Origin of the sequence: Silicimonas algicola, assembly GCF_003148765.1 — a bacterium.
Classification (GTDB): domain Bacteria; phylum Pseudomonadota; class Alphaproteobacteria; order Rhodobacterales; family Rhodobacteraceae; genus Silicimonas; species Silicimonas algicola.
Map to the genome: position 1 here is coordinate 111,516 of NZ_QGGV01000007.1, position 93,724 is coordinate 205,239.

Annotated in this window: 90 protein-coding genes and 1 pseudogene (1 of these 91 running past the window's edge); 46 read left to right on the forward strand and 45 right to left on the reverse strand. The window is 65.6% G+C overall.

What is annotated here, in order from left to right; genetic code table 11:
* A protein-coding gene (gene denD / locus C8D95_RS15175; RefSeq protein ID WP_109760044.1) for a D-erythronate dehydrogenase crosses the window boundary here: on the forward strand, positions 1-168 show its final stretch. It extends 804 nt beyond the left edge of the window; the window shows 168 of its 972 coding nt (coding positions 805-972); the start codon falls outside the window, past its left edge; it ends in the stop codon at positions 166-168.
* Between the two features lie 3 nt (positions 169-171).
* Here denD and C8D95_RS15180 read toward each other — a convergent pair whose 3' ends face one another.
* Positions 172-822 carry a GntR family transcriptional regulator gene (locus C8D95_RS15180; RefSeq protein WP_109760045.1) on the reverse strand — a complete coding sequence of 217 codons (651 nt, stop codon included), beginning with the start codon at positions 820-822 and terminating at the stop codon, positions 172-174.
* Between the two features lie 162 nt (positions 823-984).
* Between C8D95_RS15180 and C8D95_RS15185 the strand changes: the two genes are divergently transcribed.
* The 14 genes from C8D95_RS15185 to C8D95_RS15250 all read left to right on the forward strand — a co-directional run bounded on the left by C8D95_RS15185 (position 985) and on the right by C8D95_RS15250 (position 15,666).
* Positions 985-2,004: a TRAP transporter substrate-binding protein gene (locus tag C8D95_RS15185; RefSeq protein ID WP_109760129.1), complete on the forward strand. Its 1,020-nt coding sequence runs from the start codon at positions 985-987 to the stop codon at positions 2,002-2,004.
* A 92-nt stretch (positions 2,005-2,096) separates the two neighbouring features.
* Complete coding sequence (locus tag C8D95_RS15190) at positions 2,097-2,978, forward strand: TRAP transporter small permease subunit (protein WP_109760130.1); 882 nt, start codon at positions 2,097-2,099, stop codon at positions 2,976-2,978.
* A complete protein-coding gene (locus C8D95_RS15195) occupies positions 2,978-4,867 on the forward strand; it encodes a TRAP transporter large permease (RefSeq protein ID WP_109760046.1) in 1,890 nt (629 codons plus the stop codon). The genes C8D95_RS15190 and C8D95_RS15195 overlap by 1 nt, the downstream gene beginning before the upstream one ends.
* Positions 4,864-5,790 (forward strand): phytanoyl-CoA dioxygenase family protein, encoded by a 927-nt coding sequence (locus C8D95_RS15200; protein ID WP_109760047.1) that lies wholly within the window; start codon positions 4,864-4,866, stop codon positions 5,788-5,790. Before C8D95_RS15195 ends, C8D95_RS15200 begins: the two co-directional genes overlap by 4 nt.
* A gap of 231 nt (positions 5,791-6,021) precedes the next feature.
* Positions 6,022-7,533 (forward strand): UxaA family hydrolase, encoded by a 1,512-nt coding sequence (locus C8D95_RS15205; protein ID WP_109760048.1) that lies wholly within the window; start codon positions 6,022-6,024, stop codon positions 7,531-7,533.
* A 37-nt stretch (positions 7,534-7,570) separates the two neighbouring features.
* The gene (locus C8D95_RS15210) at positions 7,571-8,596 is read left to right on the forward strand and encodes a Gfo/Idh/MocA family protein (protein WP_241239839.1); all 1,026 of its coding nucleotides are present in this window, start codon (positions 7,571-7,573) and stop codon (positions 8,594-8,596) included.
* The gene (locus C8D95_RS15215) at positions 8,593-9,690 is read left to right on the forward strand and encodes an NAD(P)/FAD-dependent oxidoreductase (protein WP_109760049.1); all 1,098 of its coding nucleotides are present in this window, start codon (positions 8,593-8,595) and stop codon (positions 9,688-9,690) included. Before C8D95_RS15210 ends, C8D95_RS15215 begins: the two co-directional genes overlap by 4 nt.
* Positions 9,687-10,565, forward strand: a complete 879-nt coding sequence (locus C8D95_RS15220; RefSeq protein WP_109760050.1) for an NAD(P)-dependent oxidoreductase — start codon at positions 9,687-9,689, stop codon at positions 10,563-10,565. The genes C8D95_RS15215 and C8D95_RS15220 overlap by 4 nt, the downstream gene beginning before the upstream one ends.
* Positions 10,566-10,567: 2 nt before the next feature.
* Complete coding sequence (locus C8D95_RS15225; protein WP_109760051.1) at positions 10,568-11,455, forward strand: DMT family transporter; 888 nt, start codon at positions 10,568-10,570, stop codon at positions 11,453-11,455.
* Positions 11,452-12,357: a sugar kinase gene (locus C8D95_RS15230; RefSeq protein WP_109760052.1), complete on the forward strand. Its 906-nt coding sequence runs from the start codon at positions 11,452-11,454 to the stop codon at positions 12,355-12,357. The genes C8D95_RS15225 and C8D95_RS15230 overlap by 4 nt, the downstream gene beginning before the upstream one ends.
* A complete protein-coding gene (locus C8D95_RS15235) occupies positions 12,354-13,100 on the forward strand; it encodes an SDR family NAD(P)-dependent oxidoreductase (protein WP_109760053.1) in 747 nt (248 codons plus the stop codon). The genes C8D95_RS15230 and C8D95_RS15235 overlap by 4 nt, the downstream gene beginning before the upstream one ends.
* Before the next feature lie 90 nt (positions 13,101-13,190).
* Positions 13,191-14,363 carry a pyridoxal phosphate-dependent aminotransferase gene (locus tag C8D95_RS15240; RefSeq protein WP_109760054.1) on the forward strand — a complete coding sequence of 391 codons (1,173 nt, stop codon included), beginning with the start codon at positions 13,191-13,193 and terminating at the stop codon, positions 14,361-14,363.
* A 106-nt stretch (positions 14,364-14,469) separates the two neighbouring features.
* Positions 14,470-14,703, forward strand: a complete 234-nt coding sequence (locus C8D95_RS15245; protein ID WP_109760055.1) for a hypothetical protein — start codon at positions 14,470-14,472, stop codon at positions 14,701-14,703.
* A 63-nt stretch (positions 14,704-14,766) separates the two neighbouring features.
* The gene (locus C8D95_RS15250; protein ID WP_109760056.1) at positions 14,767-15,666 is read left to right on the forward strand and encodes an NAD(P)-dependent oxidoreductase; all 900 of its coding nucleotides are present in this window, start codon (positions 14,767-14,769) and stop codon (positions 15,664-15,666) included.
* 58 nt (positions 15,667-15,724) lie between these two features.
* On the opposite strand, the gene neuC is transcribed toward C8D95_RS15250, so the two are convergent.
* The 5 genes from neuC to C8D95_RS15275 are packed head-to-tail and all read right to left on the reverse strand — an operon-like array spanning position 15,725 to position 22,120.
* A complete protein-coding gene (neuC, locus tag C8D95_RS15255; RefSeq protein WP_109760057.1) occupies positions 15,725-16,891 on the reverse strand; it encodes a UDP-N-acetylglucosamine 2-epimerase in 1,167 nt (388 codons plus the stop codon).
* Complete coding sequence (locus C8D95_RS15260) at positions 16,891-18,087, reverse strand: acetyl-CoA C-acyltransferase (RefSeq protein WP_109760058.1); 1,197 nt, start codon at positions 18,085-18,087, stop codon at positions 16,891-16,893. Before C8D95_RS15260 ends, neuC begins: the two co-directional genes overlap by 1 nt.
* A 48-nt stretch (positions 18,088-18,135) precedes the next feature.
* The gene (locus C8D95_RS15265) at positions 18,136-20,076 is read right to left on the reverse strand and encodes an acetyl-CoA carboxylase biotin carboxylase subunit (protein WP_109760059.1); all 1,941 of its coding nucleotides are present in this window, start codon (positions 20,074-20,076) and stop codon (positions 18,136-18,138) included.
* Positions 20,066-20,569 carry an O-acetyl-ADP-ribose deacetylase gene (locus C8D95_RS15270; protein WP_109760060.1) on the reverse strand — a complete coding sequence of 168 codons (504 nt, stop codon included), beginning with the start codon at positions 20,567-20,569 and terminating at the stop codon, positions 20,066-20,068. Before C8D95_RS15270 ends, C8D95_RS15265 begins: the two co-directional genes overlap by 11 nt.
* Positions 20,570-20,575: 6 nt before the next feature.
* Positions 20,576-22,120 (reverse strand): carboxyl transferase domain-containing protein, encoded by a 1,545-nt coding sequence (locus C8D95_RS15275; protein WP_109760132.1) that lies wholly within the window; start codon positions 22,118-22,120, stop codon positions 20,576-20,578.
* 210 nt (positions 22,121-22,330) lie between these two features.
* On the opposite strand from C8D95_RS15275, the gene C8D95_RS15280 reads away from it, so the two are divergent.
* The 5 genes from C8D95_RS15280 to mmsB all read left to right on the forward strand — a co-directional run bounded on the left by C8D95_RS15280 (position 22,331) and on the right by mmsB (position 27,313).
* Positions 22,331-23,215, forward strand: a complete 885-nt coding sequence (locus tag C8D95_RS15280; protein ID WP_109760061.1) for an HpcH/HpaI aldolase/citrate lyase family protein — start codon at positions 22,331-22,333, stop codon at positions 23,213-23,215.
* Between the two features lie 70 nt (positions 23,216-23,285).
* On the forward strand, positions 23,286-24,185 hold the full coding sequence (locus tag C8D95_RS15285; RefSeq protein WP_346243139.1) for an SDR family NAD(P)-dependent oxidoreductase: 900 nt from the start codon (positions 23,286-23,288) through the stop codon (positions 24,183-24,185).
* Positions 24,186-24,249: 64 nt separating this feature from the next.
* The gene (locus C8D95_RS15290; RefSeq protein WP_109760063.1) at positions 24,250-25,395 is read left to right on the forward strand and encodes an acyl-CoA dehydrogenase family protein; all 1,146 of its coding nucleotides are present in this window, start codon (positions 24,250-24,252) and stop codon (positions 25,393-25,395) included.
* A complete protein-coding gene (locus C8D95_RS15295) occupies positions 25,392-26,438 on the forward strand; it encodes an enoyl-CoA hydratase/isomerase family protein (protein ID WP_109760064.1) in 1,047 nt (348 codons plus the stop codon). Before C8D95_RS15290 ends, C8D95_RS15295 begins: the two co-directional genes overlap by 4 nt.
* The gene (mmsB, locus tag C8D95_RS15300) at positions 26,435-27,313 is read left to right on the forward strand and encodes a 3-hydroxyisobutyrate dehydrogenase (protein ID WP_109760065.1); all 879 of its coding nucleotides are present in this window, start codon (positions 26,435-26,437) and stop codon (positions 27,311-27,313) included. The genes C8D95_RS15295 and mmsB overlap by 4 nt, the downstream gene beginning before the upstream one ends.
* 94 nt (positions 27,314-27,407) lie before the next feature.
* On the opposite strand, the gene C8D95_RS15305 is transcribed toward mmsB, so the two are convergent.
* Positions 27,408-29,630: an NADP-dependent isocitrate dehydrogenase gene (locus C8D95_RS15305; RefSeq protein ID WP_109760066.1), complete on the reverse strand. Its 2,223-nt coding sequence runs from the start codon at positions 29,628-29,630 to the stop codon at positions 27,408-27,410.
* 159 nt (positions 29,631-29,789) lie between these two features.
* Positions 29,790-30,476 carry a fumarylacetoacetate hydrolase family protein gene (locus tag C8D95_RS15310; RefSeq protein WP_109760067.1) on the reverse strand — a complete coding sequence of 229 codons (687 nt, stop codon included), beginning with the start codon at positions 30,474-30,476 and terminating at the stop codon, positions 29,790-29,792.
* A 172-nt stretch (positions 30,477-30,648) separates the two neighbouring features.
* Between C8D95_RS15310 and C8D95_RS15315 the strand changes: the two genes are divergently transcribed.
* From C8D95_RS15315 to C8D95_RS15335, 5 genes are read left to right on the forward strand one after another with little or no spacing between them, the layout of a single operon-like run.
* Positions 30,649-31,332 (forward strand): FadR/GntR family transcriptional regulator, encoded by a 684-nt coding sequence (locus C8D95_RS15315; protein ID WP_109760133.1) that lies wholly within the window; start codon positions 30,649-30,651, stop codon positions 31,330-31,332.
* 52 nt (positions 31,333-31,384) lie between these two features.
* Entirely contained in the window at positions 31,385-32,356 is a 972-nt protein-coding gene (locus tag C8D95_RS15320; protein WP_206508457.1) for an ABC transporter substrate-binding protein, read from the forward strand.
* Positions 32,357-32,414: 58 nt separating this feature from the next.
* On the forward strand, positions 32,415-33,284 hold the full coding sequence (locus C8D95_RS15325) for an ABC transporter permease (protein ID WP_206508455.1): 870 nt from the start codon (positions 32,415-32,417) through the stop codon (positions 33,282-33,284).
* Complete coding sequence (locus C8D95_RS15330; protein ID WP_109760068.1) at positions 33,271-34,059, forward strand: ABC transporter ATP-binding protein; 789 nt, start codon at positions 33,271-33,273, stop codon at positions 34,057-34,059. Before C8D95_RS15325 ends, C8D95_RS15330 begins: the two co-directional genes overlap by 14 nt.
* A gap of 4 nt (positions 34,060-34,063) precedes the next feature.
* Entirely contained in the window at positions 34,064-34,816 is a 753-nt protein-coding gene (locus C8D95_RS15335) for an ABC transporter permease (protein WP_109760069.1), read from the forward strand.
* 49 nt (positions 34,817-34,865) lie between these two features.
* Here C8D95_RS15335 and C8D95_RS15340 read toward each other — a convergent pair whose 3' ends face one another.
* The 20 genes from C8D95_RS15340 to C8D95_RS15435 form a co-directional block, all read right to left on the reverse strand.
* Positions 34,866-36,275: a type IV pili methyl-accepting chemotaxis transducer N-terminal domain-containing protein gene (locus tag C8D95_RS15340; protein ID WP_109760070.1), complete on the reverse strand. Its 1,410-nt coding sequence runs from the start codon at positions 36,273-36,275 to the stop codon at positions 34,866-34,868.
* A 79-nt stretch (positions 36,276-36,354) separates the two neighbouring features.
* Positions 36,355-37,950, reverse strand: a complete 1,596-nt coding sequence (locus C8D95_RS15345; protein ID WP_109760071.1) for a phosphate ABC transporter substrate-binding/OmpA family protein — start codon at positions 37,948-37,950, stop codon at positions 36,355-36,357.
* A gap of 294 nt (positions 37,951-38,244) precedes the next feature.
* On the reverse strand, positions 38,245-39,135 hold the full coding sequence (locus C8D95_RS15350; RefSeq protein WP_109760072.1) for a PP2C family protein-serine/threonine phosphatase: 891 nt from the start codon (positions 39,133-39,135) through the stop codon (positions 38,245-38,247).
* Between the two features lie 17 nt (positions 39,136-39,152).
* The gene (locus tag C8D95_RS22780) at positions 39,153-41,651 is read right to left on the reverse strand and encodes a serine/threonine-protein kinase (protein WP_109760073.1); all 2,499 of its coding nucleotides are present in this window, start codon (positions 41,649-41,651) and stop codon (positions 39,153-39,155) included.
* A gap of 293 nt (positions 41,652-41,944) precedes the next feature.
* Entirely contained in the window at positions 41,945-45,529 is a 3,585-nt protein-coding gene (gene putA / locus C8D95_RS15360) for a bifunctional proline dehydrogenase/L-glutamate gamma-semialdehyde dehydrogenase PutA (protein ID WP_109760074.1), read from the reverse strand.
* A 70-nt stretch (positions 45,530-45,599) separates the two neighbouring features.
* Positions 45,600-47,570: a TRAP transporter permease gene (locus C8D95_RS15365; protein WP_109760075.1), complete on the reverse strand. Its 1,971-nt coding sequence runs from the start codon at positions 47,568-47,570 to the stop codon at positions 45,600-45,602.
* Positions 47,570-48,046: a DUF1850 domain-containing protein gene (locus C8D95_RS15370; RefSeq protein WP_241239837.1), complete on the reverse strand. Its 477-nt coding sequence runs from the start codon at positions 48,044-48,046 to the stop codon at positions 47,570-47,572. The genes C8D95_RS15365 and C8D95_RS15370 overlap by 1 nt, the downstream gene beginning before the upstream one ends.
* A complete protein-coding gene (locus C8D95_RS15375) occupies positions 48,043-49,005 on the reverse strand; it encodes a TAXI family TRAP transporter solute-binding subunit (RefSeq protein WP_109760076.1) in 963 nt (320 codons plus the stop codon). Before C8D95_RS15375 ends, C8D95_RS15370 begins: the two co-directional genes overlap by 4 nt.
* A gap of 96 nt (positions 49,006-49,101) precedes the next feature.
* Positions 49,102-49,788, reverse strand: a complete 687-nt coding sequence (locus C8D95_RS15380; protein WP_109760077.1) for an ABC transporter ATP-binding protein — start codon at positions 49,786-49,788, stop codon at positions 49,102-49,104.
* Positions 49,785-50,534 (reverse strand): ABC transporter ATP-binding protein, encoded by a 750-nt coding sequence (locus tag C8D95_RS15385; RefSeq protein ID WP_109760078.1) that lies wholly within the window; start codon positions 50,532-50,534, stop codon positions 49,785-49,787. The genes C8D95_RS15380 and C8D95_RS15385 overlap by 4 nt, the downstream gene beginning before the upstream one ends.
* A complete protein-coding gene (locus C8D95_RS15390; protein ID WP_109760079.1) occupies positions 50,527-51,510 on the reverse strand; it encodes a branched-chain amino acid ABC transporter permease in 984 nt (327 codons plus the stop codon). The genes C8D95_RS15385 and C8D95_RS15390 overlap by 8 nt, the downstream gene beginning before the upstream one ends.
* Positions 51,507-52,427 carry a branched-chain amino acid ABC transporter permease gene (locus tag C8D95_RS15395; protein ID WP_109760080.1) on the reverse strand — a complete coding sequence of 307 codons (921 nt, stop codon included), beginning with the start codon at positions 52,425-52,427 and terminating at the stop codon, positions 51,507-51,509. Before C8D95_RS15395 ends, C8D95_RS15390 begins: the two co-directional genes overlap by 4 nt.
* Before the next feature lie 46 nt (positions 52,428-52,473).
* Positions 52,474-53,604 (reverse strand): ABC transporter substrate-binding protein, encoded by a 1,131-nt coding sequence (locus C8D95_RS15400; RefSeq protein WP_109760081.1) that lies wholly within the window; start codon positions 53,602-53,604, stop codon positions 52,474-52,476.
* A gap of 130 nt (positions 53,605-53,734) precedes the next feature.
* Positions 53,735-55,243: a tripartite tricarboxylate transporter permease gene (locus C8D95_RS15405; protein ID WP_109760082.1), complete on the reverse strand. Its 1,509-nt coding sequence runs from the start codon at positions 55,241-55,243 to the stop codon at positions 53,735-53,737.
* Complete coding sequence (locus C8D95_RS15410) at positions 55,234-55,746, reverse strand: tripartite tricarboxylate transporter TctB family protein (RefSeq protein ID WP_109760083.1); 513 nt, start codon at positions 55,744-55,746, stop codon at positions 55,234-55,236. The genes C8D95_RS15405 and C8D95_RS15410 overlap by 10 nt, the downstream gene beginning before the upstream one ends.
* A gap of 67 nt (positions 55,747-55,813) precedes the next feature.
* Positions 55,814-56,833: a tripartite tricarboxylate transporter substrate-binding protein gene (locus C8D95_RS15415; protein WP_109760084.1), complete on the reverse strand. Its 1,020-nt coding sequence runs from the start codon at positions 56,831-56,833 to the stop codon at positions 55,814-55,816.
* Positions 56,834-56,914: 81 nt separating this feature from the next.
* Positions 56,915-57,829 carry an alpha/beta hydrolase gene (locus C8D95_RS15420; protein ID WP_109760085.1) on the reverse strand — a complete coding sequence of 305 codons (915 nt, stop codon included), beginning with the start codon at positions 57,827-57,829 and terminating at the stop codon, positions 56,915-56,917.
* A gap of 28 nt (positions 57,830-57,857) precedes the next feature.
* On the reverse strand, positions 57,858-58,835 hold the full coding sequence (locus tag C8D95_RS15425; protein ID WP_109760086.1) for an aldo/keto reductase: 978 nt from the start codon (positions 58,833-58,835) through the stop codon (positions 57,858-57,860).
* 22 nt (positions 58,836-58,857) lie between these two features.
* A complete protein-coding gene (locus C8D95_RS15430; protein ID WP_109760087.1) occupies positions 58,858-60,153 on the reverse strand; it encodes a sigma-70 domain-containing protein in 1,296 nt (431 codons plus the stop codon).
* Complete coding sequence (locus C8D95_RS15435) at positions 60,153-61,028, reverse strand: fumarylacetoacetate hydrolase family protein (protein WP_109760088.1); 876 nt, start codon at positions 61,026-61,028, stop codon at positions 60,153-60,155. Before C8D95_RS15435 ends, C8D95_RS15430 begins: the two co-directional genes overlap by 1 nt.
* Before the next feature lie 90 nt (positions 61,029-61,118).
* Between C8D95_RS15435 and C8D95_RS15440 the strand changes: the two genes are divergently transcribed.
* Entirely contained in the window at positions 61,119-61,826 is a 708-nt protein-coding gene (locus C8D95_RS15440; RefSeq protein WP_109760089.1) for a GntR family transcriptional regulator, read from the forward strand.
* Between the two features lie 10 nt (positions 61,827-61,836).
* On the opposite strand, the gene C8D95_RS15445 is transcribed toward C8D95_RS15440, so the two are convergent.
* From C8D95_RS15445 to C8D95_RS15470, 6 genes are all read right to left on the reverse strand, one after another.
* Positions 61,837-63,102, reverse strand: coding sequence for a cation:proton antiporter (locus C8D95_RS15445; protein WP_109760090.1), 1,266 nt, complete (start codon positions 63,100-63,102; stop codon positions 61,837-61,839).
* Between the two features lie 119 nt (positions 63,103-63,221).
* Positions 63,222-63,575 carry a response regulator gene (locus C8D95_RS15450; protein WP_109760091.1) on the reverse strand — a complete coding sequence of 118 codons (354 nt, stop codon included), beginning with the start codon at positions 63,573-63,575 and terminating at the stop codon, positions 63,222-63,224.
* On the reverse strand, positions 63,572-64,585 hold the full coding sequence (locus C8D95_RS15455; protein WP_109760092.1) for a sensor histidine kinase: 1,014 nt from the start codon (positions 64,583-64,585) through the stop codon (positions 63,572-63,574). The genes C8D95_RS15450 and C8D95_RS15455 overlap by 4 nt, the downstream gene beginning before the upstream one ends.
* 137 nt (positions 64,586-64,722) lie before the next feature.
* Positions 64,723-65,820: an MFS transporter gene (locus C8D95_RS15460; RefSeq protein WP_164721608.1), complete on the reverse strand. Its 1,098-nt coding sequence runs from the start codon at positions 65,818-65,820 to the stop codon at positions 64,723-64,725.
* Positions 65,821-65,940: 120 nt separating this feature from the next.
* Entirely contained in the window at positions 65,941-66,699 is a 759-nt protein-coding gene (locus C8D95_RS15465) for a hypothetical protein (protein ID WP_241239836.1), read from the reverse strand.
* Between the two features lie 135 nt (positions 66,700-66,834).
* Positions 66,835-67,677 carry a helix-turn-helix domain-containing protein gene (locus tag C8D95_RS15470; RefSeq protein ID WP_282957639.1) on the reverse strand — a complete coding sequence of 281 codons (843 nt, stop codon included), beginning with the start codon at positions 67,675-67,677 and terminating at the stop codon, positions 66,835-66,837.
* A 291-nt stretch (positions 67,678-67,968) separates the two neighbouring features.
* On the opposite strand from C8D95_RS15470, the gene C8D95_RS15475 reads away from it, so the two are divergent.
* The 7 genes from C8D95_RS15475 to C8D95_RS15505 all read left to right on the forward strand — a co-directional run bounded on the left by C8D95_RS15475 (position 67,969) and on the right by C8D95_RS15505 (position 76,904).
* Positions 67,969-68,304, forward strand: a complete 336-nt coding sequence (locus tag C8D95_RS15475; RefSeq protein WP_249033327.1) for a hypothetical protein — start codon at positions 67,969-67,971, stop codon at positions 68,302-68,304.
* 669 nt (positions 68,305-68,973) lie between these two features.
* A complete protein-coding gene (gene ugpB / locus C8D95_RS15480) occupies positions 68,974-70,284 on the forward strand; it encodes a sn-glycerol-3-phosphate ABC transporter substrate-binding protein UgpB (protein ID WP_109760095.1) in 1,311 nt (436 codons plus the stop codon).
* A gap of 42 nt (positions 70,285-70,326) precedes the next feature.
* Complete coding sequence (gene ugpA, locus C8D95_RS15485; protein ID WP_109760096.1) at positions 70,327-71,208, forward strand: sn-glycerol-3-phosphate ABC transporter permease UgpA; 882 nt, start codon at positions 70,327-70,329, stop codon at positions 71,206-71,208.
* The gene (gene ugpE / locus C8D95_RS15490; RefSeq protein ID WP_109760097.1) at positions 71,201-72,061 is read left to right on the forward strand and encodes a sn-glycerol-3-phosphate ABC transporter permease UgpE; all 861 of its coding nucleotides are present in this window, start codon (positions 71,201-71,203) and stop codon (positions 72,059-72,061) included. The genes ugpA and ugpE overlap by 8 nt, the downstream gene beginning before the upstream one ends.
* Entirely contained in the window at positions 72,061-73,134 is a 1,074-nt protein-coding gene (locus C8D95_RS15495) for a sn-glycerol-3-phosphate import ATP-binding protein UgpC (protein WP_109760098.1), read from the forward strand. Before ugpE ends, C8D95_RS15495 begins: the two co-directional genes overlap by 1 nt.
* 264 nt (positions 73,135-73,398) lie before the next feature.
* Positions 73,399-75,873, forward strand: a complete 2,475-nt coding sequence (locus tag C8D95_RS15500) for a vitamin K epoxide reductase family protein (protein WP_109760099.1) — start codon at positions 73,399-73,401, stop codon at positions 75,871-75,873.
* The gene (locus C8D95_RS15505) at positions 75,870-76,904 is read left to right on the forward strand and encodes a sodium:calcium antiporter (RefSeq protein WP_109760100.1); all 1,035 of its coding nucleotides are present in this window, start codon (positions 75,870-75,872) and stop codon (positions 76,902-76,904) included. Before C8D95_RS15500 ends, C8D95_RS15505 begins: the two co-directional genes overlap by 4 nt.
* A gap of 258 nt (positions 76,905-77,162) precedes the next feature.
* Here the strand turns inward: C8D95_RS15505 and C8D95_RS15510 are convergent, their stop codons facing one another.
* The 5 genes from C8D95_RS15510 to C8D95_RS15530 all read right to left on the reverse strand — a co-directional run bounded on the left by C8D95_RS15510 (position 77,163) and on the right by C8D95_RS15530 (position 80,434).
* Positions 77,163-77,696, reverse strand: a complete 534-nt coding sequence (locus C8D95_RS15510) for a hypothetical protein (protein WP_109760101.1) — start codon at positions 77,694-77,696, stop codon at positions 77,163-77,165.
* 342 nt (positions 77,697-78,038) lie between these two features.
* Positions 78,039-78,791, reverse strand: a complete 753-nt coding sequence (locus C8D95_RS15515) for a transglutaminase-like domain-containing protein (protein WP_206508501.1) — start codon at positions 78,789-78,791, stop codon at positions 78,039-78,041.
* 88 nt (positions 78,792-78,879) lie between these two features.
* A complete protein-coding gene (locus C8D95_RS15520; RefSeq protein ID WP_126918534.1) occupies positions 78,880-79,650 on the reverse strand; it encodes a hypothetical protein in 771 nt (256 codons plus the stop codon).
* 134 nt (positions 79,651-79,784) lie between these two features.
* Positions 79,785-80,129 carry a hypothetical protein gene (locus C8D95_RS15525; protein WP_109760104.1) on the reverse strand — a complete coding sequence of 115 codons (345 nt, stop codon included), beginning with the start codon at positions 80,127-80,129 and terminating at the stop codon, positions 79,785-79,787.
* On the reverse strand, positions 80,126-80,434 hold the full coding sequence (locus tag C8D95_RS15530) for a hypothetical protein (protein ID WP_109760105.1): 309 nt from the start codon (positions 80,432-80,434) through the stop codon (positions 80,126-80,128). The genes C8D95_RS15525 and C8D95_RS15530 overlap by 4 nt, the downstream gene beginning before the upstream one ends.
* Positions 80,435-80,772: 338 nt before the next feature.
* Here C8D95_RS15530 and C8D95_RS15535 point away from each other — a divergent pair, with 338 nt between their 5' ends.
* Together C8D95_RS15535 and C8D95_RS15540 are read left to right on the forward strand one after the other, a co-directional pair.
* Complete coding sequence (locus C8D95_RS15535) at positions 80,773-81,198, forward strand: hypothetical protein (RefSeq protein ID WP_109760106.1); 426 nt, start codon at positions 80,773-80,775, stop codon at positions 81,196-81,198.
* 196 nt (positions 81,199-81,394) lie between these two features.
* The gene (locus tag C8D95_RS15540) at positions 81,395-81,583 is read left to right on the forward strand and encodes a hypothetical protein (RefSeq protein ID WP_109760107.1); all 189 of its coding nucleotides are present in this window, start codon (positions 81,395-81,397) and stop codon (positions 81,581-81,583) included.
* A gap of 58 nt (positions 81,584-81,641) precedes the next feature.
* Here the strand turns inward: C8D95_RS15540 and C8D95_RS15545 are convergent, their stop codons facing one another.
* On the reverse strand, positions 81,642-82,376 hold the full coding sequence (locus C8D95_RS15545; protein ID WP_109760108.1) for a Crp/Fnr family transcriptional regulator: 735 nt from the start codon (positions 82,374-82,376) through the stop codon (positions 81,642-81,644).
* Positions 82,377-82,524: 148 nt separating this feature from the next.
* Here C8D95_RS15545 and C8D95_RS15550 point away from each other — a divergent pair, with 148 nt between their 5' ends.
* Positions 82,525-82,761, forward strand: a complete 237-nt coding sequence (locus tag C8D95_RS15550) for a hypothetical protein (RefSeq protein ID WP_109760109.1) — start codon at positions 82,525-82,527, stop codon at positions 82,759-82,761.
* A gap of 65 nt (positions 82,762-82,826) precedes the next feature.
* Here the strand turns inward: C8D95_RS15550 and C8D95_RS15555 are convergent, their stop codons facing one another.
* Both C8D95_RS15555 and C8D95_RS22980 read right to left on the reverse strand, forming a co-directional pair.
* Positions 82,827-83,312 (reverse strand): MgtC/SapB family protein, encoded by a 486-nt coding sequence (locus C8D95_RS15555; protein WP_206508453.1) that lies wholly within the window; start codon positions 83,310-83,312, stop codon positions 82,827-82,829.
* 210 nt (positions 83,313-83,522) lie between these two features.
* Entirely contained in the window at positions 83,523-84,065 is a 543-nt protein-coding gene (locus C8D95_RS22980) for a thermonuclease family protein (RefSeq protein ID WP_109760110.1), read from the reverse strand.
* Between the two features lie 62 nt (positions 84,066-84,127).
* Here C8D95_RS22980 and C8D95_RS15565 point away from each other — a divergent pair, with 62 nt between their 5' ends.
* Positions 84,128-85,642, forward strand: coding sequence for a TrkH family potassium uptake protein (locus C8D95_RS15565; protein WP_241239833.1), 1,515 nt, complete (start codon positions 84,128-84,130; stop codon positions 85,640-85,642).
* Positions 85,643-85,756: 114 nt separating this feature from the next.
* On the opposite strand, the gene C8D95_RS15570 is transcribed toward C8D95_RS15565, so the two are convergent.
* Both C8D95_RS15570 and C8D95_RS15575 read right to left on the reverse strand, forming a co-directional pair.
* Positions 85,757-86,824 (reverse strand): DUF475 domain-containing protein, encoded by a 1,068-nt coding sequence (locus C8D95_RS15570; protein ID WP_109760141.1) that lies wholly within the window; start codon positions 86,822-86,824, stop codon positions 85,757-85,759.
* Between the two features lie 293 nt (positions 86,825-87,117).
* Positions 87,118-87,741, reverse strand: a complete 624-nt coding sequence (locus C8D95_RS15575; protein WP_109760111.1) for an exopolysaccharide biosynthesis protein — start codon at positions 87,739-87,741, stop codon at positions 87,118-87,120.
* Positions 87,742-88,066: 325 nt separating this feature from the next.
* On the opposite strand from C8D95_RS15575, the gene C8D95_RS22850 reads away from it, so the two are divergent.
* The 9 genes from C8D95_RS22850 (at position 88,067) to C8D95_RS15615 (ending at position 92,592) form a co-directional block, all read left to right on the forward strand.
* Positions 88,067-88,813, forward strand: a complete 747-nt coding sequence (locus C8D95_RS22850) for a tyrosine-type recombinase/integrase (protein WP_338143054.1) — start codon at positions 88,067-88,069, stop codon at positions 88,811-88,813.
* A gap of 43 nt (positions 88,814-88,856) precedes the next feature.
* Entirely contained in the window at positions 88,857-89,339 is a 483-nt protein-coding gene (locus tag C8D95_RS22855; RefSeq protein ID WP_338143053.1) for a tyrosine-type recombinase/integrase, read from the forward strand.
* Entirely contained in the window at positions 89,336-89,914 is a 579-nt protein-coding gene (locus C8D95_RS15585; protein WP_109760112.1) for a hypothetical protein, read from the forward strand. The genes C8D95_RS22855 and C8D95_RS15585 overlap by 4 nt, the downstream gene beginning before the upstream one ends.
* 131 nt (positions 89,915-90,045) lie before the next feature.
* Positions 90,046-90,222 carry a helix-turn-helix transcriptional regulator gene (locus C8D95_RS15590; RefSeq protein ID WP_109760113.1) on the forward strand — a complete coding sequence of 59 codons (177 nt, stop codon included), beginning with the start codon at positions 90,046-90,048 and terminating at the stop codon, positions 90,220-90,222.
* Positions 90,223-90,330: 108 nt separating this feature from the next.
* Positions 90,331-90,522: a hypothetical protein gene (locus C8D95_RS15595; protein ID WP_109760114.1), complete on the forward strand. Its 192-nt coding sequence runs from the start codon at positions 90,331-90,333 to the stop codon at positions 90,520-90,522.
* Positions 90,523-90,855, forward strand: a complete 333-nt coding sequence (locus C8D95_RS15600) for a hypothetical protein (protein WP_109760115.1) — start codon at positions 90,523-90,525, stop codon at positions 90,853-90,855.
* Positions 90,852-91,031, forward strand: a complete 180-nt coding sequence (locus tag C8D95_RS15605) for a hypothetical protein (protein ID WP_109760116.1) — start codon at positions 90,852-90,854, stop codon at positions 91,029-91,031. Before C8D95_RS15600 ends, C8D95_RS15605 begins: the two co-directional genes overlap by 4 nt.
* Entirely contained in the window at positions 91,028-91,237 is a 210-nt protein-coding gene (locus tag C8D95_RS22320; RefSeq protein ID WP_109760117.1) for a hypothetical protein, read from the forward strand. Before C8D95_RS15605 ends, C8D95_RS22320 begins: the two co-directional genes overlap by 4 nt.
* On the forward strand, positions 91,234-92,592 hold the full coding sequence (locus C8D95_RS15615) for a phage/plasmid primase, P4 family (RefSeq protein WP_109760118.1): 1,359 nt from the start codon (positions 91,234-91,236) through the stop codon (positions 92,590-92,592). The genes C8D95_RS22320 and C8D95_RS15615 overlap by 4 nt, the downstream gene beginning before the upstream one ends.
* Positions 92,593-93,508: 916 nt before the next feature.
* Here C8D95_RS15615 and C8D95_RS22325 read toward each other — a convergent pair.
* A pseudogene (locus tag C8D95_RS22325) lies at positions 93,509-93,724 on the reverse strand (hypothetical protein); the annotation flags it as partial.

Below are 93,724 nucleotides of genomic sequence, written 5' to 3' on the forward strand. Positions count from 1 at the left end.
GTCGTGGCCCGCATCAAGCCCCGGCCCGACGAGACGATCATGCGCATCGTCTCGGGCTGGCCGCGCGACTTCGACCCGCAGCGGGCGCGCGACTTCGGGTTCACCGCTGAGTCGAACTTCCACGAGATCATCCGCACCTACATGGACGAGGACATGCCGAAGGCCTGAGCCTCAGGCGGCCTCGCGGATGTTCCGCCGCAGGTGCTGCTCGATGGCCCGCGCGCAGCCCGCCGCGTCGCGGGCAAGTGCTGCGTCGAGGATCTGCTGGTGCTCGGCGGCGATCATGCCGAAGTAGGCCCCGCCGAATTCCTCGGTCAGGGTCATCATCTGCTGCCGGAACTGGAGGTAGATGTTGGCATGCGTGCGCCGGATCAGCGCCGAGCCGCAGGCCGAGATCAGCGTCTCGTGGAAATGCCGCTCGGCCTCGGACCACAAGGCGCGGAAGGGTTCCATGTCGCCCGCCTTCAGGATCCGCGTCTGGATATGGACCAGCGCGTGATGCGCGGCGTTGAGGTGCATCTCCCAGGCGACGCCGCCCTTCTCCATCGACCGCTCCGCTCCCTCCTGCTCCAGAAGGATGCGGAACCGCGTCACGTCGTTGAAGATCGACTGGTCCACGGCCCGGACGCGAAAGCCGCGCTGCGCCTCGAACTCGACCAGCCCGATCGTCACCAGCCGATGCAGCACCTCGCGGACGGTGTTGGCCGAACAGCCATAGTCGCCCTGAAGATCGGACGGCTTCAGCTTGTGTCCCGGCCGCAGCGTGGCGTTCATCAGCCGCCGCTTGAGGTCCTCGTAGATGTCGGGCGTGTCGACGCGCATGACGGCCTCCTCCGCGCAGGTTTACCGAAATCCCGCATCCTGTCAAAAATTTCGAAATTCCGCGCTTTTTCAATTTCGCGTTGGCAGCGGGGGGTCGAATTGCTACCGTGACGCTGCGATGACGACGTCCGAAAGGGCGCAAAAATGAAACGGGAGGAATTCATGAAGTTCGTGAAGTATGCGGCATTCGCCGCAGGCACCGTCGCCATGCTTGCCGGAACCTCGGCACTGGCGCAGACCACGCTCCGCATCCAGACGCACTACGCGCCCGAATCGCTTTCGGGGAAGAATGCGGCGATGTTCATCGACGACATCCAGACGATGTCGAACGGCGAGATCCAGGTCGAGATGTTCTATTCGTCCGCCGTCGTGAAGTCGGTCGAGACCTTCGACGCGGCCGCCACCGGCATCCTCGACTGCGACATGACGGGCGGCGCCTACCAGACCGGCAAGAACCCCGCGTTCCAGTTCGTGGGCGACATCATGGGCGGCTACGACACGCCCTATCAGCAGCTCTCGTGGCTCCTGATCGGCGGCGGCAAGGAAGACGCCCAGGCTCTCTACAACCAGTACGGCATGCAGCTCGTCGGCTGGTGGGTCGTCGGCCAGGAGGCGCTCGCCTCCACCAAGCCGGTCCAGACCGCCGCGGACTTCAAGGACTGGAAGTTCCGCTCGCCTCCGGGCATGGAAACCAAGATCTTCGAAAAGCTCGGCGCATCGCCGATCGTGATGGACTTCACCGAGGTCTTTACCGCGCTGGAAACCGGCATCATCGAAGGCGCCGACGCCTCGATCCTCGCCAACAACCAGTCGATGGGTCTCTACGACATCGCCAAGCACGCGACCTACCCCGGCTTCCACTCGATGCCGTCGGACCACCTCGCCTGCAACAAGTCCGTCTGGGACGCCATGCCCGAGCACCACAAGCGGATCATGGAAGTCGCGATGGAGAAGCTGGGACTTCGCCAGGCTCTCGAAGGTGACAAGGCCAACGCCGAGGCCGCCGTGGCCCTCGCCGAAGGCGGCGTGACCATCCACAACTGGGCCGAAGAAGACCGTGCCGCCTTCCGCAAGGCCGCGCAGGACACATGGCCCGAGTTCGCGACCACGCCGGAAGCCAAGGCTCTGGTCGACAGCCACCTCGCCTACCTGAAAGTCCTGGGACTCGTCTCGGACCAGTAAGCCGACCCCGCCGGCGGAGCCGCCTCGTGCGCTCCGCCGGCAGACCGCTTCTGAAGACGGCCCGGAACGGGTCGGGGGAACCGAGGGGCGACATGCACGAAAAACAGGGAACCTTGGTCGAGTGGCTTGCGCCGCTGGCCTTCTGCATCGTCTCGGGCTGGCTCGTCTGGCACGCGCCTGCCTACATCCTCGATTTCGGGCCCGAGAACGGCCAACTCGCTGCGCAGCTTGCCCGGACCGATGTTACCCCGAACCTTTCGCCGATCTTCGCCTTCGCCGACATCGTCGACTATGCCGCGCTGATCCTCTGCCCTCTCCTGTTCATCCTCGGCGTGATGACCGTCCGCCGGGCGTCGATGGAATACGAGCACTGGAACGGCTTCGACCGGATCTCGGTCTTTCTCGGCCGCATCACGATGATCCTCATCCTGATCCTCACCTCGGTGATGATCTTCGAGGTCATGATGCGCTATGTCTTCGAGCGCCCGACGCTCTGGGCCAATGAGCTGTCGCTCTGGCTCGCCGGATTCGTCTTCCTGCTCGCCGGCCTCTACTCGATGCAGCAGCGCGGCCACATCCGCATCTTCCTGCTCTACGACATCTGCCCGCGCTGGCTGCAACGCCTCTTCGACGTCATCTCGACCGGTTTGATCGTGCTCTTCGCCTTCTTCCTGATCTACGGAGCCTACGGCGAGGCCTTCCAGAAATTCATGAGGTGGGAGACCTTCGGCACCGCCTTCGACCCGCCGATTCCCGCCACGCTCAAGATCATGGTCCTTCTCGTCGTGACGCTGGTGGCGCTTCAGGCCGTGGTGAACCTCTTCGCCGACTGGAACGAGGAACCCGTGATCCACACCGCCGCCGACGACATCGACGAGGGCGAACTCGAGCGTCTGCGCGCCGCCGTCGGCGACGACGGCACCGCCGATCTGGACGTCACGCGCAGCGCCGCGCAGGAGAGGGACACCCGCTGATGGACGTCGGAACGATCTCTCTGGTGCTCATGCTGGGCCTCGTGGCGCTCCTCGCCATCGGGATGCCGCTCGGCCTCGCCTCGGCGATCCTCGCCGTCCTCGTCCTCGTGATGAAGTTCGAGCCGGCCCTTCTTCTCCAACCATGGACCTTCGGCGACGGCCTCCTGACGGCGAAACCCGGCACCGGACCGCTCAACATCCTCGCGCAGAAGATCTACGGCCTTCTGACCGATTACGTGCTGATCTCGATACCGCTCTTCATCTTCATGGCCGCCCTCCTCGAAAGGTCGGGCATCGCCAAGGACATGTACAACTCGCTGAACGTCTGGCTGAACCGGACGCGCGGCGGCATCGCCATCGTCACCTCGCTCATGGCGGTCATCATGGCGGCCATGTCCGGCATCATCGGCGGCGAGGTCGTGCTTCTCGGCCTGATCGCGCTGCCGCAAATGCTGCGCCTCGGCTACAACCAGAACCTCGCCATCGGCACGATCTGCGCGAGCGGGTCGCTCGGCACGATGATCCCGCCGTCCATCGTCCTCATCATCTACGGCCTCATCACCGAAACCTCGATCAAGGCGCTCTTCACGGCGGCCTTCCTGCCCGGCTTCATGCTGGCCTCGATGATCATCATCTACATCATCGTCCGCACCCAGCTTAACCCCTCCCTTGCCCCGCTGCCGATCGAGAAGCTGACCTCGGATCTCTCGACGCCGAATCTCTCGGCCTCGAAGCGCGCCAGGCTCGAAGCCGACCTCGCCGCCCTGAACGCCCAGCCCGCGGGGACCGAGAAGCTGGCGCTCTTCGCCGCCTTCCTGTCGATCCTGACCGCAGGCTTCACGCTGATGATGTTCCTGCGTGCCGCCTTCTTCACGCTCGCGGGCCAGAACGTGTCGCGCGAAGGCGTCGACGACATCGCCCTCGGCACGGCCGCCCACCTGCCCTGGCTCGGCGGCATCTTCCTCGTGGCCATGGCGCTGATCCTCTTCGTCTTCGGGCGCGAGAAGACGGCGCGCGGCTGGCTCATGGGCAAGGGCCTCGTGCCGCCGATCGTGGTCATCGGCGTCGTCCTCGGCTCGATTTACGGCGGCATCACCGGCATCACCGAGGCGGCAGGCATGGGCGCTCTGGCGGTCTTCATCCTGATGACGCTCTACCAGAAGACCTTCTCCGGCTGGGTCGGCACCGTCCAGGGCGCGCTGATCCCGATCATCGCCTTCGTGGCGCTTCTCATCGTCCTGCCGCATTTCGTGGTCGCCGGCGACCGAGAGTGGCTGGTCAAGCTTCAGGTCGCAGGCACCTTCTTCCTTGTCATCCTCCTGACCCTGCGCATCCCCGCCGTACGCGACGGCCTCTGGGACAGCCTCCTCAGAACGCTCCGCTCCACCGGCACGATCATCTGGGTGACCATCGGCGCCGCCGCTCTCGCCGGCGCCTATACCATCGCGGGCGGTCCGCAGTTCGTGGCGGACCTGATCGTCGGCTCCGACATGCCGACCATGCTGATCCTCCTGACCATGATGGTCATCCTCCTCTTTATGGGCGCCTTCATGGACTGGGTCGGCATCGTGCTCCTCATCATCCCGGTGTTCCTGCCGATCGTGCAGCGCCTGCCCATCGAGGAGATCGGCTACTTCGGAGAGCTCCAGCCCAAGTATCTCTCGGTCTGGTTCGGGGTCCTGTTCTGCATGAACATGCAGGTCAGCTTCCTGTCGCCGCCCTTCGGCCCCGCCGCCTTCTATCTGAAGTCGGTGGCGCCGCCGCACATCTCGCTCACCGACATCTTCAAGGGCTTCCTGCCCTTCATCTGCATCCAGCTTCTCGCCCTGACGGTCCTTCTCCTCTGGCCGCCGATTGTCGAGATCCTGCTCGATTGGGGACAACCATGAGACTGACCGACGACCAGCTCCGCTTCTTCGAAACCCAGGGCTACCTCGTGGTCGAGAACGTCCTCGGAGACGACGTCCTCGCCCCCGTCCGCGCCGAATACGACGCCCTCCTCGACCGCATGATGGACGGCTGGGGCATGGCGCGCGAGGGCGACTTCGCCGAGAAGGTCGTCAGCGCCTACGAGGCCGGACACGACTGGTTCCAGCCGATGGACATCTCGCTGCCTGGCGACCGCATCGAGGCCGACACGCCAATGCACATCGGACCGGCGGTCTTCGACATGATCACCGCGCCCGCCCTTCTCGACATGGTCGAGGATCTTATCGGGCCCGAGCTCACCTCGAACCCGATCCAGCACGTTCGCATCAAGCCGCCGGAGCGCAAGCTGCTGACCGGCGAGATCCGCGCCCACGTCGGCGGCACCGACTGGCATCAGGACCGTGCCGTGGCGCTGGAAGAGGCCGACCAGACCCGCATGGTGACCGTCTGGCTCGCCGTCACCGACGCCACGGTCGAGAATGGCTGCCTCCAGGTCGTCCCCGGACGCGCCGACCTCCTCCCGCACTGCCCGCAGCGCCAGACCTCCATCGCCAAGGGCTTCGTCGACACCGACCTCGCGGTGCCGCTGCCGGTCAAGGCGGGCGGCGCGGTGATCTTCCACCCGATGACGCCGCACGCCTCGCTCGCGAACGTCTCGGACAGCATCCGCTGGTCGTTCGACCTGCGCTACAACGTGACCGGCGATCCCACGGGCCGCGGCCACTTCCCCGAGTTCGTCGCACGCTCGCGCCAGACCCCCGCGTCGGAGCTTCGCGACTGGCGGGAATGGAAGCGCATGTGGGACGACGCCCGCGCACGTCTCGCCGCCGCGCCGCACATCGACCTTCACCGCTGGAGCGCCGACGCCCCCGTCTGCGCCTGAGCCCATGTCGCTTCATCTTGCCCGAAATACGCAGGCCCGGCCGGGTACCGCGCGCACCGTTCGCGCGTCTCTCCGGCCGATCCCGTGCCTTACGCTTTGCCGACACTTTGCAGACGCGATGCCGACATCGCCTTTCGCCCGCTTTCCAACAGGATTAACGTCGATTCGCGGCGCCCCGCGCGATCCCTCGTCCCCGGCCCCCGCCCGCCCCATTCATCCCGGAGCAACCCGATGAAACCGACCGTTCGCCTCGACCCGTCCGACAACGTCGTCACCGCCACCCGCGCGCTCGAGGCCGGCGCGGCGGTCGAGGCCGTCGCCACCACCTCCCTGATCCCCTCGGGCCACAAGATCGCGACCGAGGCGATCCCGCAGGGCGGACCGATCCGCAAGTACGCCCAACTCATCGGCTATGCCGCGACGGACATCGCGGCTGGCGACCATGTCCACACCCACAACACCGAGTTCCGAAACACCGAGCAAGCCTATGAATTCGGGACCAATCTCCGCAACGTCGAGATGGTCCCCGAGACACGGCGCGACACCTTCATGGGCTACCGCCGCGAAAACGGCTCGGTCGGCACGCGCAACTACATCGCCGTCGTCACGTCCGTGAACTGCTCGGCCACCGCCGCGCGCCGCATCGCCGACGCCTTCGGCCCCGAGGAACTGGCCGACTACCCCAATGTCGACGGTGTCGTCGCCTTCGTCCACGGGACCGGCTGCGGCATGGCGGGCGACGGCGACGGGTTCGAGGCGCTTCAGCGCGTCATGTGGGGCTATGCCAGGCACCCCAACCACGCGGGTGTTCTGATGGTCGGCCTCGGCTGCGAGATGAACCAGATCGACTGGCTCCTGGAAGCCTATGGCCTGAAGCAAAGCCCGACGTTCCAGACCATGAATATTCAAGGGGTTGCGGGCCTTCGGAAGACCATCGAACTGGGGATCGAGAAGGTCCGCTCGATGCTTCCCATCGCCAACGAAGCGAAGCGCGAACCCTGCCCGGCGTCCGAATTGATGGTCGCCCTTCAATGCGGCGGCTCCGACGCCTGGTCCGGCATAACGGCCAACCCCGCGCTCGGCTACGCTTGCGACCTCCTTGTCGCCCAAGGCGGCACCGGCGTCCTCGCCGAGACGCCCGAGATCTACGGCGCCGAGCACCTCCTGACCGCGCGCGCCATCGACCGCAAGGTGGGCGACCGCCTCGTCGGCCTGATCCGCTGGTGGGAGGACTACACCGCCCGCAACAAGGGCTCGATGGACAACAACCCCTCGCCCGGCAACAAGAAGGGCGGCCTGACCACGATCCTCGAGAAATCCCTCGGCGCGGCCGCGAAGGGTGGCACCACGCCGTTGACCGGCGTCTACAAATACGCCGAACCCGTGCGCGCCAAGGGCTTCACCTTCATGGACTCCCCCGGCTACGACCCGGCTTCGGTCACCGGCCAGATCGCCGGCGGCTGCAACCTCGTCTGCTTCACCACCGGGCGCGGCTCCGCCTTCGGCTCGAAGCCCGCGCCCACGATCAAGGTCGCGACCAACTCCGAGATGTATGGCGGCATGATCGAGGACATGGACGTGAACGCCGGCACCATGCTCAGCGAGGGTGTCAGCCTCGAGGAGAAAGGCCGCGAAATCTACGAGCTTTTCCTGCGGGTTGCGAGCGGAGAGCAATCCAAGTCCGAAGCACAGGGCCTCGGGGACTACGAGTTCGTCCCCTGGCAGATCGGGGCCGTGATGTGACGGGGATCGACAGCACCCGGGACGCCGCGAATTTCGCATGCGAAACCTTGGCCGGGGGCCGCGCCCGGTGACGCGCCTCCTCGTGGCCGGTGCGGGCCTGATCGGCAGCCGACATGCCGCCCACATCGCCGAGCATCCCGACCTGACGCTCGCCGGCGTGATCGAACCAGACCCCGCGCTGCGAGCCGCCTTCGACGCCCCAGGCTTCGCCTCGCTGGCCGACTGCGACGCCGAAGCCGACGGCATCGTCATCGCGACACCGACGCAGTTCCATGAACCGGTCTTCCTCGAAGCCGCCGCGCGGGGTCTCCACGCCCTCGTCGAGAAACCCCTCGCCCCCGACCTCGCCGCCGTCGACCGCATGATCGAGGCCGCGCGCAAGGCAGGCGTCCACATCCTCACCGGTCACCACCGCCGCTTCCATCCCCGCGTCGCCGCCCTGAAGGACGTCATCGCCTCGGGCGCAATCGGACAGCCCATCCTCGCCAGCCTGATCTGGGCCGTCCGCAAACCCGATCCTTATTTCGAGGTGACATGGCGCCAGAGTGCCGACGGCGCGCCGGTCCGCCTCAACCTCTGCCACGAGATCGACCTCCTTCGGCACCTCTTCGGCGAGGTCACCGGCGTCGCTGGCCTCGGAGCGAACCCCGTCCGTCAGACCGCGCGCGTCGAATCCGGCGGCGCGGTCCTCGCCTTCGCGTCCGGCCTCACCGCCACCATCGCCTTCGCCGATACCACGCCTTCGCCCTGGGGCTTCGAACACGGCACGGGAGAGAACCCGAACATTGCCACCACGGGACAGGATTCGCTCAGGATCACGGGCACCGAAGGCGCGGTCGAGTTCCCCTCCCTCCGCGTCTGGACCGGAGCCGAGGACTGGTCGCAGGCCCCCGCGCCGCACTACGCCCCCGCCCCCGACGGCGTGCCACTGATCCGCCAACTCGAACACTTCGCCGCCGTCTGCCGGGGCGAGACCCAGCCCCTTAACGACGCGGCAAGCGGACGGCGCACGCTGAAGCTGACCCTCGCGGTGGAGGCGGCGACCCTGCCGTCCGCGCCGTGAAGATCGCCATCGTCGGACGCGGCCTGATAGGCTCTGCCGCCGCGCGTCACCTCGCCCGCGCCGGCCATGACGTCACGCTCATCGGTCCCGACGAACCACCCCGCTTCGAGGACCACCGCGGCGTCTTCGGCAGCCACTACGACGAGGGCCGGATCACCCGCGTCAACGACCGCCGCCCCTTCTTCGCACGCGTCTCGCACGCCTCCATCGCGCGCTACGCCGAGATCGAGGCGCAGAGCGGCATCCCCTTCTTCACCGCCTCGGGCTCGCTGGTCGCGGGCGGCCCAGACTACATGGAGGCCGTCGCCAAGGGCCGGGAGGGCCTGTCATTCGCCTTCGACGACCTCTCCCCCGACGCCCTGAAATCCCGCTTTCCCTGCCTCGCCTTCCCGGCTGGGTTCTCGGGTGTCTACGAACCCAAGGCCGGCCACATCAGCCCCCGCCGCCTCGTCGCCGCCCAGACCGAGGCCGCGCGCCGGGCAGGCGCCCGGATCATCGCGCAGGAAGCCGTCTCGGTCGGCGACGGACGCGTCCGCACCGCCGACACCTCCCACTCCGCCGACCGCGTCATCGTCGCGGCGGGAGGCTGGACCGACGCCGTCCTCGGCCGCGCCGCCGTCCTCGAGGTCTATGCCCGCACCGTCGCCTTCCACGAGATCGGCCCCGCCGAGGACGAACGCCTCCGCGACATGCCCTCCTTCGTCTACGACTCGCCCGACTCCATCTACGTCCTGCCGCCCATCCGTTATCCCGACGGCAAGGTCTGGCTGAAGCTCGGTGGCGACCCCGAGGACGTGCTCCTTCCCGATCAGGACGCCGTGGGCGCGTGGTTTCGAAACGGCGGCAGCGTCGAGATCGGTCACCACCTGACCGACACGATCCGCCGCCTCCTCCCCGGCCTCGCCTTCGAGAGCCGCCACATCGCGCCCTGCGTCACGACTTGGACCGACACGCGCGTCCTCGAGATCCGCCGCCTCTCGCCCCGCCTCATCGTGGCGGCAGGCGGCAACGGTTCGGGCGCAAAATGCAGCGACGAGCTTGGCCGGATGGCGGCCGCGCTCACCACGGAAACAGCAGAGGAGACGACCCCATGACACACATCGGATTCATCGGACTTGGGCTCATGGGCTCGGCCATGGTGCAGCGCCTTCTGGACAAGGGGCACACCCTCACCGTCCTTGGCAACGTGAACCGCACCGGCGTCGACGCCGCCACCGCGCGGGGCGCCAACGAGGCCGCAACGGCCCGCGATCTGGCCGAAGCCGCCGACATCGTCATGCTCTGCATGGGCACCTCGGACCACGTCGAGGCGCGGATGCGGGGCGAAGACGGCGTCATCGCCGGGCTGTCCGACGGCATGGTCGTGATCGACTTCGGCACCTCGCTTCCCGGCTCGACCGTGGCCCTCGGCAAAGAGGTCGCCGCGAAGGGCGCCACCATGCTCGACGCGCCGCTCGGCCGGACGCCGACCCACGGGCGCGAGGGCAAGCTCAACATCATGGGCGCAGGCGACGAAGCGACCTTCGAGCGGGTGCGCCCCGTGCTTCAGGACCTGGGCGAGAACATCTTCCACCTGGGGCCCCTCGGCGCGGGACACACGATCAAGCTTATCAACAACTTCTACGCCATGGCCTCGGTCAACGCGCTCTCCGAGGCCTTCGCCGCCTGCGACATCGCCGGCGTCCCGCGCGAAAGCCTCTACAACGTGCTGTCCGCCGGTCCGAACGGGTCCGGCATGATGGACTTCATCAAGGCCTACGCCGTCGACGGAGACCCCACGAAGCTGTCCTTCTCGGTCCGCAACGCGCTCAAGGACGTCAGCTACTACGACCGGATGGTCAGCGACTTCGGCCGCAGCTCGATCATGGCCAAGGGTGCCAAGGAGGCCATCGGCCGCGCCGTCGAGGACGGCCACGGCGACGATCTCGTGCCCCAGATGGTCGACAGCTACGCCCGCTGGTTCGGCTGAGGATGGCCGCACCCGCCCTCGACATCCGCGACGACCGCATCGGCCTCGGCATCCTGATGATGCTGGGGACCTGGGCGTTCTTTGCGGTGACGGACACCACCGTCAAATGGCTGGTGCTGGCAGGCATTCCCGCGCTCCAGCTCGCCTTCCTGCGCTATGCCGTCTCGCTGGCGGTGTCGGTGGGGGTTGGCCTCGCGCGCGGCAGCGTGGCGGGGCTTCACAGCCGGGGCGACATGATGCTGGTCGTCGTGCGCGGCTCGCTTCTGGTGATGACGACGATCCTCAACTTCATCGCGCTCAAGTACCTTCCGCTGACGGTGACGGCGACCATCGCCAACTCCTCGCCCATCCTCGTCACCGCCCTTGCCGTGCCGCTCCTGGGCGAAAGGGTCGGCCCCTGGCGCTGGTTTGCCGTGGTCCTCGGCTTCATCGGCGTCGTCATCGTCATCCGCCCCTTCGGCGCCGAATTCCACTGGGCGACGCTCCTCGTCCTCGGCAACGCGACGGGCCTGGCGCTGTTCTCGATCCTGACCCGCAAGCTCTCGGGCCGGATCGCCACGCAGACCATGCAGGTCGCGGCGGGGGCAGTGGGCACCGTCGTCCTGGCCCCCTTCGCCCTGGCCGCCTGGACCTCGCCCGACACGGCTCTCGGCTGGTGCCTGATGTTCGGCATCGGCGTCTCGGCCTGGGCCGGGCATGAAATCTTCTCGCGCGCCCACGCCCATGCCGAGGCGGGCGTGCTTATGCCCTTCTCCTATGTCTTCATCCTCTACGTCACCATCGCGGGCTTCATCGTCTTCGGCACCGTTCCGGACATGCCGACCCTGGTGGGTGCGTCCATCATCATCGCCTCGGGTCTCCTGATCTGGTGGCGGGAGCGGCGGCGATGACGCGCGTCCTCTGCCTGGGCGAGGTGATGGTGGAGCTGTCGCTTGAGGCGGCCGACCCGACGCGGGCCTCGGTCGGCATTGCGGGCGACACCTACAACACCGCCGTCTACCTGAAGCGCTCCGCGTCCGAACTCGAGGTCGCCTACGCCACACGCCTCGGCCGCGACCGCTTCAGCGCGATGATCCGCGAGAGGCTGCGGGACGAAGGCATTTCGGACGACTTCGTCACCGAAAGCGACGACCGCCTGCCCGGCCTCTATGCCATCTCGACCGACGCGGGCGGCGAGAGGTCCTTCCACTACTGGCGCGACCGCTCGGCCTACCGGACCTACTTCGACGCGCCGGGCCCGGACCTGGAGGCGATGGCGACGTTCGACGTCATCTACCACTCCGCCATCTCGATCGCCGTCCTGCCCAACGAGGCGAGAGGGCGGTTCCTCGACTGGCTCGCAAACTACCGCGCCGACGGCGGATGCGTCATCTTCGACTCGAACTACCGCCCGCGCCTCTGGCCCGACGCGGCTACCGCGCGCGACGCCATCGAGCGCGCCTGGCGCACCTGCGACATCGGCTTGCCGAGCCTCGACGACGAGATCGCGCTCTACGGCGACGAAAACGCGCAGGCCGTGATCGACCGCCTCCACGGCTGGGGCGTAGCGGGGGGCGCGCTCAAGCGGGGCGCCGAGGGGCCGCTCTCGCTCTCTGGCGCCACCTGCCCCGATTGCCCGCCCGCGCCGCGTGTCGTCGACTCGACTGCCGCCGGCGACAGCTTCAACGGCGGATACCTCGGCGCGCGCCTCACCGGCGTCTCCGAGGCGGAAGCCCTTGCGGCAGGCCATGCGCTTGCCTCACAAGTAGTGCAGCACCGGGGCGCGATCCTGCCCCGCGGGGAGGACACATGAACCGATACGATCTCGACGGCCGCATCGCCGTCGTCACCGGGGGCGCAATGGGCATCGGCCGCGCCGTCGCGCACCGTCTCGCCGTCTCGGGCGCGACCATCGCTCTCTGGGACCTCGATCCCGACAAGGCCGCGCATGTGGCCCGCGAGATCGACGGCGATGCCCAGGCCTTCACCTGCGACGTGGCGGACTGGGCTTCCGTCGCGGCCGCCCGCGACGCGACCCTCGCCCGCTTCGGCCGCATCGACATCCTGGTGAATTCGGCCGGCATCGCGGGCAACGTGGCGCTGGTCGAGGACTACGACACCGCGATGTGGGATCGCATCATGGCGGTGAACCTGACCGGCACCTTCCACACCAACAAGGCCGTCATTCCGGCCATGAAGGCGCAGAACTACGGGCGCATCGTCAACATCGCCTCGGTCGCGGGCAAGGAAGGCAACCCCAAGGCCAGCCACTACGCCGCCTCGAAGGCGGGCGTCATCGGCTTCACCAAGGCCATCGGCAAGGAGGTCGCGACCCACGATATCGCGGTCAACTGCGTCACACCCGCCGCCGCCAACACGCCGATCCTCGAACAGCTCACCGAGGAATTCATCCAGTTCATGCTGTCCAAGATCCCCCGCGGCCGCTTCGTCGAGGTCGAGGAAATCGCCAACATGGTCGCCTGGCTCGCCTCCGAGGAATGCTCCTTCACAACCGGCGCCGTCTTCGACATCTCGGGCGGCCGCGCGACCTACTGATGTCCGTCATCCTGCCCGAAATACGCCGAGGCGGTCCGGGGGAGCAGCGCTCCCCCGGCGCCAGCCACACAGCCTGACACCGAGGTCAACATGCTTCACACCATTCCCGGCTTCGACCGCATCGGCGAAGAGAACGCCTTCGCCGTCCTCGCCCGCGCCGGCGCCCTTGCCGCGAAAGGCAAGGACGTCATCAACCTCGGCATCGGCCAGCCCGACTTCCCGACGCCCGGCAACATCACCGAGGCCGCCATCAAGGCGATCCGCGACGGACACCACGGCTATACCCCCGCGACCGGCATCCTGCCCCTGCGCGAGGCGGTGGCGGCCGACCTCGACCGACGCTTCGGCGCGACGGTCAGCCCCGACAACGTGCTGATCGTCCCCGGCGGCAAGGTCACCATGTTCGCCGCCATCCTGATGTTCGGCGAACCGGGGGCCGAGATCCTCTACCCCGACCCCGGCTTCCCGATCTATCGCTCGATGATCGAGTTCACCGGCGCCACCCCCATCCCCATCCCGATCCGCGAGGAGAACGGCTTCGCCTTCTCGGCCGAAGAAACCCTCGGCCTCCTCACCGACCGGAGCCGCCTCATCATCGTCAACTCGCCCGCCAACCCCTGCGGCGGTGTCACGCCCAAGGCCGAAGTCGACAAGCTGGTCGCCGGTCTCGCCGACTGGCCCGACGTCGCCATCATGTCCGACGAGATCTACGACCAGATGCTCTACGACGGCGAGGAGCACGTCACGCTCCTGAACTACCCCGAGATCCGCGACCGCCTGATCCTGCTCAACGGCTGGTCCAAGACCTATGCCATGACCGGCTGGCGCCTCGGCTACTCGGTCTGGCCGCAGAAGCTCTACGACAACGCCCGCAAGCTCGCCGTCAACTGCTGGTCCTGCGTCAACGCGCCCTCGCAATACGCCGCACTTGAAGCGCTGACCGGCCCGCAGGACGCGGTCGGAAAGATGGTGGCCGAGTTCGACGCCCGCCGGAAACTGGTCGTCGACCTGCTGAACGGGATCGAGGGCGTCTCCTGCATCGTGCCCAAGGGCGCCTTCTACGCCTTCCCGAACATCAAGGCGACGGGCCGGAAGGCCAAGCAACTTGCCTCCGACCTCCTTGAAGGGCCGGGCGTCGCCACCATCGGCGGCCCCGACTTCGGCATCCTGGGCGAGGGCTACATCCGCCTCAGCTACGCCAATTCGCAGGACAACATTCGCGAGGCGCTGGCGCGCATGAAGGGCTTCATCGAACGCGGGTAGGATGACTTTGCGGCAACTGCCGCCATCGCACCTCAATGCCGCCACATTGCTGACGCATTGCCGCAAAATCCTCGCCGGCGGGTCATAATCGGCGAGGATGCCACCCATGTTCGAACTGGAACGACCGTACCGGAAGCCGCGTCCGGAGAAGCCGGTCGAGCGGCGCTGCCACCGCTGCCATGGAACGGGGCGGTCTGCCTGCCGGTCCTGCGGCGGGCAAGGCCGGACCGCCACCAGCCGCAGCGCGCTCGGCGAACCGGTCTACATCCGCTGCACCGCCTGTTACGGCAGCAAGGTCTGCCGCTGCATCACCTGTGCGGGCATCGGCTTCATCACCTGAGGCATCGCTTGATGCCCCGCGCCGTTCCGTGAACAATGTCCTCCTCTACAGGGAGGCAGCGGCATGACAGACCCCACCATCGGCTTCATCGGACTTGGCCTCATGGGTCACGGCATGGCGAAGAACATCGTCGAGAAGGGCTATCCCCTTCGCGTCATGGCGCACCGCAAGCGCGAGGCGGTCGACGACCTGATCGGTCGGGGCGCCGTCGAGGTTTCGACACCGCGCGAGATGGCCGAGGCCTGCGACATCGTCTTTCTCTGCGTCACCGGCAGCCCCCAGGTCGAGGCGACGCTTCGCGGCGACACCGGCCTCCTCTCTGCCCTCCGACCCGGCGCTGTCATCGTCGACTGCTCGACTTCCGACCCGGTCTCGACCCTGACCCTCGCCGAGGAGACGAAGGCCGCCGGGGGCCACTTCGCCGACGCGCCGCTCTCGCGCACGCCCAAGGAAGCCTGGGCCGGGACGCTCGACGCCATGGTCGGCGCCGATCCGGAGGTCTTCGACCGCATCAGGCCCGTGATCGAGACCTGGGCCGGCGTCATCGTCCACCTCGGACCGACGGGCCTCGGCCACAAGATGAAGCTCATCAACAACTTCATCGGCATGGGCTATGCCGCCCTCTACGCCGAGGCGCTGGCCATCGCGCGCAAGTCGGGTCTGACGGCGCAGCAGGTCGACAGCGTCATCCGCCCCGGCCGCCTGTCGAACGGCTTCTACGAGACCTTCATGAAATGGACGCTCGAGCAGGACGAGAACGCGCACCGCTTCTCGATCTCCAACGCGCACAAAGACATGGCCTATCTCGCCAACCTCGCCGTCTCGGTCGGCGCGGTGAACCCGATGCAGTCGGCGGTGAAGAACGCCTTCGCCGCGATGGACGCCGCCGGAGAAGCGGACCGCTACGTCCCGATGCTGGCCGACTTCATCGCACGGGTGAACGGGCTGCCGAAGTTCGACTGACCTTTCGGCTTTCACTGGTCCACAAGTATCCCGGGGTGTGGGGGCAGAGCCCCCACTCTCACCTTTCCGGAAAGACCGTCCGCTTGGCCACCAATCCCGGATCGCCCAGATCCAATCCGGCCAGCACCCGCGCGATGGACGGCCCGGCATCCCCCTTGCCATAAGGGTTCTCCGCCGCCGCCACGCGCGCACGGAAGGCCTCATCCGTCAGCGAAGTCCGGATCGCGCCGAAGATCGCATCGGCCTCGCAGGGCACGTGCAGCACGTTCTCGCCCCTGAGCCGCCCGTCCTGCCTCGGGCCGATGTCGACGGCGGGACAGGCGAAGGCGGGCGTCTCCTTCAGACCGGACGACGAATTGCCGACGCAGACACCGCGCCCGACGCGCCCGCACCAGTTCAGTACGCCGTGATAGAGCCATCGCCCGAGGCTTCGCCGCAGGGTGACGCCGTCCCGCCCCGCGACCCCCTCCAGCGCCGCGACGATGGCCGCCGAGCCGAGATCGCCGTTCGGATGGGTCAGGACAAGCTGCGCCCCGAGGTCCGTCCGCGCCCGTTCAAGCGCGTCGAGACAGGCCGCAATCTCCTCCCCCGCCTTGTCCGGCGAGGTGCTGATCGGGTGAAGCGTGAACAGGACCAGCGGCCTCGCCTCGTCCAGTCCCAGCTCCTCCACGACCCGCCCGGGCGGCGCGAAGTCCCCCGTCCGGATCAGGTCGATCGGCGGGAACCCCACGTCGTGGATGCGCCAGGGCTCCTCGCCCATCATCCGCACCCGCCCCGCGGCCTCGGCGTTCGTCGTGAAGTGGATATGCGCGAGCTTCGTCATCGCGTGGCGCACCACGTCGTCGAGCGTCCCGCCCTGCGTCAGGTCGCCCCCCTCGATATGCGCCGTCGGCACCCTCATCTGGGTCGCCGCGATCATCGCCGCGAAGGCTTCGAAGCGGTCACCGTAGATCACCAGGGCGTCCGGCCTCAGCCGCTCCAGAGCATCCGTCACGCCCAGGACCGCCCGCCCGATGGCGCGAGGGGTCGACGCTGCGCTCTCATCGTCGCGCTTCACAGGCACTGTCGCCGCAGCCCTGAACTCGGGCGCGTCGGCGGGGTCGCGGCCCATGCCCTCGATCAGCACGAGCTCCAGCGCAGAATGCGCGTCGATGGCCCGCAGGACCGGCAGCAACAGCCCGTATTCCGACCGGCTGCCGGTGAAGACGCCGATCCGCCGCGCCATCAGACCCGTTCCAGCGCGATGGCCGTCGCCTCGCCGCCGCCGATGCAGATCGAGGCCACGCCGCGCCTTGCGTTCCGCGCCCGCATCGCGCCGAGAAGCGTCACGAGGATCCGCGCACCCGAAGCCCCGATGGGGTGGCCGAGCGCCACCGCGCCGCCGTTGACGTTCAGCCGCTCGTGCTCGATGCCAAGCTCGCGCATCGACGCCATAGGCACGCAGGCGAAGGCCTCGTTGATCTCGAAGAGGTCCACGTCGTCGGTCGACCAGCCGGTCGTCTCGAACAGCCGCTGCTTGGCGTAGACAGGGGCGGTCGTGAACCATCCAGGCTCGCCCGCATAGGCCGCATGGCCGACGATCCGCGCTATCGGCTCCAATCCTAGTCGCTCCGCCTCCGACGCTGACGCCAGCACCAGCGCCGCAGCCCCGTCGTTGATCGAGGACGAGGACGCCGCCGTGATGGTGCCGTCCTTGCGGAAGGCGGGTCTCAGCGACGGGATCTTCGCGGGATCGATGCGGTCCGGCCCCTCGTCACGCGACACGACCGTGTCTCCCTTGCGCCCCTTGACCGTGACCGGCGCGATCTCCCAGTCGAACGACCCGTCTTCAGACGCACGCTTGGCCCGCGTCACGCTCTCGATGGCATAGGCGTCCTGGTCGCCGCGGGTGAACTGGTACTTCTCGGCGCAGTCCTCGCCGAAGGAGCCCATGCTGCGGCGGGTGCCGTTAGGGGCGATGTCATAGGCGTCCTCGAGCCCGTCGAGCATCATGTGGTCCATCAGCCCCACATGCCCGATCCGCGCCCCGCTCCGGCCCGTCGGCAGCAGGTAGGGCGCACCCGTCATGCTCTCCATCCCGCCTGCCACGACCAAGCCGACCGAGCCCGCGCGGATCGCGTCGTGGCCCTGCATCACCGTCTTCATGCCCGAGCCGCAGACCTTGGCGACGGTCGTGCAGGGCACCGACGCCGGCAGCCCAGCGCCAAGTGCCGCCTGCCGGGCGGGTGCCTGTCCCAGACCGGCAGACAGGACGTTGCCCATGAGGACCTCGCCCACGTCGTCCGGGGCGAGACCCGCATCCGCCAGTGCCGCCGCGATGGCGCGGGCGCCCAGTTCAGTCGCAGGCACGCCCGAGAAAGCGCCCTGAAAAGCGCCCAAGGGGGTGCGCGCCGCGCCGCAGATGTAGATGGGATCGGACATGGGTTCCTCCGCTGTCTCGCCGACACTCTGCCCGCTCGCGGGCCGGGGTCAATCCTCGGCCGGGTCGAGCCGCACCAGAAGGTCGCCCTGCGCCACCTGCGCGCCCTTTGCCACCGTCACCTCGGCCACCCGCCCCGCGCGCGGCGCGGTGAGCCTATGCTCCATCTTCATCGCCTCGAGGATGGCCAGCGTGTCGCCCTCGGCCACCTCCTGCCCGGCCTCGGCGCGGACCTGAGTGACAAGCCCCGGCATCGGCGCGAGGACGGTGTCGGCCGTCGCCGCCCCCGCACCGGCCTTGTCCGTGGCGAAGGCGAAATGATGCTGCCCGGCGTCGCGGCGGACGAGGACGCCGCTTCGCGTCATCACCGCTCCTGCCACCCCGGAGACGCCACCCGAGACGAAGGCAAGGCGCTCGCCCTCCCGCGTCACGCACTCGAAGGCGACCGACCCGAACGGTGTCTCGACCGACCGCCGCGCGCCGTCCGTCTCGACCGTGACGCCGCCTGTCTCGAAGGCCACCGACTGCCGCGCCGGACCGAAGAGGCGGAAGTCGCGGAAGGCATGGTCGCCCGAAGTCAGAACGGCCAGCGCCGCCAAGGCGAAATCCAGCGCCTCCGCCTCGGGCTCTGCCGTCAGCGTCTCGCCCTTTCGCGCGATCAGTCCGGTGTCGACCCGTCCCGCCGCCACGTCCTCGTCCGACAGAAGCCGCGACAGGAAACCCCGGTTCGTCACCGACCCCGCAACAAGCGTCTCGTCCAGCGCGCGGACAAGCGACCGCACCGCACTGGCCCGGTCGGGACCATGCGCGATCAGCTTGGCGATCATCGGATCGTAGAAGGGCGTCACCGCGTCGCCCTCCTCCACGCCGGTGTCGACCCGGACGCCCCCGCCGAAGCGCAGCACATCGAGACGGCCCGTCGCGGGAAGGAAGCCCGCCGAAGCATCCTCTGCATAGAGCCGCGCCTCCACCGCATGTCCCGTCAGCCGCAAGTCGCCTTGCGAAAAGGGCAGCGCCTGCCCCTCCGCCACCGCGATCTGGAGCGCCACCAGGTCGAGCCCCGTCACCGCCTCGGTCACCGGATGCTCGACCTGAAGGCGGGTGTTCATCTCCATGAACCAGAAGGCGTCGGGGTCGGGAAAGCGCGCGCCATCGACGATGAACTCGACCGTGCCCGCGCCGACATAGCCCACGGCGCGGGCGGCGGCGACGGCGGCGTCCCCCATCCGCTGGCGCAACTCTCGCGTCATGCCGGGTGCAGGCGCCTCCTCGATCACCTTCTGGTGCCGGCGCTGAAGCGAGCAGTCGCGCTCGAAGAGGTGAACGACGTTGCCGTGTGCATCGCCGAAGACCTGCACTTCGATGTGACGCGGGGTCTGGATGTATTTCTCGACGAGGCAGGCAGGGTCGCCAAAGCTCGCCTGAGCCTCACGCCGGGCGCCTTCCAGAGCCTCGGCGAAGTCGCCGTCACGCTCGACCAGCCGCATCCCCTTCCCGCCGCCGCCCGCGCGCGCCTTTATGAGCACGGGGTAGCCGATTTCGGACGCCTTTCCGGCAAGATAGGCGGCGTCCTGCATCTCGCCGTGATAACCGGGCACGACCGGCACGCCGGCGTCCTCCATCAGCGCCTTGGCCTTGTCCTTCAGTCCCATGGCGCGGATCGCCGAGGCGGGAGGACCGACGAAGGTCAACCCCGCCGCGTCGACAGCCTCGACGAAGGCCGGGTTCTCCGACAGGAAACCATAGCCGGGATGGATCGCATCGGCCCCCGTGGCGCGCGCGGCCTCGAGGATGGCCTCGGCGCGGAGATAACTCTCGGCGACAGGCGCGGGACCGATCCGCACCGCCTCGTCCGCCATCCGGACATGCAGCGCGCCTGCATCGGCGTCCGAATGCACGGCCACCGTCGCAATCCCCAACTCACGACAGGTGCGGATCACGCGGCAGGCGATCTCGCCCCGGTTCGCGATCAGGAGCTTCCTAATCGGCATCGAGCCCTTCCTCGCGCATCGCCGCCTTCAGCGCCGCTTCGGCCTCGGGACCGAAGGCCACCAGCCGCACGTCGAGAGGCGATCCCGCGACCTCTTCGACCGCGATCTTCGCGGCCAGCCCGACGGGGAAGCCGTAGACGCCGGTCGAGATCGCCGGGAAGGCGATGGACTCGCAGTCGGCCGCTTCGGCCAGCATCAGCGAGACGCGATAGCACGAGGCGAGAAGCTCCTCCTCATCGGCGTCGCCCCCTCTCCAGACCGGTCCCACGGCATGGATCACATACTTCGCCGGAAGGTCATATCCGGACGTCAGCTTGGCCTGCCCCGTCTCGCAGCCGCCGAGCGTCCGGCACTCCGCGAGAAGCCCCGGTCCGGCCGCCCGGTGGATCGCGCCGTCGACGCCGCCTCCGCCCAGAAGCGACGGATTCGCCGCGTTGACGATGGCATCGACCTTCATCGTCGTGATGTCTCCCGTGAAGACCGTAACCGGCATGGCGCCTCACATCCTGAAGAGGCCGAAGCGGGTGTCCCCGATCGGCGCGTTGAGCGTGGCCGACAGCGACAGCGCCAGAACCTCGCGGCTTTTCCTGGGATCGACGATGCCGTCGTCCCAGAGTCGGGCCGAAGCGTAAAGCGGATGGCTTTGGGAGCGGAACATCTCTTCGGTCGGTGCGCGGAAGGCCGCCTCTTCGGCATCGGACCAGCTTTCGCCCCGCGCCTCCATCGCCCGCCGCCTGACGATGGCCAGCGTCCGCGCCGCCTGCTCGCCCCCCATGACGGCGATACGGCTGTTCGGCCAGGACCAGAGGAAGTGCGGTCCGAAGGCGCGCCCCGCCATGCCATAGTTGCCCGCGCCGTAAGACGCGCCGACGATCATCGTCACCTTGGGCACGGCGGTGGTGGAAACCGCCGTCACCATCTTCGCCCCGTGACGTGCGATGCCGCCCTCTTCGGCCTGACGGCCCACCATGAAGCCGGTGATGTTCTGAAGAAAGACCAGCGGCACCTTCCTCTGGCTGCACAGTTCGATGAAGTGCGCCCCCTTCTGCGCGCTGTCCGAGAAGAGGACGCCGTTGTTCGCCACGATCCCCACAGGGATGCCGTGAAGGTGGGCGAACCCCGTCACCAGCGTCTCGCCGAAGCGCGTCTTGAACTCGTCGAACCGACTGCCGTCGACGATGCGCGCGATCACCTCGCGGATGTCGTAGGGCACGCGCGGATCGGCCGAGACAAGGCCCATGATCTCGGCCGGGTCATAGGCCGGGTCCTCGGGCGTCTCGCGCCGGATCGCCGCCGCCGTCTCCAGGCCGAGGTTCGCCACGATCCGCCGCGCGATCCGAAGCGCATCGGCGTCGTCCTCGGCCAGATGGTCGGCCACACCGGACAGACGGGTGTGCATCTCGCCGCCACCCAGATCTTCGGACGTCACCTCCTCGCCCGTCGCCGCCTTCACGAGAGGCGGTCCGGCAAGGAAGATCGTGCCCTGGTTCCGCACGATCACCGTCTCGTCGCTCATCGCCGGCACATAGGCCCCACCGGCGGTGCAGGAGCCCATCACGACAGCGATTTGGGGAATGCCCTCGGCACTCATGCGCGCCTGGTTGAAGAAGATGCGCCCGAAGTGATCGCGGTCGGGGAAGACCTCGTCCTGGTTCGGCAGGTTCGCGCCGCCCGAGTCGACGAGGTAGATGCAGGGCAGCCGGTTCTCGGCCGCGATCTCCTGCGCGCGGAGGTGCTTCTTGACCGTCAGCGGATAGTAGGTGCCGCCCTTCACGGTCGCGTCGTTGGCAAGGACCATCACGTCGCGCCCCGAAACCCGGCCCACGCCCGCAATAGCGCCCGCCGCCGCGATCTCGCCGCCATAAAGACCATGCGCCGCCAGAAGCCCGATCTCGAGGAACGGCGAGCCGGGATCGAGAAGGTTCTGCACCCGGTCGCGGGGCAGCATCTTGCCCCGAGACAAGTGCCGCTCACGCGCCCTCTGACCGCCCCCGGCCAGCGCCACCTCGGCCGCCGCCTCCGCCTCGGCCAGGTGCGCGCGCATCGCGGCCTCGTTCTCGGCGAAGGTCTCGGAGCGCGGACTGATGTGACTTGCGATCCTCACGAAGCGACCCTGCCCTCGCCATGGCGGTCCAGCGTCTTGCTGTCGGGGAAAGGCACACTCATGGGAAATGAATGAACGGTCGCGCCCGCGGAAGCAAGGCGTCCCGTCCGCCCTCTAGCCTTCGCCGCGCGGATGGGGTTCCATGCAGGCATGGACACCCCGCGCCTGACGTCACTTCTCTTCGTGCCCGGGGACAGCCCCGCGAAGGCCGCCAAGGCCCGAACCTCGGGTGCGGCAGGCCTCATCCTCGACCTTGAAGACAGCGTAGGACCCGACCGCAAAGCGGAGGCCCGGGCTGGACTGCCGGAGTTGATCGAAGCGACCTCCAGCGCCGACGGTCCGTCAATCTGGGTCCGGATCAACCCGCTGGACAGCGGCCTCGCCCAGGACGACCTTGCCGCCGCCGTTCGCGCCGGACTGACCGGGATCATGCTGCCGAAGGCGTCCGGCGGCGAAGATATCGCAAGGCTGTCCGCGATGCTCGACGGACTTGAACGCAAGTCAGCGATCGAGGCCGGATCGACGCGCATTCTCCCCATCGTCACCGAGACCCCCGCCGCCCTCTTCGCGCTGGCGTCCTATGCGCCCGCGCATCCTCGCCTCGCCGCGCTCACCTGGGGCGCGGAGGACCTGAGCGCCGTTCTCGGCGCAACCGCCACGCGCGCCGACGGCGACTGGACCGGCCCCTACGCCACCGCCCGCGCGCTCACGCTCTTTGCCGCCGCGAACGCGGGCGTGCCCGCCATCGACACCGTCTATACCGACTTTCGCGATGCAGAGGGCTTGGGCCGGTCGGCCCGCGCGGCGCGGCGCGACGGGTTCGCCGGCCAGATGGCGATCCATCCCGCGCAGGTGGCCGTGATCGAGGCCGCCTATGCGCCGAGCGAGGAAGATATCGCCCTGGCCCGCCGCATCGTCGCGGCCTTCGCCGAGACGCCGGGCCTTGGCACAGTGGGCATCGACGGCCAGATGATCGACATCCCGCACCTGAAACGCGCGCGGCGTCTCCTGGCCTCGGCAGGACTGGAAGCGTGACCCTTCCCCTTCATCTTGCGAGAAATACGCACCTTTGCAGGTCGCGCCGAAAGGTCCGCGCATGGGACTGATGGACGGACAGGTCGCCCTCGTCACGGGCGCGGGTCGCGGCGTCGGGCGAGGCATCGCGCTCGAACTCGCGCGGCAGGGTGCGGCAGTGGTGGTCAACGACCTCGGCGCTTCGCTGTCGGGCGAGGGCGGCGACGCCTCCCCTGCGGCGCAGGTGGTCGACGAGATCCGCGCGGCGGGCGGACAGGCCATCGCGGACGGCCATTCGGTCGCCGACTGGGACGGCGCACATGCGATGGTCGGCGCAGCGCTCCAAACCTTCGGGCGGATCGACGCGGTGGTGAACAACGCGGGCATCCTGCGCGATGTCCTGTTCCACAAGATGACCGAGGCTGATTTCGACGCCGTCATCGCCGTCCACCTGAAAGGCAGCTTCAACGTCGCCCGCGCCGCAGCACCCCACTTCCGCGAGCAGGGCTCGGGCGGCTACGTCCACATGACGTCGACCAGCGGGCTGATCGGCAACCTCGGCCAGGCGAACTATTCCGCCGCCAAGCTCGGCATCGCGGGGCTCTCGAAGTCCATTGCACTCGACATGGCGCGCTTCGGCGTGCGCTCGAACGCGGTGGCCCCCTGCGCGGGCACGCGCATGATCGACTCGATTCCCGCGCGGACGCCCGAAGAGATCGGGCGCCTCGAGCGTCTGCGCGCCCTCGACCCCGACCGGATCGCGCCGTTCGTGGCTGCGCTCCTCGCGCCCGGATCGACCGTCACGGGGCAGATCTTCGGCGCACGCGCCGACGAGCTTTATCTCTTCAGCCAGCACCGTCCGGTGCGCACAGCGCATTCCTCGGACGGCTGGACGACCGAGAGCATCCTCGATCGAGTGTTTCCCCAATTCGAGACCGCCTTCACACCCCTCGACACCTCGGCGGAGGTCTTCTCGTGGGAGCCCGCCTGAGGCGCCCGCTGCACTTGACGGGCCCTGCCCGGCCATGTCTCAAGAGGTCAGGGGAGGATCGCGCATGGATTTCGCGCTGACCGAGGAACAGACCGCCATCTTCGACATGGCGCACGCCTTCGGGCGGGCCGAGATCGCCCCCCATGCCCTCGATTGGGAAAAGACGGGCGACATTCCGCGCGATCTCTGGACGAAGGCGGCCGAGCTGGGACTGGGCGGCATCTACGTCTCGGACGATTACGGCGGATCGGCCCTGTCCCGCCTCGACGCCACGCTCGTCTTCGAGGCTTTGGCGATGGCCTGTCCTTCGGTCGCGGCCTTCCTGTCGATCCACAACATGTGCGGCGGCATGATCGACCGCTACGGCTCGGACGAATTGAAGGCGCGCCTGCTGCCGGGGATGTGCCGGATGGAGACGGTCTTCTCCTATTGCCTGACCGAGCCCGGATCCGGCTCGGACGCCGCGGCGCTTCGCACGAAGGCCGAGAAGACGAACGAGGGCTGGTCGCTGACCGGCACCAAGGCCTTCATCTCGGGCGGAGGCTATTCGGACGCCTATATCGTCATGGCCCGGACGGGCGAGGACGGTGCCCGCGGCATCTCGGCCATCGTCATCGAGGACGGGACCGACGGCCTGTCCTTCGGCAAGCTCGAGGACAAGATGGGCTGGCGCGCGCAGCCGACGCGGCAGGTGCAGTTGGACGCCGCGCAGGTCCCGGCGGAGAACCTCATCGGCGACGAGGGGCGCGGCTTTGCCTACGCGATGGCCGGCCTCGACGGCGGGCGGCTGAACATCGCCGCCACCGCCCTCGGCGCGGCGCAGGAGGCGCTGGACCGCACCGTCACCTACATGGGCGAGCGGAAGGCATTCGGGCAAACGCTCGACCGCTTTCAGGCGCTACAGTTCCGGCTGGCCGAGGCCGAGGTCAAGCTGCAGGCCGCGCGCGTGTTGCTGCGCCAGGCGGCGTGGAAGCTGGACACGGGCTCTCCGGATGCCACCCGCCACTGCGCCATGGCCAAGATGTTCGTCACCGACCGGGCCTTCGAGGTGGCGAACGACTGCCTCCAGCTTCACGGCGGCTATGGCTATCTCGCCGACTACGGCATCGAGAAGATCGTCCGCGACCTGCGGGTCCACCAGATTCTCGAGGGCACGAACGAGATCATGCGGCTGATCGTGGCGCGCGACATGCTGAAGGCCCGGGCGTGAACGAGGTCCATATCCGAACTCAGGGCCGCGCCGGTCGCATCACCCTGACCCGGCCCGAGGCCCTGAACGCGCTGTCCTACGAGATGTCGCTCGCGATCCTCGACGCGCTCGACAGCTGGGCGGACGACGACGGCGTGGCGCTGGTGATCCTCGACGCCGAGGGCGGCCTCGCTTTCTGCGCCGGCGGCGACCTGGCGCGCATCCACGCTGACGCCACCGGCAACAAGGGCCGCGAGACGGTGGAGTTCTGGCGGCACGAGTACGAGCTGAACGACCGGATCGCGACCTACCGCAAGCCCGTCGTCGTCTTCATGCAGGGCTTCGTCATGGGCGGCGGCGTCGGCCTCGCCGGCCACGCCAGCCACCGCATCGCGGGAGAGACGACGCAGATCGCCATGCCGGAGTGCACCATCGGCCTCATCCCCGACGTGGGCGGCAGCTTCCTTCTGTCCCGCGCACCGGGCCGGATGGGAGAGTTCCTGGGCCTCACCGGCGCAAGGATGGGCGCGGCAGACGCGCTTCGCGCGGGCTTCGCCGACCTTCACATCCCCCAGGCTCAGTGGGCGACGCTGAAGTCGGACCTGTGCGAGACGGGGTCGACCGATGGCCTGGCCGACAAGGCAACGACGGCGATGGACGGCCCACTCGCGACCGCCCAGGCGATGATCGACCGCGCGTTCTCGGCGGACGACGTGCCCGCCATCGCGGCCGCCCTCGAGACGGAAGAAGGCGCCGTGGCCGAGGCCGCGCGCAAGGCGCTTGGTCGTAACTCGCCACTCGCGATGCACACGTCCCTTCGCGTGATCCGCCGCGCGCGCGCGTTCGGGACCGTTCGTCAGGCCATCGCGCTGGAATTCCGGGCAGCGGCGCGGTCGTTGCTGGAAGGGGACTTCGTCGAGGGTATCCGCGCGCAGATCATCGACAAGGACAGGTCGCCCCGCTGGCGGCACGCCTCGCTCCACGCCGTGAAGGAAGCCGATGTCGACGCGATGCTGAGACCTTTCGACGACAGGACACAGGACTTCGAGGAGATCCCGCAATGAAGATCGGTTTCATCGGCCTTGGCAACATGGGTGCGCCGATGGCGGCGAACCTCGTCGCGGCAGGCCACGAGGTGACGGGCTTCGACCTTGCCGCCCCCTGCCCCGAAGGCGTAACGGCGGCTGCCTCTGCCGCCGACGCCGCGCGTGGTGCGGATGTCGTCGTCACCATGTTGCCGAACGGCGCGATCCTTCGTGCCGTCGCGGACGAGATCGTACCCGTAATGGACAAGGGCGCAGCCTTCGTCGACTGCTCGACGGTCGACGTCGAGAGCGCGCGGGAGGTGGCGCAGATGGCCGAGGCGTCAGGTCTTCTTGCCGTCGACGCGCCCGTGTCGGGCGGCATCGGCGGGGCTGCGTCCGGGACGCTGACCTTCATGGCCGGCGGGTCGGAGGAGGCCTTCGCCAAGGCGCTGCCGCTCTTCGAGATCATGGGCCAGAAGGCCGTCCACTGCGGCGAGGCTGGCGCGGGCCAGTCGGCCAAGATCTGCAACAACATGATCCTCGGCGTGACGATGATCGCCACCTGCGAGGCCTTCGCGCTGGCCGACAAGCTGGGGCTCGACCGCCAGAAGATGTTCGACGTGGTCTCGACCTCGTCGGGGTCTTCCTGGACGATGAACGCCTATTGCCCCGCGCCGGGCGTGGGACCGAAGTCGCCCGCCGACAACGGCTACAAGCCGGGCTTCGCATCCGAGCTGATGCTGAAGGACCTCGGCCTGTCGCAGGAAGCGGCCGAGGCGGTCGACGCCGACACGCCCATGGGTCGGGCAGCGCTGGAGCTTTATCGTCGGTTCGTCGAGGCGGAAGGCGGTCGCGGGACCGACTTCTCGGCCATGCTGCCTCGTTTCGAGACGCGCGGGCGGTCGGACGACTGAGGCGCGGACCGGGGCTCTGCCCCGGACCACGGAGTGTTTCGAGACGGAAGAGGACGGGGGCGCGCGCGGTACGCTCCGCGCGCGCCCCGAACCGTCAGCCGATGATGGCGTTCAGAGTCTCCGACGGGCGCATGACCTTCGCGGCCTTCGTCCCGTCGGTGTGGTAGTAGCCGCCGAGGTCAGCCTCGCGTCCCTGTGCCGCCGCAATCTCGGACGTGATCTTCTCGGCGTTCGCCTCCAGCTTCTCGGCGATCGGCTTGAAGTGCGCCGCGAGGTCGGCGTCCTCGGTCTGAGCCGCAAGCGCCTTGGCCCAGTACAGCGCGAACCAGAAGTGGCTGTCGCGGTTGTCGGGCTCGCCGACCTTTCGGCCGGGCGAGCGGTCGTCGTCGAGGATGCCCTGCGTCGCCGCGTCCACCGCCTTGCCCATGATGGTCGCGCGGTCGTTGCCCTTGGTCTCGCCCAGGAACTTGAGGCTTTCGCCAAGCGCGCAGAATTCGCCGAGCGAATCCCATCTCAGGTGGTTCTCCTCGACAAGCTGCTGGACGTGCTTCGGGGCCGACCCGCCGGCGCCCGTTTCGAAGAGACCGCCGCCGTTCATCAGCTTTACGATCGACAGCATCTTGGCCGAGGTTCCAAGCTCGAGGATCGGGAAGAGGTCGGTCAGGTAGTCGCGCAGCACGTTGCCCGTGACGGCGATGGAGGTCTCACCCTTGCGGATCGTCTCGAGCGACAGGCGCGTCGCCTCGCGCGGGGCGAGGATCTGGAAACGGTCGGCGACGCCTGCGTCCTCCAGCATCGGCTTCACGTATTCGATCAACTCGGCGTCGTGCGCGCGGTCCTTGTCGAGCCAGAAGATCGCCTGGCAGCCCTCGGCCTTCTGGCGGCTGATAGCCAGCTTGACCCAGTCCCGGATCGGGGCCTCCTTCGTCGACGCCGAGCGCCAGATGTCGCCCGCCTCGACCTCGTGTGACAGAAGCACGTCGCCGTTCGCCGCGATGACGCGGACGGTGCCGCCCGACGACATCTCGAAGGTGGTCGGGTGAGAGCCGTATTCCTCGGCCTTCTGCGCCATCAGTCCCACGTTCTGGACCGTGCCTGCCTTGGAGGGGTCGAGCGCGCCGGTTTCCTTGAAGTAGTCGATGGCCTCCTCGTAGACGGCGGCGTAGCTGCTATCGGGGATGACGCAGTTGGCGTCGCCTTCCTTGCCGTCAGGTCCCCAACCCTTGCCGCCCGCGCGGATCATCGCGGGGATCGAGGCGTCGATGATCACGTCCGAGGGGACGTGCAGGTTGGTGATCCCACGATCCGAGTTCACCATGTAGAGCGGCGGACGTTCGGCGAGAAGCGCGTCGATCTCGGCGCGGATCGCCTTGCCGTTCTCCATCTCGTCGAGCCGTGCGAAAAGGTCGCCCAAGCCGGAATTCGGGTTGAAGCCCGCCTCTTTCAGCGCAGCGCCATGCTTTTCGAGGACAGGCGCGAGATAGGCCGCAACCGCGTGGCCGAAGAGGATGGGGTCCGAGACCTTCATCATCGTGGCCTTGAGGTGCAGCGAAAAAAGCGTGCCGTCCTGCTTCGTCTCCTCGATCTGGCGCTCGATGAAAGAGCGCAGCGCCTTCGCGGACATGAAGGTGGCGTCGACCACGGTTCCGGTGGGAAGCTGGTAGCCGTCCTTCAGGACGGTGACCTTGCCCGAGGCGTCCGTCATCTCGATCTTCGCGGGACCGGCCTGGGCGGCGGTGACGGTCACGGATGTCTCGTTCGAGCGGAAGTCGTCGGCGCCCATGGTGGACACCTTCGTCTTGCTGTCCTTCGACCACTTGCCCATCCGGTGCGGGTTGGCCTTGGCATAGTTCTTGACCGCGATGGCCGCGCGGCGGTCCGAGTTGCCTTCACGCAAAACCGGGTTCACCGCCGAGCCCTTGACCGCGTCGTACTTCGCGCGGATCGCCTTTTCCTCGGGCGTCTGCGGAGCCTCGGGGTAGTCGGGCAGGTCGTATCCCTGCGACTGGAGTTCCTTCAGCGCGGCGACGAGCTGGGGTTCGGAGGCCGAAATGTTGGGCAGCTTGATCACGTTGGCGTCGGCGCTCTTGACCAGTTCGCCGAGGACGGCGAGGTCGTCCGTCTGGCGCTGCGCCTCGGTCAGGCGCTCGGGGAAGGCGGCGATCAGGCGGCCGGCCAGCGAGATGTCACGGGTGCCGATGGTGACGCCCGCTGCCTGCGTGAAGGCGCGGACGATCGGCAGGAAAGACGCCGAGGCCAGTTCGGGCGCTTCGTCCACCTTCGTGTAGATGATGTCGGGATGGGTCTCTTCGGTCATGGCGTCGTGCCCCTTCGGATTCGGTCTGGCGCTGCCTTATCCGGTTTCCGGCGCAAGGTCGACGGGGCGTTTGCATACAGCGGCATACTGACGCCGCCCCGGCTCAGAGCACGACGAAGCCGGGCACGAGGGCCCGGCTTCGCGGAAAGGTCGGGCGCGTCAGACCACCGTGACGGTCAACTCGCCCAGCCCCTCAGCCGAAAGGACCATGACATCGCCCTTCTGCACGGCACCCACGCCCGAGGGCGTGCCGGACAGGATCACGTCGCCAGCGGCCAGTTCGAAGTAGTCGGAGAGGTAGGAGATCATTTCCGGCACCTTCCAGATCATCTGGTTGAGGTCGCCGGTCTGGCGCGTCTCGCCGTTGACGGTGAGCGAAATCGCGCCGTGGTCGGGGTGCCCGATCTCGGACGCCGGATGGACCGGACCCACGGGCGCGGACCGCTCGAACGCCTTGCCGATCTCCCACGGACGGCCTGCCTTCTTCTGCTCGCCCTGAAGGTCTCGCCGCGTCATGTCGAGAGCGAGGGCATAGCCGTAGACGTGATCGAGCGCCTTCTCGACAGGGATGTTCGTGCCGCCGGACTTCAACATTACGGCGATCTCGGCCTCGTGGTGGACGTCGGAGGACTTGTCGGGATAGGGAAACTGGCCCGTGGCATCGAGGTTGTTCGGGTTCTTCTGGAAGAAGAACGGCGCTTCACGGTCCGGGTCGCCCCCCATCTCGACGGTATGCGCGGCATAGTTCCGGCCGATGCAGTAGACCCGGCGCACCGGATAGACCTTGTCCGATCCCGCGACCGGGATGGTGACGGGTTTCGGTGCCTCGATGGCGTAGTCGCTCATGGTTTGTCCTTTCCCTCCATGTGGCAGCAGGACTGACCGATAGCAGATCAATCCCAACCAATTCCGACGTTTCGCGCTCCGATCAACCAAATTGCTTGCACGGTATCCGCGATTGGAGCAATCTATCCCCGAAATGAGAGAATTGGTCAACCAATACTGGGACGCTTCCGACATGGCGCCGCCGACCGTCCCCGAGGGGGCGGCGCGGGACCGGGTGCGGGCTTTCATCACCGACGGCGGCTATCACCCCGGCGACCGGCTGCCGGCCGAGCGCGAGCTGGTGACCCGTCTCGGCATGACGCGGAACACGCTTCGCAAGGCGCTTGAAACGCTCGAGCGCGAGGGCGCGATCTGGCGTCACGTCGGCAAGGGCACCTTCGTGTCGGCCATCGGATCGGGTGCGCCCGTCGCCAGCGTGATCGACCTTGCCCGCCAGGTGTCGCCGCTTCACATGATGCGCGCCCGGATCGCCCTGGAGCCCGCCATCGCGCGCGAGGCTGCCATCAACGCCTCGGATGCGGGGATCGCCCGGATCGCCGAAGCGCGCGACAAGGCCGTCGCAGCCGAAAGCTGGGACGTTTACGAGGCGTGGGACGTCAGCCTGCACCGCCTCATCGCCGAATCCACCGGGAACGCGCTGCTGCTCGCGCTTTTCGACCAGTTGAACCAGGTCCGCCGCGCGGTGGCCTGGGACACGGTCGTCCGCGCGTCCGACCGCCCTGCCCCGAGCCATACCAGTTTCGCCGAGCATGACCGGATCGTCCAGGCGATCCGCTCGCGCAATGCCACCGAGGCACATGCCGCCATGCGCGCGCACCTCGGATCGGTGTCGGCACGCCTGTTCGGAGACCACTGACCCGAAACCCGAAGACCGAACGACCCAACAACGAACCTGAATGGGGGGAGACATGACCGTTATAGGATTTCTGAAGAAGACCGTCGCCGTGCCGGTGGCGCTTGCGATGACCCTGGGCATGGCCCAGGCCGACACGATACGGATCGCGCTCGCCGAGACGCCGTCCGACGAGATGGCCGCCTTCTTCGTGGCGCTCGAGCGCGCGAAGGCCAATGGCCTCGACTACGAATGGACCGCCTTCTCGGACGAAGAGCTGGCGATCCAGGCCGTTCTGTCCGGCCAGATGGACATCGGCTTCGGCACGCCCTACGCGGCGATGCAGAAGTCGAAGGCGCCGCTGCGGATCATCTTCCAGCTCTCGAAGCTGAAGTTCTTCCCGGTGACTTCGAAGAAGTACGAAACGCTTGCCGACCTGGACGGCGAGCCTATCCTTCTGCACTCGCGCGGGGGCGGCACGGACTCGATCGCCAACGTGATCGAGGAGAAGGTCGGCATGAAGTTCGGCGAACGCTCCTATGTTCCGGGATCGTCGAACCGCGTCGTGGCGCTGGTCGCCGGACAGGCCGAGGCGACCATCCTCGATCTGTCGAACACCAACAAGATCATGGAACAGCACCCCGACATGTTCAACGTGCTGGAGATGTTCGAGGTCGAGGCATCCGACGAGGCGCTCTTCGCGAATCTCGATTGGATCCAGGCCAACGAAGAGGACGTACAGATCTTCGTCGACGCGCTCTACACGACCTGGCGCGACATGAACGCCGATCCGACGATTATCTCGAAGGAGACGAACCCGGACGGCCCGATCGGCCAGCTTCCGCCCGAGATCCTGGGTAGCCTCGACGACTTCTATACCGCGGCCGTGAAAGGAGGTCTCTACGACCCCGAAGGCGGTGGCATGAAGGCCGCTCAGGCAGACATGGAGTGGTACAGCGAAGCCGGCCAGCTTGAAGGCGACCCGGCGTCGCTCAACATCGACGACTTCTGGTACATGGCGCCGCTCGAGGCGGCCAAGGCGAAGTAATCCAGCCTTGGGGCGGCCCGGCTGACCGGGCCGCCCTTTCCCCTGAACGAGAGTCTCAATGACCGACCAAAGCCAACGCACATTGGCGACCGCCGCAAGTCAGGGACGGCCGCCTCTCACAAAACCCGCCCGCCGCGACTTCTTCGGCCGATTGACCCCGGCCCTGGTGAAGCACCGGCCGCTGGTCCTGAAGCTGGTTTCTGCCGCCGTGGTCTTTGGCGCGTGGGAAATCGCGGGCCGGATTCCGGTCAGCTATGCCTTCCCGACTTTCATCGAGTCCATGGCGGCGCTCTGGTCCATGACCGTCGACGGCTCGCTCTTCGTCGCCTACGGCGAAACGCTGAAGCCCCTTGTCGTGGGCATTCTCATCTCGACGTTCATCGGCGTCGCGGTCGGCATGTGGATCGGCCTCGCAAAATGGGCCGACTGGCTCTTTTCGCCGATCTTCATCGTCATGCAGGCCGCGCCGCTCGCCGCCCTGATCCCGCTTCTGGTGATGATCTACGGCATCGGGCTGACGTCAAAGGTCTTCGTCGTCTGCATCATGGCGATGCCCGTCATCGTCCTGAACACCGCAGGCGCGGTGCGGAACACGCCATCGAGCTTCATCGAGATGGGCCAGTCGTTCCTTGCCAGCCGCGCCGAGGTAATCGGCAAGATCATCCTGCCCGCCGCCTCGCCCGTCATCTTCTCGGGCCTGCGTCTCGGCGTCTCGGCGGGCTTCATCGGCGCCATCCTCGCCGAACTCAAGATCACGCCGACGGGTGTCGGCGACATCATCAGCTACAGCCGCTCGGTCGCGGACTACGCGAGCATGTATGCGGCCATCTTCTCGATCATCGTACTTGCGGTCGTGTTCCTGAACCTGCTCGAGCGGATCGAACTCACACTCTTCGAAGGAAACGCCCGTGGCTATGCCTCAGACTAAGCCGGCCCCCGTGGCCACGACCGACATCGCCGTCTCGGCCCGGAGCGTGTCGAAGACCTACGGCGAGACCGAGGCGCTGCGCGACATGACGATCGAGTTTCCGCGCGGGCAGCTCACCTCGCTGCTCGGGCCCTCGGGCTGCGGCAAGACCACGCTTCTGAAGATCATCGCGGGTCTCCTGGAGCCGAACTCGGGCACCATCGAGGTCAACGGCAAGCCCGTCACGGGCCCCGGCGAGGACCGCGCCTTCGTCTTCCAGGACTTCGCGCTTCTGCCCTGGGCCAGCGTGATGCGGAACGTGGCGTTCGGTCTCGAGCTTCGCGGCGTCGCCAAGTCCGAGCGTGAGGCGATCGCGGCGAAGTACATCGCCGACGTGGGTCTCAAGGGCTTCGAGAAGAGCTTTCCCCACGAGCTGTCGGGGGGCATGCGCCAGCGCGTCGGCCTTGCGCGCGCGCTTTCGGTAAATGCCGACGTGCTTCTGATGGACGAGCCCTTCTCGGCCGTCGACGAGCAGACCCGTCGCAAGTTCCAGGAAGACCTCCTGTCGCTGGTCCAGAACGAGAACAAGACCTTCATCTTCGTCACCCACTCGATCGAGGAGGCGGTCTACGTCTCCGACCAGATCGCACTCCTCCTGCCCCGCCCGAGCCGCGTGTCCGAAATCATCCGCCCGTCGGGGCTTCGGATGAAGGATGTCGACAACATCCGCCGCGATCCCGAGTACCTCGACACCGTGGATCGCATCTGGGCGCTGCTCAGAAGCTACGTGGAATAGGCCGATGACCCTTTACGGATACCGTCTGCCCGCGATGTCGTCGCTGATCCTCTGGGGCCTCCTGTGGGAGGCGATAGGCCAGATGGAGGTGAGCTTCTTCGTGCCGCCCCTGTCGGAAGTCATCGTGACGCTTTTTGAGGTGGTCCAGACCTCCGCCTTTCAGAAGGCGCTTTGGGAGACCGCCTACGCCTTCCTGGCCGGCGTCTTCTTCTCGATCGTCATCGGGATTCCCACCGGGATCCTCATGGGCAAGAACCGCCTGATCGACGAGCTTCTGCTGCCTTGGGTCAACATCTTCCTCTCGGTGCCACTGACCGCGCTGGTCCCCGTCCTGATGGTGCTCTTCGGCTTCGGCATGACGTCCATCATCATCACGACGACGCTCTTCGCGATCTGGATCATCATCCTGAACGCCCGCGTCGGTGTCATGCAGATCAACCGCTCGCTGGTCGACATGGCTCGGTCGTTCGGAGCGTCGCCCTGGGACGCCTTCGTCAAGATCTACTTCTGGGCCGCGCTGCCCGAGATCCTGGGCGGCGTGCGCATAGGCATCATCCGGGCGGTCAAGGGCGTCATCATCGGGCAGCTCCTGATCTCGATCGTGGGCTTCGGGGCGCTGTTCGAGCTCTATTCGAACAACTTCCTGATGTCGCACTTCTGGGCTGTCCTGCTTGTGCTCTTCGCGCTGGCCTTCTCGATCTCCGAGCTTCTCGCCATGCTCGAGCGCCGCGTCGCCTACTACGCCGCCAAGCGCTGAAACGAAAAGGGCCCGCCAAGGCGGGCCCTTTCCGTCGTTCCCGACCTGATCAGAGCAGGGACTGAACGTTCACACCGAAGGTGATCGCGCCGATCAGCTCGCCCGTCGCAGGATCCTTCACCGGCATCGACACCTGGCTCTGGTAGGAGCCCGTGCTGTCGTCGAACTCCACTTCGCTGATGTGGATTTCACCCGAGCCGTTGCCGAAGGTGTCCTGCCACTTCGCCTCGTCGCCCTGCCAGTAGTCCGATGTCTCGGTGCTCTGGGCGACGTTGAGGCCGCGGTTGTCCATCGCGAAGACCTCGGTGACGAACTGCGCGGTCTCGGACTGCTTCTGCGCAAGCCACGCAGAGGCGGGACGTGACAGGATCCCGTCGATCAGCGGCTTCGCTTCGGCCTTGCGCTGCGCCCGCCAGTCGAGGTCGAGCTGGTCGATCTCTGCCTGGGTGAGGTTCGTGTGCTCGGCATTCTGCGCCTTGATCGCGGCGATCAGTTCTGGGTTGCTGAGCCACTGGTTGAGCTGGCTTTCGGCGTAGGCCCGAAGCGGCACGCGGTAGACGTCTTCCTGACCCGGCGTGGCCAGCATGTAGAGCGTCACCACGTTGTCCATCCGCGTCGTGAGGTCGGCCGAGGTGACGGCGAGGTTCGCCACGTTCTCGGAGGACGGAGCGAAGCCGCCGCGGATCGCGTTCAGCGCCCCGAGCGTTTCCGTCCAGGTCGCGTTGACGGCAGCCAGCTCCTTGGCCACCGCTTCGGTCGGCGGCGGGTTTATGCCCGCGTCGACCATGCCGTTCGACAGTGCGTTGAGCGACACGGTGTAGGTGTCGAGGGTCGAACCGAGCCCTTCGACCGTCCCCATGTCCGCGGCGTTGGCCATGATGCCACAGACTTCCTTGGACATCTGGTGCGCCAACATGAGCTGGCGGCCGGCGATGTTCAGCGCCATGGCGTCGGCCTGTGTCAGCTCGTTCGGGTTCGAGTACTTTCCCGTCATGTCCGAGGCGAGGATCATCGTTGCCTGAAGAAGGTCGGCGTTGGACGAAGCGATCAGCTTGGCGCCTTCGCCGCTGTCCTGGCCCGTGACCATGGCGGACGCCGCCTTGTCGACCGGCTGCCAGAGGTCGCGCACGGCTCCGATGGATTTCTTGACGACGCCGAATTTTTCGGCACTCGGGATGCCGAGCGCGCTGGAGCCGTCGGTGAGGCCGGCGAGGATGACGTTGAACTCGTTCTTGGCTTCGACGAGCTCGGACCGTGCGGCTTCGGGTTCGATCCCCGCTTCCAGACGGCAGCTGGCCGAGGCGACGGCCTGGGTGAGGGTCCGAAGCTTGCCCGCCAGATTGACCCGGGCTTTCGAGCCGTCGAATTCCTGGGCGAAGGCTGGTGCGGCCAGTGACAAGGCTGCGACGCTGGCGACCGCTGCTGCGATGAGCGTCCTTTTGGGCGAATGCTGTTTCATGTCGCGTTCCTATTCGTGGATTTTCGAAGGTGGACCGGGCGCGTCGGTTGGTCTTCCGCGCCCGGAAGCTTGCGTCTGCTTACGCGTCCTTGCTGATCCACACTTCGACGCGGCGGTTCACGGCGCGACCATTTTCTGACACGTTGCAGGCCGAAGGAGACACCTCGCCATAGCCGGTCGTCTTCATGGTGATGTGGCTGAGGCGGCTGCCGGCGGCACGACGCACCTCCTGCATCACGTCGCTGGCGCGCTCTTCGGACAGTTTGCGGTTGCCTTCGAATGTGCCTACGCTGTCAGTGAACCCGACGAAGGTGATCTCGGTGCCCTGGGGGGCGGTCTCGAGGTAGGAGATCAGGCGCTCCATGTCGAGCTTGCCGCGTTCGTCCATCTTCGACGAGCCGAGACGGAAGCGGAAGGTGGTCGACAGGCGATCGTACTTGACCATGCTGTCGAACATTTCCATCGCCACCGTGCTTTCAAAGCCGGCGTCATAGGCCTCGCTCTCGGCCAGAAGCGCGGCGGCACGCTCGTCGTCGCTGGTCTGCGGGCGGCGTAGGATGCCGAGGTCGATGAAGCCCGACTTGCCGATGACACCATCGGCATCCTCGGAGATGGCGAAGTCGAGGAAGGCCTGAGCCGATTCGTCGAGGTTGTCGCCGCGGTTGTAGAGGTACATCCGGCGGTTCAGCCCGTATTCCTCGGTCTTGGCCGAGAACGCGTCGGGACGCGAGGCGATGCCGCATTCGTTGACAAGCGTGACGCCCTTCGCGCCGCGCTGGAAGGCATAGCCGACATAGCCGATGGCGTGGGGGTCGAGGTAGACGACGTTCGATACTTCCTGGTCGTCATCCGCGATGCCCTGAGGGCGGAAGACCGGCTTGTCCTGGCCTTCGTAGAGGTAGTCCATGAAGAAGTCGTAGCTGGTCGAGCCCGGCGCCTGCGCGATGACCGAAATCGGGTGATCCGATCCGCCGACGTCCTTCCAGTTCCGGAACTTGCCCGAGAAGATGCCGCGAAGCTGTTCCATCGTAAGCTCGCCGACATCGTTCGTGGGGTGGGTGATGACGACGACGCTGTCGACAGCGACGATTCGCTCCTGGTTCGGATCGACCATGTTTCCGGCGCCAGCGGCGCGCAGCTCTTTCGCCTCGGCCGGCAGGATGCGGCGGGCGGACATGGCGATCTGGGTTTCGTTGGTCATCAGCGAGCGGAATGCGTCCTCGGATGTCGTCGAAGTCACGAGGAAGGACCCGATGTCATCGCCGAAGCCGCTGTCAGCCACCAACTTCGCGAGGCTTTGGCCCCGCACCGAGGTGTTGGTGATCTCGGCGTCCGCGTCGAGCGACGAGGCGAAGCCGGTCATCAGGAGCGGCATCATGCCGATCCCGATGACGTCCGAGCCCGAGATCATCACGTCGGCGGCGTTGCCGGCGATCTGCGGACAGGCAGCGCCTTCGCAGCGCACCCGGCTGGCAGAAATACGAAGGTCGCCCAGCACCGTGCGGATGATGTAGTTGTCGTCCTTGAAGTCGACGAATTCGCCGACGAGGTTGACGGTGCCGTCAGCGGATTTGAGGCTGACCTCTTCGGCGACTGCAGCCCACGGCATCATCAGAGTACCGGCGATTGTGGCGGCGGAAACCGAAGCCTTGAAGACTTCAATCTTTTTTCCCACTGGAGTTGCTCCTCATTTGGGGCCCGCGCCGCGCTCTATCTGAAACGCCGCCGCGAACGGGTGAGATGTCGGAACCGAAAACAGGGAAATCGCTAAAGATTAACGCTGGGTTTAGGTAAGGAATGGGGAATGAATGCGGCGCGGGCTTGAAATCGACCCAGCTTTTTCATGTCCATTTTGGAAACAAAACGGCGGAAAAAGGTCAAATTGTGGCAAGAGGAACCGCAGTCGTTTTTCGCGCAAACACACCGGGCAGGTGGACCCTGCCCGGCGTGCGAAGGTGGTCGGTCGGCGTCAGCGGCCCGAGACGAACTGCAGGACGCGCGTCGGCATGGACACTCCGCGCGGCTTGGCCACCTGGATATGCCGCGTGCTGTCGAACACCTCGACTGGGGTCCGGGACGTGACCTTGATGACCGAGATCGAGATATTGTCCTGGTCGGGATCGTCGATCTTCTCGACCGCCGCCAGAAGCGCCGAGACGATGGCGTGGCTGGGCTTCGTGCGGTGGTCGTCGAGGATCGCCTCGATTTCCACGTCCGTGAGTGTCTGGAGACCGTCGCTCGACGCCACGAAGATGTCGTCCTGCTCGACCTTGAAGGGCTCCCGCGGGCAATCGACCTTGGCGATCTCGGACCCGAAGATCACCGACTTCAGGCAGTTGCGGTCGGGGTGGTTCCGGCCCTGCTCCTCGGTCATCATGCCGGAGCGGACCATGAGGTCGATCTCGGGCGCAAGCGAGTGGTCTTCGTTCAACTGCTTCAGTTTGCCGTCGCGGAAGAGATACAGCGGGGAATCCCCGACAGAGACCCAGTAGAGCCTGTCCTCGATGAACACGGGTGCCACCAGAGTGGCGCCCATGCCATAGCTTTCCGGGTGGTCCGAGACATAGCCGCGGATGCACTGGTTCGCGGACAGTGCGGCATGGTGAAGAACCTGGGGCACTTGCGCCTCGTTGTCCTTCAACTCCCGCGACTTGAACTTCAGCTCGGCGAACATCTCGGTGACCACGATGGTCGAGGCGATCTCGCCCGCCGTGTGCCCGCCCATGCCATCGGCGAGGACCATGAACCCGGCCTGCGGACCAAGGGGAAAGTCGGTGACGAGCGAATCTTCCTGGACGTCGCGCGCGCCCTGCGAAAGAGCCGTCGCCACTTCGTACTGAGGAGCGGTCATGTTGTTCATCTCGGCCTCTCCCTGGTTCAGTTGCCGGCCTCGACGTTGGTCGTCGAGACAAGCCACATTTCGCCATCGCGCTTGACGGCGAAGTTGAACTTGGGCGCGCCGGCGGCGATCTCGCGGGCAAGGATCGTCTGCAGCGCCTGAGGCGTGTCGATCAGCTCGCTCGTCGGCATGAACGCGACGACGATGTCGCCGGTCCGAAGCGTCTCGTCGGCATCGGTCGGACTCTCGATGACCGTCGTGACCCACGCCCCGTTCACCTGCGCGGTACGGAAGCGTTCGCCGGTCAGCAGGATCGTCTCCTGAACCGTCGGCACGTCGAGGCTGCGGACCAGCGTCTGGCCTTCGGGAGTCTCGATCCCGAGGGTGGCCTTGACCGAGGCTCCGAGCCCGAAGCCGGGCTGAAGCTTCACAACCTGCTGCACCTCGGAGAACGAGATGACGGGCAGGCCGTTCACCGACAGGATCTTCGAGCCCGGCTTCAGCCACTCGGGCGCGCTGGCGTCGACGGCCAGGATCCTGAGCGAGCCGTTCGGCTCGAGCGTGAACGGGAAGGCAGCGGTGGCGCCGGACAAGAGCGGCGAGGCCTCGATCACGTTGGAGGGCCTCGTGGGCTCTGGCGGAAGCGGCGCCGGGCTCGACAGGTCGACCGACGGACCGCCGCTTTCGACTTGCGGCTCGCTGACGATCGGCGCCGTGCGCGTCGGGTCGGCATCGACATCCGCGCCCACGTCCACGCCCAGGATTTCGCTGGACACGTTCGGAAGCGTTGCGACGCGTTCGGACACCGTCGGCGCGATGGCGGGAACCTCGGGCAGGGCAATGGCGGCAGGCCGGGTGGGCGGGCGCTTTGTGACGTCGGGTCGGCTTGCGACCACGGCTACGTCTTCGCTCTCGACAGCGGAGGGTTCGGAAGGCACGGGTCCCGTGGTCGCCGGTTCGGCGACGACTGCCGGCACTTCGGGTTCGGCAGGAACGGCCGGGACGATCACGGCTGCCGCCACCGTCGGCTTGGGCTCTGCGACCGGTGGAGTCACGGCCGGTTCAGCAGCCGCCGTCTCGGGCTCGGCGGCCGGTGTGACGGGCGTCTCGACCTCGGCCGTCTCGGTCGGCACGCCAACGGCGCGTTCAGCGGTTTCGGCAGGGGCGGAGATCGCCGCGACGTCGGGCGTCTCGTCGGAACTCATCATGACATAGCCCCCGACGCCCGCGGCGGCGAGGAGCGCCAGAAGACCGGCGACAAGACCCAGCTTGCCCTTCGAGCCGGAGGTGTCGCGCATGACCTGCGTGACGACCTTTTCCTGCGGAACATCGACAAAGCTCGGCGTCGAGGTGACGGAGTCCCTCGGCGGACGCGGCGTATCGGGTCGGTCTGTCTGGTTCGGGCGTCTCGGCCGTTTGGGTTGGGCAAGACCCGCCGCTTCGAGCTCGGCCTCGGTCGCAAGGTTCTGCGCACCGTCAGCGCTCGTATTGCCGTAAAGCTGCGAAGCGAGCTTCTCTTCCCGCACGAGGTCCTTGATCTGCGAGACGACAAAGCCGTTGTCGACGGCGAGGACGGGGCGAGAAACAGACCCGCGGGTCATCGAGCTGACGCGGGAGTGGGTGATCATCGCGCGCCAGTCGGCGGCCGACTGGATGCGGTTCTTCGGGAATATCGCCAGAGCGCGGTCGATGGCTTCGAGGAACTCGCGCTTGTATCCGCCCGTGCGGTCGGCGATCGGAACATAGGGATCGGGATCGTCGCTCGCGACGGCGGTCAGGCGCTCCTGAGCGTTCGGCGGCGTGTTCCCGGTGATGACGTGGTAGAGCGACGCGCCGAGCGAATAGAGGTCGCTCGACGGAAAGGACGCGCCGTCCGAGATGTAGAATTCCTGCGGCGAGTAGCCGTCCTTCACCGTGCGCATCGCGCCCAGATGGCGCGTGGCGCGGGACGCGGTTTCACGCGCGGCGCCGAAGTCGATCAGCACCGGCTCCTTGTCTCGCGAAATCAGGATGTTGTCCGGCGAGATGTCGCGGTGAAGCACGCCCTCGTGGTGGATGAACTCGATGGCATCGAGCAGCTTGATCACGATGGTCTCGAGGTCCTTCGGATCGAGCCGGGCCGTCGGGTCCTCGGCGATCTCGAGAAGGTCGCGGCCGTCGACATAGTCGAGCGCCATGTAGGCCGTGCCGTTGTCTTCGAAGACCTGGTGGACGCCCACGATGTTGGGATGGTTCAGACGCGCGAGGTTCCGGGCCTCCTGGACGAAGAGGTCCACAATCATGCGGAATTCCTTGGCATGAGCCCGCGACCGCACGCCCACGATCGTCTTCGACCGGCGACAGAAGGCCCCTGGGAAGCATTCCTTGATCACGACGCGGCGGCGCAGGCTGTCCTCGGCCAGGTAGGTTATGCCGAAGCCGCCGCTGTTGAGATATTCCTCGATCGTGTACTGACCGTGAAGCAGCGACATGCCTGGCTGAAGCTCGTCGGGGAACTCCTGATCCACGAACTCTTTCGGCGTTGTGCTCGGTTTCATACGCATACCTATGCAAATCTGGCCCGGGCGTGCGGGCATTCGGCACAACATGGCAAACAAATCTGTCCAAAAGTTGATGCAATTACGGATATTGGAACGGGAGAGCCAAAACGCGCGTCTCGGGGACTAAATGTTTCCGGTCTGGAAATACTTAACGTTTATAGCGCGTTAAGCTCCGCCAGGCTTGTGGGCCAGAGCCCCTCGGTGCGGCAAAAGCCCCGTGAAGCCATAGGATTGCCGTAATTGGCCCACCCCGCTTATCGGACGCCGCCGGAAACTGTTTCCAACTCACCTCAGCCCTCGGCCTCTGCAAGGAGGGTCGCGTTGCCTCCCGCCGCCGTCGTATCCACACAGGTCGACCGCTCGGCAGCGTAGAGCGCCGGCGACAGATGGGCGGTGACGAGGGTAAGCACCGGCCCCTCGCGAGAAGCCAGCACACGGCGGAGTCGGCTCAAGGCCGCGCCCGACACCTGTGCCGCGACCAGGTCGATGCCGGGATGGCGAAGCAGGTCGTCGCTCGCGCCGCCGTCGAGCACGGACAGAGGAAAATCGTCGCGCATCAGCGTCTTGAGGACAGAGGTTGCACCTGGGGCCGCCGCAACGACGGCGTTGCCCGCGGCGAGGGCCTGGACGACCTGCGCAAGCAACGCCTCCGGAGAAGGCCCGAGGCAGAGGACACATCCGCGTGGAAGAAGGGCCAACTGGTTGGACTCCCCCGTCGGCCCGGGCAGATTCACGGGGCCGAAATCCAGCGCGGCCGATGCCGCCATCGCCGCCGCCGCCCGTCCGCGCAGGGCCGAGCGCAGCCGGGCGATCCTGTCTGTCGCCCTGCCCCAGCTCGCCGCGCGATCTCCGGTCGCGTTGACGTCCACGGATGCGGCATCGCTGCCCGGGAGGACGTCTGAGCCCACCTCGCCCTCATGGGTGAAGCGCTGCAGGTAAAGCGGCCCGCCCGCCTTGGGTCCCGTCCCCGACAGGCCATGCCCGCCGAACGGCTGGCTTCCGACCACGGCGCCGATCTGGTCGCGGTTGACGTAGACGTTGCCGGCGCCGATCCGGTCGAGCACCCTCTGCACGCGCCGGTCGATCCGCGAGTGCAGCCCGAACGTCAGCCCGTAACCTTTTGCGTTAATGTCCGAAACGACATCGGCAATCTTCTCGCCGTCGAACCGTGCGACATGGAGGACGGGACCGAAAATCTCGTGCTCGATTTCGGCGATCCCCGACACGCGCACCACGGTCGGCGCCACGAAGTGACCTTCCGCGAGACCGTCCAGCCGCTTCAGCACGCGCCCCTCAGCCTCCATCCGCTCGACATAGGCGGTGATCGCCTCATGTGCCTCGCCGTCGATCACGGGCCCCACATCCGTCGCCAAGGCCCACGGATCGCCCGCGACGAGGGTCTCCATCGCGCCGAAGAGCATCTTCAGCAACTTCTCCTCGACATCCTTCTGGACGTAGAGGATGCGCAGGGCAGAACATCTTTGTCCCGCTGACTGGAAGGCGCCCCGCAGGATGTCGCGCGTGGCCTGCTCGAGAAGCGCCGTCGAGTCGACGATCATGGCGTTCAGCCCGCCCGTCTCGGCGATCAGCATGGCGTGCGGCGCGGTCCTGGCCAATTGCCGGTCGATGAGCTTCGCCACCTCGGTCGAGCCGGTGAAACACACCCCTGACAGGCGCGGATCGGCGGTCAGCGGCCCTCCCACGCTCTCTCCGTCGCCCGGTAGAAGCTGGAGGACCTTCGCAGGCACGCCCGCCTCGTGCAGCAACTGGGTGGCGCGGAAGGCGATGAGAGGCGTCTGCTCGGCGGGTTTCGCGACGACAGCGTTCCCCGCCGCCAGCGCCGCCCCGATCTGGCCGGTGAAGATGGCGAGGGGGAAGTTCCAGGGCGAGATGCAGGCGATGACCCCGCGCGCGGGACGGTCGCCGAGGGTCTCGGCTTCCTGCGCGTAATAGCGCAGGAAATCGACCGCTTCGCGCAGTTCCGCCACGCCGTCGGCAAGGGTCTTCCCCGCCTCGCGCGCGGTAAGGGCAAAGACCTCGTGAGCGTTCGCCTCGTAGAGGTCGGCAGCGCGGCGCAGGATCGTCGCACGCGCAGGGGCGCCGAGAGCGGACCAGCCCGGCTGCGCATCTACAGCGAGACCGACCGCCGCCTCGACCATCGTCGCCTCGGCTTCGGTGACGGTGCCCACCACATCGGACGGGCGCGCAGGATTGTGGACCTCTCGAGCCGCGCCCACGCGCTCCGCCGGTGTCAGAGGACCCGCCGTCCAGCTGTAAGGGGCAGCGAAGGCGGCGCGGCCGGCATCGATCTCGGCCAGCGTCACAGGGTCTGTCAGGTCCCATCCGGCGCTGTTGCGGCGGGGGGCGAAGATGTCCGCAGGTCGTGGGATCGCCGGGTTCGGGTGAAAGCCGTCGGCTTCGGCTTTCGCGATCGGGTCCGATGCGATTTCTTCAGCCGGAACAGAGGTATCCACGATCTGGTTCACGAAGGACGAGTTGGCGCCGTTCTCCAGAAGCCGCCGGACGAGATAGGCCAGAAGGTCGTGGTGCGCGCCCACCGGCGCATAGATGCGGCAGCGCGTTCCCTCGGCCTTGCGGACGGCCTCGTGCAGGTGCTCTCCCATCCCGTGCAGGCGCTGGAACTCGAAGGCGGCCTTGTCGGACGCCATCTCGAGAACGGCGGCAACGGAATGGGCGTTGTGCGTCGCGAATTGCGGATAGATGCGGTCGGTCATCGACAGAAGCTTCCGCGCACCGGCCAGGTAGCTGACGTCGGTGTGGGTCTTGCGGGTGAAGACGGGATAGTCGGTCAGCCCCAGCACCTGCGCGCGCTTCACCTCGGTGTCCCAGTAGGCCCCCTTGACGAGGCGCACCATGATGCGGCGGTCGAGACGGCCGGCGAGGTCGTGGAGCCAGTCGAGGACAGGCATCGCCCGGCGTCCGAACGCCTGGACGACGACGCCGAAGCCGTCCCAGCCCTTCAGGCTGTCGGACGACAGGACGCGTTCGATCACATCGAGGGAAAGATCAAGCCGATCAGCCTCTTCCGCGTCGATATTGAAGCCGATTCCAGCCTTCGCCGCCGCTTCTGCGAGGGACAGAAGGCGGTCAGAGAGAACGGGCAGCATCGCCTCGGCCTGGGCGCACTCATAGCGAGGATGCAGCGCGGACAGCTTGACCGAGATGCCGGGGTTCGTCCTCACGTCGCGGCCCGAGGCCGCGCCCGCGATGACGTCGATGGCGCGGGCATAGGCGTCGAGATAGCGAAGCGCGTCTGCCTCGGTCCGCGCGGCCTCTCCCAGCATGTCGTAGGAGTAGCTATAGCCCTTCGCCACCATCGGACGGCCGCGCTTCATCGCCTCGCCTATGGTGCGGCCCAGAACGAACTGCGACCCCATCTCGGCCATCGCCTGCCCCACGGCGCGGCGGATCACCGGCTCTCCCAGCCTACGCACAAGGCCGTGCAGCGTGCCAGCCACGCCCCCTTCGTCGTCGTCAAGAACGCGGCCGGTCAGCAGCAGCCCCCAGGTCGAGGCGTTGACGAGGATCGAGCCGGAGTCGCCGATGTGGCTGGCCCAGTCGTGCGGCGTGATCTTGTCGCGGATCAACTCGTCCACCGTGCCGCTGTCGGGGACGCGCAGCATCGCCTCGGCCAGGCACATCAGAGCCACGCCCTCGCGCGTGGACAGTCCGTATTCGGCGAGGAGGCTCTCCATCATGCCGACCTTGCCCGAGGCGCGCACGGCGCGGACCAGGTCTGCGGCGCGGGAGGAAATGCGGGCGCGTGCTGCCTCGTCGAGGGCGGTCGATCGCGCGAGACCGCGGACGAGATCCGCCTCGGGGGCCAGCGTGTGGGACCGGATCTCGTCGCGCATGGCCTGGCTCACTCCTGTCAGGGTCGGGCGCACTCTTTCATCAGCCCGGCCGCGGCGTAAAGTGGCGTCGTCAGGCGGCCACCGCGCTCCTGCCCCCGCGCCAGTTCAGCGCAAGCACGCCAGCCACGACCACCGCGCCCGCGGCCTCGATGCCGACACTGGGCCAGAAGATCGCAATGACACCGAATACGATCAGGAGGCGCTGCCAGATCGGCATGGGCCGCCACAGGAACCCTTCCAGCGCCGCCGCGAAGCCCGTCATCGCGAGGATGGCGATGAAGCCGTTCCAGAGAACCAGTGGAAGCGGCCCGCCCAGGATAATGGATTCGTTGAAGACCATGAAAAGCGGGATCAGGTAGAGTCCCTTGGCGAACTTCCATGCCTGGAGACTCGTCTCCATCGGCTTCGACCCGGCGATGGCCGCGCCCGCGAAGGCGGCGAGCGCCACGGGCGGCGTGACATTCGAGTCCTGCGAGTACCAGAACACCACGAGGTGGGCGATCAGGATCGGGATGCCGAACTCCTCGGTCAGCGCGGGGCCGACGAGGATGATGAGGACGATGTAGGCGGCCGTGACCGGCAGGCCCATCCCGAGGATTAGGCTGGCGAGGAGGACGAGGATCAACGCGAGGACGATGTTGCCGCCCGAGAAGGCGATCATCATGGCCGAGAACTTGAGGCCGAGGCCGGTCAAGCCCACGACACCCACGATAATGCCAGCGACGGCACAGGCCATCGAGACCGCGACCGCGTTCCGCGCGCCAAGCTCCAGCGCCTCGAGGGTCATGGCCAGACCGCTCCGGCAGAGATCCACGAAGCCTGTCGCCGTCGGACCCGAGGCAAGGTAGGCCCAGAGCGCCCGCGTCCCTGCGGCAACGATGACCGAGACGATGGCGTAGAAGCCCACCCGCATCGGCGAGTAGCCGACGACAAGCAGCACCACCAGGGCCACGAGCGGGAAGAGGAAGTGCCAGCCTTCCGCCATCACGTCGCGGACCTTGGGCAACTCCTCGGCCTTCATGCCGGTCATGCCCTGCTTCACGGCGGCGATGTGGACCAGAAGGTAGACGGCGCCGAAGTAGAGGACGGCCGGGAAGATCGAGACCAGCACGATGTCGACGTAAGGCACCCGCGTGAACTCGGACATCAGGAACGCGCCAGCGCCCATGAGCGGCGGCATGATCTGCCCGCCGGTCGAGGCTGCGGCCTCGATTCCTCCAGCCTGCGCAGGGCGATAGCCCAGTTTCTTCATCAGTGGGATCGTGAAGGCGCCGGTCGTCACGACGTTCGCGATGGCCGATCCGCTGATCGATCCCATGCCCGCCGAAGCGATGACCGCCGCCTTGGCCGGTCCGCCGCGCTGCCGGCCGGTCGCGGCGTAGGCGAGGTCGATGAAGAACTTGCCCGCGCCCGTCACTTCGAGGAAGGCGCCGAAGAGGACGAAGACGAAGATGAAGGTCGCGGCGACGCCGAGCGGGATGCCGAATATGCCTTCGGCGCCAAGCGTCATCTGGCTAGCCACGCGGTCAAGCGAATAGCCCCGGTGGTTCATGATGCCAGGCATCCAGTCGGCGAGGAACGGCAGTTCCCCCCGGTTGCCGGCGAAAGCGTAGGCGATGAAGAAAGCGCCGATGATCGTCATCCCGAGGCCCACGGCGCGCCGCGCGCCCTCAAGGACGACGATCACGGTCAGGACACCCACGGCCACGTCGATGCTGCGCGGAAAGATCTGGTTGGCGATGATGTCGATGTTGATGGGCAGCCACGCGCCCACCAGGATGCCGCAGGCGATCAGGACGCCGTCGATGATCCAGCCGAGGACGCCTCGCGGGCGGGATGGTCCCCAGACGGGATAGATCAGGAAGCAGAGGACAAGGATGAAGCCTAGGTGGATCGGGCGCTGGAAGAACAGGCCGAGAGGCTGGACGCCCGCCGCGTAGAGCTGGAACAGCGACAGGAGGATGCCGATGACCGCGATGGCGCGCAGCACGATCCGAGGCTGCGGCCGCTCGTCGATGTGCGCATCGGTATCCGTGACCATCAGCCGCCCTCTTCCGTCAGTTCGATCCGCACCTTCTCGCGCGGGGCCGCTTCGGACAGGGACACCACCCTGTCGCCAACAGCGATCCGGTGATCCACATTGCCCCGTCCGGGACGCAGGATATAGCCATTTCCAGGCACGGGTTCGTCGATGTCTAGGATCCAATAGCCGCCCTGCCCGTCCGACACCTGCCGACCGCGTCCGGGGATGTGGTCGAGACCGGCGGCGAAGTCGGGAAGGTGCGAGCGGACCAGCACCATCCGGCCGCTACGGTTCTCATAGCAGTCCGAAACCTCGAACCCCTTGACCGAGTGGTGCCAGAGAACGCACCAGCCCGTCCCTTCAGGGACGGGTTGGCGCAGGAGTTCGGTGCCATCCTCGCTCAGGGCCACGAGGTCACCCGCAGGTGCCGGACCGGCGGTGGCGGCGATGAGGACGAGGAGGGCGGAAAGCCCTCCTCCCACCCTTTCGATCAAGGACGCAGGTTGTCTGGAACGGTGACGCCCGCTTCCTCGTAATAGCGGATCGCGCCCGGGTGCAGCGGGACGGGCGTCGCGGTCATGGTGAATTCGGGCGTCGTCTCGTTCGCCGCCGGGTGGACCGCCTGAAGATCGGTCACGTTCTCGAACATCGCCTTGGTGATCGAATAGGCCAGGTCGTCCGACATCTCGGATGATACGACGAGCACGTTCGGAATGCCGAGGACCGTGATGTCCTCGTCGACGCCGGTGTAGCTTCCGCCGGGCAGTGTCGTTTCGGCGAAGGTCGCGTCGGCCTCGCGCGCCTTGGCGATCTCGTCGTCGGAGAGCGCCAGAAGGACAATGTCGTTGGTCGTCGAAAGGTTCAGGATCGACGAAGTCGGCGCGCCCACGCTCCAGAAGCCCGCGTCGATGTCGCCGTTGGCCAGCGCGTCGGCGGTTTCGTTGAAGTTCAGCCGCTGCTCGTCGATGTCGTCGTAGGAGATGCCGTTGGCGGTCAGGATGGCTTCGGCGTTGACTTCGGTGCCCGAACCGGGTGCGCCGACCGACACGCGCTTGCCCTTGAGATCCTCGAGCGAGGTGATGCCGCTGCCCTCGAGAGCCACGATCTGGATCATGTTGGCGTACATCGAGGCGAGGCCGCGGACCATGGGAAGCTGCTGACCTTCGAACCGGCCGGTGCCGGTATAGGACTGGGCGACGGTATCGGCGAGTGCGAGCGCCAGGTCCGCGTCGCCTGTGGCGATGAGGCCCATGTTCTCGACCGAGGCGCCGGTGACCTCGGCGGTCGCGGAATAGCCTTCGACGTGGTTGTTGATGACTTCGGCGAGCCCGCCGCCCATGGGATAGTAGACGCCGCCGGTCCCGCCCGTGGCGATCGACAGCTGTTCCTGTGCCAGAGCCGGGGCGCTGAATGCGACGAGGGTTCCCGCCGCGAGGGCGTGCATCAGTTTCATAGGTAGTCCTCCCAAATCATCTTGTTGTTCTGCCTGTGTAAACTAGCTCGGGCATCAGGCCAATCCAGAGTTTTTCGGCCATGACCGGCGGCGGTTTCACACTCCCACGTAAGTCTCTGAGATCGCTGGCGTCAGCTCATTTATCCCTCCGGACCAGACCGTCGCGCCGCGTTCGAGGATGACGGCACGGTCGGACACGCGCGCGAGGTCCCGCACCGATTTGTCGATGACGAGGATCGCCATGCCGGTTTCGATCTTCAGCCGCGCCACCGCTGCCCAGATCTCGGCCCGGACCAGAGGTGCGAGGCCTTCGGTCGCCTCGTCGAGGATCACAAGGCGGGGGTTCGTCATCAGGGCCCGTCCGATGGCCAGCATCTGCTGCTCGCCGCCCGAAAGCGTCCGCGCGCGCTGACCGCGCCGTTCGGCGAGGCGCGGGAAAAGGTCACCCACCCTCGCCTCGTCCCAGGGCCCCGGACGCGCGGCGGCGACCAGGTTCTCGCGCACCGTGAGGTCGGCGAAGCAGCGGCGGCCCTCCGGCACGAGGCCGATGCCGAGACGTGCTACGGCGTGGCTGGGAAGCCCGTGCAGGTCGCGTCCGGCGAAGGTGAGCCCGCCTTTCGAGACGATCATCCGGCAGATGGCTCGGACGGTCGTCGTCTTGCCCATCCCGTTGCGGCCCATGAGCGCCACGACCTCGCCTTCCCCGACGGTCAGGTCGACGCCGAACAGCGCCTGGCTCGAGCCGTAAAAGGCGGTGAGGCCAGAGAGCGCGAGAAGGCTCATGCGTCCTCGCCCAGGTAGGCCGTGCGCACCTCCGGGTCCGCGCGGATTTCGGCGACGGTTCCGGTGGCGAGGATGCGGCCCTCGGCCAGCACGCTGATCCGGTCGGCCAGCGCGAAGACGGCGTCCATGTCGTGCTCGACGAGGAGGATGGGGGCTTTGTCGCGGAGGCCGTCGAGGAAGGCCGTCAGCGCCTTCGAGCCTTCCGCGCCGAGCCCCGCCATGGGTTCGTCCATGACGAAGGCACGGGGTGAGAGCGTCAGCGCCACCGCGACCTCGAGCTGCCTGCGCTGGCCGTGGCTGAGGTCGGCGCAGCGCGTCGCACGCCGGTCGGAAAGACCAACACGGCCGAGAGCGGCATCGGCTCGAGCCACGAGGTCCCTGTCGTTGAGGACGGAACGCCAGAGCCGCCAGGGTGACGACGAGGCGGACAGTGCTCCCAAGAGGGTGTTCTGAAGGACAGTATCCTCCATCGCCAGTGCCGAGACCTGGAAGGTCCGTCCCAGGCCGCGCCCTGCGCGGGCGGCGACAGTCTCGTCCGTCACGTCGTGCCCCTGGAAATGCACGCTGCCCTCGTCCGGGATCACAGTCCCGCAGATCTGTCCGATGAGCGTGGACTTCCCTGCCCCGTTCGGTCCGATGACGGCGTGGATCTCGCCCGGCCTGAGGTCGATAGAGACGCCGTCGCTCGCCACCAGCGCGCCGAAGCGCTTCGTCAGCCCGCGGGTTTCGAGGATGGGCTCAGTCATGCGAGGCGGGCCTCCCCGACAGTAGGCCAACGAGACCGCCCTTGGCGAAGAGGACGATCAGGAGGAGGATCGCGCCCAGCCAGACGTGCCAGAACTCGGTCAGCCCGCCCAGCCAATGCTCGAGCGCCACGAACAGCATCGCCCCGGCCACCGGACCACAAAGGCGCGCCACACCGCCGAGAATGACGAGGACGATCAACTCGCCCGAAAGCTGCCAGCTGAACATCGAAGGGCTGACGAAGCGGTTGAGGTCGGCGAAGAGCGCGCCCGCGAGACCCGTGATCGCGCCGGACAGGACGAAGGCGGCGAGCTTCAGGCGCTTTGGGTCAAGGCCCACGGTTTCGACCCGCGCGGGTACCTGGCGGGCGGCGTTCAGCGCGAGGCCGAAGGGCGACCGCGCGAGGCGGGACCACAGGACGAGGACGAGGCAGAGCAGGACGAAGCACAGCGAAAAGAACTGGATCGGGTCGAGCGTGTTGAGGCCGGGGAAACCGTTCCTGACGTAGATCGACAGGCCGTCCTCGCCGCCGTAGGCGCTCCAGGAGACGGCGAAGTAGAAGAACATCTGACCGAAGGCGAGCGTGATCATGATGAAGTAGACCCCGCTTGTACGGAGGCTGAGGAGGCCGATGACAAGCGCTGCCAGGCTGGAGACAGCGATGGCAGTAACCCAGATCAGGGGCATCGAGGTGGTGCCCTCGATGGCCAGCGGACCAAGCTCGACCGGCGCGTAGGTCTGTGCGTGGAACGCGAGGATACCCATGGCATAGCCGCCGAGCCCGAAGAAGACCGCGTGGCCCAGGCTGACGAGACCGCCGAGGCCCAGGGCCAGGTTCAGGCCGGTCGCGGCGATGGCAAGGATCGTCGCGCGGGTGGCGAGCGTAATGGTGAAGGGCTCGTCGCGCCAATCGGCCAAAAGCGCCACCCCCAGAAGACCTCCGAGAAGGAGTGCGTTCAGGAACCGCTCGGGGATCATGCCCGTGCTCCGAAGAGACCCGTCGGCCGCCAGATCAGGACAAGGCTCATCAGGATGTAGATCGACATGGAGGCGAGCGAGGCTCCGACGCTCTGCGCGGTGGCGGGGTCGGTGAAGAACTTGAAGAGTTCCGGCAGGAAGATGCCGCCGAGCGTGTCGGTCAGACCCACGAGAAGCGCGCCGACGAAAGCGCCCCGGATCGAGCCGATGCCGCCGATCACGATGACCACGAAGGCGAGGATCAGGACCGGCTCGCCCATGCCGACCTGCACCGACTGGATCGCGCCGACCAGCGCGCCGGCAAGCCCCGCAAGCGCAGCGCCGAGCGCGAAGATCAGCGTGTAGAGCCTTGATATATCGACGCCAAGTGCCGCGATCATCTCGCGGTCGTTCTCGCCTGCGCGGATGCGGATGCCGAGGCGCGTGCGCTCGATCAGGACCCAGAGGCCCAAGGCCACGACAAGTCCGACTGCGATGAGCGCGAGGCGGTAGGTCGGATAGAGGATGCCGCCCGGGAGGCGCGTCGGGCCCGACAGCCAGGCGGGGATGTCGAGGTAGAGGGGGAACGAGCCATAGAGCCAGCGCGTGCCTTCCGAGAAGATCAGGATCAGGGCGAAGGTCGCCAGCACCTGGTCGAGGTGGTCGGAGGCGTAGAGCCGTCGGATCACCAGCATCTCGACCACCGCCCCCGCCAGAGCCGCGGCGGCGAGTGCCGAGACGAGACCGAGGAGGAACGACCCCGTCGCCGCCGAGACTGCCGCGGCCGCGAAGGCGCCCACCATGTAGAGCGAACCGTGGGCGAGGTTGATGAGGCCCATGACACCGAAGATCAGCGTCAGGCCGGCCGCCATCAGGAACAGCATGACGCCGGCCTGCAGGCCGTTCAGTACCTGCTCGATGACGAGGACCGCGGACATGGGGTCAGAGGCTGTCGGGCGGCCCGGTCAAAGGCCGCCCGTCGCGTCACATCTTGCAGTCGGCGGCGTAGGCGTCTGCGTGATCTTCGAGCGCGACGCCAATGATCTTGTTGGTGAAGACGTCACCTTCCTGGATCACCTCGCGAGCATATATGTCCTGGATCGGGTGATGGTTCGGACCGAACTCGAAGTCTCCGCGCGTGGATGAGAAGTCTGCCTCCTCAAGCGCTGCCTGGAAGGCTTCCTTGTCCGCTGGCTCGGCCTTGTCGAGCGCCGAGATCAAGAGGTTCGCGGTGTCGAAGCCCTGGCTGGCGTAGAGCGACGGCAGGCGGCCGTACTCGGCCTGGAAGGTCTCGACGAAGGCCTTGTTGGTTTCGTTGTCGATGTCCTTCGACCATTGCGAGGTGTTGACCACCCCGAGCGCCGCTGCGCCCACGGCCTGGAGGATGCCCTGGTCGAAGCTGAAGGCGGGTCCGATCACCGGCAGGTCGACGCCAGAGTCCGCGTACTGCTTGAGGAAGCTGATCCCCATGCCGCCCGGCAGGAAGAAGAAGACGCTGTCGGCGCCGGAGGCCCGGATCTGCGCGATCTCGGCAGCATAGTCGGTCTGGCCGAGTTCGGTATAAAGCTCGCCTGCGAGACCGCCCTCATACATCCGCTTGTAGCCTGTGAGCGCGTCCTTCCCGGCCGGATAGTTCGGCGCGAGGATGAAGCTGTTCTGGTAGCCGGTCTGGTTCGCCCAGGCCCCGGCGGCCTCGTGCAGGTTGTCGTTCTGCCAGGCGACGTTGAAGTAGAGCGGGCTGCACCCTGCGCCGGCCAGTTGCGAGGGACCGGCGTTCGGCGAGAGATAGAAGACCCCCTGCCCGGTCGCGGCCGGCACGACGGCCATGGCGAGGTTCGACCAGATGATGCCCGTCAGCACGTCGACCTTCTCGGACTGAATCATCTTGTCCGAAAGCTGCACGGCGATGTCGGGCTTCTGCTGGTCGTCCTCGATCACCACCTCGATGTCGTCGCGGCCCGATTGCTTGATAGCGAGCATGAAGCCGTCGCGCACGTCGATGCCGAGACCGGCTCCTCCGCCCGAAAGCGTCGTGATCATGCCGACCTTGGTCGCGGCCTCCGCCACCGTGACGGTCAGCGCGAGCGCCGCGGCGGCGCAAACGAGTTTATTCATCGGGTTACCCTCCCCCAGTTCCTTTGTGCCCACAGTCTTGTCACGAGTGACGGGGCGTCTTCCACCCCCATTGAGCGGGAGCGGAAGAAAAGCGGGCCGGCCACTGTGGACCGGCCCGATAGACCTGCTTCTATGTCAGGCTTTCCGTTCGGCGACGCTTGATCCGCGACATGATGGCCGGAAGTGTCAGCGTCAGGATCAGCAGAACCCAGAGGACTTTCGAGATGTTCGACGAGAAGAGCACCGTCGGATCGTTGCCGGAGATGCGCATCGAGAGAAGGAATGACTTCTCGAGGAGCGGGCCGAGGATCACGCCGATCAGGATGGCGGCGACGTGATAGCCGGTCTTCCGCGCGACATAGCCGATCACGCCGAAGGCGATGGCGATGCCGATGTCGAAAAGGAACGTCCGGGGGGCGAAGGCGCCGATCAGCGTGAAGGCGATGATGACGGGCGCCATATAGCAGCTTGGCACCGTCGTGATGGTCGAGAGGTAGCGCGCCATCGGGAAGACGGTGAAGAGCATCAGCACGTAGGAGACGAACATCGACATGATGATGCCGTAGGCCAGCAGCGGCTCGGTCATGAAGAGGCGCGGGCCGAAGGGCACGCCGTGGTACTGGAGCACGATCATCATCACCGCCGCCGTACTGCCCCCGGGGATGCCGATCGCCAGGAGCGGGACCAGCGTGCCAGTGGTGACGCCGTTGTTCGCGGATTCGGGCGCCACGACGCCCTCTTCGCAGCCGGTGCCGAACTTTTCGGGGTGGCGCGAGAAGGTCTGGGCCTGCTGGTAGGCGACGAAAGCGGCGATGGAGGCGCCCGCCCCTGGCAGGACCCCGATCAGAAGGCCCACCATGCCGGTCCAGATCGTCAGCCACCAGTGCCGGAAGGAACTGAAGATATTGTGGAAGGTCTCTTTCCACGTCGGCGTCACGCCCGCCGAGACCTTGGCCGACCCGCCCCTCGATTCAAGCATCACGAGGGCTTCGGATATGGCGAAGAGACCGACAAGAGCGGGCACGAGGGGGACGCCGTCGAAAAGCTCGAGCATTCCGAAGGTGCCGCGCGGGGTGGCGTAGATGTGGTCCGCCCCCATGGCGCCCAGCATTAGGCCGAAGGCGCCCGCGATCAGGCCTTTCAGCATGTCCTCGGCCGCGATGGCGGCGATCAGGGCGAGACCGAAGAGCATGATGACGACCATCTCGACCGAGCGGACGTAGAAGCCGACCCGCGCGAGGTACTGGAGCAGGAAGAGCGTCACCAGCGAGGTGACGAGACCGCCCATCACCGAGGCGACGAAGCTGAGGGCCAGGGCCTTTGCGGCCTGCCCTTTCTGCGCCATCGGATAGCCGTCGAGTGTCGTCGCGGCCGCGCCGCCCGTGCCGGGGATGTTCAGAAGGATGGCGGGGATGCCTCCACCGAGGTGGCTGGCGCAGTAGAGCGCCACCATGAACGTCAGCGCCACGTCGACGTCGAAGGCGAGCGTCAGCGGCAAGAGCATGATGATCGTGTTGTGCGCCGCGAAGCCTGGAATCGCGCCCATGACGATGCCGACGACGACGGCGGGTATGATGACCCACCACATCGACAGCGAGTGCAGCAGTAGGGTCGTGAGGCCGGCGGCGTCTAGTTCCATGACGATACGATCCAGGAGACGAGTTGCTCGAACGGACCCTCGGGGAAACGCGTTCCGAGAAGGACGATGAAGAAGAGCCAACCCGCGATGGCGGTGACGGCCGCGAAGACGATGGCCTTCCGCAGGGGGCGCAGGCCCGAAACGTAGCTGCCTGCGGCGAGGAAGATGAACGTGGTCAGGGTGAAGCCGCCCCAGGGCGCCACGACGCCATAGCCAAGGACCAGCCCGAAGAAGATCAGGCGGTTCGTGCGGCCCTCGCGGGGTCCGAGGATCGACGCGATCTCGAAGTCCCACTTCCCGCTCGACGCGCGAAGGGCGGTGCGGATGAAGTAGATCGTCGTCAGGAACAGCAGGAGGCTTGCCAGGACGAGGCCGCTCCGCTGCGCTTCGGGCGGGAAATCCCACACGGAGGCGACGTAGTAGACCGCATAGAGAGAGGCTGCGACCGGAAGGATCAGGTCGGCCCCGAACGTGCGGCGCGATCCTTTTTCGGGAGGCTTCATCGGAGTTTCGACCTCAACAGGGGATGGAACGCGGCCCGGATCGTCCGGGCCGCGATACGTCGTGCGATCAGGCGCCCGACAGAAGGTCGCGATACTTGGTCGCCAGTTCCTTCATCGAGGCCGCCGTCGCCATCGCCACGGCTTCGTCGCCCGCATCGATGAAAGCAGTCGGAAGGCCTGCCGCCTTGACGGCCTCGGCGTAGGCCGGATCTTCCAGCGTTGCCTGCATCGTCTCCTTCAGGATCGCGATGCGGTCGGGGAACTGGTCGTAGGCCGCCTTGTGGACACCCCAGGCGCGCGAGCTGTCGAAGTTGGGGATCGACGTCCCCAGGGCCTGGTTGACCGTCGGCGCGTCGCCGCTTTCGGCCGGAGCCACGTTGGTCTCGGCGAAGACGCCGAGAACGCGGGCCTGGTCGGCGAGCGCGATCGGGTTGGCGAAGGGAAGGACGCTGGCGTCCACCTCCTGCGTGATCGCCGCCATCGCGGTCGGGTTGCCGCCGCCATAGGGCACCAGGGTGAATTGTCCGCCGGTGGCTTCGGCCAGCGACAGGACGCCGATGGACCCGGGGTGCGGCAGGCGCGAGGTCGAGACGGTGACCGGACGGGTCATCGAGAGATCGACAAGCTCCTGCAGCGTCTGGATGGGGCTTTCGGCACCGACCCAGATCGCCATCGGCTCGGACGAGGTCTGCTGGATGTAGACGATGTCCTGGCCGACCTCGATGCCGGTGTCCTGCGTCACCATCATGATGACTTCGGGGCCGAGGTTGGCGAACAGCAGGTTGTAGGCGTTCGGTTCCTTGTCGAGGTAGAACTCGTAGCCCACCTGACCGGCGGCGCCGGGGTAGTATTCGTACTCGAGGTCGACGCCGATGTGGTCCTTCCACACGCTGGCGAAGACGCGGGCGTCACGGTCGGCCCCGCCGCCTTCGGCGGTCGGGATCGTCACCGACAGGTTCCGCTCGGGAAACTGGCCTTGGGCGAAGGCGCGGGATCCGCTCAGCGCGGTGGCGCCGATCAGGCCGCCTGCGCCGCCCAGGAAGCCCCGGCGGCTTGGCGCGAGAAGGCGCGATTTTGTGCGATGCATCTTGGTTCTCCTCCTTGGTTTATCCGCGAGCCCAATCCTCCTCGGGTGCGCGTCTCGTCGTCTCCCGGACGAGCCGGGTCGTCAGTGGCCGGTGTAGACCGGCGGCGTGCGCGTCCAGAAGTCGAGCAGGACGTCGTAGACCGTCATGTAGTTGAGCTGCTGGAACGAGGCGTGAGCGATGCCCTGCATCACCGTGAACTGCTTGTCGGGGTGCGGAAGCCGGCCGAAGAAATCGAGCAGATCCTCCATGCTGGCGATGCCGTCGTATTCGCCGCGCATGACGATGGTCGGCATGGTCAGCTTCTTCGGATCGTTCAGCGGCAGGTGCGCGCACATGTCGGTGTAGGTGCCGGTCGGCATCGAGTCGTCGAGGGCGAGGATCGCATCGGCGAAGGCGTCGACCACCTTGTCGTCGGCGGTGCCGGCGTGATCGCGGTTGAAGATCGAGTGGACGAAGGCGCGGTCGATCGGGCGGCGGTCGTTGGCCTTGAAGAAGTCGAGCTTTTTCGCCCGCTCCTGCAGTGTCGGGCTGCCCTTGCCCGTCCAGACATAGGCGTCGAGAGCGAGGCGCGCGACACGGGCCGGCTGGCGCTCGGCGAAGGTCGCGGCGCGGAGCGCGCCCGACGAGATGCCGTAGACGCACATGGGGCCATCGCCCGAGATGGCACGGATCACCTTGTCGGCCGCCTCGAGGTCGTCGCCACCGTCAGAGATCGTCGCGCGGGTGCCCCGATCCTTGGTGGAGCGGCCATAGCCCTCCATGTCGACGCACCAGCAGTCAAAGCCCTTCGACGCGAAGTAATCCATCGCGGACGAGAACGGCCGCCCCGGCACCTGGAGATCGAAGGTCGGCTGCGACGCCATCGACGAGCCGTGCACAAACAGCGCGACGCCGCGCGGCGCTGACCCGGACAGGGTCTTGCGCCACATGAAGAGCTTGGCGTCGCCCTTTTCGGCCCAGTGCTCGGTGCCCTTGATCTCGGCGATTTGGTCCATTCGTTTCTCCGTCCTTCGTGTCTGTCAATCAGATGCCGAGCTTCGCCATCTGCTTTTCGGGATACCGCGTGCCTGCCGCCGCGCCGGGCGCAAAAGCCTGGCCGAGGTCAGCGAAGTCGGAATCCGTCAATTCGAGGTCTGCGGCGTTCGCGTTCTCCTCGACCCACTTTACCTTCTTGGCACCGGGGATCGTCGCCACGTCCTCGCCGCGCGACAGGACCCATGCGATGGCCACCTGTGCGGGGGTCGCGCCGTGGCGCTCCGCGACGCTGCGAAGCGCGTCGATCAGGGGCAGGTTCTGCGCGATGTTGTCGGGGTCAAAGCGCGGATGGTCGCGGCGGCGATCCTCGGGGATGAGGGTATCGACGTCGGGGATCGTCCCGGTCAGGAACCCGCGACCGAGGGGCGCGTAGGCGACGAACCCGATGCCAAGTTCGCGGCAGGTGTCGACGATGGCGCTCTCGACGTCGCGCGACCAGAGCGACCATTCGGACTGGAGGGCCGCAATTGGATGGACCTTGGCCGCACGGCGCAGTGTGTCGGAACCGGCTTCTGAGAGGCCGATGTGGCGCACCTTGCCCGCTTCGACCAGCCGGGACATCGCGCCGACGCTGTCCTCGATTGGCACGTCGGGGTCGACGCGGTGAAGGTAGTAGAGGTCGATGGTCTCGACGCCGAGGCGCTCGAGGCTTGCGTCGCAGCCCGCGGTGATGTGTTCGGGGCTGCCGTCGACGGTGCGGGGCTTCGCCGCGCGCCCAAGGTTTCCGACCTTCGTGGCGATGATGGCATCGCGACGCCGGTCCTTCAGCGCTTCGCCGATCAGGCGTTCGCCGTGACCGTTGCCATAGACGTCGGCTGTGTCGAGAAGCGTCACGCCCAGGTCGAGGGCGCGATGTATGGCACGCGTGGACTCTGGGTCGTCCTTGGTGCCGTAGGCCGTCGACATGCCCATGCAGCCGAGGCCGATGCTGGGCACCTCAAGTCCGCCGAGTTTGGTCGTTCTCATTCGTCCCCTCCCCTTGCCGCGGTCACATCGCGGGCTCCAGGATGTCGTAGCCGCAGAGCCGGTCGATGGCGTGGACAAAGCCGCGCCCGTCCACGTCGACGTCGTTGGTCTGAGGAGCCGCGGCGCCGCCCCTCGGTTCCGGAATGTAGTGCCCGATCTCGGACGGTCGCGTCGGATCGCTGAGGTCGAGCATCCTGATCCCGCCCGCGAACCAAGCCACCGGCATGGGCGAGGCAGACGGCCGTTCGGCAAACTGGTGTGCGCCGAAGCGGAGGCCCGCGCGGCTCCAGGGGCTGTCCAGCTCACTTACCTCGAAGGTCGCGACCGGTTCGATCGCCGACAGGTCGGTCACGTCGAGGACCCAGATAAAGGCGTGCGGCGTGCCGGGTCGGTGGTCGTGTTCCTCGTCTATCGCCAGCGCGTAGCGGCGGCCATCGAAGGTGCCGGGCAGAGGCATGGCGGTGTGCAGGGGCTCGGGGAAGGCCTTCGGATGCGGCCAGTAGCCGACCTCGCGCATGGCGGAGGGGTCGGACACGTCGAGGACGCGAAAGCCCTCGTGCCACCAGGCCGCCCAGACCTCGTCGCCGAACCTCAGCCCGTGGTGAAGGCGGTACGTCTGACCGGGCCAGTCCGGCACTTCCCCCGCCGCGACGTTCTGGCCGGGGGCCGACCAGCGGCCCGCCTCGACGGGATGCGAGGGATCGGAGAGGTCGTAGGCGACGAGGATGTTGCCGCGATAGCCCTCCATCTCGGTCGAAATCCAGGCGTAGCGCTCGTCGAGGTCGAAGCGGTGAACGCCGATCCCGCCGGTGCGGTGGTGGGCCAGGAGGCGCGGGTTCGACTTGTCGCGGATGTCGTAGACGCGGAAGCCGCCGTCCTCGTAGGGGATCGTGGCGTGGCGGCGCAGGTCTTCCATGCGTGCTTCGGGGATGCCGAGCCTTTCGGCCAGTTCGGCCTCGGTCGGGGCGCGGCCGAGATCGGCCGATAGGGTTTCGGTCTCGGCGCCGATGCGCGCGGCCCGGCGACGGAAATGGCGGTCGGCCTGTTCGACGTTGACGACCATGATGTCGCCCGTCACGCGGACCTTGTGGGTGTGCGAGGTGTCGTCGGGCAGCGTGATGGCGGCCACGACCTTTGGCGCGCGCGGGTCCGAGATGTCGACGATCGACGTCCCGTGCGGCGACTTCATGTGGCCGACGTAGGCGAAGTCGCCCTCGACCGTCACCTGTCCGCCACCCGCCATGTCGTCGATCCCCCCGAGTCGCCGCACCCCCTTTGCGAGGGGCGCGGCGGCTGGCTGGGAGGCGGGCAAGTTCATCAAGCCACCGGGTTTTCGAGGACGCCGAGGTTCGTGATCTCGATCTTCACGCTGTCGCCGGCCTTGAGGTAGCGCGGCGGGTTGAAGCCGATGCCGACGCCCGCGGGCGTGCCCGTCGCGATCACGTCGCCGGGCAACAGGGTGCCGGTGGCGGTCAGCGTTTCGATGATCGTCGGGATGTCGAAGATCAGGTCTGCCATGGTCGCGCGCTGCCGCTCCTCTCCGTTGACGAAGGTCTGGAGCATGACGCCCGGCAGGTCCGGCATCTCGTCCGCCGTCGCGATCCAGGGACCCATGGGGCAGAAGGTGTCGAGGCCCTTGCCGATGGTCCACTGGCTGTGGCGGCGCTGAAGCTCGCGCGAGGTCATGTCGTTCACGATGACGAAGCCGAAGACATAGTCCATCGCGTCTTCCTTCGAAACGCGTGCGGCCTTCTTGCCGATCACGACGCCCAATTCGCCTTCGAAGTCGATGGTGCCGGTCGGATCGACCTCGGAGCGGATCGCTTCGCCGGGACCGATGAGACCGGTCATCGCCTTGGTGAAGATCACGGGAACGGTCGGCGTCTCTTCCTTGCCGGAGGAGTCGAAGCCCGAGTTGTGAAATTCCTTGGCGTGCGCGTGGTAGTTCTTGCCGACGCAGATCACGTCGCGCACGAGGCGCGGCATCGGAGGCAGGAGGCGGACGTCCTTCAGGGGGAGACGGTCTGCCGATCCGGCCATGCCGTTCCAGCGAGAGACGCCCTCGTCGCCCGAGGCGATCAGATCAAGGACGGCGGTGTCGGCGGACGGGCCTTCGGCGCAGACGACAACGTCTTCGCCGTCGATGAAGCCGGCCTTGACCGTGTCGCGGTGGAGGAAGGTTACGAGCTTCACTTTATCGATTCACTTTCATTTTGTCGATAATTCATGCGATCATATGGAGTATTGCTTGTCAACTCGGCAACGAGACTGGATGATCGCGCCATGGAGCAGATTTCGCCCCCCCTCACCTCCGACGATTCCGCACGCCCCATTTCTCCCGCTCCGGGCGAGACCCTGACCGAAGCGGCCTATTTCGCCATCCGGCGCGACATCATCTCGGGTGCCCTTGCCCCCGAGGAGCGACTGAGGATCGAAAGGTTGTCCCGGCTCTATGGCGTGGGGCCCACTCCTCTTCGCGAGGCGTTGCAGCGCCTCTGCGCGGCGGGCCTGGTCCATGCAAGCGGGAACAAGGGCTTCGCGGTCGCCCCCCTGAGCATGGACGAGTTCACGGACCTCACCATCGCCCGGGTGGCCATCGAGGAGCAGGCGCTGCGGCTGTCGATCGAGCACGGCGACGATGCCTGGGAGTCGCAGGTCGCGGCGACGGCCTACCAGCTCAACAAGAAGGACGTGGCGCTGATCGCGTCGGGAGAGGTCGCGCTGTCCGACTGGGAGGCCGCGAACAGCGCCTTCCACGCCGCCACGGTCGCCGCCTGCGGATCGCGCTGGCTGCTGACGTTGCGGGGCCGGCTGAACGAGCAGGTCGAGCGCTATCGTCTGGCATCGGTCGCGCTGCGGCGCGCCGACCGCGACCTTGTCCACGAACACGCCGACATTGCGACGGCGGTTCTGAACCGGGACGCGGATCGGGCCTCGGCGCTGATCGCGCAGCATTTCCGGAAGACGGCAACGCTGCTGGCCGGCGCCTGAAGTCCGCCCCTCAGCCGTCCGACGCCTTGGCTTCTTCGTCCGACACCTGGTCGATGGCCCAGGCGACGCTGAAGCCATGCAGCATCGTCGACATCAGGATGACGATGGCGACAAGCGACCAGAGCGGCGCCTCGTCGATGAACTCGATATGGCTGGCCGCATAACACAGGTAATAGATCGAACCGATGCCGCGCACCCCGTAGATCGAGACGATGGCCCGGTCGTTGCGGACAAGGTCGGTGCCCATAAGCGCTACCCAGCCGCAGAGCGGGCGGATGACAACGAGAAGCACCACCGCGATCAGGACGAGCGTCCAGGTCGCATCCATCAGCAGCGCCGGCAGGATCGATCCGAGCGCGACGAGAAGCCCGGCCGTCAGCGCGTGCTCGATGGTGTCCGAGAAATCGTGGAGACGGCGATGGAAGTCGTGATGCTCCTCGATCCGCCGAAGCGTCAGGCCCAGAACCGCGACGGCGATGAAGCCGTAGCCCTCGACGATCTCGGTCGAGCCGTAACAGAGGAACACACCGGCAAGCGCCACGATGCCGGACCCGGTCTCGGCGAGCGGTGCGCCGCCAGGAAGGCGGAACAGGACGAAGCCAAGTGCTCTTGCCCCCAGCCAGCCGGTCGCGACGCCGACGGCGATGCGGTAGACTACGTCGAGCGCCAGCCATTCGAGGACGAAGCTTTCGGCCGTCATCGCCCCCGCCGCTATCATCAGGCCGAGATAGACGAAGGGGAATGCAAGCCCGTCGTTCAGCGCCGCCTCGGTCGTCAGCGTGTAGCGCACCGGATGCTCGGAGCCCTCCTGGGGGGGCCCGACCTGAACGTCCAAGGCGAGAACGGGATCCGTCGGGGCGAGGACCGCACCGAGAAGGATGGCGCCTGCAAGCGTCATGCCGGCAAAGGCCCATCCGAGGAAGGCCACGGCGAAGATGGTCAGAGGCATGGTGATGGCGAGAAGGCGAATGGTCGGGATCCACCGTCGACCTGGCGTCAGAGAATCGATCCTGAGCCCCGTACCGAACAGCGCCACGATGACGGTCAGCTCGCTGGCCAGTTCCCACGGCGCCGGCGACTGGCGCGGGTCGGGCAGGATCGGAAAGGGCGCGAGCGCATAGCTGGCAGCCGCCCCGAAGAGGATCATCAGGGGTGCGGCCGCGGGCTCCCGGCGGGACACCAGTCTCGGCGTCCACAAGGCGAGGATGATGACGAGCCCCACGCACACGAGGGTGACGTGGTAGGCGCTGATCTCGAAGAAGGGCGTGTCTTCCATTGTCACTCAGATAGACCCCGGAAGACGCCCGTCCGCCAGTCCCCACGGAGGGTCTTCTTCGCTCCAGGTGGGACGGCGGTGCTGGGGGTCTTCTCGGAGGGCGGAAAGGAGGGTTCGACTCAGGTCTTCGCGCTCCTGTCATGGCGGCTGAGCGTGTCCCTCAGCGATACATAGGACACGGGCTTTTCGAGAAGCGCCAAGGCGCCGTGGTCCTCGGGAAGGTAGTCGAGTTCTCCCGAGACGACGATGGACGGAATGCCTTCGCCCGCCAGCCGCTTGACGAGGACCGGGCCGGTGCGTCCGTCTGCGAGATTGAGATCGACCAGCACGATGTCGGCTCGCATGGCTTGAGCGCGGTCGAAACAGATGTCGGACGTCGTGGCGGTGCCCACGGCCTCATGTCCCGCCTCTTCGACCATCTCGCGCAGGTCCATGGCGATCAGAGCGTTGTCCTCGCAGATCAGGACTCTCATCGTCCTGGCCCTTCGAGCGGTTCAAAGATGTGCGGAGCCGGGCCGTCGACCAAGATCTGAAAACGGTCGCTCTGCATCTCTATGACCGGTTCGCCCATCAGCAAGGAGCGCAAAGCGTTTCGGACGTAGGGGAGCCCGAAGCCTTCCGTGTATGAGCCAGTGTCCTTGGGTGCATGAGTTTCCGACCAGGAAAAGTGCGTTACACCGTCTCCGTCCGGGTCCGTGAAGGAAACCGAAAGGGTCCCGCCGTCGTGCAGGGCGCCGTGCTTCGACGAGTTGGTCGCGAGTTCGTGGATGCAGAGACCAAGCTGCTTCGCCTGGTCCCGGAGGATCCGCTTCTTTCCGCTGATAACTTCCACCTTCTCGTGACCGTGCAGGAAGGGGTTCAGCACCTGGCGCGTGATGGCGTCGAAGGGGGCAGACGAAATCTTCGAGCCGTCTCCGAAAATCGAGTGAACTGCTGCTAGGGCGTCAAGGCGCTTGAGGAAACCGTCAAACAGGTCGCCCTTGCCGTGGATCAGCGTCATCCGCCCCATGGCGGACAGCGTCGACAGGATGTTCTTGATGCGGTGGCTCGTCTCCCGCAGGGCGCTGTTGAGGTTTTCCTTCTGTCTCTCCCTTTCGGAGACGTCGAACCCCGAGGCGATCAGTTCGGTGACCCTCCCGTTCTCGTCGCGCAAAGGGGCGATCTGGAAATCCACGATGAGCCGTCTGTCACCCCGGACACGCACCTCGATGTCGAACCGGCTTGTCTCGCCTCGGGCCCCGCGCTCGACGACATCGCGCAACCTGGCTTGAAGGGCGGGATCGTGGCCGAACCAATATCCCTCCCAGAACCTTCGGTCGACGATATCGGTCAGCGAGATGCCGGCCGCGTCGAGAGCGTTCTTGCTGACATCCAGCGTCGCTCCGCCTGGCGACAAGATCGCTGCGAATGCCACCGTGGCATTGATGATGTCATGAGCACGCTTGTCGAGGTGCCAAGGCGCCTCAAGATTGTTGTCGACCATTGTTTGGCCTGACTTATTTGATGCAACTTGAGGGAAGGTAGCTGGGTCCGAAGCAAGGTAAAGTCTCGTTGCTGGACGTCAGCGGCTTTCCTCAGGCTCCCCGGTAAACCTATCCTTCCTCCGCCGAGACGGAGACGTCAGGCCGTCACCTGCTCGAAGTCGTCCAGGCGCCGTGTCGCGGCCACGGCGAAAATGAGGGCCGCCAGGCACATGGCGATCATCACCAGTACGGATGCGCCGAACGTGGTCTGCGCCAGGAATGCGACCGTCATCACCCCCCCCAGTCGTGCGAAGGTGATGTCGAGACTGGCCGAGATGGCGCTCATCCCCCGCGGCGCAAACTTGAGGACAAGCTGCGTCGACGGCGCATTGCTGCACGCCAGTCCGGTGCCGAGGAGAGCCGACGCCACGATGAGGCAGACCGCGCTATTGCACAGATAGGCCAGCGGAAATCCGGCCGCGACAAAAAGCGGAGCAGCAAGCATAATGCCTTTCAGGCGCGGTTCGTCGACCCAATTCCTGAGCAGCGTGCTCACAATGGAAAAACTCAACCACAGGATGGAGAGGTTGAGACCGATGCTGACCACCTGAACCTCCTGCTCGGCCAGCCACAGCGGCAACCGGAAGAGGTAGTAGGTGATCGCCCCATAGGTGCAGAAGACGTAGCCGAAAACGATCCAGAGCTCCGGGGCGCGCAGAAGACGGGTGTATCGCGGAATCGCGGGCGCAGAGGGCGACTGCGCGTCGGGCGGACGCGAGACGAGGACGATCGCCAGCGCGACGAGCGAGATGACGGCGAGGATGATGAACGCCAGGTTCCAGCGGTGACCGTTCAGCACGCTGCTGTAGAAGAACGGCGCGGCGGACGCGACATATCCTGCGACACTTCCCCATACGATCAGGACTTTGCCGGGCTGGCGTGGCGACGCCCGCGTCAGCAGGATGGGGATGAGAGGAGAGAATATGCCGCCCCCAAGCCCCTGCAGGGCGCGCGCGGCCGTGAGAGCTTCGTAGCTGCCCGCAAAGGCGACGAGCATCGAGCCGGTCGCGAAGAAAAGCACGCCAATGCCGAAGATTCGGTTGGCGTTGCCGACGTCCCCCAGCCATCCGCCGATCAGGACGCCGACGGCTACGGCGATCCCGTAAGAGTTGAACACCCACGCCATCTGGCTGAGCGAAAGCCCGAATTCATTCTGAATTTCCGGCAGCAATAGCGGAACAAGCGTCAGCTCCATCACGAAGGCGACGCTTACTGCAATCGGACCGATAATTGCCTTGGGGGTTGATACAGTCATCGAGCCAATGTGTTGGGTTCCGGCATGTGTGACGATATTGTTGGATATCGTCAATCGGGATCACCCCTTGGAGTCGATGGCCGAGAGGCTTGCCCTGATGGAGGAGACCTGATCCGCGTACTGAAGCGACTGCGGCTCGCGCGCCAGGGCGTTGGTCATGTCCTTGGCGCTCATCCAGATAAGGTGGTCTTCGTCGGTCACCTGCTTGTCCGGGCCGATCCACTTGCCCGGCTCACAGTGAGAATAGCCGTAGCGAAGGTGTGCCCCTTTTGCCGCCAACTGCTTCGGCACGAGCGCGAAGGCGTAATCGGGCGCCCAGCTCTTGACCATGATCTCGAACAGGATTCGCGACAGCAGCGTCGTGGCCCCCTGGCTGCGCGGTCCACCCAGGCCCCGCGCGGGAAGCCAGAACTCTCCATGATAGCAGACCCTGCCCGTAATCGTGGCAAGAGCATCGGGACCTGAGTAAAAGGTAAGGTCGGGATCGGGCGTCGTGTCGGGCGTGATATACTTGTGGCGGTGAACGTCGAGATGGTTACCGAGCGATACGCCCGTCAGATCGAGAAGCCGCACCGCCTGGGTATGGATCAGCTTGCCCGACTGATCGAAGCCGCAAATCCAGAAGCCGTTCGAGCCGTCGATGTAGGAACTGGCGACGTCGAACATGGGATACATCGGATTCCGGTCGGCCTGCGCGGTGCGATGGGCCCGGTAGGTCGAGAAGTCGTCGCCGACCTCGACACGCATGCCTGCGTCTTCGAGTTCGCGAAGGATGCGCGACACACACATGATCGTGTCGAAGAGATTGCGAGGCGACATTTCGGCTTCCTGAATCGGTCGTTTCCGTCGGCCAAGCTAACATCAAGAAGTCACATTTGTGCACGTTTTTTGCCGCATTCTTGAAATCGCGGTTTGGGAGTGTTGCACGGTCGCGAGGCATTGCCGGTGCCCGGATCAGATTGGAAGTGTATCCATGACCAATTCGTCCGAGAGGATCGGCCGATCCTCGTCCTTGAGTGCGTCGATCTCGACCTTGCTCGTGATGACGGCAAGCACGCTCAACCCAGGCGTGCCGTCCGGGAACACGCAGCCGAGGAGCAGACGCTGGAAGGTGACGGGCAAGGGATCGCTGCCGTCCCTCGGAAGATAAGCGTAGAGATGATCGAGGCGCACCCCGCCCTCTTCGTAGATGCGGGAGTAGGCGCCGGCGATGAACTCGTTGAATTCGTCTCCGACGTTGTCCTCGTTCAGGAGCTTGCCGATGGCGCTTCGGGACCAGGCCCAACCGAACCACCTCGCGTAGGCCGATTCCTGGCCCACCTCGACGAACACCCAGCCTGCGGGGCCCTTCCGGTAGAGCACGATGTAGGGACGGATCGCGTCCATTGCCTCGTGCTCGATCCGCGTCTCGGCCGTGCCCCAGGCGACGAGTGCCTTCTTGACGAGAGGCAGACCTTCCATCGCGATCTTCGAGACGGGGTGTTGCTGGGAGAAGAACTCCTTGCCGTCGCCGTCCACGTAGCGGCTGGACTCAAGGCCGCCGGAGAATTCCTTGCTCAGCGTGGATTGGCCCGACCAGGTATCGAGGTGCAGCAGAAGCGACTTGGCGCCCTCGAGCGACGCGGCGCCGTGCGCGGTCAGGCGATACTGGCGGTCGACCACCTCGAACAGGCGCTCGCCCTTGATGCTTTCCAGGTCGGTCAGGTGACGGCGCACGGTCTGCCGCGTCGCGCCCAACTCCTCGCATGTCTTCGAGAGGTTCAGGGTGCGACTCATGCATACGAAGGCACGCAGCATGGCGACGGTGACGTCAGCGTTATTCTTCGTCTGATACAAGACAACTCCGATGGGTTCGGTCACGCACGCAGGTCACTCGTCAACAACGAGCGCTGAGAGAGGTCGCAGGTGCACAAGATCAAGTGAAGGCAGAACCTTAGCCATTTTAAGAATATTGCTCTCTGTCTCCGGCAGACCACCGTCGTCGCGCAGCCCCGCCTCGGCCCGCATTTCCGCTGAAGACGGCGCCCCAAGACACCGATCCGCGCCAGGCCGGAAACTGAATGTTTCTAATGCGTGGGATTGAGCGTCATGGTGCCCGACCGCGGCCATCTTTTGGACAAGATGACCTTGAAAATTCGGGCGGCGAAGGACGCTGCCATGAACATTTCCAAGCTTCTCGATTCTTCCGTCATGCTCTCGGGTCCACCGCCGGGCTCGATCAATGTCCGCCTTGGGAAGAAGGTCGAAGGACCCGGTGGCAAATGGGTGCCCTGCGCGACCGAAGTCGCGTCGGGGGTCTATGTTTCCGCAGTTTTCGAGGTCGGTCCAGGGCGAAGACAGGTATGCGCGGCAGGTCACCCGGTCCGCAGTCCGGATGAAGCGCTGTCGCGCGCCGTCACGCTGGCGTGTACCGCCGCGGCGTAGAGCCTTCTCGTTCATCGCCCCTCTCGTTGCAGCCCTCGGGTACGCCCTTTGAGGCGGACGGCTGCCCACTGGATGATATTTCATCCAACGCGGTAAAATAAATCACCCCGTTACGTCAAATTTTTAGGGAATTGTTGTGAATCGCTGCCTGAAGCAAGGTCAGGCCGTTAGACGAGTGCTGTGGGTAACCTGACGTAACGAGTGTAGCTGTTCCGAGTTTGCCAAGAGACGACATTCGCGAGCTATTAAGATCGCGCCTGTCTGGACGTCGAGTGTGTGCGTGAGTAAGTGGGTTGCGAGTGACGGTTCGACAGAGTTTCCGTCGATTTCGATAATTACCTGAAGAAAATGCCGACAATGCACCTGCATTGTCGGCATAATTTTGGGCGGTGCGATTGCGCCTGCGCCGTGCAGTCCGGCCTACAGCTCCGGCCCGTGCCGTTGTCCGGCACCCGGCAAGACCTGCGCACTCTGCCGCCGGACGGGCGACGCGGCCGCCGCTTTGCGCTTGAATCCCCGATCGCGAGTTCGCAGGATGGCCGCATCAATCCGAGGCGTCTGCGCCCGGCCCGTCCGGATCCGAACAGGGTCCGGCACACCTTCAATCTGACTGTTACAAGACGCCGTTAAACGGCGCCCCACGGCACTTCGCACAATAGGGAGAAAGACATGCACAGACGAAATCTGATCGCCGCGGCGGTGGCGAGTTTCGCACTTCCCGCGCTTCCGGCGCTGGCCCAGACCGAGATCAGCTGGTGGCACGCGATGACCGGCGCGAACGCCGAGGTCGTCGAGAAGATCGCGAGCGACTTCAACGCAAGCCAGTCCGACTACAAGGTCACACCGTCCTTCAAGGGCACCTACCCCGAGACGCTGAATGCCGGCATCGCCGCTTTCCGCGCCGGCCAGGCACCCGACATCATGCAGGTGTTCGACGTCGGAACGGGCGTGATGATGGGGGCCGAAGGCGCGATGAAACCCGTCGCCGAGGTTCTCAGCGAGAACGGCTACGAGTTCGACAAGTCGCAGTACCTGCCAGGCATCGTCGCCTACTACTCGAAGCCGGACGGGACGATGCTGTCGTTCCCGTACAATTCGTCCTCGCCGATCACCTACATCAACAAGGACATCTTCGAAGCGGCGGGCCTCGACCCCAATGATCCGCCCGAGACCTGGAACGAGGTCTGGGAGATGGCGAAGACGATCAAGGAATCGGGTGCGGCACCCTGCGGCTATACCTCGACCTGGCTGACCTGGATTCACCTCGAGAACTTCGCGGCCTGGAACGACGTGCCCTATGCCACGTTCGAGAACGGTCTCGCGGAAGGGGGCGTGCCAGAACTGCAGTTGAACGCCCCCATCTTCGTGAACCACTTCCAAATGCTTGCCGACCTCGCCAAGGATGGCACCTTCAAGTACGGCGGCCGTACGTCCGAGGCGAAGCAGATCTTCCTCGCCGGCGAATGCGGCATCTTCACCGAATCGTCGGGTGGTCTGGGCGACATCGTGAAGTCGGGGATGAACTACGGCATCGCGCAGCTTCCCTACGACTCGGATGCCGGCGGACCGCAGAACACGATCCCTGGCGGCGCCTCGCTCTGGGTCTTCGGCGACAAGTCCGAGGAGACCTACAAGGGCGTTGCCGCCTTCTTCGACTACCTCTCGCAAACCGACGTGCAGACCTACCTGCACCAGACCTCGGGCTATCTCCCGGTGACGATGGAAGCCTATGAGGCCACCAAGTCGTCGACCTTCTACGACGAGAATCCGGGGCGCGAGACGCCGATCACGCAGATGATGGGCAAGGAGCCGACCGCCAACTCGAGGGGCGTCCGTCTGCCGAACCTGCCGCAGGTCCGCGACATCGCGAACGAGGAGTTCGAGAAGATGCTGGCCGGCGATCAGGACGCGCAGACGACGATGGACGCCATCGTCGAGCGCGGCAACGCTGCCATCAAGGAAGCCTATGGCAACATGTAAGGCTTTCCGGGCCGTCCTTCGGGGCGGCCCGGTCCCTGCCCCATGAACCGCGCGACCTTTCCCCATTTCTGGCTGCCCCTGCTGCTGATCGCGCCGCAACTCGCGATCAGCGCCATCTTCTTCTATTGGCCGGCGGTGCAGGCGCTCTACCAGTCGGTGCTGCGCGAGGATCCCTTCGGTCTCCGCTCGACGTTCGTGGGGCTCGCCAACTTCCGCAACGTGCTGGCCGACCCGGCGTACCTCAATGCCGCGCAGGTGACGGTCGTCTTCTCGCTGCTGACGGCCGGGTTCTCGATGGCCATCGCGCTCCTCCTAGCGGTACAGGCCGAGAAGGTCGTCCGTGGCCGCGGCTTCTATCGGACGCTCATGATCTGGCCCTACGCGGTAGCTCCCGCCATCGCGGGGATGCTGTGGCTCTTCATGTTCAATCCCTCGTTCGGCACGCTCGCCGCCATCCCGCGCGCGCTCGGCATCAGGTGGGATCCGCTGCTGAACAGCAGCCAGGCCATGGGCCTTGTCGTCGCGGCGGCGAGTTGGAAGCAGATCTCGTACAACTTTCTCTTCTTCGTCGCAGGGCTGCAGGCGATTCCGAAAAGCCTGATCGAGGCCTCGGCCATCGACGGCGCGGGCCCGGTGCGACGGTTCTGGACGATCGTCTTCCCGCTGCTTGCGCCGACGACCTTCTTCCTCCTCGTCGTCAACACCGTCTACGCGCTCTTCGACACCTTCGGCATCATCCACGCGGTAACGTCCGGCGGACCGGGCAAATCGACCGAGACGCTGGTCTACAAGGTCTACAACGACGGCTTCGTGAACCTGCTCCTTGGCTCCTCGGCCGCGCAATCGGTGATGCTGATGGTGCTGGTGATCTGCCTGACGGCGTTCCAGTTCAAGTACATCGAGAGGAAGGTGCACTATGGCTGAAGGTCTCGTCGGCACATCGCGGCGCAGCCTGACGCTGGCGCACGTTCTTCTGATCCTCGGCTGCGTGATCGTCGCCTTCCCGATCTACTACGTCACGGTCGCCTCGACCCATTCGCTGAGGACGATCCTGAACCCCCCGCTTCCGATGCTGCCGGGCCCCGAGACAATCGAGAACTACCGCGAGGCGGTGTCGGGCGGCATCAACCGGATTGGCGGCGTGGGCGTCGACCGGCTTCTGCTGAACACGACGATCGTGGCGCTCGGCATCGCCTTCGGGAAGATCGTCATCTCGATGGCGTCGGCCTATGCCATCGTCTTCTTCAGGTTCCCGCTGCGGATGGTGTGCTTCTGGCTGATCTTCATCACGCTGATGCTTCCCGTGGAGGTCAGGATCCTGCCGACCTACAAGGTCATGGTCGATCTCGGGCTGATCGATACCTACGCCGGGCTGATCCTGCCTCTCATCGCTTCCGCCACGGCGACGCTGCTGTTCCGGCAGTTCTTCATGACGATCCCGAACGAGTTGTTCGAGGCCGCCCGCGTCGACGGCGCGGGGCCCTGGCGGTTCTTCAAGGACATCCTCCTGCCATTGTCGGCCACGAACATCGCGGCGCTTTTCGTTATCCTCTTCATCTACGGCTGGACGCAGTACCTCTGGCCGCTTCTGGTCACGAACTCCAACTCGATGAACACCATCGTCATCGCGCTGAGGAAGATGATCTCGTTCGCGGATGCCGACACGCCCTGGGACCTTGTCATGGTGACCTGCGTCCTGGCGATCCTGCCGCCCGTGCTGATCGTCGTCCTGATGCAAAGGTGGTTCGTGAAGGGCCTCGTGGAGACGGAGAAGTAATGGCGACTCTCAGCCTCAATGACGTCCGCAAGAGCTACGGCAAGACCGAGGTCATCCACGGCGTCTCGATCGACGTCGAAGACGGTGAATTCGTGGTGATCGTCGGGCCGTCCGGCTGCGGCAAGTCCACGCTGTTGCGGATGGTGGCGGGGCTCGAGGAGATCACGAGGGGCACTATCGACATCGGCGGGCGCGAGGTGAACAAGCTGGAACCGCGCGAGCGCGACATCGCGATGGTGTTCCAGAACTATGCGCTCTACCCGCACATGTCGGTCTTCGACAACATGGCCTACGGGCTGCGCATCGCCGGGATAAAGGGCGACGACCTGAAGGCGCGCGTGGGCAAGGCCGCCGAGATGCTGGGCCTGACAACCCTTCTGGACCGCAAACCGCGTCAACTCTCGGGCGGACAGCGCCAGCGCGTCGCCATGGGCCGGGCGCTGGTGCGCGAACCCTCGGCGTTTCTCTTCGACGAACCGCTCTCGAACCTCGACGCCAAGCTGCGGGTTTCGATGCGTCTCCAGATAAAGGACCTTCAGCGCCGGGTGGCCACGACGTCGCTTTATGTCACCCACGACCAGGTCGAGGCGATGACGCTGGCCGACCGGCTGATCGTGATGAACAAGGGCGTGGCCGAGCAGATCGCGACGCCCATGGAGATTTACGACAATCCCGCCAACGTCTTCGTCGCGGGCTTCATCGGATCGCCCGCGATGAACTTCTTTCCGGCCCGGATCGAAGGCGGTCATCTGCATCTGGCCGACGGCAGCCAACTCCCTGCCCCCGCCGGCGTGAGTGAGGGAAGCGTGATCCTGGGCATAAGGCCCGAGCATCTCATGCCTGCCCCGCTCGACGCCGAGGGTAGCTTGAGCGTGCGGGTCCTCGCGGTCGAGACGCTCGGCGCCGACGCCTTCGTTCACGCCACGCTGGGTGACGGCGATGCGGATGCCATCGTGTTCCGCGTCCCCGGCCATGACCGTCCCGCCGAGGGCGAACGAGTGTCGTTGATGGTCGAACCGGGAAAGGCCCATGTCTTCGACGCGGCCACCGAACGGCGCATTGCCGAAGCGTGATCGCTGGCGGAGGCGATGACGGCGAGACCGTGACCCTACGTCCCGTGCCTCCAAATCCCTTAAGATAACGGCGCAGGCCACAGCACGACAGCTGGGCAATCCATGGCTTCATCGTCAGTAACAGGTCGACCGTAGCCAAGCCGAGTCAGTGACCCAACTCGGCTCCGACAGGAACCAGTCGTGACCGGCGTTGTTGGCCCTGCGAAAGCAGAAGGACCGACGGCATGGCTGTACACAGAGGCAATTCCGGATCGTCGCCGTGATATGCTGACGGAGGACGCGGACAGCACGGAACGCCCCCTCGTGCTCATCACCGGGGCGGCGGGCAGTCTCGGCTCGGCGCTGACGCGGCGATTGAGCGATGGCTATCGGGTGATTGGCCTCGATCTGGAAGAGGCCGACGGCATCGTGGCGTTCGACATAACCGACGGCTCATCAGTCGATAAAGCGCTTGACGAGATCCGCCGGACGCACGGCGACCGTCTTGCCGCCGTGATCCATCTGGCCGCCTTTTTCGACTTTTCCGGCGAGGAGAACCCGCTCTACGAGAAGGTCAACGTGGAGGGCACGCGTAACCTGCTGCGTGGATTGCAGCGCTTCCGGGTGGGGAGGTTCGTCTATTCCGGCACCATGCTGGTGCACCGCCCCGGCGCGCCAGGAATCCCGATCACCGAGGACACGCCCGTCGAGCCCGGCTGGGCCTATCCCGCCTCGAAGGCGCGGACCGAGGACGTGATCCGAGAGGAGCACGGGACGATCCCCTATGCGCTGCTGCACCTTGCGGGCCTCTACGACGAACAGACCGCGGTCCCGACGCTGGCCGAACAGATCCGGCGGATCTACGAACGCAACCCGAAGTCCCACGCCTATTCCGGCGACCTATCGACCGGCCAGTCCTTCCTGCACAAGGACGACATGCTGGAGGCCTTCGTGCGCACCGTCGACCGCCGGGCGGAGCTGCCCGAAGAGGTGACGATCCTGATCGGCGAACGCGAGGCCATGGGGTACGACGCGCTTCAGAGACGCATCGCCTCTCTGATCCACGGCACCGAGGACTGGAAGACGCTGTCGGTCCCGAAGCCGATCGCGGCGGCCGGGGCATGGCTCCAGCAGAAGGCGGAGCCAGTCGTGCCGGACGATTTCGACCAGGGCGAGGAACCCTTCATCAAGCCGTTCATGGTGCGCATGGCGGACGACCACTACGAGCTCGACATCTCGCGGGCCGAGGATCTCCTGGGTTGGACCCCGCGCCACAGCCTGCGCGAGGAGTTGCCCGCGATGATCGCCGCGCTCAAGTCCGATCCGGCGGGGTGGTACGACGCCAACGGGCTGACCAAGCCGCCGTGGCTGCAAGAGGCGGAGGACCGCGGCAATCCCGAAGACCTTCGGCTGCGGCACGAGACGGAGTTCCGGGCGGCCCACGCCCGGAACTTGTGGGCGCAGTTCCTCAACATCGGTCTTGGCGCATGGATGATCACCGCGCCCCTCCTTCTCGGTTACGCCGGACAGACCGGCATGACGATCAGCGATGTCGTCTCGGGCCTGCTGGTCATGGTGTTAAGCTTCCTGGCGCTGTCCTGGCGCGCGGCGCTCGTGCGGTGGGGCGTGGCGGCGGTGGCGGCATGGATCATGACGGCGCCCCTGGTCTTCTGGACCGAGAGCGCAGCCGCCTACCTGAACGGCACGCTGGCCGGGGCCGTGATCTTTGCTCTTGCGGTCTGCACCCGGCCCGCGCCGGGCGTGGGCACGATGGCTGCGACCACAGGACCCACAATCCCGCCGGGCTGGGACTATTCGCCATCCGACTGGACGCAGCGGATACCTGTCATCGCCCTCGCCTTCGTTGGTCTCTTCGTCTCGCGCTACCTGGCTGCGTACCAGCTGGGCCACGTCGACGGCGTGTGGGAGCCGTTCTTCGCCGGCAGTCCGGACGATCCGCGGTCCGGCACCGAGGAAATCATCACCTCGGACATATCGCGCGCCTGGCCTGTGCCGGATGCGGGACTGGGGGCGCTGACCTATCTTCTGGAGATCCTGATCGGGCTCGTCGGGTCATCCCGGCGGTGGCGGACGATGCCCTGGCTGGTGCTGATCTTCGGCATCATGATCGTGCCTCTCGGCGTGGTCTCGATCACCTTCATCGTGATCCAGCCCATCCTGCTGGGGACGTGGTGCACGCTGTGCCTCATCACCGCCGCAGCGATGCTGGTCCAGATTCCCTACGCGGTCGATGAGCTGATCGCGACCTGCCAGTTCGTTGGCCGCCGCAAGCGCGCCGGCGCTCCGATCCTGCGCGTCCTGCTGGCAGGCGACACGGACGACGGACCTGACGAGCGGGTCGACGAGAGCTTCGAGAGGCTGCCGGGCGTGGTCGTCCGCGATATGCTGGGCGGCGGCGTCAACGCGACCTGGGGTCTGGCCGCCGGCGCCGCGATCGGGATCTGGCTGATGTTCACGCGCCTTACCCTGGGGACCGAAGGCGCGCTCGCGAACACCGATCACCTGATCGGCGCCCTCGCGGTGACCATTGCCGTCGCCGCCATGGCAGAAAGCATCCGCGCGGCGAGGTTCCTCAACGTCTGCCTCGGCGCGGCACTGGTGATCTGCGCCTTCGTGATGGACGCCACCTGGCTGCAAAGCGGCGCCGACATCCTGGCCGGGCTGGCTCTGATGGTCGTGAGCCTGCCCCGCGGACCTGTCCGCAACAAGTACGGGAGTTGGTCCCGCGTGGTCGTGTGACCGGCTGGATCGGCACCCTGCCACTCTGGGCAAGTGCTGCCCTGTTTCTTGGCGCGGCAGTCGTAGTGTGGATCGCGGGGACGCGGCTGTCGCGGCTGGCCGACGCGATTGCCCGGCGGACCGGCATCGGCCAGGCCACGATCGGCGTGCTGCTTCTGGGCGGAGTCACCTCTCTGCCGGAAATCGCTGTCGCAGGCAGCGCCGCACTGGCGGGCAACGGGCCTCTCGCGGTCAACAACCTGCTGGGCGGCTTCACCATGCAGGTCGCGATCCTCGCGCTGGCCGACGCCATCTTTCGCCGTGGCGCCCTGACGCGCGCGGTGCCCGATCCGGTGGTCCTGCTTCAGGGATCGATGGGCGTCGTGCTGATGGCGATGGTGGTTGCCGCGGTCGCGGTCGGCGACGTGGCCGTCCTTGGCGCAGGGCTGTGGAGTTGGGCAATCTTCGCGGTCTTCCTCGTCGCGCTGCGCCTGCTGTCGCAAGCCGAGGGCGGTCTGGACTGGGAAGTGGTGGGCGAACCCCCGTCGGAAGACCTGCCCGATGTCGAGGCGCCGAACTACGGCACCACGACCCTGATCCTGCATACGGTCGGAGTGGCGGCGGCGATCTTCGCGGCCGGTTGGCTTCTGGCGTCGACCGCCGAAACGCTCGCCGAGGGCACGGGCCTCGGCCAGAGCTTCTTCGGCGCTGTCTTCGTCGCGGTGGCCACGTCGCTGCCCGAAGTCTCGACTGTGATCGCCGCGATGCGGCTCAAGCGGTATGTCATGGCCGTGTCGGACATCCTCGGCACCAACCTCTTCGACATCGCGCTGATCCTCCTGGTGGACCTCGCCTATGTCGGTCCCGCCGTCCTGGGCGAGATGGACCGCTTTTCGATCCTCGCCGGCGTCCTCGGGATCCTCGTCACCGCGATCTACATGGTGGGGCTCATAGAACGGCGGGACCCTGCCGTGGCAGGCGTCGGCTTCGATTCGATTGCCGTGGCCGTCGTCTACCTGAGCGGCATCGCCCTGCTTTTCACCTTGCGATGACAGAGGGTATCTGCCCGGTCGAAGGTGGCTTATCCGACGGCCTCGAGCATCAGCGTCGGCGAGATGCGCCCGGGCTGACAGGCACGCCGTTTCGCCACGCGTTTGTCCCCTTGCAGCGACGGCATATCCGCTCTCCGAAGCCTTCGCTCCAGAACGATGCACCGCATCGCAGGCATTGGCGCTCTCGGGGTCCGTCGATCACGCCCCTCGAGGCCGCGATGTCTTGCGCCGCACCCTTGGTGATGGCCTCGGTCGTCATCAGGTCTGTCCCGCCCCGTTGCGACTGCGCGAGGGCGACCGTGTCGCCGGTCTTGGAGGCATGCCTTCGTTCTCCGCGGCCCGGATCGAGGCATCGTCCCGCGCCCTTTGAGTGGTCGTCTTCGAAGTCGGCACCTTAAGATCGGGGTCTGGCGTCCCGCCTGCTGTGTAGAGATTTCGCAGATGTTCCTCGGACACGCCGTCGGCCTTCATCACCAGACGTACCATCTGGTCTGACAGCATTTCATCCAGGAAGAAATCGGACAGCGCCCTGCCCGTCAGTTTGTCCCTGGCGCGTGCATGGTCCAGATCGGCAAGGGAAATGGTCAATGTCCGCGCAAGCCCGGGATGCGATATCCGGGGATGAAGCGTCACGAGGACGGAGGCTTTCCAGGCTGCGGGATCCTGTCGATCCGAAGGTGAAGCCAGCTCCGTTTCGATCTCGTATTCTCCCGCCGGGAGCGTCTCGGCAAAGCTTGGAACGGTGAACGGTCGGGAAAACACGGCAACGGTCTTGCTCGTCAGATCTTCCATCGGCGTCATCCTCTCCGTTTCTGATTTATGTGGTCCGCGTCCGCGCGGGGAATGGCGTGCGTGGCTGTGCAAGTCTCAGGATGTCTTGGATTTCGCTGGCACTTCGTTGCCGGCGGCCCTGGATTCCTTCCCCTTGAGAGGGGTCTTCGCGCTCTCGACAGGCTTGCGCTTTATTGCGGCCACAGCCCTGGCAGTCAGGTCCCTGAAGTTCATGTCCACGATCCTTTGATTGGCCGGCGACAACTCAAGGTCCGTGTCGGACCCGGATGCTTGGCGTCGGCAGTACGTACATAGGCACTGGCGAGCCCATTTACGACGGAACGACGCGACGCAAGGCGTCAGTCAGGCCAATTCATCCGTCCAGACCTTGAATTCCGTCAAGGTGTTCTGCCCGAATGTCTGGGTCAAAGGGACATCGGCGGCATCTCGGCCGCGCGCGATCAGAATTCTCGCGAACCGCGGCTTGTTGTTCCGCGGGTCGAACACGTGCCATTCACCGGCAAGAAAGACCTCCATCCACGCCGCGAAGTCACCTTGCGGATGCGGCAGAGGCTCACCGATGTCGCTCAGATATCCGGTGCAGTAGCGGGCCGGAATGTTCATGCATCGGCACAAGGCGATGGCAAGATGGGCATAATCGCGGCAGACACCTTGGCGCTCGGCAAGGGTCTGCGAGGCGGTGCGCGTCGCCTTCGCCTGCATGTAGTCGAAGCGGACATGCCCCTGCACGAAATCGCAGATCGCCTGAACGCGTGACCATCCGGGATCGGTGATCTCGAAACGTCGCCACGCTTCCTCGGAAAGGAGGTCGGTATCGCAATACCGGCTTCCCTGCAGAAACACGAGCGTCTCGGCAGGCAGATCTTGAACCGCGTGCTGCCAGGCGCCTGGGGATGTGGGATCAGGCTGGCCCGTGTCGCGGAAGATTCCATCGGTCGACAGGCGGAAGTCGCCCGCCGGAGCCAGAAGGCGCGTACACCAGTTGCCGAAGCCGTCCCGGTAGCTTTCGAGCGGCACGCTCGGCGACGTGACGAGATAGTCGGCGCGCTCCAGATCGCCGAAGCGAGAATAGTGGACGTTCAGCAGCGCGATCAGCGGCGTCGGCTGCGGGAAGCTGTATTGCAGACGACATCCTATGCTGACGCGCAGGCCGGACACACGCCCGTGCACCGTCTTGCAGCTTTCACCTTCCAAGGATGCATGCCGCGCCGGAAAGCTGAAATCCAAGATCGCAGCTCCACTGGTTGCCGGATCGGTCGAGATAAGCATTCTCCGGCAGATCGATGACAACGCAGGCGCCGTTAAGCGGCTCGTATCCGCGCTCACAGCTCCAGCCCGGTCCATAGGAGGCCTGGTCAAGAAAGGCGTTGGCAGGCAAGATGATGGCGTCGCAACGGTCTTCGATCTTGACGAAGCCTCTCTCGCAAGCCCAAGCGGCGCCAAAATCCGAGTTGGTCAGGTAGGCGTTTGCTGGGACTGCAATTGGCAGGCAACTCCCCGCAAGAGCCGTATAGCCGCGGTCGCAGGTCCAACCCGTCCCCGAGCCTTCGTCTGTCAGATAGGCGAACTCGGGGACAGCGATAGGCACACATACGTCGCGCTCTTCCCGAAACCCGCGTTCGCACTGCCAGCCGTAGCCGGAAGACCGGAGGAAGGCATTATCGGGCACCGGGATGGGCGTGCAGGACGTTCCGTTCACGTCCTCATACCCGCGCGCGCAGTCCCAGCCTGTCCCATAGGCGCGCCCGGTGGGATAGGCATGCTCGGGGATATCGAGAGCCACGCATTCGGCGCCCTCTACCCGGAAACCGAGATCGCAGTCCCAGCCGCCGCCATAGCCGCGCGGCTGTGCGTTCTGCGGCGTCGGGCCGGTGCCATCCTGCGCCGAGACGGGAAAGGCCAAGAACGCGGCCACACCAGCGACAAACACCAGCTGAGAGAGTAGTCGTGCCATATGTCTCATTGGTTTATCGCCGCCTACGCGCCTTTCAGGATCGGTTGTATCTGACGGGGACGCAGGCAGAGTTTCTAGCTGCCCCACGGTCCGTTCCTGCCTGAGTGACGGGGCGCGGCATGTCGGTCCCTCGCTCAAAGCTCGAGGGCCGCGAGACAGGCTTGCGCGATGTCACGGTCCGGTGCATCGCTTCCGGGGACTGTCGCCCAGCCCGCCGCCATGACGGCATCGCGCTGCTGATATCTCGATGCGGCCCGGATCGTTTCCAGCTTCTCTGTCCGTGCCGGATCGGACCCGGCCATCTCGAGGCAAACCGGAACCATGGACGCCACGACATCGTTTCGTGACATCTTCATCGCCCTTTCATTCGCGGTTCCGCCGGTCACCCAGCCGCCCCACGTGAAACCGGCAAAACCGACCAGCACCGCGCCACAGAGCGCACCATAGATGCCGGGTTTGAGCCATTCGGGGGTGTTCATTTCGAGTCCTCCTGCAAAGAAATTGCCGTGTCGCTGTCGTCGATGTTCAGGTTCACGGCCGCATCCCGCTTCAGCGCCATGTTCAGGTCGCTGTCGGAAATCGCGTGCAACTCGGTGCGTCCCGAGTGTTTGCCCCTGCCGTTGACCGTCAGATAGGTCGCAGTCCGCCGCCAAGCCTCGAAAGTGAGCCCCAGAAGGAGTTCCTCCTCGACAACCACCTCGTAGTCGCCGGCCGGGAGTTCGCGAGAAATCCCTGGCAGGGAAAACGGGCTGGAGAAAGTTACCTTCGCTGTCGAAGACCGCATGGTCGTGTCAAAGCCTCCGCGATTAGGGCATGGCGTTCGTTCGTCCTCGTCGGAGAGGAGATCGTTGTCAGGCCAGTGCGGTTGACCGATTTCCTCTTGTAAGCCGATATCTCGCGCCGCGTGCTGACCCAGGTTAGCTACCTCCGCGGATCGTCATTCCACGGCGCCTGCCCTTGCTGCCCCAGGGACGCGGGACTGACCTGTGTAAGGGCGCCGGGCCAGAGACGCGAGTACGGTCGGCGACATCGGCTCGTGGTCCCCACGGCACGCTTCCCGGATTGCGTGCGTCGCGACGGCTGTCCCCTCGAGCTGACCCTAGATCATGGAGCATACTGCCAATGGCCGGACCCAGCGTTCTTTACCCGCACCCAAGAGAGTTCGAACGCTTTCTCTACGCCACCGTCGGCAAGGATCGGAACGGAACCGTCGTCACGGTATTCTCGATGCTTGCCCGGATCGGTCTCGATCCCTGGAATGAGACCGCCGAACTCGTCGCACTGGGCCGAGACGCGGCGGGCACAAGGCTTGGGCTTCTCTTGTCGAGGTTCCAGGACGTGCCCGCACTCGGGAACGCTCATGGGCAGGTTGGGCGGGAACTGAGCTTGCTGCTTCCGGAATCGTCGCGGCTCCGCTCTTTCGTCCCCTCAGGCTCGACAGCCAGCCAGAGCCGAGGGCTGTCCGGCGGAACGATCCTGACGGTCCTCGCGCTCGTCCTGGTCCTGATCCAGATCCTGGTCGCCGTCCTGCACGGCAGCGGCGGATAAGCCCGTCTGTCCGAGACTGGACTAACCTGAGTCAGTGCGAGGGGCATGGCACATCGCATAGGTGGACGTGAGGCCGCCGATATTTGGCGGCTCGAACATTCCGAGTACTCGAGAAGCGTGTGAGCCTGCGGCGCTCAAATCGTCCGCATGTTCACGCGCTTCTTATTCTCGGAACGTCCATGAAAGGACATTCCAAATGACTCCCGAACAGAACAAGACAGCCGACAAGATGAAGTCCGTCAAGGCAGCGTGGGACAAGGCGCCCACTGGCCCGAAGAAGGACGCGGCTTTGAAGCATTACCAGGCCGCCGAGAAGGCGCACACGGCGAAGAACGACGCCGACACGAACAAGGAACTCGATGCGGCGACCCACGCGCTTGCGTGACGCCCAGCGTCTGACCTGATCCACGGGGTCGCCTGGCGAGCAATCGAGGGCGGCCCTCTCAGGTCAGGAGCGGCCCGGTCTGATCCAGATATGCGGGATCGAAGTCTGCAAGAGCGACCAACCCGGCATAGTCGTGAAGCGTTACGTGGCCGTCGCGGAAGGTCACCAGACCCTGCTCGCGAAGCTGCCGCAAGACGCGGTTTACATGGACCGCACTCAACCCCAACGCATCGGCGAGGTGATACTGGGTCAGCGGGCAGCCGAACCCCTCCTTGCTGCCCATGCCGACCAGCGCCAGCCTCGCTCCCAGTTCCAGCAGGAAATGCGCCATGCGGGCAACTGCATCGCGCCGGCCGATCCCGACCAGATGCTCCACGACCATTGCTTCGTCCCTCGACGCAGCCCAGAGAATGGCCGTCGCCAGGCGGGGAGTCTGCGCGAACGCCTCGAGAAGATCGCTCGTCAGGACCTCGGCAGCCTGTACGTCTACTATCGGCTCGAAACTGTGGTCCGACGTGCGCAGGAGAACGCTCCGCAAACCCAAGAAGTCTCCCGGCACCTGAAAATCCACGATCTGCCGCGTCCCATCGGGCTGAAGCTTGTAGGAACAGACCCAACCAGCCGACAGGATGTAGGCGGCCTGCGCCGACTGACCCTGATGCACCATGTCGGAGCCCGCGGCAAAGGATCTGCGACGCTGGTGCAGCCGTTCGAGCGCACCCAATTCGATCTCCGACAAAGCGACGAAGGCTGAAAGCTTGCGGGTGAGAGGGCTGGTCTCGACTGGCTTCATAACCCTCCCGTCCAAATGAGGTCGTTGAGCAGAAATGGGATCCGAGACTGCTCTCGATCAGTCCAGCATAGGGCAATTCCTGCGAAAAGCACGGAGACATCAATTCGGCAGTTTGCCCCGCTACGGTACGATTGAAAGGAGACACCAGATGACCACGTCGAGTGAGCACGCAGGTTCCGCCGCCCTTTCGATCTGCGAGGCGCTCCTGCTTGCCATGAACGATCGTGGATTGCTGCCAGAGCACGAAATCCTGGGCATTCTCCGTGACGCAGCCTCTACTCATGAGAATGCCGTCGGCACCGAACTTGAAACGCTAAGGCATCACGCCGTCGCGGATCTGATCAACGCGATCATCGCCGGGGGAAACTCGGTGCGGCGCCCGTGAACGGCTGCGGCAATGCACAAGAGGCCATTTGCGCGCCGCTCCTCTCGCGCCCTTTGCCGAGATGGCTATTTATCACCATCGTCATTGCCCGCGTGCCATCTCTCCGTCATGGGTTCCCCGACCGTCATCAATAACAGCGTGATTACGGCTACGATCGCCGCGAGCCAAATCTCCCCCATTCCGCATACCAGTCCTATTGCGCCGGCACTCCAAATGCTTGCAGCGGATGCCGCCCCTCGAACGAAGTCTCCGTCCCGGAACATGGCACCGGCACCCAAGAAGCCTATTCCCGTGATGACCCCTTGGACGACCCGTGTCGGATCGATCCTGCCCTGCGGATCTGCGGTGTCGGTGAGCAATTCCATCGAAGCGATCAGCAATCCACATGCGGCGATGGAGACGATGACAAAGGGGCGAAAATCCACCGGCTTGCGTCGTAGGAAACGTTCGATGCCAAGCGCGAGTGGCAGAAGCGTCGCCGCAACGAGGCGGAAGATGACATCGAGCCAGCCGGTAAACTCGGGGCCGAATGCGTCGGGCAGCGCCGTCACGGATCTACCTTGGACATTGTAACCATCTCCTTCAGCGCACCTTAGAGGTCACGACGAAAATGCGGTCTCCATCGAACCGGAGCCCGTCGGGACCAATAGGACTGCCGTCCATGTGTTCCCGCCCGGATTGCGAGGGATTGTCCACCTGACCTGACCTAGTTCAGCGACCGAAATTCTCAAACCAGTCGGACGGAATTTGCGGCCATGGCGTTACCTGCACCAGAACTTCCGACCATTCGGCAACCTGCGCGCCAGACCCGCCGCGACCATGATCTCTCCAACGTCCCTGCCGCTGACGAAAAGCTTCGCAAGGGTTCTCCCTTCCTCATCCTCACCAGTCCTGTGCATGAAGAGGCCACCGCTGTTCAATATGTCGACCAGCCGATCGGCCGCTCTTCTTCCAAGCTCGGCCTCTGCGCTACCGCCGCAAAGCGCGCCGCTTGTGCGGGGAACCTCGTATCCCTGAAAACGAAAAGCTTCGCTTCGCAGCCAAACGGTCTGCCCGTCTTCCACGCAGGTCACAGGCTTCCGATTTCCGCAATGATCGATGGCGTGTGCGGGTGTCGAGATCATGGCGGCGCACAGCACCAGGTAGTGTCGTCCTTTCAGCACTTTAGGTAACCCCAACGAGCACGAGGAAGTACGCGATCCCGCCCGTGAGGTAGTGCTGGGAGCATTTCTGTCGACACCTGTGTCAGGGATGACCTTCCACGCCCTGTCCAAGCAGAGAAGAAGTTTGGCGGCTGGCGGCATTCCGGTCTCCCGACCCCGTTTCCGAACAGCTACGCATTCGCGGCGGTAATTTTAACGCACCGGTGCGCGAAGACGACGTCCGGTCTCCGCTGCGGGCATTGAATTTCCTGATCCTGCAGCCGATAAAGCCGAGGCTGCAACAGCGGAGCCCGTTCCAGGTCGTGAAGTTCGTCATCTTCGTGAACGGTGCGCTCCTGCTCGCGCTTTCGACCATCATGGGGCTTATTGCCGTCATGTATCCCGAGACGCGGTCCGTCTTCGGTCGGGCGGCCCTCATGGTCGGTCTTGTCGGCGGGTTCGTCATGATCGCGAATGGTCGACCGGATAGTGGCCTGAAGCCGATCCACGCTTTTCTGCTGACCTCGAGTATCTGGATGAACGCAGCCGTCGCAGGCGCGGTGCCGCTGGCCTTGTGGGGTCTGTCGGCGACCGATGCCTTCTTCGAGGCGATGTCCGGCATCACGACAACCGGGTCCACGATCATGTCGGGCCTCGATACAACGCCGCACGGAATACTCCTCTGGCGGGCGGTCCTTCAGGCGATCGGGGGGATCGGCTTCATCGTGACGGGCGTGGCCCTGCTTCCCATCCTCAAAGTCGGCGGCATGCAGTTGTTTCGCACGGAAAGCTCCGAGAAGGGCGACAAGGAGATGGCCAACGCCGCGCGGTTCGCGCTTGCGACCGTCGTGGCCTATGCAGCCCTCATGGGCCTGTGTGCCATCGTCTACGCGATCGGCGGCATGTCCCTGTTCGACGCCACCACGCACGCGATGACCACGCTTTCGACGGGGGGCTATTCGACCTACGATGCCTCCTTCGGACACTTCGACAGCGCTTTCCTTCAATACGCTGCCACGGTCTTCATGCTGTGCGGCGCCCTGCCGTTCGCCTGGTACATTCGAGCCGCCGTGCGGCGCAAGGTGGCCAGCGAGCAGGTAAGGCATCTTGTGCTCTTCGTTCTCGGCATCAGTCTTCTGCTGACGCTCTGGTTGGTCAATGTTTCGGACAAACCGTTCGAGACGGCTTTCCGGCATGTGATCTTCAATGTCGTCTCGGTCGTCACGACCACCGGATATGCCACCACGGACTACACCACATGGGGCTCGTTCGCGGTTGCCGTGTTCTTCCTTCTGACCGCGGTCGGGGGATGCACCGGCTCCACGGCAGGCGGGGCCAAGATGATGCGCTGGATCGTCTTCTTCCGGCTTACAGGCAGGCAGGTACAAGTCATCCACTCGCCTCACGCTATCGTGGCCGCCCGCTACGAAGGCATGGTGATCGAAGACGACGTGATGTCCGGCGTCGTTACGTTCTTCACCCTCTACTTCGGAACGATCGTGCTTCTGGCTGCCTCGCTCTCGGTCATCGGTCTCGATTTCCAGACTGCAGCGAGCGGGGCTCTCACGGCTGTGGCGAACGTCGGCCCGGGCGTCGGATCGATCATCGGTCCGGCGGGCAACTTCCAGCCCCTCGATGACGCCGCAAAGCTGGTCCTGGCCTTCGGGATGTACCTTGGTCGTCTTGAGCTGCTGACGGTATTCGTGCTGTTCATGCCGCTGTTCTGGCGCGAAGTCTGACATCCTTGCAGCGTCTCCGGTGAGGCGAGCCAAATCCGAGACGTCCTTGCCTGGAGCCACCTCGTGCGGCGGCACGGGCGAGCCTCTTCCTGTCCGCCGTTCTTGCGGTGCATACTACTCTTGGCCCGAGTGGGCCGGACCCTGCACCAATCGGTTCCACCTGAGCGAGGACCAGAGAGAAACGCCGATTAGAGCGGCCCCGCCGAGCCCGGTAATCACTTCCGGGACGTGAACCAGCGACTGCGCATACATGACGACCGACAAGGCGATGATGGCGTAGAAGGCGCCGTGTTCGAGGAAGCGGTACTGCGCCAGCGTGCCCTTCTCGACGAGCATGATGGTCATGGAACGCACGTACATGGCCCCGATCCCCAGACCGATGGCGATAATGAACAGGTTCTGGGTCAGGGCGAAGGCTCCGATCACACCGTCGAAGGAAAACGACGCGTCGAGCACCTCGAGATAGAGGAAGGCCCCCACTCCCCCTTTGGCGGCGGTACTCAGCGTCTCCTGGGTGCTGTCGAGCAGTCCGCCCAGGACCTCGACCAGCAGGAAGGTCAGAAGTCCCCAGATCGCCGCGCTGAAGAAGAGACGCTCCTCCGGAGGCTCCTGCAGACGGGAGAAGATCAGGATCAGTACCAGGACGACGGTCACTTCGACACCCCGAATGGTGGCGTATTTTGCCATCCGATGCTCGACCCACTGGACCCAGTGGACGTCCTTCTCGTGATCGAAGAAGAAGCTCAGGCCGACCATCATCAGGAACGTGCCCCCGAAGGCCGCGATCGGCAGATGCGCCTCCTGCATGATGCGGGAGTACTCGGCGGGTTCGACCGCAGCGAGGACCAGAGCCTGCCAGGGGCCGATCCCTGCGGCGATGACCACGATCAGCAGGGGAAAGACGATCCGCATCCCGAAGACGGCGATCAGGATGCCCCAGGTGAGGAAGCGGCGCTGCCACTCGGGCCGCATATCCCTCAGCTTGTTCGCGTTGACGATCGCATTGTCGAAGGACAGCGAGATCTCGAGAACCGCAAGCACGCAGCAGATGAAGAAGATGGTGAGCGTACCGCCGAGCGTGCCGGTCATCTGCCAGCCGAGAAAGCCGCCCAGAAGAAGCCCGAGTGCGGTGACGATGAAGGCCCAGCGGAAGTAGCGCAGCCATGACGTGGCAGAGGTCATCGCGCGCACCCCCGGAAGAGGGTCATTGAGGTCGACATGGGGAGTCAAGTTCCAGGCGGCTGGAATGAATCGCGGTGCCGACATCACGGAAGCGCCGCCACTTCCGCCAGAGGGGCCCGGTCACCGAACATTGCCCTGCATGGCAGGATGCGGCGACGCTATCGTTGCCGAGGGTGCTGTTCAAGGGGGAGGTGCGGTCGTGGCGCGCGTCGCACGTCCCGACTCGTGGAAGTCGTGGCCGGGCGGCCAAAGGCTCACCGCGATGGCGTCTTCCTTAATTCCGTCCGCGGAAGCTAGGTGATGATGGCCTCTGCTCCCGATGCAAGGGAGACCAGGATGGCAGCCGTCAGTGCGACAGACAGGAGGCCCATCACGACCCCTGCGATGACCGTAAGCCCGTCCCGCTCGACGAGCCCGATGCCGACCGCAAGAAGTGAGATCGCGGGAAACCAACCGCTCCCGGGGACCGGCAGAAACAGGGCAAAGGCAATCACGAACAGCACCGTTCCGAGAAGGCGCTGGTTCGAGCGGCCGAACAGCGCCGGGAAACGGGGCGACAGAACCTTCTCCAGCCTTCTGGTCACGGGTCTGAGCCTCAGAACGGTCCGCCGCAGTTTTTTCGGGTCAAGCTCGACCCGAGCCAGCCGCGAGGGCAACCTTACGTGCCGGTAGCCGAGCGTCATCTGGAGCGTCGTCCCCAGCAGCGGAAGAGCCGTTACCAGCGAGGATCCCGGAGGGAGCGGCAGGAACGTCAGCAGGGCGAAGAGAACGATCGCCCAACCGAACGACGAGTCCCCAAGCGCCGTCAGAAGACCCCCGATCGACAGCCCGCCCGCTCGATGCTGCTCCCTTGTCGTTCGCAGGATGGGGAGTGCAAGAGACGATCGGCGATGCCTCAGATCCGGTCCGTGCTTCACGCGTATCTCCCTCTTTGGCGTATATCACCGTCGGCAGACAAAAATTCAACCTGAACGAGACGTTCGGGTGTCCCTGATGAGGAGCGACGGGGTCATGCGAGGGCAAACTCTGGCGAATTCGCAACAGGCTAGCGGCGAGCGACAGGATCCATCTCTAAGCGACTGCCTTTATTGGCGGAAGGGGTGTCCGCAATTCTAGTGTCGGGGCGCGTCGGAGTAAGTCTGCCGCGCCCCTTATTTATCAAGGCTATACGAAATTCTGTTGTCGGATAGCGTCGGCCTGAATATGGTGCAATCGGACAGCTTTTGGCAGGTAGGAACTCAGGTGCCCAAAAAGGCAAAAGAACTCTCCGCCATAGAAGTGAAGCGCCTCGCGCACCCCGGCAAGGGAATCAATGCGACCTTCGCTGTTGGCGGTGTCGACGGTCTGCTCCTGCAGATCACCCCGACCGACGCGCGTTCATGGTTGCTTCGATACAGCGCCAAGGGCAAGCGGCGTCACCTCGGCCTCGGCCCCTACCCCGATGTGACCCTCGCAGGCGCCCGTGAGCGCGCCAGGGACGCCCGTGACAAGCTTTGGCAGGGCGTTGACCCCTTGGAGGAACGCCGCGCCGCTAAGGCCGCGCTGGCAGCCGCAGAGAAGCGGGGGCTGACGTTCGCAAAAGCGGCCGACAGGTTCCTCGCGGCGAAGCTCGGCGAATTCCGCAACGAAAAGCACAAGGCGCAATGGCGCGCCACGATCGACACCTACGCCGCGCCGAAGATCGGCGACATGCTGGTGGACGACATCAAGGTGCAGGACGTACTTCGTGTCCTCGAGCCAATATGGACGACCAAGACCGAGACGGCCTCGCGGCTTCGCGGCCGGATCGAGTCGATCCTCGCTTGGGCGACTGTGGCGGGACACCGCACGGGCGACAATCCGGCGCGATGGAAGGGAAACCTGGACGCCATCCTGCCGAAGCCCGGCAAGGTCGCGCGCGGAGAACAGCCCTGCCCTATCCCTCGCCGATGCGCCGGCATGGTTCGCCGACCTGCGCGCCAGAAACGGCTTCGCAACGCGCGCCCTTGAATTCGTCGCCCTGACCGCAGCGCGATCGGGCGAGGTTCGCGGCATGACCTGGGCCGAGTATGACACGGCCGAGAAGGTCTGGACTATATCGGGCAAACGCATGAAGGCAGGCGCGGATCACCGGGTTCCCCTCTCGCCCGCCGCCGTGGCGCTGCTCAACGACATGGAGCGTTTCGAGGGCACGGATCTTGTCTTCCCGGCGCCGCGCGGCGGGCAGCTCTCAGACATGGCCCTGAGCGCCACTATGCGCCGGATCAACGAAGCGCGGGAAGGCGGCTATCTCGACGCCAGGTCGCAGCGCCCCGCGGTGCCTCACGGTCTGCGCAGCACGTTCCGCGATTGGGCGGCCGAGCGAGGCTATCCCCGGGACATGGCCGAAATCGCACTGGCACACACGGTCGGATCGGAAGTCGAGCGGGCCTATCGCCGGACTGACATGCTCGAGCGGCGGCGGGCGATGATGGACGCGTGGGCCGGATTTCTGAGCGGCGAGGCGTGCGGCAAGGTCGTAAGGATCGGAGCATGACTCAAACGCGAGGGAAGCCCGCGCTGGCCTTTACCCATAACGGCGGTTTTGTCCGCGACATCCTGCCGGAGCACATCGAGGCGGCATACATACAAGCCTATGACGAAATCGCTCCTCCGACTTTCGTCAGCGAGGCAGCGAACCTCCTAAGATTTCGGATTGTCGACGTCGATAATCCGCGGAAGCGGTTCACGGAAGCGGACATTAAGAAGGTGAGGGATGCAGCCAAGAGGCTTCGCTTGGCTCTTTTGGCCTTTCCAGATCAAACGGGGCTGCTGCAATCGTTGGAGCATCGCATGAAGCGTGAAGTCAATTCTGGCGATCTACACACATGGGTGGCGCTATTGGAAAGATCAGACACCGCACGGCCCTATCAGGCGTCGCGCAGCTTCAAATGGGCAATCAGTGAATTGGCCAAGTTTCTTCGGGCCGAGGGAAAGTCGCCTGCGAGGAACGGGACGGGGCCCTTTTTTCGCCTAGTCGAGGGAATCGAGCGCCAATACCCTGGTCTGATGTTTCCCACCGAAACGGTTGGGACCGGCAGACAGCAATACATTTCGCGGGCTCTCAAATAAGCTGAGAAAGCGGGTTTATTTGTAGTCGTCCGGACGCGGACATCCAAAGTTACACAACGGCATCCGACCGAAACCAGCGGACGCCAAACTCTCACACCGGCGTCCCCTTAGACCGCAAAGGATGCCGCCAAGTGACTTACGTTAACGACAGGTTCCTCGCCGCCCGCTGGGGCGTCACGCGCACGACGCCGTGGGACTGGGCGCGGACAAAGCCGGACTTTCCCCAGCCCGTGAAGCTGTCCGAGCGGTGCACCCGCTGGAAACTCGCCGACATCGAGGCTTGGGAGAAGCAGGCCGAGACCGCCTAAACGAAAACCCGCCGGCAGGGACATGCGCGACGGGTTTCCACGGAGTTTCAGGGACTTCTGGATCATACCTGATCAGCGCGCCCTCGGCAATAACGAGGTTCGAGCACAATGAACGAATACTCCCGCTTCGACGTCCGGCGCTCTGCCGCATTCGAGACGCTGAAATCCTTCCACAGTCGCGACGAGGCGCAGGACTTCGCGCGAAAGATGGCGATCGCCTGGAAGGCCGACATGACCGTCACGACCGTGACGATGGCCCACGTCCTCGGCAGCGATGGCCTCGCGGAATGGGAGTTCTAGATGACTTCCACCCTCTCCCGCCACATGAAGCCGGCGCACAAGGCCGCCTCTCGCGCCCTGGGTTACGCCCTGACCCTCGATGATATGGAGGGCTGGGAAGCCTTCTCGGCCCTGATCGAAGCGCGACTGAGCGAGCGCGAGCGCGCAGGCCTGGCGTTCGCGGCGCTTCGCTCGCAGTCCGAAACCCACGCCGCCTGGACGGCAGAGGCGGCCGTCAACGACGTTGCACCTCCCGAGGTGCCCACGATCCTCGACACGCCAACTGGGCGCGCGGTGATGATCGAATGGCGCGAGAAGCGTGACGCCAAGGAAAGACGCGAGGTATCCGCATGATGGAGATTGTCCAAACGCGCAGAGGTTTCTTCGTCGCTTTTGTCGTCGGCGAACAATGCCAGATTAACGGACCGATGTACGCCCAGGAGGCCCTGTCGGCCGCGGCGACGCAATGCGCCCGCGCCGGACAGCACCTCAGCATGGTGACGCATTCCGATGCGAGGCATCTCCAATGAGCGGCGAAGTTGAAATCATCGGAGGTTGGGACGGCGAGCATTCCTATGTTGTGATGCACTGGGACCGTCACCGCGACTCTGGTTGGGCCGCCGCTGCTTTCAAGTCTCGTGGCGCAGCCCTGACATTCGCCCTCGCCTACGCTCGCGAGCACGATTGCGAGATGCCGAGCGCGGAGATCATTAACCTGGCGGAGACTCGCAGATGACGATCGCGGACCTCGATATGACGCCGGGCGACGTCGACCTCTCAGAGGACGGTGTCGCACGCGCCTTCGCCGAGATGCAGGCTGGATACCGCCTTTACGACAATGACGCCGGAAAATGGTTCGTATACGTTGGCGACTGCTGGCAACTCGATCACACCCAGAGCACCACTTTCGCCGCTCGGGAATTGGTCAACACCGTCTCTTTCAAGATCAATTCGAACAAGCGCACCAGATATCGCTCGTCTTCCTTCGTAAGTGGTGTCGAGCGGCTGGCGCGCTCTGATCCGGCACTGTCGGTGCGTCAGGAAAATTTCGATACTGACCTCTGGCTTCTCGGCTGTCCGGGCGTGACCGTCGACCTGCGCACCGGCAAGCCGCGTGAACCCGACCCACGCGACATGATAACCCGCCTTACGTCAGTCGCGCCTGCGGAGACGGCCCATTGTCCGCGGTGGGATGACTTCCTTAGCGAGGCGACCGGCGGCGACGACGACATGAAAGGCTTTCTGCAGCGGTTCCTCGGGTATTCCCTCACCGGATTTACGACGGAACATGCCCTGATCTTCGCCTGGGGCGGCGGCGGAAACGGCAAGTCGGTGTTCCAAAATACGGCCGCGAATATCATGGGCGATCACGCCACCCACGCAGCAATGGAGACATTCATATCGAGCAGGCAGGACCGCCATTCGACTGAATTGGCATACCTCCGCGGCGCCAGGCTGGTCACCGCTTCCGAGACCGACGAAGGACGCGCATGGGCAGAAGCGCGCATTAAGACTTTGACAGGCGGCGACCCGGTGACAGCACGTTTTATGCACAAAGACCCCTTCACCTTCATTCCTCAATTCAAGCTTCTGATCGTCGGAAACCATCAGCCGGCCCTTCAGAGCGTTGATGACGCCGCCCGGCGCCGGTTCAATATCGTTCCCTTCACGCGCCGCCCGGAAAAGCCGGATCCCGACCTCGAGGCCAAGCTGCGCAAAGAACACCCGCAGATATTGCGGTGGATGATTGACGGCTGCCTCGACTGGCAAGCCAACGGCCTTAAGCGCCCGCAAAGCGTCCTGGACGCTACCGCCGAATATTTCTCGGAGCAGGACTTCGTTGGGCAGTGGCTCGGCGAAGTGGCCATCCTCGAGCCCGGCAATCCTCACCGCTTCACATCGTCGGCAGACCTCTTCGCTTCCTGGAAAGCCTATGCCGAGAAGGCGGGCGAAATGGTCGGGGCGCAGAAAGGGCTTGCCGGCAAGCTACGCCGCTTCGGGCTGACGACGGAAATGCGGTCGATCGGCGGGCAGAAGCTGCGCGGCTGGGTCGGTGTGTCGCTCAAAGTGCGGGCGAGTGGCCATGACTGATGCGGTAACAGGTAACGCATGGGAACACGAAATCGGCAAACGATGCTTGCGCGCGTGTATGGTGTGTTTTTCCCAAAAAGCGTTCCGTTCCGTTACCCGTTACTCGAAGCAAGTGCAAAGTTGCCCGAGCCTCCGCAAATTTGCGGACCCTGCCGAGGGGGTACCCCCTACCCCCCAGCAGATATTGCGCATGCAGCAGTCACACCGGTCAGGGATCGCGCTCGGTGTCAGAGTTTTGACCATCCCCCCGGGGGCGGGAGGGTCAACCTCCCCAGCCTCCGCCTTCCTGACGGCTATGAAAGAAATATCAAACCCCACTTTTCGCGCACGCGCGCATCACGCGCGGGGGGCGGGACGAAAGTCCACAGCCTCCGTCGCCCTGACCGGCGCGCCGGGCGGAAAACTTTCACATTCACAAAATGGAGAATCAGATGGAAGGACGTCCTAGAAAGCCGCTTGCCCTGGCAGTCGTCCAAGGCACTGCATTGTTCTGAAGTCGACCGACTAGTTCGGCTCCGCACCTGCGCCGGTTGCTCACCCCGCGCCGAACGGCGTAACAGAAACGATCGAGACTCTAATCGCCACCGGATGAAAATTCAGTGGCAGGTCAGAGTTCTTCTGGAAACGTCGAGCGTAAGCGCTAGGTCCGACACAGTTGGGGGACGCATGGCTTCGGTTGTGACCGTGATCCTTTGGCCATTGCGCCTAGCTGTTTCGGTCTTCTCGTACTCAAGACCTCTAAAATACGCCTCAATGCGCGTCTCAAGCTCGTCGACTGACTTGAAAACTGTTGTGCCTCGCGTAGCCATCACAAGTACACTAGCATGCGACCGAGCGCCCTTCCAAAGGTTGGGCTGCCAATTGCCCGGCGTGCTTGCACGTCTCGCTCAGATCTTAGCAATAATCCAATGATGAGCTACAATGACCGCCCGTGATCATCAGCCATCCGACTGCTTTGTTCAGATGACCGGGTCGAGCGCAAGATGACCGTTACGCGCGGCCCGGCCTTTAGGCGTGCAGCAAGGCTCCCCTGGTCACGGAACGCCTCCCAGTTCCAATAGAGGTCGTCCGTCCCGCCGCCTTCCGAAATCCGGTCGGTGAGAAGAATGGCGGTGGCGGCGATGAAGGCGGG

Bases quoted from the DNA above. Each gene is read 5' to 3' on its own strand.
- C8D95_RS15180 (WP_109760045.1), bottom strand. From the start codon at position 822: ATGCGCGTCGACACGCCCGACATCTACGAGGACCTCAAGCGGCGGCTG.
- C8D95_RS15185 (WP_109760129.1), top strand. From the start codon at position 985: ATGAAGTTCGTGAAGTATGCGGCATTCGCCGCAGGCACCGTCGCCATG.
- C8D95_RS15190 (WP_109760130.1), top strand. From the start codon at position 2,097: ATGCACGAAAAACAGGGAACCTTGGTCGAGTGGCTTGCGCCGCTGGCC.
- C8D95_RS15195 (WP_109760046.1), top strand. From the start codon at position 2,978: ATGGACGTCGGAACGATCTCTCTGGTGCTCATGCTGGGCCTCGTGGCG.
- C8D95_RS15200 (WP_109760047.1), top strand. From the start codon at position 4,864: ATGAGACTGACCGACGACCAGCTCCGCTTCTTCGAAACCCAGGGCTAC.
- C8D95_RS15205 (WP_109760048.1), top strand. From the start codon at position 6,022: ATGAAACCGACCGTTCGCCTCGACCCGTCCGACAACGTCGTCACCGCC.
- C8D95_RS15210 (WP_241239839.1), top strand. From the start codon at position 7,571: ATGCGAAACCTTGGCCGGGGGCCGCGCCCGGTGACGCGCCTCCTCGTG.
- C8D95_RS15220 (WP_109760050.1), top strand. From the start codon at position 9,687: ATGACACACATCGGATTCATCGGACTTGGGCTCATGGGCTCGGCCATG.
- C8D95_RS15225 (WP_109760051.1), top strand. From the start codon at position 10,568: ATGGCCGCACCCGCCCTCGACATCCGCGACGACCGCATCGGCCTCGGC.
- C8D95_RS15230 (WP_109760052.1), top strand. From the start codon at position 11,452: ATGACGCGCGTCCTCTGCCTGGGCGAGGTGATGGTGGAGCTGTCGCTT.
- C8D95_RS15235 (WP_109760053.1), top strand. From the start codon at position 12,354: ATGAACCGATACGATCTCGACGGCCGCATCGCCGTCGTCACCGGGGGC.
- C8D95_RS15240 (WP_109760054.1), top strand. From the start codon at position 13,191: ATGCTTCACACCATTCCCGGCTTCGACCGCATCGGCGAAGAGAACGCC.
- C8D95_RS15245 (WP_109760055.1), top strand. From the start codon at position 14,470: ATGTTCGAACTGGAACGACCGTACCGGAAGCCGCGTCCGGAGAAGCCG.
- C8D95_RS15250 (WP_109760056.1), top strand. From the start codon at position 14,767: ATGACAGACCCCACCATCGGCTTCATCGGACTTGGCCTCATGGGTCAC.
- neuC (WP_109760057.1), bottom strand. From the start codon at position 16,891: ATGGCGCGGCGGATCGGCGTCTTCACCGGCAGCCGGTCGGAATACGGG.
- C8D95_RS15260 (WP_109760058.1), bottom strand. From the start codon at position 18,087: ATGTCCGATCCCATCTACATCTGCGGCGCGGCGCGCACCCCCTTGGGC.
- C8D95_RS15265 (WP_109760059.1), bottom strand. From the start codon at position 20,076: ATGCCGATTAGGAAGCTCCTGATCGCGAACCGGGGCGAGATCGCCTGC.
- C8D95_RS15270 (WP_109760060.1), bottom strand. From the start codon at position 20,569: ATGCCGGTTACGGTCTTCACGGGAGACATCACGACGATGAAGGTCGAT.
- C8D95_RS15275 (WP_109760132.1), bottom strand. From the start codon at position 22,120: ATGCGCGCGCACCTGGCCGAGGCGGAGGCGGCGGCCGAGGTGGCGCTG.
- C8D95_RS15280 (WP_109760061.1), top strand. From the start codon at position 22,331: ATGGACACCCCGCGCCTGACGTCACTTCTCTTCGTGCCCGGGGACAGC.
- C8D95_RS15285 (WP_346243139.1), top strand. From the start codon at position 23,286: ATGGACGGACAGGTCGCCCTCGTCACGGGCGCGGGTCGCGGCGTCGGG.
- C8D95_RS15290 (WP_109760063.1), top strand. From the start codon at position 24,250: ATGGATTTCGCGCTGACCGAGGAACAGACCGCCATCTTCGACATGGCG.
- mmsB (WP_109760065.1), top strand. From the start codon at position 26,435: ATGAAGATCGGTTTCATCGGCCTTGGCAACATGGGTGCGCCGATGGCG.
- C8D95_RS15305 (WP_109760066.1), bottom strand. From the start codon at position 29,630: ATGACCGAAGAGACCCATCCCGACATCATCTACACGAAGGTGGACGAA.
- C8D95_RS15310 (WP_109760067.1), bottom strand. From the start codon at position 30,476: ATGAGCGACTACGCCATCGAGGCACCGAAACCCGTCACCATCCCGGTC.
- C8D95_RS15315 (WP_109760133.1), top strand. From the start codon at position 30,649: ATGGCGCCGCCGACCGTCCCCGAGGGGGCGGCGCGGGACCGGGTGCGG.
- C8D95_RS15320 (WP_206508457.1), top strand. From the start codon at position 31,385: ATGACCGTTATAGGATTTCTGAAGAAGACCGTCGCCGTGCCGGTGGCG.
- C8D95_RS15325 (WP_206508455.1), top strand. From the start codon at position 32,415: ATGACCGACCAAAGCCAACGCACATTGGCGACCGCCGCAAGTCAGGGA.
- C8D95_RS15330 (WP_109760068.1), top strand. From the start codon at position 33,271: ATGCCTCAGACTAAGCCGGCCCCCGTGGCCACGACCGACATCGCCGTC.
- C8D95_RS15335 (WP_109760069.1), top strand. From the start codon at position 34,064: ATGACCCTTTACGGATACCGTCTGCCCGCGATGTCGTCGCTGATCCTC.
- C8D95_RS15340 (WP_109760070.1), bottom strand. From the start codon at position 36,275: ATGAAACAGCATTCGCCCAAAAGGACGCTCATCGCAGCAGCGGTCGCC.
- C8D95_RS15350 (WP_109760072.1), bottom strand. From the start codon at position 39,135: ATGAACAACATGACCGCTCCTCAGTACGAAGTGGCGACGGCTCTTTCG.
- C8D95_RS22780 (WP_109760073.1), bottom strand. From the start codon at position 41,651: ATGAAACCGAGCACAACGCCGAAAGAGTTCGTGGATCAGGAGTTCCCC.
- putA (WP_109760074.1), bottom strand. From the start codon at position 45,529: ATGCGCGACGAGATCCGGTCCCACACGCTGGCCCCCGAGGCGGATCTC.
- C8D95_RS15365 (WP_109760075.1), bottom strand. From the start codon at position 47,570: ATGGTCACGGATACCGATGCGCACATCGACGAGCGGCCGCAGCCTCGG.
- C8D95_RS15375 (WP_109760076.1), bottom strand. From the start codon at position 49,005: ATGAAACTGATGCACGCCCTCGCGGCGGGAACCCTCGTCGCATTCAGC.
- C8D95_RS15380 (WP_109760077.1), bottom strand. From the start codon at position 49,788: ATGAGCCTTCTCGCGCTCTCTGGCCTCACCGCCTTTTACGGCTCGAGC.
- C8D95_RS15385 (WP_109760078.1), bottom strand. From the start codon at position 50,534: ATGACTGAGCCCATCCTCGAAACCCGCGGGCTGACGAAGCGCTTCGGC.
- C8D95_RS15390 (WP_109760079.1), bottom strand. From the start codon at position 51,510: ATGATCCCCGAGCGGTTCCTGAACGCACTCCTTCTCGGAGGTCTTCTG.
- C8D95_RS15395 (WP_109760080.1), bottom strand. From the start codon at position 52,427: ATGTCCGCGGTCCTCGTCATCGAGCAGGTACTGAACGGCCTGCAGGCC.
- C8D95_RS15400 (WP_109760081.1), bottom strand. From the start codon at position 53,604: ATGAATAAACTCGTTTGCGCCGCCGCGGCGCTCGCGCTGACCGTCACG.
- C8D95_RS15405 (WP_109760082.1), bottom strand. From the start codon at position 55,243: ATGGAACTAGACGCCGCCGGCCTCACGACCCTACTGCTGCACTCGCTG.
- C8D95_RS15410 (WP_109760083.1), bottom strand. From the start codon at position 55,746: ATGAAGCCTCCCGAAAAAGGATCGCGCCGCACGTTCGGGGCCGACCTG.
- C8D95_RS15415 (WP_109760084.1), bottom strand. From the start codon at position 56,833: ATGCATCGCACAAAATCGCGCCTTCTCGCGCCAAGCCGCCGGGGCTTC.
- C8D95_RS15420 (WP_109760085.1), bottom strand. From the start codon at position 57,829: ATGGACCAAATCGCCGAGATCAAGGGCACCGAGCACTGGGCCGAAAAG.
- C8D95_RS15425 (WP_109760086.1), bottom strand. From the start codon at position 58,835: ATGAGAACGACCAAACTCGGCGGACTTGAGGTGCCCAGCATCGGCCTC.
- C8D95_RS15430 (WP_109760087.1), bottom strand. From the start codon at position 60,153: ATGAACTTGCCCGCCTCCCAGCCAGCCGCCGCGCCCCTCGCAAAGGGG.
- C8D95_RS15440 (WP_109760089.1), top strand. From the start codon at position 61,119: ATGGAGCAGATTTCGCCCCCCCTCACCTCCGACGATTCCGCACGCCCC.
- C8D95_RS15445 (WP_109760090.1), bottom strand. From the start codon at position 63,102: ATGGAAGACACGCCCTTCTTCGAGATCAGCGCCTACCACGTCACCCTC.
- C8D95_RS15450 (WP_109760091.1), bottom strand. From the start codon at position 63,575: ATGAGAGTCCTGATCTGCGAGGACAACGCTCTGATCGCCATGGACCTG.
- C8D95_RS15455 (WP_109760092.1), bottom strand. From the start codon at position 64,585: ATGGTCGACAACAATCTTGAGGCGCCTTGGCACCTCGACAAGCGTGCT.
- C8D95_RS15460 (WP_164721608.1), bottom strand. From the start codon at position 65,820: ATGGAGCTGACGCTTGTTCCGCTATTGCTGCCGGAAATTCAGAATGAA.
- C8D95_RS15465 (WP_241239836.1), bottom strand. From the start codon at position 66,699: ATGTCGCCTCGCAATCTCTTCGACACGATCATGTGTGTGTCGCGCATC.
- C8D95_RS15470 (WP_282957639.1), bottom strand. From the start codon at position 67,677: ATGCTGCGTGCCTTCGTATGCATGAGTCGCACCCTGAACCTCTCGAAG.
- C8D95_RS15475 (WP_249033327.1), top strand. From the start codon at position 67,969: ATGGTGCCCGACCGCGGCCATCTTTTGGACAAGATGACCTTGAAAATT.
- ugpB (WP_109760095.1), top strand. From the start codon at position 68,974: ATGCACAGACGAAATCTGATCGCCGCGGCGGTGGCGAGTTTCGCACTT.
- ugpA (WP_109760096.1), top strand. From the start codon at position 70,327: ATGAACCGCGCGACCTTTCCCCATTTCTGGCTGCCCCTGCTGCTGATC.
- ugpE (WP_109760097.1), top strand. From the start codon at position 71,201: ATGGCTGAAGGTCTCGTCGGCACATCGCGGCGCAGCCTGACGCTGGCG.
- C8D95_RS15495 (WP_109760098.1), top strand. From the start codon at position 72,061: ATGGCGACTCTCAGCCTCAATGACGTCCGCAAGAGCTACGGCAAGACC.
- C8D95_RS15500 (WP_109760099.1), top strand. From the start codon at position 73,399: ATGCTGACGGAGGACGCGGACAGCACGGAACGCCCCCTCGTGCTCATC.
- C8D95_RS15510 (WP_109760101.1), bottom strand. From the start codon at position 77,696: ATGGAAGATCTGACGAGCAAGACCGTTGCCGTGTTTTCCCGACCGTTC.
- C8D95_RS15520 (WP_126918534.1), bottom strand. From the start codon at position 79,650: ATGGCACGACTACTCTCTCAGCTGGTGTTTGTCGCTGGTGTGGCCGCG.
- C8D95_RS15525 (WP_109760104.1), bottom strand. From the start codon at position 80,129: ATGAACACCCCCGAATGGCTCAAACCCGGCATCTATGGTGCGCTCTGT.
- C8D95_RS15530 (WP_109760105.1), bottom strand. From the start codon at position 80,434: ATGCGGTCTTCGACAGCGAAGGTAACTTTCTCCAGCCCGTTTTCCCTG.
- C8D95_RS15535 (WP_109760106.1), top strand. From the start codon at position 80,773: ATGGCCGGACCCAGCGTTCTTTACCCGCACCCAAGAGAGTTCGAACGC.
- C8D95_RS15540 (WP_109760107.1), top strand. From the start codon at position 81,395: ATGACTCCCGAACAGAACAAGACAGCCGACAAGATGAAGTCCGTCAAG.
- C8D95_RS15545 (WP_109760108.1), bottom strand. From the start codon at position 82,376: ATGAAGCCAGTCGAGACCAGCCCTCTCACCCGCAAGCTTTCAGCCTTC.
- C8D95_RS15550 (WP_109760109.1), top strand. From the start codon at position 82,525: ATGACCACGTCGAGTGAGCACGCAGGTTCCGCCGCCCTTTCGATCTGC.
- C8D95_RS22980 (WP_109760110.1), bottom strand. From the start codon at position 84,065: ATGCCGCCAGCCGCCAAACTTCTTCTCTGCTTGGACAGGGCGTGGAAG.
- C8D95_RS15570 (WP_109760141.1), bottom strand. From the start codon at position 86,824: ATGACCTCTGCCACGTCATGGCTGCGCTACTTCCGCTGGGCCTTCATC.
- C8D95_RS22855 (WP_338143053.1), top strand. From the start codon at position 88,857: ATGACCTGGGCCGAGTATGACACGGCCGAGAAGGTCTGGACTATATCG.
- C8D95_RS15585 (WP_109760112.1), top strand. From the start codon at position 89,336: ATGACTCAAACGCGAGGGAAGCCCGCGCTGGCCTTTACCCATAACGGC.
- C8D95_RS15595 (WP_109760114.1), top strand. From the start codon at position 90,331: ATGAACGAATACTCCCGCTTCGACGTCCGGCGCTCTGCCGCATTCGAG.
- C8D95_RS15600 (WP_109760115.1), top strand. From the start codon at position 90,523: ATGACTTCCACCCTCTCCCGCCACATGAAGCCGGCGCACAAGGCCGCC.
- C8D95_RS15605 (WP_109760116.1), top strand. From the start codon at position 90,852: ATGATGGAGATTGTCCAAACGCGCAGAGGTTTCTTCGTCGCTTTTGTC.
- C8D95_RS22320 (WP_109760117.1), top strand. From the start codon at position 91,028: ATGAGCGGCGAAGTTGAAATCATCGGAGGTTGGGACGGCGAGCATTCC.
- C8D95_RS15615 (WP_109760118.1), top strand. From the start codon at position 91,234: ATGACGATCGCGGACCTCGATATGACGCCGGGCGACGTCGACCTCTCA.